The organism is Bordetella sp. 2513F2 (assembly GCF_054642735.1).
Window position 1 is genome coordinate 1555732 of the sequence record NZ_CM137755.1, and the last position, 110082, is coordinate 1665813.

The 110082-nt window shown below is 68.4% G+C and carries 108 protein-coding genes and 4 tRNA genes (1 of these 112 only partly in view); 63 read left to right on the plus strand and 49 right to left on the minus strand.

Features of this window, described 5'->3' with window-relative positions:
- Positions 1 to 23: 23 nt before the first annotated feature.
- From ACYBYQ_RS07370 to ACYBYQ_RS07385, 4 genes are all read right to left on the minus strand, one after another.
- The gene (locus tag ACYBYQ_RS07370; RefSeq protein ID WP_459618103.1) at positions 24 to 632 is read right to left on the minus strand and encodes a phosphonate degradation HD-domain oxygenase; all 609 of its coding nucleotides are present in this window, start codon (positions 630 to 632) and stop codon (positions 24 to 26) included.
- Positions 633 to 949: 317 nt separating this feature from the next.
- Positions 950 to 2095: an aromatic ring-hydroxylating oxygenase subunit alpha gene (locus tag ACYBYQ_RS07375; RefSeq protein WP_459618104.1), complete on the minus strand. Its 1146-nt coding sequence runs from the start codon at positions 2093 to 2095 to the stop codon at positions 950 to 952.
- A 208-nt stretch (positions 2096 to 2303) separates the two neighbouring features.
- Entirely contained in the window at positions 2304 to 3317 is a 1014-nt protein-coding gene (locus tag ACYBYQ_RS07380) for an acyltransferase (protein WP_459618105.1), read from the minus strand.
- 242 nt (positions 3318 to 3559) lie between these two features.
- A complete protein-coding gene (locus tag ACYBYQ_RS07385; RefSeq protein WP_459618106.1) occupies positions 3560 to 4531 on the minus strand; it encodes a Bug family tripartite tricarboxylate transporter substrate binding protein in 972 nt (323 codons plus the stop codon).
- Positions 4532 to 4689: 158 nt separating this feature from the next.
- Here ACYBYQ_RS07385 and ACYBYQ_RS07390 point away from each other — a divergent pair, with 158 nt between their 5' ends.
- The 13 genes from ACYBYQ_RS07390 (at position 4690) to ACYBYQ_RS07450 (ending at position 15507) form a co-directional block, all read left to right on the plus strand.
- The gene (locus ACYBYQ_RS07390) at positions 4690 to 5511 is read left to right on the plus strand and encodes an IclR family transcriptional regulator (RefSeq protein ID WP_459618107.1); all 822 of its coding nucleotides are present in this window, start codon (positions 4690 to 4692) and stop codon (positions 5509 to 5511) included.
- Between the two features lie 75 nt (positions 5512 to 5586).
- A complete protein-coding gene (locus ACYBYQ_RS07395; protein WP_459618108.1) occupies positions 5587 to 5865 on the plus strand; it encodes an exodeoxyribonuclease VII small subunit in 279 nt (92 codons plus the stop codon).
- Positions 5862 to 6773 carry a polyprenyl synthetase family protein gene (locus ACYBYQ_RS07400; protein WP_459618109.1) on the plus strand — a complete coding sequence of 304 codons (912 nt, stop codon included), beginning with the start codon at positions 5862 to 5864 and terminating at the stop codon, positions 6771 to 6773. Before ACYBYQ_RS07395 ends, ACYBYQ_RS07400 begins: the two co-directional genes overlap by 4 nt.
- 54 nt (positions 6774 to 6827) lie before the next feature.
- On the plus strand, positions 6828 to 8696 hold the full coding sequence (dxs, locus tag ACYBYQ_RS07405) for a 1-deoxy-D-xylulose-5-phosphate synthase (RefSeq protein ID WP_459618110.1): 1869 nt from the start codon (positions 6828 to 6830) through the stop codon (positions 8694 to 8696).
- A gap of 174 nt (positions 8697 to 8870) precedes the next feature.
- Positions 8871 to 9668 carry a GTP cyclohydrolase FolE2 gene (folE2, locus tag ACYBYQ_RS07410; RefSeq protein ID WP_459618111.1) on the plus strand — a complete coding sequence of 266 codons (798 nt, stop codon included), beginning with the start codon at positions 8871 to 8873 and terminating at the stop codon, positions 9666 to 9668.
- A 198-nt stretch (positions 9669 to 9866) separates the two neighbouring features.
- Positions 9867 to 10244: a 30S ribosomal protein S6 gene (gene rpsF / locus ACYBYQ_RS07415; RefSeq protein WP_459618112.1), complete on the plus strand. Its 378-nt coding sequence runs from the start codon at positions 9867 to 9869 to the stop codon at positions 10242 to 10244.
- A 41-nt stretch (positions 10245 to 10285) separates the two neighbouring features.
- Positions 10286 to 10609: a primosomal replication protein N gene (priB, locus tag ACYBYQ_RS07420; protein WP_459618113.1), complete on the plus strand. Its 324-nt coding sequence runs from the start codon at positions 10286 to 10288 to the stop codon at positions 10607 to 10609.
- An 80-nt stretch (positions 10610 to 10689) separates the two neighbouring features.
- Positions 10690 to 10962, plus strand: coding sequence for a 30S ribosomal protein S18 (rpsR, locus tag ACYBYQ_RS07425; protein ID WP_003813094.1), 273 nt, complete (start codon positions 10690 to 10692; stop codon positions 10960 to 10962).
- Between the two features lie 14 nt (positions 10963 to 10976).
- A complete protein-coding gene (gene rplI / locus ACYBYQ_RS07430; protein ID WP_459618114.1) occupies positions 10977 to 11432 on the plus strand; it encodes a 50S ribosomal protein L9 in 456 nt (151 codons plus the stop codon).
- A gap of 134 nt (positions 11433 to 11566) precedes the next feature.
- The gene (locus ACYBYQ_RS07435; RefSeq protein WP_459618115.1) at positions 11567 to 12400 is read left to right on the plus strand and encodes a BUD32 family EKC/KEOPS complex subunit; all 834 of its coding nucleotides are present in this window, start codon (positions 11567 to 11569) and stop codon (positions 12398 to 12400) included.
- Entirely contained in the window at positions 12397 to 13767 is a 1371-nt protein-coding gene (locus tag ACYBYQ_RS07440) for a replicative DNA helicase (RefSeq protein ID WP_459618116.1), read from the plus strand. The genes ACYBYQ_RS07435 and ACYBYQ_RS07440 overlap by 4 nt, the downstream gene beginning before the upstream one ends.
- Before the next feature lie 36 nt (positions 13768 to 13803).
- A complete protein-coding gene (locus ACYBYQ_RS07445; protein ID WP_459618117.1) occupies positions 13804 to 14271 on the plus strand; it encodes an Lrp/AsnC family transcriptional regulator in 468 nt (155 codons plus the stop codon).
- 159 nt (positions 14272 to 14430) lie between these two features.
- Positions 14431 to 15507, plus strand: coding sequence for a saccharopine dehydrogenase family protein (locus ACYBYQ_RS07450; RefSeq protein ID WP_459618118.1), 1077 nt, complete (start codon positions 14431 to 14433; stop codon positions 15505 to 15507).
- A 27-nt stretch (positions 15508 to 15534) separates the two neighbouring features.
- On the opposite strand, the gene ACYBYQ_RS07455 is transcribed toward ACYBYQ_RS07450, so the two are convergent.
- The 5 genes from ACYBYQ_RS07455 to ACYBYQ_RS07475 all read right to left on the minus strand — a co-directional run bounded on the left by ACYBYQ_RS07455 (position 15535) and on the right by ACYBYQ_RS07475 (position 20258).
- Positions 15535 to 16503 (minus strand): bile acid:sodium symporter family protein, encoded by a 969-nt coding sequence (locus tag ACYBYQ_RS07455; protein ID WP_459618119.1) that lies wholly within the window; start codon positions 16501 to 16503, stop codon positions 15535 to 15537.
- Between the two features lie 120 nt (positions 16504 to 16623).
- On the minus strand, positions 16624 to 17601 hold the full coding sequence (gene pdxA / locus ACYBYQ_RS07460) for a 4-hydroxythreonine-4-phosphate dehydrogenase PdxA (RefSeq protein WP_459618120.1): 978 nt from the start codon (positions 17599 to 17601) through the stop codon (positions 16624 to 16626).
- A 14-nt stretch (positions 17602 to 17615) separates the two neighbouring features.
- Positions 17616 to 19280 (minus strand): PhoH family protein, encoded by a 1665-nt coding sequence (locus ACYBYQ_RS07465; protein ID WP_459618121.1) that lies wholly within the window; start codon positions 19278 to 19280, stop codon positions 17616 to 17618.
- A gap of 58 nt (positions 19281 to 19338) precedes the next feature.
- A complete protein-coding gene (locus ACYBYQ_RS07470; protein ID WP_459618122.1) occupies positions 19339 to 19803 on the minus strand; it encodes a peroxiredoxin in 465 nt (154 codons plus the stop codon).
- Complete coding sequence (locus tag ACYBYQ_RS07475) at positions 19803 to 20258, minus strand: Mth938-like domain-containing protein (protein ID WP_459618123.1); 456 nt, start codon at positions 20256 to 20258, stop codon at positions 19803 to 19805. Before ACYBYQ_RS07475 ends, ACYBYQ_RS07470 begins: the two co-directional genes overlap by 1 nt.
- 224 nt (positions 20259 to 20482) lie before the next feature.
- Here ACYBYQ_RS07475 and alaC point away from each other — a divergent pair, with 224 nt between their 5' ends.
- From alaC to ACYBYQ_RS07495, 4 genes are all read left to right on the plus strand, one after another.
- Positions 20483 to 21670 (plus strand): alanine transaminase, encoded by a 1188-nt coding sequence (alaC, locus tag ACYBYQ_RS07480; RefSeq protein ID WP_459618124.1) that lies wholly within the window; start codon positions 20483 to 20485, stop codon positions 21668 to 21670.
- Between the two features lie 50 nt (positions 21671 to 21720).
- The gene (locus ACYBYQ_RS07485; RefSeq protein WP_459618724.1) at positions 21721 to 23025 is read left to right on the plus strand and encodes a homoserine dehydrogenase; all 1305 of its coding nucleotides are present in this window, start codon (positions 21721 to 21723) and stop codon (positions 23023 to 23025) included.
- Positions 23022 to 24431, plus strand: a complete 1410-nt coding sequence (thrC, locus tag ACYBYQ_RS07490) for a threonine synthase (protein ID WP_459618125.1) — start codon at positions 23022 to 23024, stop codon at positions 24429 to 24431. Before ACYBYQ_RS07485 ends, thrC begins: the two co-directional genes overlap by 4 nt.
- Before the next feature lie 177 nt (positions 24432 to 24608).
- A complete protein-coding gene (locus ACYBYQ_RS07495) occupies positions 24609 to 24833 on the plus strand; it encodes a YgdI/YgdR family lipoprotein (RefSeq protein ID WP_459618126.1) in 225 nt (74 codons plus the stop codon).
- 80 nt (positions 24834 to 24913) lie between these two features.
- Here the strand turns inward: ACYBYQ_RS07495 and ACYBYQ_RS07500 are convergent, their stop codons facing one another.
- Both ACYBYQ_RS07500 and pepN read right to left on the minus strand, forming a co-directional pair.
- A complete protein-coding gene (locus ACYBYQ_RS07500; RefSeq protein ID WP_459618127.1) occupies positions 24914 to 25933 on the minus strand; it encodes a class 1 fructose-bisphosphatase in 1020 nt (339 codons plus the stop codon).
- A gap of 9 nt (positions 25934 to 25942) precedes the next feature.
- On the minus strand, positions 25943 to 28651 hold the full coding sequence (gene pepN / locus ACYBYQ_RS07505; protein ID WP_459618128.1) for an aminopeptidase N: 2709 nt from the start codon (positions 28649 to 28651) through the stop codon (positions 25943 to 25945).
- 163 nt (positions 28652 to 28814) lie between these two features.
- Between pepN and ACYBYQ_RS07510 the strand changes: the two genes are divergently transcribed.
- A complete protein-coding gene (locus ACYBYQ_RS07510) occupies positions 28815 to 29465 on the plus strand; it encodes a DUF4136 domain-containing protein (protein ID WP_459618129.1) in 651 nt (216 codons plus the stop codon).
- A gap of 74 nt (positions 29466 to 29539) precedes the next feature.
- Here the strand turns inward: ACYBYQ_RS07510 and ACYBYQ_RS07515 are convergent, their stop codons facing one another.
- Entirely contained in the window at positions 29540 to 29908 is a 369-nt protein-coding gene (locus tag ACYBYQ_RS07515; RefSeq protein ID WP_459618130.1) for an H-NS histone family protein, read from the minus strand.
- Between the two features lie 131 nt (positions 29909 to 30039).
- On the opposite strand from ACYBYQ_RS07515, the gene ACYBYQ_RS07520 reads away from it, so the two are divergent.
- From ACYBYQ_RS07520 to ACYBYQ_RS07555, 8 genes are all read left to right on the plus strand, one after another.
- Positions 30040 to 30870 (plus strand): carbon-nitrogen hydrolase family protein, encoded by an 831-nt coding sequence (locus tag ACYBYQ_RS07520; protein ID WP_459618131.1) that lies wholly within the window; start codon positions 30040 to 30042, stop codon positions 30868 to 30870.
- A gap of 9 nt (positions 30871 to 30879) precedes the next feature.
- Complete coding sequence (gene tldD / locus ACYBYQ_RS07525) at positions 30880 to 32340, plus strand: metalloprotease TldD (RefSeq protein ID WP_459618132.1); 1461 nt, start codon at positions 30880 to 30882, stop codon at positions 32338 to 32340.
- Positions 32341 to 32564: 224 nt separating this feature from the next.
- Entirely contained in the window at positions 32565 to 33635 is a 1071-nt protein-coding gene (gene aroG, locus ACYBYQ_RS07530; RefSeq protein WP_459618133.1) for a 3-deoxy-7-phosphoheptulonate synthase AroG, read from the plus strand.
- 58 nt (positions 33636 to 33693) lie between these two features.
- Positions 33694 to 35103, plus strand: coding sequence for an FAD-binding oxidoreductase (locus ACYBYQ_RS07535; RefSeq protein WP_459618134.1), 1410 nt, complete (start codon positions 33694 to 33696; stop codon positions 35101 to 35103).
- 67 nt (positions 35104 to 35170) lie between these two features.
- Positions 35171 to 36670, plus strand: coding sequence for an FAD-linked oxidase C-terminal domain-containing protein (locus ACYBYQ_RS07540; RefSeq protein ID WP_459618135.1), 1500 nt, complete (start codon positions 35171 to 35173; stop codon positions 36668 to 36670).
- 10 nt (positions 36671 to 36680) lie between these two features.
- Positions 36681 to 37784 (plus strand): glycolate oxidase subunit GlcE, encoded by a 1104-nt coding sequence (gene glcE, locus ACYBYQ_RS07545; RefSeq protein ID WP_459618136.1) that lies wholly within the window; start codon positions 36681 to 36683, stop codon positions 37782 to 37784.
- A gap of 8 nt (positions 37785 to 37792) precedes the next feature.
- Positions 37793 to 39022 (plus strand): glycolate oxidase subunit GlcF, encoded by a 1230-nt coding sequence (gene glcF / locus ACYBYQ_RS07550; protein WP_459618137.1) that lies wholly within the window; start codon positions 37793 to 37795, stop codon positions 39020 to 39022.
- Positions 39023 to 39094: 72 nt separating this feature from the next.
- Positions 39095 to 40006 (plus strand): alpha/beta fold hydrolase, encoded by a 912-nt coding sequence (locus ACYBYQ_RS07555; RefSeq protein ID WP_459618138.1) that lies wholly within the window; start codon positions 39095 to 39097, stop codon positions 40004 to 40006.
- Here the strand turns inward: ACYBYQ_RS07555 and ACYBYQ_RS07560 are convergent.
- The gene (locus ACYBYQ_RS07560) at positions 39979 to 40881 is read right to left on the minus strand and encodes an alpha/beta hydrolase (protein WP_459618139.1); all 903 of its coding nucleotides are present in this window, start codon (positions 40879 to 40881) and stop codon (positions 39979 to 39981) included. The two genes, ACYBYQ_RS07555 and ACYBYQ_RS07560, sit on opposite strands and share 28 nt — an antisense overlap.
- Before the next feature lie 200 nt (positions 40882 to 41081).
- Here ACYBYQ_RS07560 and ACYBYQ_RS07565 point away from each other — a divergent pair, with 200 nt between their 5' ends.
- Positions 41082 to 42104 carry a helix-turn-helix transcriptional regulator gene (locus ACYBYQ_RS07565; protein ID WP_459618140.1) on the plus strand — a complete coding sequence of 341 codons (1023 nt, stop codon included), beginning with the start codon at positions 41082 to 41084 and terminating at the stop codon, positions 42102 to 42104.
- A gap of 29 nt (positions 42105 to 42133) precedes the next feature.
- Here ACYBYQ_RS07565 and ACYBYQ_RS07570 read toward each other — a convergent pair whose 3' ends face one another.
- The 5 genes from ACYBYQ_RS07570 to ACYBYQ_RS07590 form a co-directional block, all read right to left on the minus strand.
- Positions 42134 to 43570: an NAD(P)(+) transhydrogenase (Re/Si-specific) subunit beta gene (locus ACYBYQ_RS07570; RefSeq protein ID WP_459618141.1), complete on the minus strand. Its 1437-nt coding sequence runs from the start codon at positions 43568 to 43570 to the stop codon at positions 42134 to 42136.
- Positions 43567 to 43890, minus strand: coding sequence for an NAD(P) transhydrogenase subunit alpha part 2 (locus tag ACYBYQ_RS07575; RefSeq protein ID WP_459618142.1), 324 nt, complete (start codon positions 43888 to 43890; stop codon positions 43567 to 43569). The genes ACYBYQ_RS07570 and ACYBYQ_RS07575 overlap by 4 nt, the downstream gene beginning before the upstream one ends.
- A 1-nt stretch (position 43891) precedes the next feature.
- Entirely contained in the window at positions 43892 to 45010 is a 1119-nt protein-coding gene (locus ACYBYQ_RS07580) for a Re/Si-specific NAD(P)(+) transhydrogenase subunit alpha (protein ID WP_459618143.1), read from the minus strand.
- A gap of 178 nt (positions 45011 to 45188) precedes the next feature.
- Positions 45189 to 46064: an N-formylglutamate amidohydrolase gene (locus tag ACYBYQ_RS07585; RefSeq protein ID WP_459618144.1), complete on the minus strand. Its 876-nt coding sequence runs from the start codon at positions 46062 to 46064 to the stop codon at positions 45189 to 45191.
- A gap of 61 nt (positions 46065 to 46125) precedes the next feature.
- Positions 46126 to 47112 (minus strand): Bug family tripartite tricarboxylate transporter substrate binding protein, encoded by a 987-nt coding sequence (locus ACYBYQ_RS07590; protein WP_459618145.1) that lies wholly within the window; start codon positions 47110 to 47112, stop codon positions 46126 to 46128.
- A gap of 159 nt (positions 47113 to 47271) precedes the next feature.
- On the opposite strand from ACYBYQ_RS07590, the gene gcvA reads away from it, so the two are divergent.
- The 3 genes from gcvA to ACYBYQ_RS07605 all read left to right on the plus strand — a co-directional run bounded on the left by gcvA (position 47272) and on the right by ACYBYQ_RS07605 (position 50209).
- Positions 47272 to 48192, plus strand: a complete 921-nt coding sequence (gene gcvA, locus ACYBYQ_RS07595; RefSeq protein ID WP_459618725.1) for a transcriptional regulator GcvA — start codon at positions 47272 to 47274, stop codon at positions 48190 to 48192.
- A gap of 12 nt (positions 48193 to 48204) precedes the next feature.
- Positions 48205 to 49320, plus strand: coding sequence for a tRNA 2-thiouridine(34) synthase MnmA (gene mnmA / locus ACYBYQ_RS07600; protein ID WP_459618146.1), 1116 nt, complete (start codon positions 48205 to 48207; stop codon positions 49318 to 49320).
- 82 nt (positions 49321 to 49402) lie between these two features.
- A complete protein-coding gene (locus ACYBYQ_RS07605; protein ID WP_459618726.1) occupies positions 49403 to 50209 on the plus strand; it encodes a sulfite exporter TauE/SafE family protein in 807 nt (268 codons plus the stop codon).
- 115 nt (positions 50210 to 50324) lie between these two features.
- Here the strand turns inward: ACYBYQ_RS07605 and ACYBYQ_RS07610 are convergent, their stop codons facing one another.
- The gene (locus ACYBYQ_RS07610; protein ID WP_459618147.1) at positions 50325 to 50936 is read right to left on the minus strand and encodes a glutathione S-transferase; all 612 of its coding nucleotides are present in this window, start codon (positions 50934 to 50936) and stop codon (positions 50325 to 50327) included.
- 158 nt (positions 50937 to 51094) lie between these two features.
- On the opposite strand from ACYBYQ_RS07610, the gene purB reads away from it, so the two are divergent.
- Both purB and ACYBYQ_RS07620 read left to right on the plus strand, forming a co-directional pair.
- Positions 51095 to 52471 (plus strand): adenylosuccinate lyase, encoded by a 1377-nt coding sequence (gene purB / locus ACYBYQ_RS07615; RefSeq protein ID WP_459618148.1) that lies wholly within the window; start codon positions 51095 to 51097, stop codon positions 52469 to 52471.
- 59 nt (positions 52472 to 52530) lie between these two features.
- Positions 52531 to 52986, plus strand: a complete 456-nt coding sequence (locus tag ACYBYQ_RS07620; RefSeq protein ID WP_459618149.1) for a c-type cytochrome — start codon at positions 52531 to 52533, stop codon at positions 52984 to 52986.
- 14 nt (positions 52987 to 53000) lie between these two features.
- Here ACYBYQ_RS07620 and ACYBYQ_RS07625 read toward each other — a convergent pair whose 3' ends face one another.
- Both ACYBYQ_RS07625 and ACYBYQ_RS07630 read right to left on the minus strand, forming a co-directional pair.
- Entirely contained in the window at positions 53001 to 53690 is a 690-nt protein-coding gene (locus tag ACYBYQ_RS07625; RefSeq protein ID WP_459618727.1) for a cytochrome b/b6 domain-containing protein, read from the minus strand.
- Between the two features lie 76 nt (positions 53691 to 53766).
- Complete coding sequence (locus tag ACYBYQ_RS07630; protein ID WP_459618150.1) at positions 53767 to 54033, minus strand: hypothetical protein; 267 nt, start codon at positions 54031 to 54033, stop codon at positions 53767 to 53769.
- A gap of 646 nt (positions 54034 to 54679) precedes the next feature.
- Between ACYBYQ_RS07630 and ACYBYQ_RS07635 the strand changes: the two genes are divergently transcribed.
- Positions 54680 to 55390, plus strand: a complete 711-nt coding sequence (locus ACYBYQ_RS07635; RefSeq protein WP_459618151.1) for a DUF3053 family protein — start codon at positions 54680 to 54682, stop codon at positions 55388 to 55390.
- 64 nt (positions 55391 to 55454) lie between these two features.
- The gene (locus ACYBYQ_RS07640) at positions 55455 to 56525 is read left to right on the plus strand and encodes an AI-2E family transporter (RefSeq protein WP_459618152.1); all 1071 of its coding nucleotides are present in this window, start codon (positions 55455 to 55457) and stop codon (positions 56523 to 56525) included.
- Positions 56526 to 56528: 3 nt separating this feature from the next.
- Here the strand turns inward: ACYBYQ_RS07640 and ACYBYQ_RS07645 are convergent, their stop codons facing one another.
- Complete coding sequence (locus tag ACYBYQ_RS07645) at positions 56529 to 56861, minus strand: YnfA family protein (RefSeq protein WP_459618153.1); 333 nt, start codon at positions 56859 to 56861, stop codon at positions 56529 to 56531.
- Between the two features lie 105 nt (positions 56862 to 56966).
- Between ACYBYQ_RS07645 and ACYBYQ_RS07650 the strand changes: the two genes are divergently transcribed.
- Positions 56967 to 57329, plus strand: coding sequence for a hypothetical protein (locus tag ACYBYQ_RS07650; RefSeq protein WP_459618154.1), 363 nt, complete (start codon positions 56967 to 56969; stop codon positions 57327 to 57329).
- A 9-nt stretch (positions 57330 to 57338) separates the two neighbouring features.
- On the opposite strand, the gene ACYBYQ_RS07655 is transcribed toward ACYBYQ_RS07650, so the two are convergent.
- The 3 genes from ACYBYQ_RS07655 to ACYBYQ_RS07665 form a co-directional block, all read right to left on the minus strand.
- Entirely contained in the window at positions 57339 to 57602 is a 264-nt protein-coding gene (locus ACYBYQ_RS07655) for a hypothetical protein (RefSeq protein WP_459618155.1), read from the minus strand.
- Positions 57603 to 57682: 80 nt separating this feature from the next.
- Positions 57683 to 57880 carry a DUF3606 domain-containing protein gene (locus ACYBYQ_RS07660; RefSeq protein ID WP_459618156.1) on the minus strand — a complete coding sequence of 66 codons (198 nt, stop codon included), beginning with the start codon at positions 57878 to 57880 and terminating at the stop codon, positions 57683 to 57685.
- A gap of 295 nt (positions 57881 to 58175) precedes the next feature.
- Positions 58176 to 58252, minus strand: a tRNA-Met gene (locus ACYBYQ_RS07665).
- 150 nt (positions 58253 to 58402) lie between these two features.
- Here ACYBYQ_RS07665 and ACYBYQ_RS07670 point away from each other — a divergent pair.
- Positions 58403 to 59665 (plus strand): DDE-type integrase/transposase/recombinase, encoded by a 1263-nt coding sequence (locus ACYBYQ_RS07670; RefSeq protein WP_459618157.1) that lies wholly within the window; start codon positions 58403 to 58405, stop codon positions 59663 to 59665.
- Positions 59666 to 59734: 69 nt separating this feature from the next.
- On the opposite strand, the gene egtB is transcribed toward ACYBYQ_RS07670, so the two are convergent.
- Together egtB and egtD are read right to left on the minus strand one after the other, a co-directional pair.
- Complete coding sequence (gene egtB, locus ACYBYQ_RS07675) at positions 59735 to 61072, minus strand: ergothioneine biosynthesis protein EgtB (protein WP_459618158.1); 1338 nt, start codon at positions 61070 to 61072, stop codon at positions 59735 to 59737.
- Positions 61065 to 62039 (minus strand): L-histidine N(alpha)-methyltransferase, encoded by a 975-nt coding sequence (gene egtD, locus ACYBYQ_RS07680; RefSeq protein ID WP_459618159.1) that lies wholly within the window; start codon positions 62037 to 62039, stop codon positions 61065 to 61067. The genes egtB and egtD overlap by 8 nt, the downstream gene beginning before the upstream one ends.
- Before the next feature lie 253 nt (positions 62040 to 62292).
- Here egtD and ACYBYQ_RS07685 point away from each other — a divergent pair, with 253 nt between their 5' ends.
- A complete protein-coding gene (locus tag ACYBYQ_RS07685) occupies positions 62293 to 62877 on the plus strand; it encodes a hypothetical protein (RefSeq protein WP_459618160.1) in 585 nt (194 codons plus the stop codon).
- Positions 62865 to 64274, plus strand: a complete 1410-nt coding sequence (locus ACYBYQ_RS07690; protein WP_459618161.1) for a phospholipase D-like domain-containing protein — start codon at positions 62865 to 62867, stop codon at positions 64272 to 64274. Before ACYBYQ_RS07685 ends, ACYBYQ_RS07690 begins: the two co-directional genes overlap by 13 nt.
- Before the next feature lie 12 nt (positions 64275 to 64286).
- Here ACYBYQ_RS07690 and ACYBYQ_RS07695 read toward each other — a convergent pair whose 3' ends face one another.
- The 5 genes from ACYBYQ_RS07695 to ACYBYQ_RS07715 form a co-directional block, all read right to left on the minus strand.
- On the minus strand, positions 64287 to 65948 hold the full coding sequence (locus ACYBYQ_RS07695; RefSeq protein ID WP_459618162.1) for an FMN-binding glutamate synthase family protein: 1662 nt from the start codon (positions 65946 to 65948) through the stop codon (positions 64287 to 64289).
- 83 nt (positions 65949 to 66031) lie between these two features.
- Entirely contained in the window at positions 66032 to 67255 is a 1224-nt protein-coding gene (locus ACYBYQ_RS07700; protein ID WP_459618163.1) for a YeeE/YedE family protein, read from the minus strand.
- Positions 67256 to 67288: 33 nt separating this feature from the next.
- Positions 67289 to 68581: an arsenic transporter gene (locus ACYBYQ_RS07705; protein WP_459618164.1), complete on the minus strand. Its 1293-nt coding sequence runs from the start codon at positions 68579 to 68581 to the stop codon at positions 67289 to 67291.
- Between the two features lie 34 nt (positions 68582 to 68615).
- Positions 68616 to 69560 (minus strand): AEC family transporter, encoded by a 945-nt coding sequence (locus tag ACYBYQ_RS07710; protein ID WP_459618165.1) that lies wholly within the window; start codon positions 69558 to 69560, stop codon positions 68616 to 68618.
- 208 nt (positions 69561 to 69768) lie between these two features.
- Positions 69769 to 69853: transfer RNA gene (locus tag ACYBYQ_RS07715), tRNA-Leu, on the minus strand.
- Positions 69854 to 69945: 92 nt separating this feature from the next.
- On the opposite strand from ACYBYQ_RS07715, the gene ACYBYQ_RS07720 reads away from it, so the two are divergent.
- The gene (locus ACYBYQ_RS07720; protein ID WP_459618166.1) at positions 69946 to 70560 is read left to right on the plus strand and encodes a tRNA-uridine aminocarboxypropyltransferase; all 615 of its coding nucleotides are present in this window, start codon (positions 69946 to 69948) and stop codon (positions 70558 to 70560) included.
- A 131-nt stretch (positions 70561 to 70691) separates the two neighbouring features.
- On the opposite strand, the gene ACYBYQ_RS07725 is transcribed toward ACYBYQ_RS07720, so the two are convergent.
- Positions 70692 to 70776, minus strand: a tRNA-Leu gene (locus tag ACYBYQ_RS07725).
- Positions 70777 to 71061: 285 nt separating this feature from the next.
- On the opposite strand from ACYBYQ_RS07725, the gene rnr reads away from it, so the two are divergent.
- From rnr to ACYBYQ_RS07785, 12 genes are all read left to right on the plus strand, one after another.
- Entirely contained in the window at positions 71062 to 73524 is a 2463-nt protein-coding gene (rnr, locus tag ACYBYQ_RS07730) for a ribonuclease R (protein ID WP_459618167.1), read from the plus strand.
- A gap of 130 nt (positions 73525 to 73654) precedes the next feature.
- Positions 73655 to 74392 carry a 23S rRNA (guanosine(2251)-2'-O)-methyltransferase RlmB gene (gene rlmB, locus ACYBYQ_RS07735; protein WP_459618168.1) on the plus strand — a complete coding sequence of 246 codons (738 nt, stop codon included), beginning with the start codon at positions 73655 to 73657 and terminating at the stop codon, positions 74390 to 74392.
- A gap of 48 nt (positions 74393 to 74440) precedes the next feature.
- A complete protein-coding gene (locus ACYBYQ_RS07740) occupies positions 74441 to 75685 on the plus strand; it encodes a cystathionine gamma-synthase family protein (protein ID WP_459618169.1) in 1245 nt (414 codons plus the stop codon).
- A gap of 13 nt (positions 75686 to 75698) precedes the next feature.
- The gene (locus ACYBYQ_RS07745; protein WP_459618170.1) at positions 75699 to 76379 is read left to right on the plus strand and encodes a Fe2+-dependent dioxygenase; all 681 of its coding nucleotides are present in this window, start codon (positions 75699 to 75701) and stop codon (positions 76377 to 76379) included.
- A gap of 346 nt (positions 76380 to 76725) precedes the next feature.
- The gene (locus ACYBYQ_RS07750; RefSeq protein ID WP_459618171.1) at positions 76726 to 76998 is read left to right on the plus strand and encodes an HU family DNA-binding protein; all 273 of its coding nucleotides are present in this window, start codon (positions 76726 to 76728) and stop codon (positions 76996 to 76998) included.
- A 124-nt stretch (positions 76999 to 77122) separates the two neighbouring features.
- Positions 77123 to 77198 (plus strand) — tRNA-Val (locus ACYBYQ_RS07755).
- Positions 77199 to 77524: 326 nt separating this feature from the next.
- Positions 77525 to 78403 carry an energy transducer TonB gene (locus ACYBYQ_RS07760; RefSeq protein ID WP_459618172.1) on the plus strand — a complete coding sequence of 293 codons (879 nt, stop codon included), beginning with the start codon at positions 77525 to 77527 and terminating at the stop codon, positions 78401 to 78403.
- A 1-nt stretch (position 78404) separates the two neighbouring features.
- Entirely contained in the window at positions 78405 to 79304 is a 900-nt protein-coding gene (locus tag ACYBYQ_RS07765) for a MotA/TolQ/ExbB proton channel family protein (RefSeq protein WP_459618173.1), read from the plus strand.
- A complete protein-coding gene (locus ACYBYQ_RS07770) occupies positions 79304 to 79783 on the plus strand; it encodes an ExbD/TolR family protein (protein ID WP_459618728.1) in 480 nt (159 codons plus the stop codon). The genes ACYBYQ_RS07765 and ACYBYQ_RS07770 overlap by 1 nt, the downstream gene beginning before the upstream one ends.
- 51 nt (positions 79784 to 79834) lie before the next feature.
- On the plus strand, positions 79835 to 80506 hold the full coding sequence (locus ACYBYQ_RS07775) for a response regulator transcription factor (protein ID WP_459618174.1): 672 nt from the start codon (positions 79835 to 79837) through the stop codon (positions 80504 to 80506).
- Between the two features lie 33 nt (positions 80507 to 80539).
- Positions 80540 to 81661: a sensor histidine kinase gene (locus ACYBYQ_RS07780; RefSeq protein ID WP_459618175.1), complete on the plus strand. Its 1122-nt coding sequence runs from the start codon at positions 80540 to 80542 to the stop codon at positions 81659 to 81661.
- Positions 81658 to 83556, plus strand: coding sequence for a potassium transporter Kup (locus tag ACYBYQ_RS07785; RefSeq protein WP_459618176.1), 1899 nt, complete (start codon positions 81658 to 81660; stop codon positions 83554 to 83556). Before ACYBYQ_RS07780 ends, ACYBYQ_RS07785 begins: the two co-directional genes overlap by 4 nt.
- 100 nt (positions 83557 to 83656) lie before the next feature.
- Here the strand turns inward: ACYBYQ_RS07785 and argG are convergent, their stop codons facing one another.
- Positions 83657 to 85000, minus strand: a complete 1344-nt coding sequence (argG, locus tag ACYBYQ_RS07790; protein ID WP_459618177.1) for an argininosuccinate synthase — start codon at positions 84998 to 85000, stop codon at positions 83657 to 83659.
- Positions 85001 to 85127: 127 nt separating this feature from the next.
- Positions 85128 to 86072 carry an ornithine carbamoyltransferase gene (gene argF, locus ACYBYQ_RS07795; RefSeq protein ID WP_459618178.1) on the minus strand — a complete coding sequence of 315 codons (945 nt, stop codon included), beginning with the start codon at positions 86070 to 86072 and terminating at the stop codon, positions 85128 to 85130.
- Between the two features lie 160 nt (positions 86073 to 86232).
- Between argF and ACYBYQ_RS07800 the strand changes: the two genes are divergently transcribed.
- Entirely contained in the window at positions 86233 to 86523 is a 291-nt protein-coding gene (locus ACYBYQ_RS07800) for a DUF3579 domain-containing protein (RefSeq protein ID WP_459618179.1), read from the plus strand.
- A gap of 87 nt (positions 86524 to 86610) precedes the next feature.
- Here the strand turns inward: ACYBYQ_RS07800 and ACYBYQ_RS07805 are convergent, their stop codons facing one another.
- Together ACYBYQ_RS07805 and ACYBYQ_RS07810 are read right to left on the minus strand one after the other, a co-directional pair.
- Positions 86611 to 87564, minus strand: coding sequence for a 2-hydroxyacid dehydrogenase (locus tag ACYBYQ_RS07805; RefSeq protein ID WP_459618180.1), 954 nt, complete (start codon positions 87562 to 87564; stop codon positions 86611 to 86613).
- Positions 87565 to 87656: 92 nt separating this feature from the next.
- Positions 87657 to 88631 (minus strand): Bug family tripartite tricarboxylate transporter substrate binding protein, encoded by a 975-nt coding sequence (locus tag ACYBYQ_RS07810; RefSeq protein ID WP_459618181.1) that lies wholly within the window; start codon positions 88629 to 88631, stop codon positions 87657 to 87659.
- Positions 88632 to 88850: 219 nt separating this feature from the next.
- Between ACYBYQ_RS07810 and ACYBYQ_RS07815 the strand changes: the two genes are divergently transcribed.
- The 5 genes from ACYBYQ_RS07815 (at position 88851) to garL (ending at position 94472) form a co-directional block, all read left to right on the plus strand.
- A complete protein-coding gene (locus tag ACYBYQ_RS07815; RefSeq protein WP_459618182.1) occupies positions 88851 to 89783 on the plus strand; it encodes a dihydrodipicolinate synthase family protein in 933 nt (310 codons plus the stop codon).
- Between the two features lie 101 nt (positions 89784 to 89884).
- On the plus strand, positions 89885 to 90643 hold the full coding sequence (locus ACYBYQ_RS07820; protein ID WP_459618183.1) for a FadR/GntR family transcriptional regulator: 759 nt from the start codon (positions 89885 to 89887) through the stop codon (positions 90641 to 90643).
- Between the two features lie 182 nt (positions 90644 to 90825).
- Positions 90826 to 91860 carry an Ldh family oxidoreductase gene (locus ACYBYQ_RS07825; protein ID WP_459618729.1) on the plus strand — a complete coding sequence of 345 codons (1035 nt, stop codon included), beginning with the start codon at positions 90826 to 90828 and terminating at the stop codon, positions 91858 to 91860.
- A 64-nt stretch (positions 91861 to 91924) separates the two neighbouring features.
- On the plus strand, positions 91925 to 93670 hold the full coding sequence (gene araD / locus ACYBYQ_RS07830) for an L-arabinonate dehydratase (RefSeq protein WP_459618184.1): 1746 nt from the start codon (positions 91925 to 91927) through the stop codon (positions 93668 to 93670).
- Between the two features lie 34 nt (positions 93671 to 93704).
- Positions 93705 to 94472, plus strand: a complete 768-nt coding sequence (gene garL, locus ACYBYQ_RS07835) for a 2-dehydro-3-deoxyglucarate aldolase (RefSeq protein WP_459618185.1) — start codon at positions 93705 to 93707, stop codon at positions 94470 to 94472.
- A 139-nt stretch (positions 94473 to 94611) separates the two neighbouring features.
- On the opposite strand, the gene rpsT is transcribed toward garL, so the two are convergent.
- From rpsT to ACYBYQ_RS07885, 10 genes are all read right to left on the minus strand, one after another.
- Positions 94612 to 94875, minus strand: coding sequence for a 30S ribosomal protein S20 (rpsT, locus tag ACYBYQ_RS07840; RefSeq protein WP_459618186.1), 264 nt, complete (start codon positions 94873 to 94875; stop codon positions 94612 to 94614).
- 95 nt (positions 94876 to 94970) lie between these two features.
- Positions 94971 to 95978, minus strand: coding sequence for a FecR family protein (locus ACYBYQ_RS07845; RefSeq protein WP_459618187.1), 1008 nt, complete (start codon positions 95976 to 95978; stop codon positions 94971 to 94973).
- 157 nt (positions 95979 to 96135) lie between these two features.
- Positions 96136 to 97689: a murein biosynthesis integral membrane protein MurJ gene (gene murJ, locus ACYBYQ_RS07850; RefSeq protein WP_459618188.1), complete on the minus strand. Its 1554-nt coding sequence runs from the start codon at positions 97687 to 97689 to the stop codon at positions 96136 to 96138.
- A gap of 54 nt (positions 97690 to 97743) precedes the next feature.
- The gene (locus ACYBYQ_RS07855; protein WP_459618189.1) at positions 97744 to 98502 is read right to left on the minus strand and encodes a 3-hydroxyacyl-CoA dehydrogenase; all 759 of its coding nucleotides are present in this window, start codon (positions 98500 to 98502) and stop codon (positions 97744 to 97746) included.
- A gap of 70 nt (positions 98503 to 98572) precedes the next feature.
- Positions 98573 to 99229, minus strand: a complete 657-nt coding sequence (adk, locus tag ACYBYQ_RS07860; protein WP_459618190.1) for an adenylate kinase — start codon at positions 99227 to 99229, stop codon at positions 98573 to 98575.
- Between the two features lie 94 nt (positions 99230 to 99323).
- On the minus strand, positions 99324 to 100088 hold the full coding sequence (kdsB, locus tag ACYBYQ_RS07865) for a 3-deoxy-manno-octulosonate cytidylyltransferase (RefSeq protein ID WP_459618191.1): 765 nt from the start codon (positions 100086 to 100088) through the stop codon (positions 99324 to 99326).
- A gap of 9 nt (positions 100089 to 100097) precedes the next feature.
- A complete protein-coding gene (locus ACYBYQ_RS07870) occupies positions 100098 to 100286 on the minus strand; it encodes a Trm112 family protein (RefSeq protein WP_459618192.1) in 189 nt (62 codons plus the stop codon).
- A 109-nt stretch (positions 100287 to 100395) separates the two neighbouring features.
- Positions 100396 to 101466: a tetraacyldisaccharide 4'-kinase gene (lpxK, locus tag ACYBYQ_RS07875; protein WP_459618193.1), complete on the minus strand. Its 1071-nt coding sequence runs from the start codon at positions 101464 to 101466 to the stop codon at positions 100396 to 100398.
- Positions 101463 to 101885 carry an ExbD/TolR family protein gene (locus tag ACYBYQ_RS07880; RefSeq protein WP_459618194.1) on the minus strand — a complete coding sequence of 141 codons (423 nt, stop codon included), beginning with the start codon at positions 101883 to 101885 and terminating at the stop codon, positions 101463 to 101465. The genes lpxK and ACYBYQ_RS07880 overlap by 4 nt, the downstream gene beginning before the upstream one ends.
- The gene (locus tag ACYBYQ_RS07885) at positions 101882 to 102502 is read right to left on the minus strand and encodes a MotA/TolQ/ExbB proton channel family protein (RefSeq protein WP_459618195.1); all 621 of its coding nucleotides are present in this window, start codon (positions 102500 to 102502) and stop codon (positions 101882 to 101884) included. Before ACYBYQ_RS07885 ends, ACYBYQ_RS07880 begins: the two co-directional genes overlap by 4 nt.
- A gap of 343 nt (positions 102503 to 102845) precedes the next feature.
- Between ACYBYQ_RS07885 and xseA the strand changes: the two genes are divergently transcribed.
- The 4 genes from xseA (at position 102846) to pcaF (ending at position 107880) form a co-directional block, all read left to right on the plus strand.
- The gene (xseA, locus tag ACYBYQ_RS07890; protein WP_459618196.1) at positions 102846 to 104213 is read left to right on the plus strand and encodes an exodeoxyribonuclease VII large subunit; all 1368 of its coding nucleotides are present in this window, start codon (positions 102846 to 102848) and stop codon (positions 104211 to 104213) included.
- A 130-nt stretch (positions 104214 to 104343) separates the two neighbouring features.
- The gene (gene sodB, locus ACYBYQ_RS07895; RefSeq protein WP_459618197.1) at positions 104344 to 104922 is read left to right on the plus strand and encodes a superoxide dismutase [Fe]; all 579 of its coding nucleotides are present in this window, start codon (positions 104344 to 104346) and stop codon (positions 104920 to 104922) included.
- A 217-nt stretch (positions 104923 to 105139) separates the two neighbouring features.
- On the plus strand, positions 105140 to 106531 hold the full coding sequence (locus ACYBYQ_RS07900) for a chloride channel protein (protein ID WP_459618730.1): 1392 nt from the start codon (positions 105140 to 105142) through the stop codon (positions 106529 to 106531).
- A 140-nt stretch (positions 106532 to 106671) separates the two neighbouring features.
- Complete coding sequence (gene pcaF, locus ACYBYQ_RS07905; protein ID WP_459618198.1) at positions 106672 to 107880, plus strand: 3-oxoadipyl-CoA thiolase; 1209 nt, start codon at positions 106672 to 106674, stop codon at positions 107878 to 107880.
- 66 nt (positions 107881 to 107946) lie between these two features.
- Here pcaF and ACYBYQ_RS07910 read toward each other — a convergent pair whose 3' ends face one another.
- Positions 107947 to 108429 carry a DUF192 domain-containing protein gene (locus tag ACYBYQ_RS07910; RefSeq protein ID WP_459618199.1) on the minus strand — a complete coding sequence of 161 codons (483 nt, stop codon included), beginning with the start codon at positions 108427 to 108429 and terminating at the stop codon, positions 107947 to 107949.
- A gap of 139 nt (positions 108430 to 108568) precedes the next feature.
- Entirely contained in the window at positions 108569 to 108814 is a 246-nt protein-coding gene (locus ACYBYQ_RS07915; protein ID WP_066133678.1) for a cold-shock protein, read from the minus strand.
- A 367-nt stretch (positions 108815 to 109181) separates the two neighbouring features.
- Here ACYBYQ_RS07915 and clpS point away from each other — a divergent pair, with 367 nt between their 5' ends.
- Both clpS and clpA read left to right on the plus strand, forming a co-directional pair.
- Positions 109182 to 109496, plus strand: a complete 315-nt coding sequence (clpS, locus tag ACYBYQ_RS07920; RefSeq protein ID WP_459618200.1) for an ATP-dependent Clp protease adapter ClpS — start codon at positions 109182 to 109184, stop codon at positions 109494 to 109496.
- Between the two features lie 486 nt (positions 109497 to 109982).
- On the plus strand, positions 109983 to 110082 hold the 5' portion of the coding sequence (gene clpA, locus ACYBYQ_RS07925) for an ATP-dependent Clp protease ATP-binding subunit ClpA (RefSeq protein WP_459618201.1). Its footprint extends 2204 nt past the window's final position; 100 of the gene's 2304 nt are visible here — the first part of the coding sequence; its start codon is at positions 109983 to 109985; its stop codon lies beyond the right edge, outside the window.

The window sequence follows — 110082 nt, forward strand, 5'->3', positions numbered from 1 at the left end:
ACGCTGCAAGCCCCCGTCCTGACTCAGGACGCCCGGGTGGCGGCCGCCGCACCTGCGCGGGCGGGGCCGCGGCGGGCCCGCGGCGCCGGCCGCATGGCGCTGCGCGCCACTTCCAGGAAATGGTCCAGGGGCTCGGTCTGCATGCCGGGCTGCCTGGCCTGGTCGTCCCAGCGGCGCAGCCGTATCGCGTCGGGCGCTCCGGGAAGCGTGGCGAATTCCATCGCCTGGTCGGCGTCGAAGCTGCCGCCCTGCAGCGTGAGCCTCTGCCGGGCGTTGGGCGACAGCACCCGCATGTATCCGGACTCCACGAAACAGAGGTAGCGCTTGGCCTGGACGTGCAGCCGTATGGGCTCCAGCACGTCGTTGCCGAAAAGCCCGCGCAGGAACGGCAGGATGAAGTATTCGTGCTTGTCGTCCATGGCCGGGAGGGGGCGGGTTCCCGAGTGCTCGGCCAGCAGCCGGCCCAGGTCGTGCAGCAGGCAGGCGGTGACCAGCGGCGCGCCCGCGCCGGCACGTTCGGCCAGGGTGGCGGTTTGCAGGGCATGTTCCAGATGGCTCACCTCTTCGCCGTCGTAGGCGAGATGACCATGCTCCAGGAACACGCGTTCGATGTCGTTCAGGGTCAAGGCCATGGCGGATCTCCAATGGACCAGTTGAACCCGGCCGCCGTGTCGGTGAGGCGCGCGAGTCGTTGCATCGGCTGGCGTTCGTGCGGGCAGACAGGTATCAGTGTATGAGGATACGGCGCAGCGGGAGTTCCCGGGCTTGCGGCGTCGGGGCGGCGGACGGTGCGCCGCGCCGGGCGTGCCTCACGGGCAACGGTGCGGGTGGATCCGCCAATTGACCAGAATAGTTTGATGATTTGATGACGGTGGCGCGGCAGGCGCGCCCGAAAGAAAAACGCCAGGCCGCAGCCTGGCGTCGTGGGCATGCGCGCCGCGCTGCCGGTTCAGGGTTCCTGCATGACCCGGCGGTACCATTCGTGGAAGTGCTGCATGCCGTCTTCCATGGGCGACTGGTAAGGCCCGGCCTCGGACACGCCGCGCTCCATCAGGGCACGACGCCCGGCATCCATGCGCTCGGCGATCTCGTCGTCTTCGATGGCGGTTTCCATGTAGGCCGCGCGCTGCGCCTCGACGAATTCGCGCTCGAATGCGACGATTTCCTCGGGATAGTAGAACTCGACCACGTTCAGGGTTTCCTGCGGGCCCTTGGGATAGAGCGTGGACAGGACCAGCACGTGCGGATAGAGCTCGATCATGTGGGTAGGAAAATAAGTAACCCACACGGCGCCGAAATCCGGCGCCTGGCCGGCGCGGTATGCCAGCAGGCGGTCATGCCACTGGCGGTAGACGTCGGAGCCGGGATTGGCCAGCGCCTGGTGCACGCCCACGCGCTGCAGGCTGTACCAGTCGCCGAATTCCCAGGTGAGGTCGTCGCACGTCACGAAGCGGCCCAGGCCGGGATGGAAGGGCCCGACGTGGTAGTCCTCGAGATAGACCTCGATGAAGGTCTTCCAGTTGTAGTTGCACTGGTGCACTTCGACGTGGTCGAGGACGTAGTCGCTGAAATCGAACTCGGGACGCTGGAACAGGGCCGCCAGGTCGGCGGCCGGGTCGCGCGGGCCCTCGAACAGCAGCCCGTGGCAATTGCGCAGGGGAAATCGCTGCAGGTTCATGCAGGGCGTGGACTCGAACTGCGGCGCGCCCAGCAGCTCGCCGCGGGCGTTGTAGGTCCAGCGATGCAGCGGGCAGACGATGTTGCCCCCGGTACCGCCGAGGTTGCCGTGCGTATTGGCGTTGCCGCCCACGTTTCCCGCCTCGCCGCCCAGCATCAGGGCCTGGCGATGGCGGCAGACATTTGAGATGAGGTCTACGCCGTGCTGGTTGCGTACCAGCGCGCGCCCTCCGTTCTCCTGGATCAGGGTACGCCAATCGCCGTTTTCGGGCACGAGCTTTTCATGGCCGACATACAGCGAGGACTGCTTGAAAATGAGTTCTTGCTCGCGCGCAAAGCGGGCTTCGTCAAAATAGGCGCTGACGGGAAGCTGGGTGCGAGCTGGCACGACGTGTGCCATCCGACCAATGTCGGTCATGATTCCCTCCGCTCGGATCAAAAAGCCAGATCGGTGCAACGATGCTGCCGGGTGGTCTTGGGCCGGGAGCCCATACAAGATCCATACACGATCTGACTACCTGACACCCGTGCCGGTTCTGGCGCGAAGAAAAATCGGAACTGGCCGATCCCAAACAGGGAATTGTACCCCAACCCGCCCCGGACTGCCCCGGGGGAAAGATGACGCGTCATACGAGTCTGCGTGTGAGGCGATGGCGCCGCAGCAGCCAGCTCGTGAGGGCCGACAGTCCGAATATCGCGGTCGCCAGCGCGGGCAGGCGCCACGCTTCGGCCAGGCCGTCGGCCCGGTCCAGGCCGCTGTGCCGCGCCAGGTCCAGGAACACGGGATGGACCAGGTAGATGCCGAAGGTCAGCGGCGCCAGCCAGGAAAGCGCAGGCAGGCGCGGCGAATCGACGATCCACTGGAACACCGCCAGCGACATCAGAGGCACCGTCAGGCTGAAGTAGTCGTAGAAATAGAAATTCGGTGCGCCGTCGTCCGACAATGCATGCACGCCTGCGGCAGTGGCGGCCACCGCGATGCCTGCCAGCCATCCGGGTCGCGGCAGGCGCCATTCGCCGTCGAAGATCATGCGCCCGGCGACGAAGTAGCCCAGGTAGGGCAGGCACCAGGTGAGGAAGAAGCCCTGGTGGCCGCCCAGCGCCTGGCGGTACAGCACGTCGAGCACCCCGGCGCCCAGTATGCCGGCCACCCAGGCCTTGCGTCCGGTCGCGCTGCTGCGCAGATAGAGGATGCGCACCAGCGGGGCCAGCAGGTACAGGCCCACGATCATGTACAGGTACCAGAGATGATAGTAGGGCGCGCCCTCGGCGATCTTGCGCGGCCAGTACGACAGGTCCGCCCGGCCGAGGTCCCACCATTCCTGCATGGCGCGCCAGCCGAGATAGAACAAGGTCCAGAACAGCAGCGGGACGCAGATGCGTGCCACGCGCCGTGTATAGAAGCGCTGTACGTCAGGGTCCCGGTCGGGGGCCAGCAGCAGTGCGCCGCTGATCATCACGAACACCGGCACGCACCAGCGCACGGCGGAGTCGTAGAAATTTGCCGCGATCCACGCGCCGCTGCCATAGGCGGCATCGGAAACCGGTTGCGCCGCGCTGTGCAGCAGCACCACGGCCAGCGCGGCCAGCCAGCGGGCTGCATCGAGTCGGGCGTGGCGGTCGTCTTGTGGCATGGGCATCCAGTAGGGGGCTGGGACGTGCCGGTGCGGGCTGGGCGCCGTGCACGGGTCTATGCACCTTAGCAGTCCATGGCCTGGCGTCGCTGTTTCAAGCCGTTAGGGCCTGGGCGGCGGCCCGCGGGCACGCCGGGCGCTGGTCTCCCGGGCCGATGGGCTTGCAGGATTTGTTGCAAAAAAGGCGGGCCGCCTCGTCGACGGCCCGCCTTTGCGGGAGGGTGCCGGCGGCGGCCGGCGTATGCGGATTACTGCACTGCCACGTTGGCCTGCTTGATCAGCTGGCCCACCAGGGGCTGCTCGTTCTTGATCTTCTGGACCAGTTCCTCGGCGCTGCCCGACCGCGGCTCGATGCCCATGTCGAGCATCTTCTTGCGCACGGCCTCGTTCTTCAGCGTGGCGGTAAGCGCGCTGCGCAGGCGCTCGAGCACCGCGTCGGGCGTGCCCTTGGGCGCAACGAAGCTGAACCACGCGGTCATGTCGAACCTGGGATAGCCTTCTTCGGCCAGGGTGGGCAGCTTGGGCAGGGTGGACAGGCGCTCCTGGCTGGTGATGGCGAAAACGTTCACCTTGCCGGCGTCGGCCTGCGGCATGCCGGTGGCGACCATGTCGAAGAACAGGTCGACGTCGCCGCTGATCACGGCCGGCAGGGCGGTGGTGGCGCCCTTGAAGGGCACGTGCAGCAGGTCGATGCCGGCCTGCTCCTTGAACAGTTCACCGGCCAGGTGCGAAGAGGTGCCCGGCCCGAAGCTGGCGAACGTCAGTTTGCCGGGATTCTGCTTGGCGTAGGCCACGACGTCCTGCGTGCTCTTGAAGGGCTGCTTGGGGCTGGACAGCAGGACCAGCGGCCCGATGCCCACCATGCCGACCGGGGCGAAGCCGTCCGGGTCGTACGGCAACTGCTTGTACAGGAAGCGGTTGGTCACCAGCGTGGAGTTGGTGGCCATCAGGATGGTGTAGCCGTCGGGCCGCTCGCGCGATACGTAGGCCGCGCCGATGGAAGTGCCGGCGCCGGCCTTGTTCTCGACGATCATGGGCTGGCCCAGTTCCTTGGTCATCTGCTCGGTGAGCAGGCGCGTGAGCACGTCGGTGGCGCCGCCGGCGGGGAAGGGCGAGACCACGGTGATCGGGCGGGTGGGATAGGCGTCGGCGGCGACGGCGGACACCGCGCAGGCCGAGAGCAGGAGTGAGGCAGCAAGCTTGATACCGGTGCGTAGCATGGAATTTCCCTTGGAGTTTGCACGGACTGGCGGCCCGGCCGCTTTTCATGCGGCCCGGGTCGTGATTAAATTCCAGCATACGGAATTTAATTTTGCCATTCGAAACAAACTATAAAAATCCCGGGGCGTTTATGCAAGCCCCGTTTCAGATTTCACCCATGCCGCCTCTTTCCGACATTCCTGCCGGCCCGCAAACCCCTTCGGCCAGCGGCCCCGCGAGGCGCAAGCGCGCAGGCGGCCAGGTTCCCCAGGGGATGATCGGGGCCCTGGCGCGCGGGCTCGATGTGCTGCGCTGCTTCCAGCCGGGCACGCGCACGCTGGGTAACCTCGAGCTGGCCCGCATCACCGGCCTGCCCAAGGCCACCATCAGCCGGATCACCTACACGCTCACGCAGCTGGGCTATCTGCGCTACCACGAGGACACCGGCAAGTACTCGCCCGGATTCGGCGTGCTGGCGCTCGGCTACGGCCTGCTGGCAGGTCTGGAGATCCGTGAACTGGCCCGGGGCGCGATGACGGCGCTGGCGCAGGAGACAGGCGCGGCAGTCGCCCTGGGGGCCTACGACGGCGATGCCATGGTCTATGTGGAGGCCATCCACGGCTCGTCCGCGCTGTACCTGCGCCTGCCCGTGGGCTATCGGGCCGGCTTCGGCACGGCGATGGGCCGCGCCTATCTGGCCGGCCTGCCGGCCGCCGAGCGCCAGGCCCTGGTGGAGCGCCTCGGAACACGAGCACCCGGCGACGAGGCCATCGCGCGCGCCGAGGCCGAGTTGCGCGAGCAGGGGTGCTGCTACGCGCTCGGCGAGTGGAAGTCCGGCATCCACGCCGCGGCGGTTCCCTTCACCTCGCTCACAGGAGAAGGACGCTTCGTGCTGAGTTGCGGCGGTCCTGCGGCGCTCCTTCCGGAAGCCACGCTGCGCGGCCCGGTTGCCGCCGCGCTGGGCCGCGTCGCGGCGCAGCTCTCGGGCAGGCCGGCCTGAGCGCCGGTCCGGCGTACCGATCTCGTACAATCCCGGGATTGATTCCCCTCTCTTCTTTTTGTCCCGGAGACCCGCTTGGCCTCGACAAAGCAAGCCGATCCACAAACCGACGACCGCCCGCTGCCCCAAGACTTCGAGACGGCGCTGGCCGAACTCGAGGCGGTCGTGGCCACCATGGAGAACGGCTCCCTGCCGCTCGAGCAGTCGCTGGCGGCGTATCGCCGCGGCGTGGAACTGACCCGGATCTGCCAGGAGCGCCTGGCCCAGGCCGAACAGCAGGTCCGCGTGCTCGAGGGCGAACTGCTGCGCCCGCTCGATCCCGCGGCGCTGGACAACGACCCATCGCAGGGATGAAACAGAATCACCTCGCCTTCGCGGACTGGCTGCAAGACCGCGCCGCCCATGTCGAGCGGGTGCTCGACGAGTTGCTGCCTGCCGCCGACGAGGCGCCGGAGCGGCTGCACGAGGCCATGCGCTATGCCGTCCTGGGCGGCGGCAAGCGGGTGCGCGCGGCGCTGGTCTATGCGGCCGGGCAGGCGTGCCCGGCCAGCGGCAGCCTGCCGGCGCTCGAGGCCTCGCTCGACCGCGCGGCTGCTGCCGTCGAGATCGTGCACGCCTATTCCCTGGTGCACGACGACCTGCCCTGCATGGACGATGACACGCTGCGCCGCGGGCGGCCCACCACCCACGTGCGCTTCGACGAAGCCACCGCGATGCTGGCCGGCGACGCGCTGCAGCCGCTGGCCTTCGAATTGCTGGCCGAGATGCCCATCGCCCCGGCGCTGGGGCTGCAGGCCAGCCGGGTCCTGGCCCGTGCCGCAGGCAGCCGCGGCATGGCCGGCGGCCAGGCCATCGACCTCTACAGCGTGGGGCGCAGCCTGGAACGCGACGCGCTGCAGCGCATGCACAGCATGAAGACCGGCGCGATGCTGGCGTGCAGCGTCACGCTGGGCGGCATCGTGGCCGGCGCCAGCTCCACCGTCCGGCAGGCGCTGGACAACTACGCGCAGGCCGTGGGCCTGGCCTTCCAGGTGGTCGACGACATCCTCGACGTCACGGCCGACACGGCCAGCCTGGGCAAGACGGCCGGCAAGGACGCGGCCGACAACAAGCCCACCTACGTATCGCTGCTGGGGCTGGACGGCGCGCAATCGCTGGCTCGCGAGCTGGGCGAAGCGGCGCACCTGGCCCTGGAGCCGCTGGGCGAGGCCGGCGGGCGCCTGGCCCAGCTGGCCGATTTCATCGTGCTCAGAGACCGCTGAATCCCCGCGCCGCGGGCGCCGCCCGCGCCACGGCCCCACCGAGACGCATCACGCATGACGACCGAACTTCTGGACCGCATCCATTCCCCGGCAGACCTGAAGCCGCTGGACCGCCGCGAGCTCAAACGCCTGGCCGGCGAACTGCGCGAATTCGTGCTCGAATCGGTATCGCGCACCGGCGGCCACCTGTCGTCCAACCTGGGCACGGTGGAACTCACGCTGGCGCTGCACTACGTGTTCGACACGCCGCACGATCGCATCGTCTGGGACGTCGGCCATCAATCGTATCCCCACAAGATCCTCACCGGCAGGCGCGAGGGCATGGCCCGCCTGCGCCAGCACGGCGGCATTTCGGGTTTTCCCCGGCGCAGCGAGTCCGAATACGACGCCTTCGGCACCGCGCACTCGTCCACCTCGATCTCGGCGGCCCTGGGCATGGCCGTCGCCTCGCGCAATGCCGGCATCGACCGGCAGCACATCGCCGTGATCGGCGACGGCGCCATGTCGGCGGGCATGGCCTTCGAGGCCATGAACAACGCGGGCGTCACGCCCGACGTGAACCTGCTGGTGGTGCTCAACGACAACGACATGTCGATCTCCCCGCCTGTCGGCGCGCTCAACCGCTACCTGGCCCGCCTCATGTCGGGGCGTTTCTACGCCGCGGCGCGCAACGTGGGCCGGGCGGTGCTGCAGCACGTGCCGCCCATGCTGGAGCTGGCGCGCCGCTTCGAGGAGCATGCCAAGGGCATGGTCTCGCCGGCCACGCTGTTCGAGGAATTCGGCTTCAACTATGTCGGCCCGATCGACGGCCACGACCTCGACGCCCTCGTGCCCACGCTGCAGAACCTGCGTGCGCTGAAAGGCCTGCAGTTCCTGCATGTGGTCACGCGCAAGGGCCAGGGGTACAAGCTGGCGGAAGCCGACCCGGTGCTGTATCATGGGCCCGGCAAGTTCGACCCCGCCGTCGGCATCCAGAAGGCCAAGACGCCCGCGCGCAAGACGTACACCCAGGTCTTCGGGCAATGGCTATGCGACATGGCCGAGCGCGACACGCGGCTGGTCGGCATCACGCCGGCCATGCGCGAAGGCAGCGGCCTGGTGGAGTTCGAGCAGCGCTTCCCGCAGCGCTATTTCGACGTGGGCATCGCCGAGCAGCATGCCGTCACGTTCGCTGCCGGCCTGGCCTGCGAGGGGCAGAAGCCGGTTGTGGCCATTTATTCGACCTTCCTGCAGCGCGGCTACGATCAATTGATCCATGACGTGGCGCTGCAGAACCTCGATGTCACGTTCGCGTTGGACCGGGCCGGCCTGGTGGGCGCGGATGGCGCCACCCATGCGGGCAACTACGACGTGGCCTATCTGCGCTGCGTACCCAACATGGTGGTGGCGGCCCCGTCCGACGAGAACGAGGCGCGGCTGCTGTTGTCCACCTGCTACGCCCATCCGGGGCCGGCCGCGGTGCGCTACCCGCGCGGGGCAGGTTGCGGCGCCGAGGTGTCGTCCTCGCTCGACACCGTGCCCCTGGGCAAGGGGGTGCTGCGCCGCGAGGGCCGGCGCATCGCCATCCTGGGCTTCGGCACGCTGGTGCAGCCTGCGCTGCAGGCGGCCGAGGCGCTGGACGCCACCGTGGCCGACATGCGTTTCGTCAAGCCGCTGGACCGCGACATGCTGCTGGCGCTGGCGCAGCGGCACGATGCGCTGGTCACCGTGGAAGAGGCCGCGGTCATGGGGGGCGCGGGCAGCGCCGTCACGGAAGCCCTGAATGCCGCCGGCGTCTGTATCCCGGTGCTGCAGCTGGGCCTGCCCGACGAGTTCATCGACCATGGCGATCAGGCGGCCCTGCTGGCCGGTCTCGGCCTGGATGCCGCCGGCATCGAGGCCTCCATCCGCGGGCGCTTCGCAGGGCTGCTCGCGTCCGCGTGAGGTCCGCGGCGGCGCGGCTGCAGGGCTTCGTCGTTCCGCCCGCGCAACGGCGTGTTGCGGCGGGCGGCCTACTGTTAAAAGGGTTTTCCCTCGTTTTCGCGCGGTTTTGGGCGATAATCGGGGTCCGGTAAGCATTTCGGCGCGTGCCGTCGCGGCCCGCCTGAAGGTAACGACATGAATTCCCCGATTGATCCCGCCATCGTGATGCCCGACGTGCAAAGCTCGACGGACACGCGCCACATCCCTATCCAGCGCGTCGGCATCCGTGGCGTCCGCCATCCCATGCTGGTCCAGGGCGCCGACGGCGCCGCCCAGCCCACGGTGGCCACCTGGACGCTCACGGTGGCCCTGCCCGCAGAAGAGAAGGGCACGCACATGTCGCGCTTCGTGGCCCTGCTCGAGAAGTACCGGGCCGTCCCCATGACGCCCGCGCTGTTCGCCGACATGGCCCGCGAGATGCTGCCCCTGCTGCATGCCGAACGCGGCGATCTCACCGCGGCCTTCCCGTTCTTCATCAACAAGTCGGCGCCGGTGTCGGGCGTGCAGAGCCTGCTCGACTACGAGGTGCAGTGGATCGCGCGCGCGGCGGGCGACGAGGTCGAGTTCGAGCTGGTGGTGCAGGTGCCGGTCACCAGCCTGTGCCCGTGTTCCAAGGCGATTTCCGAGTACGGCGCACACAACCAGCGCTCGCACGTCACGGTGTCGGCCATCGTCGGGCCCGACGTGCCCATGGAACAGGTCATCCGTCTGGTCGAGGACGAAGGCTCCTGCGAATTGTGGGGCCTGCTCAAGCGTCCCGACGAGAAATACGTCACCGAGCGCGCCTACGACAATCCCAAGTTCGTGGAAGACCTGGTGCGCGACGTGGCCGCCCGCCTGCAGGCGCATCCCGGCGTGGCGCGCTTCCGCGTCGAGGCCGAGAATTTCGAGTCCATCCACAACCACTCGGCCTACGCCGTGGTCGAGGGCTGATTTTCCGGGTTTCCCCGCGCGCTTGCGTTTTCAGGGGCGGCGGGCGATAATCTACGGCTTTCTTGCTCGCTCTGTCCGGGGTTTGTCACGGGCAGCGGGCTGCCCCTTGCGGGGCGGGATCCCGGCCATCTGCTTCCTTGGAGGCGGCCTTGGCTTAGGGGCCTTGCCCCGCAAGACATCCACAAGGAGTTCTACCCTATGCGCCACTACGAAGTAGTGTTCATCGTCCATCCGGACCAGAGCGAGCAGGTGCCCGCCATGGTCGAGCGCTATCAGTCGCTCGTTACCGGCCAGGGCGGCATCGTGCACCGTCTCGAAGACTGGGGCCGCCGCCAGCTTGCCTACCCGATCCAGAAGCTCGTCAAGGCTCACTACGTCTGCATGAACATCGAGTGCAGCCAGCCGACCCTCGACGAACTCGAGCATTCGTTCCGCTACAACGACGCCGTGCTGCGCCACCTGGTCATCAAGACCAAGAAGGCGCCGGCCGCTCCCTCGATCATGATGAAGTCGGTCGAGCGCGAAGAGGCCCGCAAGGCTTCGGCTGAAACGGCTGCCACGCCGGCCGCAGAGTAAGAACGAAGGCCGGGCCGTCGCCCCGCCTCGAGAGCCGCAGCATGAATTCCGTGGAGCTGGACGCGCGCGTACTTGAACGCGAACCCCTGCGCCACACACCGGGCGGCGTCCCGGCGCTGGAAATGCTGCTGGAGCACGAGTCGGAGGTCGTCGAAGCCGGACATCCGCGCCGCGTCGCGCTCACCATTGCCTGCATGGCACTGGGCGACCTGGCGATGCTGCTGGCCGATACGCCGCTGGGCGCCGAACTGCGGGTTCAGGGGTTTCTCGCCCCGGTGCGCAAGGATTCGGTCAAGCTCAGGCTGCACTTGCAGCAGGCGCGCAGGACGGGCGGCAGTGCCGGCGGCGATCCGCCGGTGGGTTGAAGTTCGAGGCTCGGGATAAACACGAATCAGGGCAGCCGGCGCATACGCCGCCGCCCGCCGCAAACAAAGAGGCATCTATCATGGCTTTCTTCGGAAAACGCAAGGAAAAACGCAAGTTCACGCAGCAGAACCCGCTCTTCAAGCGTCGCAAGTTCTGCCGCTTCACCGCCGCCGGCGTCGAAGAGATCGACTACAAGGATCTCGACACCCTGCGCGACTTCGTGCAGGAAAACGGCAAGATCATTCCGGCCCGCCTGACGGGCACCCGGGCAATCTATCAGCGCCAGCTGGACACCGCCATCAAGCGTGCCCGCTTCCTGGCCCTGCTGCCCTACACCGACAACCACAAGTAATCGGGGGCACTGACATGCAAGTTATCCTGCTCGAAAAAGTCCTCAACCTGGGCAATCTCGGCGACGTCGTTCGCGTACGCGACGGCTACGCCCGCAATTTCCTGATTCCCCAGAAAATTGCCCGCCGCGCCACCGATGCGGCCCTCAAGGAATTCGAAGCCCGCCGCGCCGAGCTCGAGAAGATCCAGGCCGAGAAGCTGGCCGCCGCCCAGGCCCTGGGCGAGCGCCTGTCCGGCTATCAGCTGAAGATCGCCCAGAAGGCCGGCGTCGACGGCCGCCTGTTCGGTTCGGTCACCTCGGCGGATATCGCCGAGGCCCTGCGCGCCGCCGGTTTCGAGGGCGTGGAGAAGTCCCAGGTGCGCCTGGCCAGCGGCCACCTGAAGGCCGTGGGCGAGTACCCCATCCAGGTTGCGCTGCACGCCGACGTCGTCAGCGACGTCACGGTGGTGGTCGAAGGCGAAATGGCCTGAGTTCCGGCCGCATCGCTCGAAAAAGCCGGCCAGGTGCCGGCTTTTTTTTGCCATAGGGGCCGCGTGCGGGACGCCGTTGCGCCGCGGCACCGCCCCAGGGCGGGATTACCGGAGTTGTTTTTGCGGGAACAGACGTGAGCGCCTCGCCCCATTCCCATGCGCCTGCCGGCCTGCGCGCCTGGCTCCGCGGGGCCGAAGCGGCGGCCGTGGACACCGTGGCCGAAGTCGTGGTCGATGGCGTGCCGTGCGTGGTCAAGCGCCGCCGGCCCGGCGTGGGACGCGGGCTGAGCTATGTGCTGCGCTACCTGCGCGCCGCGGCGCTGGCTGCGGGCTGCAGGCTCTTCCTGGGCGAGTTCCCGCGCCCGGGCGTGTTGCTGCGCAATGGGCTGGACCACGAGGCCGGCCGCCTGCGGCACCTGCTGGCGGCCGGATGCCGGGTGCCGGAGGTATGGTGGCAGGAGCCGGGGCTGCTGGTGCTGGAGCATGTGGGCGAAAGCATGCCCGTGCGGATGCGCCGCGCCGACCCGCAAGGCTTGCGCGAGCTGGTGCAGGCGGTGGCGTCCGACCTCGCCGGGTTCCATCGCCGCGGCTTCTGGCACGGCGGGGCCCAGATCCGCAATCTGACGCTGCGCGACGGCCAGGTCTGGCGGATAGACTTCGAAGAGAACATCGGCAGCGCACTCAGCCTGCCGCTGGCCCAGGCCTATGACCTCTACCAGGCGTTGTCCTCGCTGCATGCCATGCGGGGCATGCCGGAGCCGATGCTGCCGGAGCTGGGTACACTGTTGATCGACACCTACTTCGCGACGCAGCCCGAGCCGGCCGTCCGGGAGCGCGCCCGGCGCATCGCGCGCCTGGTCTGCGGTGCGGCCCGCGTGCTGCGTCCCGTGGCGGGCCGCTGGTCCGGCCGCGACATCCGTGCGTTTTTCAGGGTGGCAGACACCCTGCAGGGACTATTGCAATCATGAAAGAAGCCGATTCCCAGCTCGAGTATCTGCGCGTCCCGCCGCATTCCGTCGAAGCCGAGCAGTCCGTGCTCGGCGGGCTGCTGCTGGACAACGCCGCCTGGGACCGCATCGCCGATGTCCTTACCGAAGAGGACTTCTACCGCCACGACCACCGTCTCATCTGGCACCACATCGCCCGCCTGATCGCCCTGGCGCGGCCGGCAGATGTGATCACCGTGCATGAATCATTGCAGAGCGCGGGCAAGAGCGAGGAAGTGGGCGGCCTGGCCTACATCAACGCGCTGGCGCACAATACGCCTTCGGCGGCCAACATCCGGCGCTACGCCGAGATCGTGCACGAGCGTGCCATGCTGCGCAAGCTCGTGTCGATCGCCGACGAGATCTCCGCCGCCGCGCTGAACCCGCAGGGCAAGGAAGCCCGCCAGCTGCTCGACGAGGCCGAGTCCAAGGTATTCAAGATCGCCCAGGAGGGCGCGCGCGGCACCGCCGGCTTCCAGGAAATCCAGCCGCTGCTCACCCAGGTGGTCGAGCGCATCGACGAGCTGTATCACCGCGAGAGCGATTCCGACGTGACCGGCGTGCCCACGGGCTTCACCGACCTCGACAGGATGACCTCCGGCCTGCAGCCGGGCGATCTCGTCATCGTGGCGGGCCGTCCGTCCATGGGCAAGACCTCGTTCTCCATGAACATCGGCGAGCATGTGGCCATCGAGCAGGGCCTGCCGGTGGCGGTGTTCTCCATGGAAATGGGCGCCGTGCAGCTTGCCATGCGCATGCTGGGTTCCGTGGGGATGCTGGACCAGCATCGCATGCGTACCGGCAAGCTCGTGGCCGACGACTGGCCGCGGGTCACCCATGCGGTGCAGCTCATGCAGGATGCCCAGGTCTACATCGACGAGTCGCCGGCGCTCAGCCCCATGGAAGTGCGGGCGCGGGCCCGGCGCCTGGCCCGCCAGTGCGGCCAGCTGGGGCTGATCATCATCGACTACCTGCAGCTGATGTCCGGCAGCGGCGGCGGCGAGAACCGGGCCACGGAGATCTCGGAGATCAGCCGTTCGCTCAAGGGGCTGGCCAAGGAGCTGAACTGCCCGCTGATCGCGCTCTCGCAGCTCAACCGCAGCCTGGAACAGCGCCCGAACAAGCGCCCGGTGATGAGCGACCTGCGCGAGTCGGGCGCCATCGAACAGGACGCCGACGTCATCCTGTTCATCTACCGCGACGAGGTCTACAACCCGGATTCGCCGGACAAGGGCACCGCCGAGATCATCATCGGCAAGCAGCGTAACGGCCCCATCGGCACCGTGCGGCTGACGTTCCAGGGGTCCAGCACGCGGTTCCTGAATTTCTCCGCTGCGCCGCAGTACTGAGGCCGGGCCTGCCGGCGCATTTGCAAGGAGCACGGCATGATCCGCATGGATCTGTTGGACGACGTCGACCGCCAACTCATTTCCCTGCTTCAGATGAACGCCCGCATGTCGGTCGCCGACATCGCGCGGCGCCTGCATCTGGCCAGGACCACGGTGATCTCCCGGATCGACCGCCTGGAGCAGCGGGGCGTCATCGGCGGCTACACGATCAAGCTGGGCCAGGGCGTGGCCGACTCGAGCCTGCACGCCTACGTGGGCATCACCGTGCAGCCGAAAGCGGGCCGGGACGTGGTGCGGCGATTCACCCGCATGCCCGAGGTGCACATGCTCTGCGCGGTGAGCGGCGAGTTCGACTACGTGGCCTGGCTGCGCGTGGCCACGCCGGACCAGCTCGACCGCCTGCTCGATGAGATCGGCGAAATGGACGGCGTCATCAAGACCACCACGTCGGTCGTCCTGGCCCGCAAGATCGACCGCGGCGACGTCGCCGGCGCAGGCGCCTAGCGGTCCCATGCGTCGTCCGGGAGAGTGCCGCGCTACACATTGGCGCCATGGTCGTCGTTATGTCCAGAAACTCCCGACCATTTGACGATTTGACCGTTTAAACTGACTTGGCTCGCTCCTAGAATGTCTGCACCTATTTCCCTTTGCGAGGAGTGCAGAATGCGGGTGGTTCTTCTGGGTGCTGGTCATATCGGGCAGTCCATTGCGCGGCGGCTGGCCCATGGCGGCGACTATACGGTCGTCGTGTCCGACCGGGATGAGCGGGCGCTGGCGTCGGTGGACGGACTGGGCGTGGAGCGCGCCGTGGTCGACTCCGGCGATGCCGCCGCGCTGGAACGGCTGCTGGCGCGCGCCGACCTGGCCATCAATGCGCTGCCCTATCACATGGCCACCAAGGTTGCCCGGGCAGCGCTGGCGGCCCGCACCAATTATTTCGACCTCACGGAAGACGTGGCGGCCACCCAGGCCATCATGGCGCTGGCCGAAGACGCGCCGGTGGCGTTCATGCCGCAATGCGGCCTGGCCCCCGGCTTCATCGGCATCGCGGCGCACACGCTCGCGCAGACCTTCGACGAAGTCCACGACGTGAAGATGCGCGTGGGAGCGCTGCCGCAATACCCTACCAACGAGCTGAAGTACAACCTCACCTGGAGCGTCGACGGGCTGGTGAACGAGTATTGCCATCCCTGCGAGGCGCTGCGCGAGGGCGAGCGCTGCGCCGTGGATCCGCTGGAAGGCATGGAGCACTTCTCGCTGGACGGCGTGGAGTACGAGGCCTTCAATACCTCCGGCGGGCTGGGCACGCTGTGCGAGACGCTCGCGGGCAAGGTGCGCAACCTGGACTACAAGACGGTGCGCTATCCCGGGCACCGGGAACGGATGAAATTCCTGCTCGACGACCTGGGCCTGAAGCGCGACCCGGAGCTGCTCAAGGCCATATTGCGCAAGAGCGTGCCTGCCACCATGCAGGACGTGGTGCTGGTCTTCGTGACGGTGAACGGCATGCGCGGCGGGAAATTCGTGCAGGAAGTCTTCGCGCGCAAGATCTACGCCGCCACCGCCGACGGCGTCCATGAAAGCGCCATCCAGCGCACCACGGCGGCCGGGGTCTGCGCAGCGGTCGACCTGTTCCGGGAGGGGAGGCTGCCGCGCCAGGGCTTCATCCGCCAGGAGGCCATCGGCCTAGCCGATTTCCTGGCGAACCGCTACGGCAGCGTCTACGCCGCGTCTGCCTGAGCGCAGCGGGCCGGGGAGGCGTGACCGCTATTCCGGCCGCCTGGCGTAGCGGGAGGCGAGCACGGCGCAGACCATCAGCTGCAACTGATGGAACAGCATCAGCGGCAGCACGATGGCGCCCACGGCCTGGCCGGCGAAGATCACCTGGGCCATCGGTATGCCGCTCGCCAGGCTTTTCTTCGAGCCGCAGAACAGCAGGGTGATGCGGTCGGGCAGCGAGAAGCCGAACAGCCGTCCCAGCAACGAGGTGACCAGCAGGACCAGGGCCAGGATTGCCGCGCAGCAGGCCAGCAGGCCCAGCAGGGCCGGCAGCGGCGTGTTGCGCCACAGGCCTTCGTTCACGGCCTCCGAGAAGGCGGTGTAGACCACCAGCAGGATGGAGCCCTGGTCCACCCATTTGAGCAGGGCCTTGTGCCGGTGCACCCAGGCGCCGATCCACGGTCGCAGCAACTGGCCCAGCACGAAGGGCAGCAGCAGCTGCAGCATGATCTTGCCGACGGCGTCGAATGAGATCGGCGCGCTGGCGCTGCTGGCCACGACGGTGCCGACCAGCAGCGGCGTGACGAAGATGCCGAGCAGGCTGGAAGCCGAGGCGCTGCACACGGCGGCGGGCACGTTGCCGCGAGCCATGGACGTGAAGGCGATGGCCGACTGTACCGTTGCCGGCAGGCAGCACAGGAACAGCACGCCCAGGTAGAGTTCCGGCGTGACCAGCGGCTCCAGCACCGGCTTGAGCGCCACGCCCAGCAGCGGGAACAACAGGAAAGTGGCCGAGAAAATGGTGGCGTGCAGCCGCCAGTGCGTGATGCCGGCGACGATGGCATCGCGCGAGAGCCGGGCCCCGTGCAGGAAGAACAGCAGGGCCACAGCCAGGTTGGTGATCCATCCGAATATCTCGATGCCCTGCCCATGGGCGGGCACGAGGCTGGCGATGACGACGGTGGCGACGAGGAGCAGGGTGAAGCGGTCCGGTAGGAAGCGGGCGAGGCGTGACATGGGAAACAGGAAGTCGATTCAGCGCCGGTATTGTAGTGCGCTGCCGGATGCTGCAATCTCAGGCATCTCGGCCAGCCATTGCGCGCCATTGCCGCCCGGCGGAGCCGGGGCCGGCACGGTTCAGGCCATCCTGAGCGCGAGATCGAAGGCGGCGCGCAGGGAGTCCGGATCGGCGATGCCCTTGCCGGCAATGTCGAAGGCCGTGCCGTGGTCGACGCTGGTGCGGACGAAGGGCAGGCCCACCGTGACATTGACGCCCTGGTCCAGGCCCAGGTATTTCACCGGGATGAGCCCCTGGTCGTGATACTGCGCCACCACGATGTCGAATTCGCCGCGGCGCGCCCGCATGAAGACGGTATCGCCGGGCCACGGGCCGGAGGCGTCCAGCCCCGCGGCACGGGCCCGCTGCACGGCAGGCGCAATGATGTCGAGGTCTTCGCGGCCGAACTTGCCGTCCTCGCCGGCATGCGGGTTCAGGCCCGCCACGGCCACGCGCGGCCGGGCGATGCCCATCTGCCGGCAGGCCCGCGCCGCCAGCGAAATGGCGTTGTCTTCGGCCTGTGCGGTAATGCGCGCCGGCACCTCCGACAGCGCCACATGGATGGTTACCAGCAGCACCCTCAGTTCGTCGTTGGCCAGCATCATGGCGTAGTCGGCCGTGCCGGTGCGCTCGGCCAGGATCTCCGTGTGGCCGGGATGGTCCACGCCGGCCCGCTGCAGCGACACCTTGTGCAGCGGCGCCGTGACGATGCCGCGGATGACGCCGGCCCGCGCATCGTCGATGGCTGCGCACAGGGCTTCGTAGGCGGTGCGCCCCGCGGCGGCGCTGACCTGGCCGAGCGGCAGGTCCGGGGGCAGGGCCGGCCCGCAGGCGACCACCTCGATGCAGTCGGCTGCGCCGGTGGCATCGGCGGCGCGGCCAAGCGGAACCACCCGCAGGCGCGCGCCGAGCATCTGCGCCGCCCGCTGCATCGCGCCGGGGTCGCCGTACACCACGGCGGGCGCCGGCAAGCCCTGCGCCCACATCTTGACGATGATCTCCGGACCGATGCCGGCGGCATCGCCCATGGTGACGCCGAGCGGGACGGTGTCGGCCATTGCCGCGGCCAGCCCTAGAGCACGTCGCCCGCGTAGTCGGCCAGCCGCGAGCGCTCGCCGCGCTGCAGCGTGACGTGGCCCGAGTGCGGCCAGCCCTTGAAGCGGTCGACCACGTAGGTCAGGCCCGAACTGCCCTCGGTGAGGTAGGGTGTGTCGATCTGCGCGATGTTGCCCAGGCAGATCACCTTGGTGCCGGGGCCGGCGCGGGTGACGAGGGTCTTCATCTGCTTGGGCGTGAGGTTCTGCGCCTCGTCGATGATGAGGTACTTGTTGAGGAAGGTGCGGCCGCGCATGAAGTTGAGGGACTTCACCTTGATGCGCGAGCGGATCAGGTCCATGGTGGCCGCCCGGCCCCAGTCGCCGCCGCCTTCGCCCTCGCCCATGTTGAGCACGTCGAGGTTGTCCTCGAGCGCGCCCATCCAGGGCAGCATCTTCTCTTCCTCGGTGCCGGGCAGGAAGCCGATGTCCTCGCCGACGGGCACGGTGACGCGCGTCATGATGATCTCGGTGTAGCGCTTGGTCTCGAGCACCTGGGTGATGCCCGCCGCCAGCGCCAGCAGGGTCTTGCCGGTGCCGGCCTGGCCGAGCAGGGACACGAAGTCGCACTCGGGATTCATCAGCAGGTTGAGCGCGAAGTTCTGCTCGCGGTTGCGCGCCGTGATGCCCCAGACGTTGTTCTTGCCGTGGGTGTAGTCGCGCAGCGTGGCCAGCACCGCCGTCTTGCCGCTGACCTCGCGCACCTGCGCGTAGAGCGGCATCTGGCCCTCGAAGTAGACGAACTGGTTCACCACGAACTGGGAACACAGCGGACCGCGGATGCGGTAGAACGTGGTGCCGCCCTGCTGCCAGGACTCGACGTCCTTGCCGTGCCGGTTCCAGAAGTCCTCGGGCAGCTGCATCACGCCGGTGTACAGCAGGTCGCTGTCTTCCAGGACGTGGTCGTTGTAGTAGTCTTCGGCCGCGATGCCCAGCGCGCGGGCCTTGAGCCGCATGTTGATGTCCTTGGACACCAGCACGACCTCGCGTTCGGCGTATTTTTCCTGGAGCGCGCGGACCACGCCGAGGATCTGGTTGTCGGCCTTGCCCATGGGCAGGTCGGACGGCAGGGTGCTGTGGATGGCCGTGGTCTGGAACATCAGCCGGCCGGTGGCGTCCTTGTTGCCCAGCGCGTCCAGGGGCAGGCCGTCGTCGAGCTGGGCGGCGTCCTGCACCAGGGCGTCGAGCGAGCGGCTGACCTGCCGCGCGTTGCGCGCCACTTCCGACATGCCCTTCTTCTGGTGGTCCAGTTCTTCCAGCGTCATCATCGGCAGGAAGACGTCGTGCTCCTCGAAGCGGAACAGCGAGGTGGGATCGTGCAGCAGCACGTTGGTGTCGAGCACGAACAGCTTGCGCACCGCCGGCTCGGCACGCGGCCTGGCCTTGCGGGTGGACGACTTGGCCCCCCGCGCGGGCCTCGGCGCCTCCGGAGCGGGCGCCGTGTCCGCGGGCGCGGACACCGGTGCCGGACGGACCGCGGGGGCGGCCTGGGCCACCGGCGCCAGGCCCTCGAGCTGCGGTTGCACCAGCAGTGCTTCGTCCTCGTCGTCATCGGCCTGCCCGCGGGCTGCGGGGCGGGCGCTCTGTCCTTTGGGGAAGGCCAGAATGGCGGCGGGGCGGGTGGGCATCTTCGGAAGCGGCATACGCGTCACTCTCCTGTTTGGGGCCGGCCGGCTGCCGGGGTAAACGCTGGGATACGATTCAGCCGATGCTCTTGGCGGCTTGCAGGACTTCCCTGGCATGGCCGGGCACCTTCACCCCGCGCCATTCCTGCACGAGCACGCCGTACGCATCGATCAGGAAGGTGCTGCGCTGGATGCCGCGCACCTGCTTGCCATACATGTTCTTCTGCTTGATGACGTCATAGAGGTTGCAGACGACCTCGTCGGGATCGGAAATCAGCGGAAAGGGCAGCTGCTGCTTGTCGCGGAAATTCTCGTGCGACTTGAGCGAGTCGCGCGAGATGCCGATGACCACGGTGCTGGCCTGCAGGAACTCCTCGTGGAGGTCGCGGAAATCCTGGCTTTCCGTGGTGCAGCCCGGGGTGCTGTCCTTGGGGTAGAAGTACAGGACGACGGCCCGGCCGCGGCACTGCTCGAGGCTGATCGGCCCGATGGTGCTCTCGGCCGTGAAGAGCGGGGCGGGCTTGCCGATGATCGCGGTCATCAGGTGGATACTCCGTGGGTGGGAATGAGGGCGACGACCACGCGCCGGCCCTCTGCCATCAGTATGTTGTAGGTGCGGGCCGCGGCCTCGGTGTCCATGACCTCGATGCCGATGCCGGCCGCCAGCAGCGGGCGCAGGGTCTGGTGGGGCAGCAGCTGCTGGCGGCTGCCCGTGCCGACCAGCAGCACTTCGGGGGCGTTATCGGGCCGCGCCGGCGCGGCCTCGGGCTCGTCCAGGAACGCGAGCGGATCGCGCGGGGCGAGCGAGATGCCGGCGGCTTGCTCGAGCAGGGCGGAGGTGATGTCGGCAGGTGCCTGCACCGGCCATTCGGCGACGGCGCCCTCGGGACCGAAGGCGATCGCGTGGGAAAAGCGTACCTGGTTGACCTCGATGTAGCCGTGACCGTAGGCGGTGACGGTATTGAGCGCGGTCGCAGGATCGTTATGCAGCTTCAATAAAAACTCCGGCTTGACGCGTCGATGATAGCGCATCGGCATGGCCGCATGTTGCAGCACAACGCCGGGCCTGGGGGACGGATTGTCCTCATTTGCCGGCGTGCCGGGCTTGCGCTAGATTACAGGGTTTTCCTGCGCAGCAACCGTCATGCCCGGCGGCATTGCGGCCCCGCTTTCCGCCTGCGTCCTGCCATCGCCACAACCGCCATTCAAGGATCGTTCCCATGAGGAAGTTCTCACGCATCGAGCGCCTGCCGCCGTACGTCTTCAACATCACCGGCGAGCTCAAGATGGCGGCCCGGCGCCGCGGCGAGGACATCATCGACATGTCCATGGGCAACCCCGACGGGGCCACCCCGCGGCACATCGTCGACAAGCTGGTCGAGGCCTCTTCCCGGCCCAATACGCACGGCTACTCGGTCTCCAAGGGCATCCCGCGCCTGCGCAAGGCGGTCTGCGACTGGTATCAGCGGCGCTACGCGGTCGAGTTCGACCCCGACTCCGAAGCCATCGTCACCATCGGTTCCAAGGAAGGCCTGGCCCACCTGATGCTGGCCACGCTCGACCGCGGCGACACCGTGCTGGTGCCCAATCCCAGCTATCCGATCCACATCTACGGCGCGGTGATCGCAGGCGCCAACATCCGTTCGGTGCGCATGACGCCGGGGATCGATTTCTTCGAGGAGCTCGAACGCGCCGTGCGCGAGTCCATCCCCAAGCCCAAGATGATGATCCTGGGCTTCCCGAGCAACCCCACGGCGCAATGCGTGGACCTGTCGTTCTTCGAGCGCGTGGTTGCGCTGGCCAAGGAACACGACATCCTGGTCGTGCACGACCTGGCCTATGCCGACATCTGCTTCGACGGCTATGTCGCGCCGTCCATCATGCAGGTGCCCGGGGCGCGCGACGTGGCGGTGGAGTTCTTCACCATGAGCAAGAGCTACAACATGGCGGGGTGGCGCATCGGCTACATGGTGGGCAACCGCGATCTGGTCAATGCGCTGGCGCGCATCAAGAGCTACCACGATTACGGCACCTTCACGCCCATCCAGGTCGCCTCCATCGCCGCGCTCGACGGTCCGCAGGACTGCGTGAAGGAAATCGTCGAGCAATACCGCAGCCGCCGCGACGTGCTGGCGCGCGGCCTGAAGGAGGCCGGCTGGGACGTCGACGTGCCCAAGGCCTCCATGTACATCTGGGCGCAGATCCCCGAACCCTATCGCGCCATGGGCTCGCTGGAATTCTCCAAGCGCGTGCTGTCCGACGCCAAGGTGGCCGTGTCGCCCGGCATCGGCTTCGGCGAATACGGCGACGAATACGTGCGCTTCGCCCTCATCGAAAACGAACAGCGCACGCGCCAAGCCGTGCGCGGCATCAAGGACATGTTCCGCAAGGACGGTTTGCTCAAATGACACAGCTGCATGAACCGCTCGTCGCGCAGGCCTCGCAGCGCGCCGTCGACATCCGCCCCATGCGAGTGGGCCTGCTGGGCCTGGGCGTGGTCGGGGGAGGCACCTGGAGCGTGCTGTCGCGCAATGCCGAGGAGATCGCCCGGCGTGCCGGACGCCGCATCGAGGTGACCCGCATCGCCGTGCGCGACGTCGTCAAGGCGCGCAGCAAGGTCGGCGAGGCCGTGCCGGTGTCGGCCGATCCGCACGAACTGGTGCGCGACCCGGACATCGACATCGTGGTCGAGCTGATCGGCGGCGATGCGCTGGCGCGCGAACTGGTGCTCGAGGCCATTGCCCAGGGCAAGCACGTGGTCACGGCCAACAAGGCGCTGCTGGCCAAGCACGGCAACGAAATCTTCGCCGCCGCCTCGGAACGCGGCGTGATGGTGGCGTTCGAGGCCGCCGTGGCGGGCGGCATCCCCATCATCAAGGCCATGCGCGAGGGCCTCACGGCCAACCGCATCGAGTGGGTGGCCGGCATCATCAACGGCACGACCAATTTCATCCTCTCCGAGATGCGCAGCCGGGGGCTGCCGTTCGCCGACGTGCTCGCCGAGGCGCAGCGCCTGGGCTATGCCGAGGCCGACCCCACCTTCGACGTGGAAGGCGTGGACGCGGCGCACAAGCTCACGCTGCTGGCTTCCCTGGCCTTCGGCGTGCCGGTGCAGTTCGACAAGGCCTACATCGAGGGCATCTCGCACCTGGCCCAGGAAGACATCGCGCATGCCGAGCGCATGGGCTATCGCATCAAGCTGCTCGGCATCACCAAGCGCCGCACGGATGGCATCGAACTGCGCGTGCATCCGGCCCTGGTGCCGGCCGAGCGCCTGCTGGCCAATGTCGAGGGCGCCATGAACGCCGTGCTGGTGCGCGGCGACGCAGTGGGCCCTACGCTGTACTACGGGCAGGGCGCGGGCGAGGAGCCCACGGCCTCGGCCGTGGTGGCAGACCTGGTCGACGTCACCCGCCTGCACACCGCCGATCCGGGCAACCGCGTGCCGCACCTGGCGTTCCAGCCCGAAGCGCTGTCCGACCTCGAGATCCTGCCGATCGCCCGCGTCTGCACCTCGTACTACCTGCGGCTGCGCGTGGACGACCAGCCCGGCGTGCTGGCCGACATCGCGCGCGTCCTGGCCGACGACGGCATTTCCATCGGATCGATGATCCAGCAGCCCTCGCACATCGGCGGCGCGGACATCATTTTCCTCACGCACGAAGCCCAGGAGGGCAACGTGGACCAGGCCATCGGCAAGATCGAGGCCATGCCGTTCGTCCGTTCCCAGGTCACGCGGCTGCGTATCGAGAACCTCACATGAAGTACGTATCGACCCGCGGCGGCATGGCGCCGCAAGCGTTCTCCGACATACTCCTCGAAGGCCTGGCGCCCGACGGCGGCCTGGCCGTGCCCCAGTCGCTGCCGCGCGTGGACGCCGACACCCTGGAATCGTGGCGCGGCCTGCCGTATGCCGACCTGGCCTACGAGGTGCTGTCGCGCTTTGCCACCGACATCCCGGCCGATGACCTGCGCCGGCTCACGCACGCGGCCTACCGGCCTGGCGTGTTCAGCAGCGACGAGATCGTGCCGCTGCGCCCGCTCGACGGCGGCCTGCAGCTGCTGGGCCTGTCAGAAGGCCCGACCCTGGCTTTCAAGGACATGGCCATGCAGTTCCTGGGCCAGGTCTTCGAGTACGTGCTGGCCCGGCGCGGCACCACGCTCAACATCCTGGGCGCCACCTCCGGCGATACCGGTTCGGCCGCCGAATATGCGCTGCGCGGCAAGCGGGGCATCGCGGTCTTCATGCTGTCGCCGCACGGCCGCATGAGCGCCTTCCAGCGGGCCCAGATGTATTCGCTGCAGGACGACAACATCCACAACCTGGCCGTGCGCGGCGTATTCGACGAAGCCCAGGACATAGTCAAGGCCCTCGCCGGCGACCTGGACTTCAAGACCCGCTATCGCATCGGGGCGGTCAACTCCATCAACTGGGCCCGCATCGCGGCGCAGGTGGTGTACTACTTCCATGGCTGGCTGCGCGCCACCACGGCGGCCGGCCAGGAGGTCTCCTTCGCGGTGCCGTCCGGCAACTTCGGCAACATCCTCTCGGGCCACATCGCCCGCCGCATGGGGCTGCCCGTGCGCCGGCTGGTGCTGGCCACCAACGAGAACAACGTGCTCGAGGAGTTCTTCCGCACCGGCGTGTACCGGCCGCGCGGCCCGGAGCACACCTACGCCACGTCCAGCCCGTCGATGGACATCTCGCGCGCGTCCAACTTCGAGCGCTTCGTCTACGACCTGGTCGATGCCGATACGCAGCGCCTGCACGCGCTGTGGCGCAGCCTGGCGAGCGATGGCTATTTCGATCTCTCGTCCATGAAGCCGCTGTTCGAATCGCGGTATGGCTTCGTCGCGGGGGTGAGCACGCACGCCGACCGCCTGGCCACCATCAAGGCCACCTACGACATCACCGGCATGCTGATCGACCCGCATACCGCCGATGGGGTGAGGGTGGCCCGCCAGTATGTGGAGCCGGGCGTGCCCATGCTGGTGCTCGAGACCGCGCTGCCTGCGAAGTTCTCCGACACCATCCAGGAGGCGCTGGGGCGTCCGGCGCCGCCGCCGGCGGCATTGGCCGACCTCGAAGCCATGCCGCAGCGCGTGACCGTGATGGATTGCGACCGCCTGGCGGTGCAGCGTTACATCGAGGCACACGCCAAAGTGTAAAGCCCCGTTAGGGGCTGTTTGCAATGGCGACCCCTGGGGCGGCGTGCCGGCGGGCCCTCCGGGGGATAAATGGGGGCGCATCATTACAGTCCTACGCATTTTGCCCACAACCCGTCACCTCGGTCGGGCCGGCGAGGCTCTAAAGTTGTCCCACGTTTCACAAGACGGAGGATATCCATGAGCCTGAAAACCGTGACTCTCGCGGCCGTAATCGCAGCGACCGGCGCACTCGCCGGCTGCTCCTCGCCCTCGGTGGTGAGCGGGCGCGACGGCAGCCAGACGCTCACCTCGGACCGGCCGGAATACAACGAGGACACCGGCTTCTATGAGTATGAGAAGGACGGGCGTACGGTACGCGTGAACAAGGACGACGTCCGGAGCATCGAGGATATCGAAGACTGACGCGGTGGCCGGACTTCCGGCCGCATCAAGGAAAAAAGGCGTGCCTGCGGCACGCCTTTTTTCCTTGGAGCAGGAAGGCTTCAGTTGCCGGCCGCCTCGGCGTGGTAGCGGGCCACGCGCTCGACCTCGTTCTTCGAGCCCAGGATCACGCTGACGCGCTGGTGCAGGGCCTCGGGCTGCACGTCGAGAATGCGCTGCGTGCCCGTGGTGGCCGCGCCGCCGGCCTGCTCGATGAGCAGGCTCATGGGGTTGGCTTCGTACATCAGGCGCAGCTTGCCGGCCTTGCTGGGTTCGCGCGCGTCCCAGGGATACATGAAGATGCCGCCGCGGGTCATGATGCGGTGCACGTCGGCCACCATGGAGGCCACCCAGCGCATGTTGTAGTCCTTGCCGAGCGGCCCCGTCTTGCCCGCCAGGCACTCGTCGATGTAGCGCTTCACCGGGGGCGCCCAGTGGCGCATGTTCGACATGTTGATGGCGAACTCCTTGGTGTCGCCGGGAATCCGCAGGGCCTCGTGGGTGAGCACCCACGAGCCCATCTCGCGGTCGAGCGTGAAGCCCACCACGCCGTTGCCCACGGTGAGCACCAGCATGGTCTGCGGGCCGTACACCGCGTAGCCCGCCGCCACCTGCTGGCTGCCGGGCTGCAGGAAATCCGCTTCGCAGACTTCCCGGCCGGCGGCATCGTGCGGCGCCTGCAGCACCGAGAATATGGTGCCGATCGAGACGTTGACGTCGATGTTCGAGGAGCCGTCGAGCGGATCGAACAGCAGCAGGTATTCGCCCTTGGGATAACGATTGGGGATGAGGTGGATGGTTTCCATCTCCTCCGATGCCATGGCGGCGAGGTGGCCGCCCCATTCGTTGGCCTCGAGCAGGATCTCGTTGGAGAGCACGTCGAGCTTCTTCTGGACCTCGCCCTGGACATTTTCGGATTCCAGGCTGCCGAGCACGCCGCCCAGCGCGCCCTTGCCCACGGCATGGCTGATGGCCTTGCAGGCGCGCGCCACGACCTCGATCAACAGCCGCACTTCCGGCTTGAGCAGTTGGGCCGAGCGCTGCTGTTCGACGAGATACTGCGTCAGGGTTTTGCGTTTCAATGAAGTCTCCTACGCCTGATCGGCGAATTCCAATGCTTTCGAAGTGATTTCCATGACGTTGCGCGACAGCCCGGGGTGCGCCTGCACCCGCTGCAGTGCCTGGTGCATGGGCTCGCGCAGCGCCGGCACGAAGCGCGACCAGTTGTCGAGCGCGCGGGCCAGGCGGGCGGCCACCTCGGGATTGAGCGCGTCCAGCGCGACGACCTGCTCGGCCCAGAAGCCGTAGCCTGCACCATCAGGCCGATGCATCCCGCGCGCGTTGTTCAGGCAGAACTGGAATACCAGGGCGCGCGCCCGGTTGGGATTGCGCAGCGTGAAGGCGGGGTGGGCCATCAGGGCGCGCACCGCCGCGACGTCGGTGCTGCGGGCCGTGGCCTGCAGCGTGAACCATTTGTCCACCACCAGGGGATCGCCCTGCCAGCGGGCGTAGAAGCTGGCCAGGGCATCCGCCGGGGCATCGCCCGTGCCGTAGTTCAGCAGCGCGGACAGCGCCGCCATGCTGTCGGTCATGTTGCCGGCCTGCTCGTACTGCTGCCGGGCCAGCGCCTGGGCGCCGTCGACGCCGGCGGCCATCAGGTGGGCCAGCGCCTGGTTCTTCAGCGCGCGCCGGCCTGCCGGCCCGGGGGCGGGGCTGTACGGGCCCGGGGTTTGGTTGGCGTCGAAGGCCGCGCGCCATTCGGCGGCCAGCCGGCGGCCCAGCTCTGCGCGCAGGAAGTCGCGCGCAGCGGCCAGCGCCGGCGGATCGATGCGGTCCATCCGCTCGGCCAGGGTCTTTTCCGACGGCAGGGCCAGAACGCGCGCGCGGTAGGCGGCGTCGAGCGCCGGATCGACGAGCTGGGCGCGCCAGGCCTGCACGAAGGCCGGGTCCGCCTGCAACGGGGCGCCGGCCTGGTGCTGCCGGGCCAGCGCCAGGATCTGGCGCGTGGCCAGTTCCTGGCCGGCCTCCCAGCGGGCAAAGGGATCGGTGTCGTGCGCCGACAGCAGGGCCAGTTCATCGTCGCGCCACGCATAGTCGACGATCACCGGCGCGGAGAAGCCGCGCAGCAGCGAGGGCACGGGCTCGGAAGGAATGCCCTCGAACACCCATTGCTGGCGTTCGGTGGTGAGTTCGAGCAGCGCGGTGTCGTGCTGCGCACCGTTCAGGCGCAGGGGCAGGGGCTGGCCGGCGCGGTCGAGCAGGCCTACCGCGAACGGAATGTGGAAGGGCTGCTTGGCACTGTTGCCGGCGCGCCGCTCCACGCCGACGGGGTCGCAGCGCTGGGCCAGCGTGATGGTGCACCGTTGCGCGGCGGCGTCGTAGGCCAGCTCCACGCTGACGCGGGGCGTGCCCGCCTGGCTGTACCAGTTGCGGAATACGCGTAGATCGCGGCCGGGATGCTGGCGCATGTAGACCGACTCCATGGCCGCGACGAAATCGTCGCAGGTCACGGCCTGGCCGTCGTGGCGGCGGAAGTACTCGTCCATGCCGGCACGAAAGCCCTCCTCGCCCAGCAGCGTATGCTGCATGCGGATCACCTCGGCGCCTTTCTCGTACACCGTGGCCGTATAGAAGTTGCCGATCTCCTGGTAGCTGTCGGGCCGGATCGGGTGCGCCATCGGCCCGGCATCCTCGGGGAACTGCGCGGCGCGCAGCGTGGCCACGTCGTCGATCCGCTTGACGGCGCGGGCGCTGGCGGCGGCGGCCGCGTCGAGGTCGCGCGCCATCATGTCGGCGCTGAATTCCTGGTCGCGGAAGACGGTGAGCCCTTCCTTGAGGCTGAGCTGGAACCAGTCGCGGCAGGTCACGCGGTTGCCGGTCCAGTTGTGGAAATACTCATGCCCGATGACGGATTCGATGCCCTCGTAGTTGGCGTCGGTGGCGGTGTCGGGATCGGCCAGCACATAGGCGGCGTTGAAGATGTTGAGGCCCTTGTTTTCCATGGCCCCCATGTTGAAATCGCGCACGGCCACGACCATGAAGCGGTCGAGGTCGAGCTCCAGCCCGAAACGCTGCTCATCCCAGCGCAGCGCGCGCACCAGCGATTCCAGCGCCCATTCGGTGCGCGATTCGGAGCCCGGATCGCTGTAGACCTGCAGCAGCACCTCGCGGCCCGATTGCGTGCGCACGCGCGTCTCGCGATGCGTGAGACGGCCGGCCACCAGCGCGAACAGATAGCAGGGCTTGGGGAAGGGGTCTTCCCAGCGGGCCTCGTGGCGCCCGTCGGGCAGCTCGGCGGTGCCCAGCAGGTTGCCGTTGGAGAGCAGGACGGGGTAGTCGGTGGAGGCGCGCAGCGTGACCCGGTAGCGCGACATGACGTCGGGCCTGTCGGCGAACCAGGTGATGCGGCGGAAGCCTTCGGCCTCGCACTGGGTGAAGAAATTGCCGCCCGACACGTACAGCCCCATCAGCGTGGAATTGGCTTCGGGATGGCAGCGGCTGAGGATGCGCACCTCGGCCTGCGCCGGCAGGCCTGAGACGACCAGGTTGCCGTCTTCGATCGCGTAGCGCGAGGCAGGCCAGGCCTTGCCGTCGACATGCAGCGCAAGCAGCTCGAGATCCTCGCCGTCCAGGACCAGCGGCGTATCCGCGGCCTCGCCCAGGCGACGCTCGATGCGCATGGTGCACTGCACTTGCGTGGCTTCGGGATCGAGTTCGAATACCAGGTCCACCTGGGGAATCGCGTACGGGTAGGGCCGATAATCCTTGCGATGGATGGTTACGGGCGTTTCGGTACGCATGGCGCTCCACGGTGCAGAATGGTGATGCCGTATTGTAGGCCCTGTTGGACCGGCTTCCGGCAGTATGCGGGGCGGGGCGCCAGGCTCTCCGGACGCAAAACTTCCCGCACGCGCCGTGGTCAAATTGTCCATCCCGCTACGCTGCGGACCGGAGGTTCTGCTTATGTTCGACACCCTCAATCTGCCGCCCCCCGTGCGCCGCGCCGCCATGGCGCTGGCCCTGGGCGCTGCGCTGCTCGGCGGCTGCGCCGCGCCCACCGTGGCCACCCGGGTCACCACGTTCCAGCAATGGCCGGCAGGGGTGGAAGGGCAGCGCTACCGCTTCGACCCGCAGCCCGCCCAGCGCAACAACCTCGAATACCAGGCTTACCAGGACATGGTGCGCGCCGGCATCGGCGCCACCGGCCTGGTCGAAGCCCAGGCCGGCGAGTCCGCCCGCTTTGCCGTGAGTTTCCATTACGAGTCCACGCCCACGCAGGTGATGCAGCGCCGGCCATACGATCCCTACTTCCCCGGCTTCTATGGCCCGCCGTGGTGGGGAGGCCCCGGCTATTGGGGGCCAGGCTGGATCGGCCCGGGCTGGTACGGACCCGGCTGGGTGGACGTGCCGGTGGCCGCGTTCCGCAATACGCTGCGCCTGGAAATCCGCGATACGGCGCGCCAGGGCACCGAGGTTTACCGCGCCACCGCCTACCTGGTATCAGATCGCGATGACCTGGTGCGGGCCATGCCTTACCTGGTGCGCGCCATTTTCGACGGTTTTCCCGGAAATAATGGCGCCGAGCGGCGCGTGGAATATCCGTTGAATCGTTGATCAATAATACGGGGTGTTACTGCATGAAAAAAGCGCGCCATTGGCGCGCTTTTTTCATGATTGACGGCGTGTTTTTACTTTATAAGAAAGCTGGAGCGGTCGACTCCGGCGGCTTCCTCGGCCACCAGCCAGCGCGGCGCCTTGCCGCGGCCGCTCCAGGTTTCGCCCGTCTTGGGATGGCGGTATTTGGGGGCCACCGGGCGCTTGGCCGCCGCAGGAGCGGCGGCCGCCTTGCGGCGGGCTGCGGTGCGGCCAGCCGGCTTGGTGGAGGAAAAGGCCGCGGCGATTTCCTCCGGCGTAATATCGTATTCACGCATCGATTTGACGATGGATGCGATCACCGGTTTGCGGCGCTTGGTCTGGAGAGCTTCGGCGCGTTTCTGGAGCTTGGAGATCTCTTTTTCTATCTTGGCTTGCAGCGTGGCATAGGATTCACGGGGCATGATACTTCCTGATTTTAGTGACAGAGCCATGTTGAAATTGATTCGGTAGGCTCGAATTAATGGTTTTGCGGACTCAATAATACTGAAGTTGTACTGTCGGGTCAGTATCCGGATAGGGACGAATTTGTATCATGATAGAAAGCAATTTGAAAGCAGACCCAGGCCCGGTGCGGGTTGCAGCCATACAGATGGTGAGTGCGCCCGACGTCGATGAAAACCTGGAACAGGCGCGCGAGTTAATAGAGAAAGCCGCGGCCGGCGGCGCGATGCTGGTCGGGCTGCCCGAATATTTCTGTTTCATGGGCAGGCGCGACGCGGACAAACTGGCAATCAAGGAGCAGGAGGGCGCGGGCAGGGTGCAGCAGTTTCTGTCGGAAACCGCCGCGCGCCTCGGCATCTGGCTTGCGGGCGGAACGCTGCCGCTGGCCTGCCCGGACCCGCAGCGGGTATTCAACACCAGTCTCGTCCATGGCCCCGACGGCGCCGTGCGGGCGCGCTACGACAAAATCCATTTATTCAATTTCCAGCGCGGCGCGGAATCCTACGATGAATCCGTGGCGATACGTCCCGGAGAACACGTGCGGGTATTCGACGGCCCTTGCGGACCTGTCGGGCTTTCGGTGTGCTACGACCTGCGCTTTCCGGAGCTCTACCGGGCCATGGGACCCGTGAACCTCATCCTGGTGCCGGCGGCATTCACCTACACCACCGGCCGGGCCCACTGGGAATTGCTGCTGCGGGCCCGTGCCATCGAGAACCAGTGCTACGTGCTGGCGCCGGCGCAGGGGGGGCACCACCCCAATGGCCGCCGCACCTGGGGGCACACCATGCTGGTCGACCCCTGGGGCGAGGTGGTGGCGGTGCGCGAGGAGGGGCCGGGCGTGATCGGCGGTACCATAGAGCCTGAGCGCCTTTCCGAAGTGCGCGCCGCCCTGCCGGCGCTGCGCCATCGCGTTTTGTAAACGGAAGCCATGAAACCCATCGACCCCGCCATCCAGTCCCTGGCCACCGCCAAGTCCCTGCTGCTCGACCCCTGGGGTCTGACGGAAGCGCACCTGGCCCGTGCCCTGGGCGAGATCTTCACTCACAAGGTCGACTATGCCGACCTGTATTTCCAATACACCCGCAGCGAAGGCTGGAGCCTGGAAGAAGGCATCGTCAAGACCGGCAGCTTCTCCATCGGCCAGGGCGTGGGCGTGCGCGCCGTCAGCGGCGAGAAGACCGCCTTCGCCTACTCCGACAGCCTGTCGGCCGATGCGCTGCTGTCGGCCGCCCATACCGTGCGCGGCATCGCCCGGCGCGGCGCGGGCCGGGTCAAGGTGGCGGCGCAGGTGCCGGTCGACGATGCGCGCAGCCTGTATGCCGGCATCGATCCGCTCGCCACGCTGAGCGCGGCCGACAAGGTCGCGCTGCTCGAGAAGGCCGAGCGCATGGCCCGCGCTGCCGATCCGCGCGTGATCCAGGTCATGGCTGGCCTGGGTGCCGAGTATGACGTCGTTCTGGTGGCCGGCAGCGACGGCCGGCTCGCGGCCGACGTGCGTCCGCTGGTGCGCCTGTCGCTTACCGTGATTGCGGAGCAGAATGGCCGCCGTGAAATGGGCCACGGCGGCGGTGGCGGCCGCGTCGGGCTGGACATGTTCTCCGACGAGGTGCTGCGCGGCTATGTCGACCGCGCCGTGCACGAGGCGCTGGTCAATCTCGAGGCCCGGCCTGCGCCGGCCGGCGAAATGACGGTGGTGCTGGGTTCCGGCTGGCCCGGCATCCTGCTGCACGAGGCAGTGGGGCACGGGCTTGAAGGCGACTTCAACCGCAAGGGTTCCAGCGTGTTCTCCGGGCGCATCGGCGAGCGCGTGGCCTCGCCCGGCGTCACCGTGGTCGACGACGGCACGCTGCCGGGCCGGCGCGGCTCGCTCAACATCGACGACGAGGGCAATGCCACGCAGCGCAACGTGCTCATCGAAGACGGCATCCTGCGCGGCTACATGCAGGACACGCTCAATGCGCGGCTGATGCGCACCGGCGCCACCGGCAACGGCCGGCGCGAGTCCTTCGCCCACCTGCCCATGCCCCGCATGACCAATACCTACATGCTTGCGGGCGCCACGCCGCCCGAGGAAATCATCGCCTCGGTGGGGCGCGGGCTGTATGCCGCGAATTTCGGCGGCGGACAGGTCGACATCACCAACGGCAAGTTCGTGTTCTCGGCTTCCGAGGCCTACATGATCGAGGATGGCAAGATCACCTATCCGGTGAAGGGCGCCACGCTGATCGGCAACGGCCCGGATGCCATGAACCGGGTCAGCCTCATCGGCAACGACATGCGCCTGGATTCGGGCGTGGGCACCTGCGGCAAGGACGGCCAGAGCGTGCCGGTGGGCGTGGGCATGCCCACGGTGCGCATGGACGGCCTCACCGTGGGCGGCACGGCCTGAACATGCCATACGATGACGCCCGGTATTTTTTGTGCTAGAGTCCGTGCTATGAAATTCGCGTCCCCCGCCTTTTATTTTTACTTTTATGGTTTTCTGAAGCCGTTGGCGGAGGAAGGGGCGCGCATCAACTGAAAGCACGCTAGTATCCCCAAGAAGCCGCCAGCGCCCCTGGCGGCTTTTTTGTGGCCGTCACGCTGGCGGGTATACACCCCAGGAGCCGTTCCGTGTCCCACAATACCGACGATCTGCGCATCCGCGAGATCAAAGAGCTGAACCCGCCCGCCCACGTCATGCGCGAATTCCCGTGCACGCGCGAGGCCTCGGAAACCGTGTATGGCGCGCGCCAGAGCCTGCACCGCATCCTGCATGGCATGGACGACCGCCTGGCGGTGGTGATCGGGCCCTGCTCGATCCACGATACGCGCGCCGCCATGGAATATGCCGCACGACTGCGCGAGGCCCGCCGGCGCCACGCCGCCGACCTCGAGATCGTGATGCGGGTCTACTTCGAGAAGCCCCGCACCACGGTGGGCTGGAAGGGCCTGATCAACGACCCGGATCTGGACGGCAGTTTCCATATCAACAAGGGAATCCGGGTGGCGCGCCAGCTGCTGCTCGACATCAACAGCCTGGGGCTGCCGGCGGGCTGCGAGTTCCTCGACATGATCACCCCGCAGTACATCGCCGACCTGGTTTCCTGGGGAGCCATCGGCGCGCGCACCACGGAAAGCCAGGTGCACCGCGAGCTGGCTTCCGGGCTGTCATGCCCGGTGGGCTTCAAGAACGGCACCGACGGCAACGTCAGGATCGCCGTGGACGCCATCAAGGCGGCGTCGCAGCCGCATCACTTCCTGTCGGTGACCAAGGGCGGACATTCGGCCATCGTTTCGACGGCAGGCAACGAGGATTGTCACGTGATCCTGCGCGGCGGCAAGAGCCCCAACTACGACGCGGCCAGCATCGAGGCGGCGTGCCAGGACATGGCCAGGTCCGGCCTGGCCCAGCGCGTCATGATCGACGCCAGCCATGCCAACAGCAGCAAGAAGCCCGAGAACCAGCCCCTGGTGGCGGAAGACGTGGCGCAGCAGCTCGAACGCGGCGAGTCGCGCATCGTGGGGATGATGATCGAGAGCCACCTGCTGGCGGGCCGGCAGGATCTCGTGGCCGGCCAGGAGCTGGTCTATGGCCAGAGCATCACCGACGGCTGCATCGACTGGGAAACTTCCGAGCGGGTGCTGGCGCGCCTGGCCCAGGCCGTGGCGCAGCGCCGGCGCATCCTGGCCAGCGGCAAGTAGGGCAGGGCGGCGGGGCAGGCGTAAAATCTCCGGACCACAATCCACACCCGAGACAGCCATGAACGCTCCCCTCCACCCCGAGACCCTGCGCCGACCGGTTCCGGCCGCATGCCTGGAAGCGCTGCGCGCGCGTTTCGGCGATCGCCTCTCCGTGTCGGCTGCAGTGTGCGAGCACCATGGGCGGGATGAGTCGCCGTATCCGCCGATGCTGCCCGACGCCGTGGTCTTCGCCACGTCCACGGAAGAAGTCGCCGACGTGGCGCGGCTGTGCAACGAGCACCGCGTGCCCCTCATCCCCTACGGCGCGGGCTCGTCTCTCGAAGGGCACCTGCTGGCCATCCAGGGCGGCATCAGCCTGGATCTCTCGCAGATGAACCAGGTGCTGGCCGTGAATGCCGAGGATCTCACCGCCACCGTGCAGGCGGGCGTCACGCGCAAGCAGCTCAACGAGGAGATCCGCGACACCGGGCTGTTCTTTCCCATCGATCCCGGCGCCGACGCCAGCCTGGGCGGCATGGCCGCCACGCGGGCATCGGGCACCAACGCCGTGCGCTACGGCACCATGCGCGAGAATGTGGTGTCGCTCACGGTCGTCACCGCGGACGGCCGCGTGGTGCGCACGGCCGGCCGGGCGCGCAAGTCTTCGGCGGGCTACGACCTCACCCGCATATTCGTGGGCAGCGAGGGCACGCTGGGCATCATCACCGAAGTCACCGTGCGGCTCTATCCCCAGCCCGAGGCCGTCTCGGCGGCGGTGTGCAACTTTCCCACGCTCGACGCCGCAGTGCAGAGCGTGATCGAGATCATCCAGATGGGCGTACCCGTCGCGCGCGTCGAGTTCATGGACGCCGCGGCGGTGCGGGCGGTCAACCTGCACAGCAAGCTCACCCTGCGCGAGACGCCGCTGCTGGTGTTCGAGTTCCACGGCAGCCCCGCCGGGGTGCAGGAACAGGCCCAGACCGTGCAGGCCATCACGGCCGATCACGGCGGCATGGATTTCGAGTGGGCAGAGCGTCCCGAAGACCGCAGCCGGCTCTGGACCGCGCGCCACAACGCCTATTTTGCGGGCCTGCAGCTGCGCCCCGGCTGCCGCGCCAGCACCACCGACGTGTGCGTGCCCATCTCGCGCCTGGCCGATTGCGTGCGCGAGACCGTCGACGAACTCGATCGCGCCAGTTTCCCGTACACCATCGTGGGCCATGTGGGCGACGGCAACTTCCACGTGCTGATGTTGCTGGATGCCGACAGCGAGGCGGAATGGCGCGAGTCTGAAATCATTAATCACAATTTGGTGCGCCGCGCCATCGCGGCCGACGGCACCTGCACCGGCGAGCACGGCGTGGGCCTGCACAAGATGCAGTTCATGGCCGAGGAGCACGGCGAAGACGCGCTGGCGCTGATGCGCAGCCTCAAGCACGCCTTCGATCCGAACAACATCCTCAACCCCGGCAAGATCATCGCCTGGTAGGCCGCCGCGGCCGGGGGCGGGTAAATCCCGGCATGTGCATTCCGTAGCGGCGCGCTATCTTTTGGGCATGAATCCGCTGGTCGAAAGCGGGCTGGTCCAGGACCAGCCCGCATTTTCCGTGACATCCCTGGCCGAGGCGCTGTGCACCATCCTCCCGGCGCACTGCGTGCTGTCCCGCGAGGAAGACACCCGTCCCTACGAGTGCGACGGCCTGCCCCTGTATCGGTGCCTGCCGCCCGTCGTGGTGCTGCCCGAGAGCGAGGCGCAGGTGCAGGCCGTGATGCGCCTGTGCAAGCGCATGAACGTGCCCGTGGTGGCACGGGGCGCCGGCACGGGCCTGTCCGGCGGGGCCCTGCCTCACCCGCAGGGCGTGCTGCTCGGTCTTTCCAAGCTCAACCGCATCAAGCGCGTCGATGCCCGCGCGTGCGTGGCCGTCGTCGAGCCCGGCGTGCGCAACCTGGCCATCTCCGAGGCGGCGGCGGCCCACGGGCTGTACTACGCGCCCGACCCTTCCAGCCAGATCGCCTGCTCGATCGGCGGCAACGTCGCGGAGAACTCCGGCGGCGTGCATTGCCTCAAGTACGGCCTCACGGTGCACAACGTGCTGAGCGTGCGCATGGTCACCATAGACGGCGACGTCGTGCAGCTCGGTTCGGAAGCGCCCGATTCCCCGGGGCCCGACCTCCTGGCCCTGTTCGTCGGGTCGGAGGGCATGCTGGGCATCGTCACCGAAGTCACCGTCAAGCTGATCCCGCGACCGGTGTGCGCCCAGGTCGTGATGGCCAGCTTCGCCAGCGTCGAGGCGGCAGGCAACGCGGTCACGCAGGTCATCGCTGCGGGCATCGTGCCGGCGGGCCTGGAAATGATGGACCGGCGCGCCATCCATATGGTGGAGCCCTTCGTGCAGGCCGGCTACGACATGGACGCCCAGGCCATCCTGCTGTGCGAGTCCGACGGCACTCCGGAGGAAGTGGCGCACGAGGTCGAACGCATGGAGGCGGTCTTTCGCGCAGCGGGCGCCACGCGGATGCAGGTCTCGGCCAACGAGGCCGAGCGGCTGAAGTTCTGGGCCGGGCGCAAGAATGCATTCCCGGCCGCCGGGCGCGTCTCGCCCGACTACTATTGCATGGACGGCACGATTCCGCGCCGCCACCTGGCGCGGGTGCTGGGCGCCATCGAGCAGATGGAGGACGAATACGGCCTGCGCTGCGCCAACGTATTCCACGCGGGCGACGGAAACCTGCATCCGTTGATCCTGTTCGATTCCAACAAGCCGGACGAGGTGGAGCGCGCCGACAAATTCGGCGCGGCGATACTCGAGCTGTGCGTGCAGGTGGGAGGCACCGTGACGGGAGAGCACGGTGTGGGTATGGAGAAGATAAATCAAATGTGCGTGCAATTTTCGCGTGATGAGCTCGACGCCTTTCTTGCCGTGAAGCGGGCCTTCGACCCGCCCGTGCTGCTCAATCCCGAGAAGGTCATTCCCACCCTGGCGCGCTGTGCCGAATACGGCAAGATGCACGTGCACGCCGCAGACATGCGATTCCCCGACCTGTCACGCTTCTGAGATCGCCCGCATGGATTTCGTCCTGTCGGAACTCTGCGACCAGGTGCTGACTGCGCGCGCCGGCCACAAGCCGCTGTTCATCGCCGGCGGAGGGACCAAGTCGTTCTACGGCAACCATCGTCCCCTCACCCCGCAGGATGGCCATTGCCTGCTCGACATGACCGCGTATCGCGGCATCGTGGGCTACCACCCGTCCGAACTGGTCGTCACGGTGCGGGCCGGCACGCCGCTGGCCGAGCTCGAGGCGGAGCTGGCCGGCCATGGCCAGATGCTGGCGTTCGAGCCGCCGCATTTCGGCGCGGGCGCCACCGTGGGCGGCTGCGTCGCGGCGGGCCTGTCCGGACCGCGCCGCATGTCCGCCGGCGCCGTGCGCGATTTCGTGCTGGGCGTGCGCATGCTGGACTCGCACGGGCGTATCCTCGCCTTCGGCGGGGAAGTGATGAAGAACGTGGCCGGATACGACGTATCGCGCCTGCTGGCGGGATCGCTGGGCATCTTCGGCGCCTTGCTCGAAGTCTCGCTCAAGGTATTGCCGCGGCCGGCGTGCGAACGCACGCTGGTGCGCGAAGCCACCCAGGCCGCCGCGCTGGACCTGTTTTCGCAGTGGCGGGCCAGGCCCATGCCGGTCTCGGCCGCGTGCTGGATCCCGGGCGACCCCGGCGACGGCAGCGGGCGCCTCGCGGTGCGGCTGTCCGGCGCCCCGCCTGCCGTGGATGCCGCGGCGGCACGCATCGGCGGCGAGCCGATGGCGGATGCCGAAACCTGGTGGCGCTCGCTGCGCGAGCAGACGCATCCGTTCTTCGATCCGGCCCGGCCCTTGTGGCGCCTGGCCCTGCCGCCTGCCACGCAGCCCCTGCCCATGGGCCCGATGCTGCTGGAGTGGGGGGGCGGGCAGCGCTGGCTGAACGCGGCGGCCGATGCCCACGCGCTGCGCCAGGCGGCCGAGCAGGCAGGCGGCCATGCCACGCTGTTCCGCCCGGGGCAGGGGCCCGTCCCGCCCGACGGCGTGTTCCATCCGCTGTCACCCGCGGTGGCGACGCTGACGCGTCGCCTGAAGCAGGAGCTGGACCCCGCCGGCCTGTTCAATCCGGGCCGGCTGCACCTGGACCTGTAGGAATCACCATGCAGACGAATCTCGCGCCCTGGGCGCAGGAAACAGCGCTGGGACAAGAGGCCGATGCCATCCTGCGGCGCTGCGTGCATTGCGGGTTCTGCACCGCCACGTGTCCCACCTACCAGTTGCTGGGAGACGAGCTCGACGGGCCGCGCGGGCGCATCTATCTCATCAAGCAGGTGCTCGAAGGGGCGGAGCCCACGGCCGCCACGCAGATGCACCTGGACCGCTGCCTGACCTGCCGCAATTGCGAGACCACCTGTCCGTCGGGAGTGGAGTACGGGCACCTGCTCGACATCGGCCGCCAGGTCGTGGACGCGCGCGTGCAGCGCCCCTGGCCCGACCGCCTGCGCCGGACGCTGCTGCGCAAGGGCCTGAATTCGCCGCTGTTCCGGCCGGCCATGCGCCTGGGGCAGTCCCTGCGCCGCTTCATGCCCCAGGCGCTGCAGCGCAAGATACCGGCGCGCCGCGCCGCGGGCCCGCTGCCCGACGGCGCGCGCCATGCCCGCCAGGTGCTGCTGCTGGCCGGCTGCGTGCAGCCGGCCATGATGCCCTCGGTGGACGCCGCCACCATGCGCGTGCTCGACGCCATCGGCATCGGGGCCAGGGTGGCGCCCGGCGGCGGGTGCTGCGGCGCCGTGAATTTCCACCTCGATGCCCAGGCGGAGGCGCTCGCCCAGATGCGCGCCAACGTGGATGCCTGGTGGCCGTTGGTGGAGCGGGACGAAGTCGAGGCCATCGTGATGAATGCCTCGGGCTGCGGCGCCATGGTGCGCGAATATGCCCACCACCTGCGGCACGAGCCCGCCTATGCCGAGCGCGCCGCGCGCATCGTGGCGCGGGTGCGCGACGTGGCCGAGATCGTGGCCCCGCATGCCGCCGAACTGGCCGCGCGGCTCCGGCCGGCGCCCCGTACCGCGTTCCATCCCCCCTGCACGCTGCAGCACTGGCAGGGACTGCGCCCGCTCAGCGAGGCGATGCTGGCCGCGCTGGGCTTCGAGCTGCAGCCCTTTGCCGAGACGCATCTGTGCTGTGGTTCCGCCGGGACCTACTCGGTGCTGAATCCCGGCCTGGCATTGCCGCTGCGCGACCGCAAGCTGGCGCACATCGGCCAGGCGCAGCCGTCGCTCATCGTGTCTTCCAACGTCGGCTGCATCCAGCACCTGCAGAGCGGCACCGAAGTGCCCGTGCGGCACTGGATCGAGGCCGTGGACGAACGGCTCGCGGCTGCGAAGTAGCGTCGCAGCCCCTGTCGATTCCCGCGTTGCGGCGCTATGCTGCGGCCATGGCATTGCGCGCGAGGAGACATCATGCCCACCGTACGTACCGACGTGCTGGAAATCGCCTACGAGGCGCATGGGCCTGCTGACGGCAGGCCCCTGGTGCTGCTGCATGGCTGGCCCGACGACGCGCGCACCTGGGACCGCGTCGCCCCCCGGCTGGCGCAGGCCGGATACCGGGTGTACTGCCCGTACCTGCGGGGCTACGGGCCCACGCGCTTCCTGGACCCGCGGCGTCCGCGCAGCGGCCAGCTGTGCGCCCTGGCCGACGACCTGCTCGGCTTTGCCGGCGCGCTGGGCCTGCAGTCCTGGTCGGTCGTGGGCCATGACTGGGGCGCCCGCGCCGCCTACATCGCCGCCGTTCTCGCCCCGCAGTCGATAAGGCATTGCGTGGCGCTGTCGGTGGGCTGGGGCACCAACGCGCCCGACCAGCGCCTGTCCCTGGCCCAGACCCGCAACTACTGGTATCACTGGCTCTTCGCCACGCCGCGCGGCGAGATGCTGCTGCGCAGCCAGGGACGCGAACTGGCGCATTTCATGTGGACCACCTGGTCGCCGGGATGGTCGTTCCCGCAGGTCGAGTTCGAGATCACGGCGCAGTCCTTCCAGAACCCCGACTGGGCGTCGGTGTGCCTGCATTCATACCGGCATCGGTGGGGCTGGGCCGACGGAGACCCGGCCTACCAGGCGTTGGAGGAGCGGCTGGCGGCAACGCCCCGCATCGCCGTGCCCACGCTGGTGCTGCACGGCGGCCGCGACGCCGCCAATGCCCCGGAGACCTCGGAAGGGCGCGAGTCCCTGTTCGACGGTCCGTACGAGCGGCAGCTGGTGCCCGAGAGCGGGCACTTCCCGCAGCGCGAGCAGCCTGACTCAGTGACCGCGGCCATCCTCGGATGGCTGGCCGGCCAGGGCGATCAGCGTTCCGGCGCGCCGAGCGCGTAGCGGGCCGCCGGCTCTACGGTGGCCGGCAGCATGGCGCCATGCCCCAGTGCGGGAAACTCGCGGAACGCCACCGCCAGATTCGGCGCCTGCCGCAGCACACCAGCCAGCGCGCGCGCATCGCCTGCCGTGGGACGGCCCTCGTCGCGGCGCGGCGCGCCGGGCCCGCCGTCGTGGCGCAGGCGCTCCCCGGCGCCCACCATGATGGCCAGCCGCGCGGGCGGCAGCGCGCCGGTGCGCGCCTGCGCCACATAGGCCTGCGCACGGTCCTGCATGAGCGGGGCATGCCACCATACCGACGGGCTGGCCGCAATGTAGGCCTGGAACGCGCCCGGGCGTGCGAACAGCGCGTGCAGCACGAACAAGCCGCCATAGGAGTGCCCGTAGAGCGCCTGGCGGCGCGCGTCGATGGGCGCGCGCGATGCCACCAGCGGCTTGATCCGCGTTTCGATGGCATCCAGCAAGGCATCGGCTCCGCCATTCAGGCGGCCCGGCGCACGCGGATCCGGCGCGCCCGAAGCCGGGGCGCCGGGCGGCAGCGGGGTGTAGTCCCAGGCTCGCGTGTCCAGGTCGAAGCGCGCCTCCACGTCATAGCCTACGCCCACCACGACCATGCTGCGCGCGATGCCGGGGCTGGCCCGCAGCAGCGCGCCGGCGCTGGCATTGCCGTCGAGCAGGTACAGCACGGGCCATCCGCCGGCGGGCGGCACGCCCGGCGGATGGGCGATCGCCAGGCGCCAGGCGCGCCGGCCGTCATCGCGGGGGAGCACCAGCCGTTCCACCAGCGGGGTGGCCCCGTGGCGGGCCGCGGCCGCGCCCGGGGCCGCGGACTCGGGCGCGGCCGGCAGGGCTGCGCGCCCGTGCGCTGCGAGGGCCATGGCCAGAACCAGGGAAACGAGCAAGGCAGCGCGCATCAGCGGGCCCCCGAGGCAGGGAGATAGGCGTGGGAGGCTTGCATCATGGCGGCTGGCGTCGGGGAATGTGGTTTAATTGAGAAGAGTTCTTATTAATGGGCAGGCTGTCATTCTGCCCGGGTCCGGACCGGAACGGTATTGTGCCGTCACCGGAAACCTTTGCAATGTCGCCATCTCCCGTGAGCCGTCCTGTCCACAGCAGCGAAGCCGTCGCCTCCCACGCCCTGGTGCGCGGTCAGCGGCTGCTGGACCTCTCCGGCTGCTCGACCTCGCAGTACCGGCTGTCGGTGCCGCAGGCCGAGCAGCCCGTGCTGCAGGGCGTGTTCGATACGGTCCGGCTGCGCTCGGGGCTGGTGGTCCACAGCGTGGATGCGCGTGACCTGCAGACGCTCACGGTGCAGTCCACGCTGAAGGCCGGCATACGCCTGGCCCTGGTGGTCGGCGGGCGCGCCGACGTGTCGTTCGGTCCGCGCCGCATGCTGCTCGGCCCGGAGTGCCGGCCCGGGGGCGAAGCGCGCGGCATGATGATCTCGCTGCGGCATGCCGAAACGTTCTGCCGTCGTTCGCGGCAGGGCGGCAGCGAACGCACGGTATCCATCCTGATGCCCCCGCAATGGCTGGAGCAGGCCATACCGGATGCCGCCGAGACGGCGGCGGTGCGGCGTTTCGCCGACACCCACCTGGCCGTCCATACGTGGCTGCTGGCGGCGCCGGCATTGCGGCTGGCCGAGCAGATCCTGCATCCTCCGGCGCTGGTGCCGGCACTGCGCGAGCTGTACCTGGAGGCGCGGGCGCTGGACCTGATCGTGCAGGCGCTGGCCAGCCTGTCCGATGCGCCGCTGGAGTCCGACGGCCGGCCGCGCCCGCGCGAATACCAGCGCATGCGCGAAGTGCGCGAACTGCTCGATAGCGGGCAGGCCGACGAGCTGACCCTCGAGCAGATCGCCTGCCGCGCCGGCATGAGCGTGAACACGCTGCAGCGGCATTTCCGCGCGGCGTGGGGCACGACGGTTTTCGAATACCTGCGGGAAGCGCGCCTGGCGCGGGCCAGGGTGGCGCTGGAGCGCGATGGCGTGAGCGTGGCGCAGGCGGCGTGGATAGGCGGCTATACCAGTCCGGCCAACTTCGCCACCGCGTTCCGTCGCCGCTACGGGCTGGCGCCCGGCCGGGTGAGGGCGCGCGCCTGACAAGCGCGGCCATGCCGGGTTTCTACGGCTCAGACTGCCTTCACCATGTCCTCCAGCACCTTCTTGGCATCCCCGAACACCATCATGGTCCGGTCGAGGTAGAAAAGTTCGTTGTCCAGCCCGGCATAGCCTGCCGCCATGGAGCGCTTGTTCACGATGATGGTGCGCGCCTTGTAGGCCTCGAGGATGGGCATGCCGGCGATGGGCGAGGCGGGATCGTTCTTTGCCGCGGGATTCACCACGTCGTTGGCGCCCAGCACCAGCACCACGTCGGTCTGGCCGAACTCGCCATTGATGTCTTCCATTTCGTGGACCTGGTCGTACGGGACTTCGGCCTCGGCCAGCAGCACGTTCATGTGTCCCGGCATGCGGCCGGCCACGGGATGGATGGCGTACTTGACCGTGACGCCCCGCTCGCCGAGCTTGTCGGCCAGCTCCTTGAGCGCGTGCTGCGCGCGCGCCACCGCCAGGCCATAGCCCGGCACGATGACCACGCTGTCGGCGTTGGCGAGCAGGAAGGCGGCATCTTCCGGACTGCCTGATTTCACGCCGCGCGGCGCGGCCGCGCTGCCGTCCGCCGCGGCGCCCGCCTGGCCGCCGAAGCCGCCCAGGATCACGTTGAAGAACGAACGGTTCATCGCCTTGCACATGATGTAGGACAGGATGGCTCCGGACGACCCGACCAGCGAGCCCGCGATGATCAGCATCGGATTGTTGAGCGAGAAGCCTATGCCCGCTGCGGCCCACCCCGAGTAGCTGTTGAGCATTGAGACCACCACCGGCATGTCGGCCCCGCCGATGGGAATGATGATGAGCACGCCCAGCACGAAGGCCAGCGCCGTCATGAGGGTGAAAGGCAGCCAGGCCTGCGTGGCCATGAACCCCAGGCCGCAGCCCAGCATGGCCAGCGCCAGCGCCAGATTCAGGAGATGCTGCCCGCGAAAGGTGACCGGCGCGCCCTGGAACAGCCGGAACCTGTATTTGCCCGACAGCTTGCCGAACGCGATGACCGAGCCCGAGAAGGTGATCGCGCCCACGAAGGTGCCGATGAAGAGCTCCAGGCGGTTGCCCGCGGGAATGGGGGCGCCTGCCGCGGCGATGCCGAACGCGTGCGGCTCGGCCACCACCGCCACGGCGATGGCCACGGCGGCCAGGCCTATCATGCTGTGCATGAAGGCGACCAGTTCGGGCATGCGCGTCATCTCGACCCGCCGGGCCATCAGCGTGCCCACGCCGCCGCCCGCCAGCAGGCCCAGCACCACCCAGCCCAGGCCGGCGCCGGCCGCCCCGGGGCGCGCCAGGCTGGCGATGAGCGCCGCGGTGGTGAGGATGGCGATCGCCATCCCCGCGATGCCGAAGGCATTGCCCAGCCGCGAGGTGGTGGGATGGGACAGGCCCTTGAGCGCCTGGATGAAGCACACCGATGCCAGCAGGTAGAGCAGGGTGGCGAGATTGGACGTGATCATGGGCGCGGCTCCCCTTCGGGAGCGGCCCTGCGTTCCTTCTTCCTGAACATCTCCAGCATGCGGCGCGTGACCAGGAAGCCGCCGAACACGTTGACAGCGGCCAGCGCCACGGCCAGCACGCCCATGGCGCGCGCCAGTCCGCCTTCGGTGAGGCCGGCCGCCAGCATGGCGCCCACGATCACGATGGCGGAAATGGCGTTGGTCACGGCCATCAGCGGGGTATGCAGCGCGGGGGTCACGTTCCAGACCACGTGGTAGCCCACATAGACGGCCAGCACGAAGATGATCAGGTTGACGAGGGTGGGGCTGATGGCGTCCATGTCAGGGCCTCCGGATGAGGTTGCCGGCCTCGCACATCAGGCAGGCGGCGACGATCTCGTCGTCGCGGCGGATCTCCAGGCCGCCGTCCGCGGCGGTGATCAGCTTGACGAAGTCGTGCAGGTTGCGCGCATAGAGCGCCGAGGCGTCGGTGGCCAGCAGGCCGGGCAGGTTGGTCAGGCCCACCAGCGTGACGCCGTGCCGTTCGACCACCTGGCCGCGCTCGACCAGCGGGCAGTTGCCGCCGCGTTCCACGGCCAGGTCCACGATCACGGAGCCGGGCCGCATGGCCTGCACGGTTTCCGGCGGCACCAGCACGGGCGCGGGCCGGCCGGGGATCAGCGCGGTGGTGATCACGATGTCGGCCTGCGCGCAGCGCAGCGCCACGCGTTCGGCCTGGCGCGCCATCCAGGCCGGCGGCATGGGTCGCGCATAGCCGCCCCGGCCTTCGGCGATCTCGCGCTCTTCGTCGGTTTCGTAGGGAACGTCGATGAACTTGGCGCCCAGCGATGCGACCTGCTCGCGCGCGGCGGGGCGCACGTCGGAGGCTTCCACCACGGCACCCAGCCGGCGCGCCGTGGCGATGGCCTGCAGCCCCGCCACACCGGCGCCCAGCACCACGACCCGGGCCGCCTTGAGCGTGCCCGCGGCGGTCATCATCATGGGGAAGAGCCGGCCGTAATACTGAGCAGCCAGCAGCACTGCCTTGTAGCCGGCCAGGTTGGCCTGGGACGACAGCACGTCCAGGCTCTGCGCCCGCGTGATGCGCGGCGCGGCTTCGAGCGCGAAGGCGGTGAGCCCTGCACGCGCGAGCGCTTCCAGGCCTTCGGTGTCGTAGGGGTCGAGCATGCCGGCCAGCACCGTGCCCGGGGCCATCAGCGCCAGTTCCGCGGCATCCGGCGGGCGCACCTTGAGCACCAGTGCGGCACCGTAGACCGTGGCCGCATCGGCCAGCGCGGCGCCTGCCTCGGCATAGGCCTCGTCGGGATAGCGGGCGGCAACGCCCGCACCCTGCTGCACGTGGACCCGATGGCCGGCGGCCAGGTAGCGCTTGATTGTCTCCGGCGTTGCTGCAACGCGGGTTTCCCCGTCTCGGGTTTCTTTTGGTATCCCGATCTGCATCACGCTTCTCCTCGGAAGGCTAGGGCCTCAGGCCCTGGGCGTAGTTATACACGAGGCCTGTTCCCGGGTAGCAGGACGCGCCGTTCCGGCGGCAAAAAAATGCCCTCCGGCGGGGTGAAGCCGGAGGGCATGGCCGCGGCGTGGAAGCCGCGGCTGCGTGCGCGCAGGGGCAGTGGCGTCAGACCGTCTGCGCGCGCGTCCAGGACACCAGCGCGGCAGTCAGCTCGCGCAGGTGCTGCTTGAGGCGGCCGTAGCCTTCGTGCGGGCGCAGCGTGACCTCGTCCATGTACAGCTTGCGGTTGATTTCCACCTGCAGGCTATGCCGGTTGTCGGCTGGACGGCCGAAGGCGCGCACGATCTCCACGCCCTTGTACGGGTCGTTCACCGCCACGTCGTAGCCGCGCTGGCGCAGCCAATCGGCAACGAAGGCGCAGAAGGCCGGATCGCTGGTGGTGCCGTCCCGGTCGCCGAGGACGAAGTCGGGATGCACCAGGCCGGGCTTGTCGGTGGCATAGGCGCCTGCCACGCTGGGCATGGAATGGCAGTTGATGTGCCAGACCTTGCCGAAGCGCGCGTGCGCATGGTCCATCAGCTCGCCGAGGGCGGCATGGTATGGCTTCCAGCAGGCCTCGATGCGATGGCGCACTTCCTCCACGCTGAGCTTGCGGTCGTATAGCGGGGTGCCGTCGTCGAGCATGCGCCAGACCAGGCCCTTGCCCAGCTTGACCTTGGGCGATGCCGAGGCTGGGCCGGGCCACGGCGCGTCGAGCAGCAGCGGATCGATCTCCTCGGCGCCGCGGTTGGCGTCGATATAGCTGCGCGGAAAGGTGGCGGCCAGCAGGGGCACGCCGAGCGCCACCGCGCCGCTCCACAGATCGTCGACCCAGGTGTCTTCGGCGGTGCGCAGCGCGCCGAAATCGGCGCTGGGGGCGAAGTCGGGCGGATAGGTAGTGCCGCTGTGCGGCGAATCGAGCACGAGCGGGGCGGAGCCGTCCGCGTCCGGATACTGGGACGGCAGGTCGAGCCGGTAGGACAAGGGCTGGGTGATCGGCATGGGGATACTGCGAATAAGGCAGGAACGGCCCCGGCAGGGCGCCGGGGCCGGGTGACGACGCTTAGTCGATCTTGACGTTGGCTTCCTTGGCGATGCGCTTGTTCTTGGCCACTTCGGCCTCGATCTGCGCCGCGTATTCAGCGGGGCTGTTGGCGACCGGCGCCGCGCCCAGGGCCTCGAGGCGGCTCTTGACGTCGGCTTCGGCGCTCACCTTCACGACGGCGGCGTGCAGCTTCTCCAGGATGGGCTGGGGCAGCTTGGCCGGGCCCACCAGGCCGAACCACGAGGAATCGTTCACCGCGGGAAGACCGGCTTCGGCGAAGGTCGGCACGTCGGGCAGGGCGGCTACGCGCTGGGGCGCGGCCACGGCCATGGCCACCAGCTTGCCGGCCTGCACGTGCGGCAGCGAGGAGGGCAGGTTGTCATAGAGCACGTCGACCTGGCCGGCCAGCGTGTCGTTCAGGGCAGGACCCACGCCGCGGTAGGGCACGTGCATCAGGTCGGTGCCCGAGGCCAGCTTGAACATCTCGCCCATCATGTGCGAGACCGAGCCATTGCCGGCCGAGGCATACGTGAGCTTGCCGGGCTCGCTCTTGGCGAGCTTGATGAAATCGGCAATGTTCTTGGCCGGAACCTTGGGGTTGACCGTCATGATGTTGGGGACGGCAGCCAGGTTCGAGATCGGCGTGAAGTCCTTGGTGACGTCGAACTGCAGGTTCGGATAGATGGCCGGGTTGATGCCGTGGGTGCTCACCGTGGCGATGCCCAGGGTGTAGCCGTCGGGGGCGCTGCTGGCCACGAAGGCGCTGCCGATCGAGCCGCCGGCGCCGCCGCGGTTTTCCACCACCACGGTCTGGCCCAGGGCCTGGGTCAGCTTGTCGGCGAACAGGCGGCCGACGATGTCGGTGGTGCCGCCGGGCGGGAAGGGCACGATCAGGCGGATCGGCTTGCTGGGGTAGCTTTCCTGGGCGACGGCGGCGCCGGTGGCGAGCGAGCCGGCCAGGGTGGCGGCCAGCGACAGGCCGATGATGACTTTACGACGGAACATGTATTCCCCTATAGGAAAATGTAACTAGCGGATGCAGAAGCATGCTGCTCGATTCTGTGCCACCGCCGTCGTTTGCACAAACGAAAGATTCTCCCTAACCTATTCCTTTTTGTCATGCCTGAGTGGCCCGCCGGCCAGGGCGGGCATGACCCGATTCCCATGCGGCGTTTCTGTCCTTCGCTTACCGATCTGCAGGCTTTCGAGGTTGCGGCCCGCCACAGCAGCTTCACCAAGGCCGCCCAGGAATTGTGCGTGACCCAGGGCGCGGTCAGCAAGCAGGTGAAGCACCTCGAGGACTTCGTGGGCGTCAAGCTATTCCTGAGGATACGGCAAGGCCTGGTGCTCACGGAGGCCGGGCGCAGCTACCTGCAGAAGATCCAGGCCGGCCTGGGCCAGATCGAGGCCGCCACCATCGAGGTGATCGCCCACCAGGGGCGCGGCGGCACGCTGCACCTCACCTGCATGCCCACCTTCGGCGCCCGCTGGCTGATCCCGCGCCTCACCGCCTTCCAGCGCCTGCGCCCCGACATCCACATCGAGTTCCTGCCGCACCGGCAGGGCTACGATTTTTCCACGCCGGAGCTCGATGCCGCGGTGCGCTTCGGCGAGGGCATCTGGCCCGGCAGCGGCGCGGACTACATCGTCGGGCGCGACGTCGTGCCGGTATGCAGTCCGCGCGTGCTGTCGCAGGACAGCATCGAAGCCGCGGACCTGCTGCAGTATCCGCTGCTGCACCACACCTCGGCGCCCGAAGGCTGGCACGACTGGTTCGAGCAGGCTGGCTGCGACACGCGCCGCAGTCGCGAGGGCGCGCGCTTCGACCAGTATTCGCTGCTGTCGCAGGCGGCCGCTGCGGGATTCGGCGTGGCGCTCATCCCGCGCTGCCTCATCGAGGACGAACTGCGGGACGGCAAGCTGGCCGTGCCGGTGCGCCAGCCGATCCGCGCGCGCCAGGGCTATTACCTGTGCTATCCGGAGCAGAAGGCAGACCTGCCTGCGCTGGGCGCATTCCGCGCCTGGCTGATGGAGGTGTCGCGGGCCGCCGAGCCCCGGCCGGCCGAAGAGGGCGAGCCGATCTAAAATACCGCCATCATGTCAGCAACCTCTCCCCGCAAAGGCCGCGTCGTCGTCGGCATGTCGGGCGGCGTCGATTCGTCGGTCACCGCCTGGCTGCTCAAGCAACAAGGCTACGAAGTCATCGGCCTCTTCATGAAGAACTGGGAGGACGACGACGATTCCGAATACTGCTCCACCCGCCAGGACCTCCTCGACGCCGCCAGCGTGGCCGATCGCGTCGGCGTCGAATTCGAGTTCGTGAACTTCGCGGCCGAATACAAGGATCGCGTGTTCGCCGAGTTCCTGCGTGAATACTCGGCGGGGCGCACGCCCAACCCGGACGTGCTGTGCAATGCCGAGATCAAGTTCAAGGCCTTCCTCGACCACGCCATGGCGCTGGGGGCCGAGCACATCGCCACCGGGCATTACGCGCGGGTGCGCGCCGTCGAGGGGCCGCACGGGCCACAATACCAGTTGCTCAAGGCCCTCGACGCCTCCAAGGACCAGAGCTATTTCCTGCATCGCCTGAACCAGGCGCAGCTGGCGCGCACGCTGTTCCCCCTGGGCGAGCTGCACAAGACCGAGGTGCGCCGCATCGCCCACGAGATCGGGCTGCACAACGCCGCCAAGAAAGACTCCACGGGCATCTGCTTCATCGGCGAGCGGCCGTTTCGGGAATTCCTGAACCGCTACCTGCCCACGGCGCCGGGCCCGATCCTCACGCCGGAAGGGCAGCAGGTCGGGCAGCACCATGGCCTGGCCTTCTACACGCTGGGCCAGCGCAAGGGGCTGCGGGTGGGCGGCGTGAAAGGCCGGCAGCGCGAGGACGGCACGGCCGAGGCCTGGTACGCCGCCCGCAAGGACCTGGCCAACAACGTGCTCTATGTCGTGCAGGGCCACGACCATCCCTGGCTGCTCGCCGGTTCGCTGCGGGCCCAGGACGCCAGCTGGGTGGCGGGCGAGCCGCCCGCGCCCGGCAGCTACGGGGCCAAGACGCGCTACCGCCAGGCCGACGCCGCGTGCACGCTCCAGCCCGACGGGCCGGCCGGTTTCGAGCTGGCCTTTGCCCAGGACCAGTGGGCCGTGACGCCGGGCCAGTCGGCGGTGCTCTACGACGGCGACGTCTGCCTGGGTGGCGGTATCATCGCCTGATTTTTGCGGCCGCTCCGCCTGCGGGCGCCGCCATTCCCCCTTTTCACATCCGAAGCAAGGAGAAGTACGCGTGGACTTGATGATGGTGTTGTGCCTGCTGGCACTGGGCGCGGTCGTGGGATTCGCCGCCGGCCTGCTCGGTATCGGCGGCGGCATGCTGCTCGTGCCTTTCCTGACCATGTTGTTCAGCTGGAACGGCATGCCTGGCGACCTGGTGGTGCATGCCGCCATCGCCACGTCCATGACGTCCATCCTGTTCACCTCGGTGTCCAGCATCCGCGCGCACCAGCAGCGCGGCACCATCCAGTGGAAGATCGTCGCGGCCATGGCGCCCGGCATCATCGTGGGCGGCCTGCTGTCGGGCGGGGCGGCCTTCGCTGCGCTGAGCACGGCCTGGCTCTCGCTGTTCTTTGCGCTCTTCGTGGGCTATTCCGGCTGGAACATGCTGCGCAACAAGAAGCCCAAGCCCGGCCGCGAGATGCCGGGCGTGCTGGGCACCAGCGCCGCCGGGGCCGGCATCGGCTTTCTGTCGGGCCTGGTGGGCGCAGGGGGCGGTTTCCTGTCGGTGCCTTTCATGGTCTGGTGCAACGTGGCCCTGCATGTCGCGGTGTCCACTTCGGCGGCGCTGGGCTTTCCGATCGCGCTGGCCAACAGCGTCGGGTACGTGGTTTCGGGTCTCATGGAAGGCGCCTCGCGTCCGGGCATGCTGGGCTACATCTACTGGCCCGCGCTGCTGGTGCTGGTGTGCACCAGCGTGCTGACTGCGCCGCTGGGCGCGCGCATGGCGCACCGCCTGCCGGTGGCCACGCTCAAGCGCGTGTTTGCGGGGCTGCTGTTCGCGCTGGCTGCCTACATGCTGGTCAAGGCGGTGCAGGCCTTTTCGGCCTGAACGGGCGCGCCGGGGTGGGGGCAACGCCCCTGTGCCCCGGCCAGGCCCGCCCAAATGCAAGAGAGCGCCCCGCGGGGCGCTCTCTTGCATGGCGGATCGGGCAGGGAGGGCAGCGTCAGGCGGCCGGGGGGGCGGTGTCGGTGAACGAGGCGCGCTGCGACAGCTTGTCGTAGAGGCGCGCCAGGTTGGCATGGTCGGCACGCCAGTCGAGGCTGGGGAAGCGCAGGTCCAGGTAGCCCAGGGCGCAGCCCACGGCAATGTCGGCCAGGCTGTAGTTCACGCCCATGCAGTGGGGATGGTCGCCCAGGCTCTTGTCCATGGCGTCGAGGCTGGCCTGGATCTTGCCGTGCTGGCGCTCGATCCATTCGGGGCTGCGTTGCGGCTCCGGGCGCTGGTTTTCCTTGACGATGATCACGCAGGCATCGAGCACGCCGTCGGCGATGGCTTCCCAGCACTTCACTGCCGCGCGCTCGCGGCCCGACTGGGGAATCAGGCGCGCAACCGGGGAAAGGGTGTCGAGATATTCGACGATGACGCGCGAATCGAACAGCGCGCCGCCGTCTTCCATGACCAGGCAGGGCACCTTGCCCAGGGGGTTGTATTTCTGGATCTGCGAATCGGCTGCCCAGACATTCTCGATGTCCAGCTGGTAGTCCAGCTTTTTCTCTGCCATGACGACGCGCACTTTGCGAACGTAGGGACTGGTAAGCGAGCCGATTAGTTTCATGGGAGCACAGGCGTAGTGTGAAGCGGGCGAAGTATAGCAGGCAACCCCCGGATATCGCGGCCCTGCGTACAATGGGCGATGCGCTGCAGCCACAGTGTTACAAGGGTGCGGATGATAAAATCGGCCCCCGTTTTTCACGCCTTTTCTTCCCCGATATCATGCAAATCGCCGACCAGCTCACTTCCCTCAACGCGCTTTCGCCGCTGGACGGCCGCTACGCCTCCAAAGGGGACGCGTTGCGCGGGCTGCTGTCGGAAGCCGGCTTCATGGCGCACCGGGTGGAAGTGGAGGTGGCCTGGCTCGTGGCCCTGTCCGACGCCGGCCTGCCCGAGCTGCCCAGCTTCAGCCAGGCCGCCCGCGAACGCCTGGCCGCGCTGGTGCGCGGCTTTTCCGAGGCGGATGCGCGCCGCATCAAGGAAATCGAGCGCGTCACCAATCACGACGTGAAGGCGGTCGAATATTGGCTGAAGGAACGCGTGGCCGACGACGCGGAGCTGTCCCGCGCCGCGGAGTTCATCCATTTCGCGTGCACCTCCGAGGACATCAACAACACCTCGCATGCCCTGATGCTGGGCCGCGCGCGCGACCAGGTCGTGGTGCCGCGCCTGCGCCAGATCGCCGCCAAGCTCACCGAGATGGCCAACGCGTACGCAGACCAGCCGCTGCTGTCGCGCACGCACGGCCAGCCCGCCAGCCCCACCACCCTGGGCAAGGAGTTCGCCAACGTGGCCGCGCGCCTGCTGCGGGCCATCGCCGCCATCGAGGCCGTCCAGCCCCTGGCCAAGCTCAACGGCGCCACGGGCAACTACAACGCCCACCTGGCCGCCTACCCGGAGATCGACTGGCCCGAGTTCAGCCGCAAGGTCCTGGCGGGCCTGGGCCTCGCGCAGAACCGCCACACCATCCAGATCGAGCCCCACGACTGGATGGCCGCGCTGTTCGACGCGGTGGCGCGCGCCAACGTGATCGTGCTGGACCTCGATCGCGACATCTGGGGCTACGTCTCGCTGGGCTACTTCAAGCAGCGTCTCAAGGAGGGCGAGGTCGGCTCCTCCACCATGCCGCACAAGGTCAACCCCATCGATTTCGAGAACTCCGAAGGCAACCTGGGCCTGGCCAACGCGGTGCTGCGCCATCTGTCGGAGAAGCTGCCGGTGTCGCGCTGGCAGCGCGACCTCACCGACTCCACGGTGCTGCGCAACCTGGGCGTGGGCCTGGGCTATTGCCTGGTGGCCTGGGACGCCTGCCTGCGCGGCCTCGAGAAGCTGGAGGTCAATGCCGCGGCCATCGACGCCGACATCGACGCCTGCTGGGAGGTCCTGGCCGAGCCCGTGCAGACGGTCATGCGCCGCTATGGCCTGCCGCAGCCCTACGAGCAGCTCAAGGCCCTCACCCGCGGCAAGGGCATCACCGAGACGGCCCTGCGCGAGTTCATCGCCGGCCTGGCATTGCCCGAGGATGCCAAGCAGCGGCTGTTGCAAATGACGCCGCGCAGCTACCTGGGGCTGGCCGCGAACCTCGCGCGGGCGGTATAGTCGCCAGGTCCGGCGGGCCGCAGGGGCTCGCCGCCAGTCATCGCTACCGGGAGAGATCCATGAAGACGTGGTCCGCCATCGCTGCCGCGGCCTGTATCGGTGCGGCCCTCTGGTCCGTGCCGGCCGCCGCCCAGTTCGCCGAGCCCGAGGACGCCATCGACTACCGGCAGTCCGCGCTCAGCCTGATCGCCTCGCACTTCACCCGCATGCAGCCCGTGGTGCGCGGCCAGGCGCCCTACGATGCCGCGCAGATCCAGGCCAACGTGAAGCTGCTGCAGACCCTCTCCACGCTGCCGTGGGCCGCATTCGGGCCCGGTACCGAGGGCGGCGGCGCGCGCGAGGAGATCTGGAGCGATGCCGAAGGCTTCAGGCAGAAGCAGGAGGCATTCACGGCCAACGTGGCGAAACTGTCGGAAGCCGCCGATTCGGGCGACCTCGCCCGGGTGCGCGCCGCGTTCGGCGAAGTGGGGGCAAGCTGCAAGGCCTGCCACGACGCCTACCGCAAGAAGCGCTAGGCCCGCCGCAGCGTTCAGTACGACATGTAGGCCGTCGCCTCCTGGGCCTGGATCCACCAGACCAGCGCGGCGGCGGCCGCCGCCACCAGCAGCGCGCGCAGCCATATCGCAGGGCCGTCTTCAGAGGGGCCGGCCCGCTCGGGCAACTGGTGGGCGGGCATGTCGCCGGTGATCATGGCCCGGACCAGGCGCCTGCGCCGCACCAGGGCATACCAGCCTATGGCGAGCAGGTGCAGCGCAACCAGGGCCACCAGCACCCATTCGTTGGCGTGGTGCAGCCAGGTGAGCGTGCCCGAGACGGATTCGTCGACCAGGCCGTAGAGCGGCCCTTGCACCATGATGTCGTCCGAGGCGAACAGGCCGCTGGCGGCCTGGAAGCCGAACAGCAGCAGCATGGCCACCACAGACAGGGCGCCCAGCGGGTTGTGGCCGGCATAGGCGGCAGCGCCGCGCAGGTATCCCAGCATGGCGGAGGGGCCGCGCACGAAGTTCGCGAAGCGTGCGTGCTGCGGTCCCACGAACCCCCAGATCACGCGGAAGACGATGAGGCCCAGCGCCGCCAATCCGAAGCGCACGTGCCAGTCCATGTAGAGCCCTCCCAGCTTCACGCTGGCGTAGGCGCCCACGACACAGGCGGCGAAGGCCCAATGGAAGAGGCGGGTGGGGAGATCCCAGATGCGTACGGGACGGCGCGAGTACGACATGGCGGCGGTGAAGGCAGCTGCAGACCGCCTCAATGTATCACCATCGCGCTGCCGGACGCAGCATGACGGGCGGTGCTCAGGCCGCTGCGCGGGCCTGCACGGATTCGATGTGGTGTACGTGCTCGTGGCGGAAGCGCACGCGCGTGGCGGCGGAGCCGCAGCGCACCAGATCGGTGGTGTAGGTGACGATGCCATTGATCGGCGCGTTGTAGATCACGCGCGCACGGATGGACGGCCCGTCGATGGGTTGCAGGTACACGACGTCGCCCACATGGATGGGCGTGTCGTCGAGCTTCGTATGCGCCGGTCGGCGCAGCAGGTGGGTAGGGAACAGTTTGTTCATGTTTCCTCTGTGGTTGTAGTTATGGAAGGAGCGTTAACCTAAGGGTCAAGAACCCCAAGGGCCAAGGTCCGCGAGCGGTGCCTGCGTGCCGCTGGACACGCCAATGGCAGGATATTGGCACCCTCGGATTGCAGCACCGTGACGCCCATGGGGCGTTTCAGCCCCGGCGCCCATGCCGGTCCAGGGTTCGGAGGCGGCTACCGCTGCGGTTGCCAGGATGTCGCCATGGCGACGCCCATGCCGGTGGTTTCCCGGCTGGTTTCCGTTCCCGGCTGGTTTCCGCGGTTGGTTCCGCGCAGTGGATCCGATCTGGCGGCTCGCTGCGTTGCTGCCGGGAAGGGGCCTATGCGGGAAGGGGCCTATAGCTGCCCGTTTCTTGATCCGGGCCTGGCTGGCCCTCTTTGATCTGCCCCGTGTTCGATCTGCCCTTTTGATGTTCGAGATGGTCGGTTTTCAGGGCAGCGCAAATACGCAGCAACCTCAAATAGTATACGTAAATATTTGTTTTGTCAAAGGAAATTCGCTGGCGGCTGTCACAGGGCGCTTCGATGGCAACAAAGTCTGTGGATGTCCGCGCCAGCCAGCCGTCTGGGCTAAGCTCGCGGGCGCCGCAATTTCCAGCACTCCCCGCATGTCCGCGTCTTCGATGCCACTCTGCCTTCTGCGCCGGTTCGCCGGCTGCCTCGCTGCCACGCTCGCGCTCGCCGGCTGCGTGGACCGCGAGCCCGAATCCCGCGCCGCGTTCATCCGGTATCTGCAGGCCCATGCGGGGGATGCGGCGGGAATCCTGCCTGCTCCCGCCACCCCGGAGGCGCGCGAAGGCCTGGGCGAGTACCGGGCGCATCTCGAGGTGATCGAGGATTTCCAGGGGGTGCTGCGCGACAACCTGGCCCTGGTCGAACGTGCCGGCGCCGCCCTGCGGCTGCAGCGCGTCGAGGACCTCCTGGCCCGCCGCGACACATGGTCCTTGCTGCGCGCCGACCTGCAGCGCTGCGGGCCGGCAATCGCGAAGGCGAATTCCATTGCGGTCGCGGCGCGGGCCGAACTGGCCCAGCCGGCCGACCTGCAGCCGCTCTACGAAACGGTTTTCGGCAAGGCCGTGACACAGCCCGCCGAAGCCGTGCCGGCCTGGTGCGCAGCATTGGGAGAGGCCGTCGACGATGCCGCCCGGCTGACGCAATACATCCAGGCGCGCACCGATCAATTCCAGCTGGGCGGCGACCAGGTGCAGGTGCGCGATCCGTCGGTGATGGAGGGCTTCAACCGGCTGGCGGAACGGCTCAACGGCCGATCCGCCGCGGTCGAGTCCATCATGGCGCAGGCCCGCGCGTGGGCCACGGCGGATCCGGCCTCGTGACCAGCCGGGTTTGTACAATGGCGCGTCCTGCGGCCCGTGCCGCTGTCGTCCGGAGGAAGGGCGCATGTCCGAGTCCAGCTTGATGCACAGCAAGACCTTCCACTATCTGCTCGTAGCCGTTTCTCTCGCATTCCTGTGCGTGCTGTGGCCGTTCTGGGGAGCGGTGTTCTGGGGCACCATCCTGGCGATCATCTTCGGCCCGGTGCATCGCCGCATCGCCAACCGCCTGGGCAGGCGCCGCAATCTGGCGGCGCTGGCTTCCCTGCTGCTGGTGCTGCTGGTGGTGATCCTGCCGCTGATCTTCATCACCGGATCGCTGGTGCAGGAAGGCACCAACCTGTACCAGCGGCTGCGTTCGGGCAACCTCGACTTTGGCCTGTACTTCCAGCGCGTCATGGCGGCGCTGCCTCCCAGCGTGCACGACCTGCTGGCCCGCTTCGACCTGGCCGACATCGGCAGCCTGCAGGAAAAGCTCACGCAGGGCGCCATGCAGGCCAGCCAGTTCCTCGCCACCCAGGCCTTCAACATCGGGCAGGACACCGCGCGCTTCCTGGCCAGCTTCGGCATCATGCTGTATCTGCTGTTCTTCCTGCTGCGCGACGGGCCGCAGCTGGCGCGCCGGGTGCGGCGCGCCGTGCCGCTCAGCGAGCAGCACAAGCAGCACCTGTTCCGCAAGTTCACCACCGTGATCCGCGCCACCGTCAAGGGCAATGTGGCAGTGGCGGTAGTGCAGGGCACCCTGGGCGGATTGATCTTCTGGGTGCTGGGCATCCAGGGCGCGCTGCTGTGGGGCGTTGTGATGGCGTTCCTGTCGTTGCTGCCGGCCATCGGCGCGGGCCTGATCTGGGCGCCCGTGGCCATCTACTTCCTGGTCACCGGCGAGATCTGGGAAGGCATCGTCCTGATCCTGTTCGGGATACTGGTGATCGGCATGGTCGACAACGTGCTGCGCCCCGTGCTGGTGGGCAAGGACACCAAGCTGCCCGATTACGTTGTGCTGATTTCCACGCTGGGCGGGATGTCTTTGTTCGGGCTGAACGGCTTCGTGATCGGGCCGCTGGTGGCGGCGCTGTTCGTCGCCAGCTGGGACCTGTTCTCGCCGCCCGACGACCCGGGCTCCACGCCTGCGCCCTGAGCCTCATCGGGCTGCCGGCTGCAGCCCGATGAGCGCCATGCCGGCCAGTGCCAGGCCGGCGCCGGCCAGGTCCCAGCGCGTCAGCGCCACGCCTTCCACCACCCTCAGCCACCCGAGGGCGATCACGATGTACATGCCGCCATAGGCCGCATAGGTGCGTCCGGCTGCGGCCGGGTGCAGCGTTAGCAGCCAGGCGAAAAGCGCGAGCAAGCCCAACGCGGGCAGCCACAGCCAGGCGGCATGCTGCTGCCTGACCACCAGCCAGACGAGATAGCAGCCGCCGATCTCGGCCAGCGCGGTGAGGGCATACAGGCCCGACAGGGAGAGCAGGGACATGGCGATACGGAAACGGGCGCAGCGGCCATTAAACCGCGACGCGCTCCGCGGCGTCCATCAGGCATGCGGGTTGCTTTGTCTTCCCGCACCTGTACGGAGAGCGCCATGCCACATCGCGTCCTGTTTCCATTCATCCTATGGGCTGCGGCCATGCTGCCTGCGGCCTACGCGGCCGAGCCGGCCTCCGCGCCCCGGCCGGACGACCCTGCGAATCCCCGCCGTGCCGACCCTGCCCAGAAGCCGTCCACGTCGTCCAGACCCACGGTCCCCACGGGCGTGAGCGGCGAACCGGGCAGCGACGTGCCGCCGGCCGGCTCCCGCCCCTCTCCCGAGGGGCAGCCGCCCGGGCCGCCGCAGCCCACGCCCGGCCAGGGAACCGTGAAAGGATCCAGCGCCAGCCCTGTCCAGGGCGGCGTGCCACCCGGCGGCAGCGGCGGTCCGCCCGACCCCGGCGCAGGCAGCCGTTGAGAAGGCGGCTCAATCCCCCCGGCCTATGCCCGCCACGCCGGCAGCCGGCGGCTCCAGGGCCGGGGCCTCGCCGTTGAGGTCCGCCACGTGGATCCCGGCCAGCCGCGTGCCATCCTGCACCGCAGCCTCGGCGCAGGGGTAGGTCTTGGTGATGGGAATCCGGTTGGCGTCAGCCTCCAGCGTGCCGGGCGGCATGAGGAGATAGGCGATATGCCAGCCGCCGTCCTGTTCCACCGGATCCTCCAGGCGGAATCGCCATCGTTGCTCGTCCATGGTGCTCCTCCATCGGGCGGGCGCAGATCTGCGCGTCCGCGGTAAGAATGGGCCTCGAATAGGCCACGGGCCGGGCGGATTCAGCTCGTCCGGCCCGTGGCCGGAGTCTGGAGATACGACGTCACGGCATCCAGTTCGGTTCCGACCTGGCGCACCGCCTCGTCCAATTGTTCGGCCGTCACGCCGAAACGCTGGCACCAATACTGCCGCTCGGTCGGATCCTCCAGCGAGACGCGCGATCGATCCCGGGGGGTATGTGCGGGGGTGTCCTGTGTCATGGCTGCGCTCCTGTGGCATGAAAGTCGCGATAGTGGAGCAAGCTGCGTGCCGGTGGGGCGCGCAGCAGCGAGCCGCTAAGCTGTCATGCGAGTGGGATAAGCTCCACTTGGCCGTGCTCCTGCAACACACTTGGCAGTGCCCCTGCAACATGGAAGGAGACGTTGTGTGCGTAAACACACGTTTGCCGCCTGGCTTGTGGCGGCTTCCCCCGTTTACGGGGTAGAGCCCGTCGGCATTGTGATGCCGCAGAGCCAAAGAAAACGGCCCGCATTGCTGCGGGCCGCTTGTAATACCTGGTGGCGCATCCCTGATTCGAACAGGGGACCTGCGGATTATGATTCCGTCGCTCTAACCGGCTGAGCTAATGCGCCATGCTTGCGAAGACAAAAATTCTAGCACGACAGTTTTTGTTCATGCAAGTCTGAGCCTTGTCCAATATGACATGAGTCTGGAGCGGGGGGTCTGATTCCACCATGAGATGAGTCTGGAGCGGGGTTGAGCAGGACGTCGATCATCAGGAGATGATGTTGACCCTGCAAGATGATCGGCTCACCAGCCTAGAGAGCCTGGAGGCGTTTGTCGCCGGTACTGCCGGCCTGGCGCCGCAGGTTTCGGGCAGCGAGGCCGAACGCCACGCCCACGTCCAGGACGTGCTCCAGCGCTTCAGATACGCCAAGTTGTCTCGACGCCACAAGGGCGTGGTGTTGCGTTATCTATTGCACACCAGCGGCTACTCGCGCCAGCACCTCACCCGGCTGGTGGGCCGGTTTGTGTCGCACGCCCCGCTGGGTCAGCGCAAGTCGCCCGCGCAGGGGTTTCGGCGCCGCTACACCGAGGACGATGCCCGGCTGCTGGCGTACACCGATGCCGTGCACGACACGCTCAGCGGGGCGGCAACCTGCCACCTGTTGCGCCGCGCCTGGTTGGTCTATGGAGATGCCCACTACCGGCGCCTGGCCACGCTCTCGGTGTCACACCTGTACAACCTGCGCAAGAGCCGCGCCTACCGCAACGCCCGTGGCCACTGGGACGGCACTCGCCCCAGCAAGGCGGTCTCCATTGGACTGCGACAGCCACCGCGCCCCGAAGGCCGGGCGGGCTTCATCCGCATCGACAGCGTGCACCAAGGCGAGGTCGACGGCGCCAAGGGGGTCTACTACATCAACGCCGTGGACTGCGTCACCCAGTGGCAGGTCCTGGCCTGCTGCCAGCGCATCTCCGAGGCCTTTTTACTGCCCGTGCTCGAAGAACTGCTCGCCGGCTTCCCCTTCCAGATCCTCGGGGTGCACGCCGACAACGGCAGCGAATACATCAATCACCGCGTCGCCGAGCTACTGCACAAGCTCAATGTCGAGTTCACCAAGTCCCGGCCCCGACACAGCAATGACAACGCCCTGGTCGAGTCCAAGAATGGCAGCGTCGTACGCAAAACCTTCGGCTACGCCCACATCCCGCAAAAGCACGCCCAGGCCGTCAACGCCTTCTGCCAGCAACACCTCAACCCGTACCTGAACTTCCACAGGCCCTGCCTGTTCGGCAGGCAACGAAGCGATAACCGAGGAAAGATCAAGATCGACTACCCCGCCAAACTGGTCAAGACGCCCTTGGAAAAACTCCTCAGCCTGGCCCCCGAACTGCGTAACCTCAAAGACGGCATCTCCGAGCAAGACCTCCTCTGGCAGGCCCGCGTCATGAGCGATAATCAGGCCGCCGAGCAGCTACAAAAACACCGTTCGGCGTTGTTCGATTCCATTATTCGACGTCGGGCTGAACTGGCCGCTTAAAACCCTCTCGGCGGCCTCCTTTCAGACTCATCTCCGAATTGGAAACGACTGTCTGGCGGCATGGGCGCTTCAGGCATCGCGTGCCAGCCGGATCCCGGAGAACTGCCAGCGGGCTTCGGGTGGAAAGAAGTTGCGGTACGTGGGGCGCAAGTGGCCGCGCGGGGTGACGCAGGAGCCGCCCCGCAGCACGTATTGGTTGCACATGAACTTGCCGTTGTATTCGCCCACGGCGCCCGCCGGGGGAGTGAATCCAGGGTAGGCGTCGTAGGCGCTGCTGGTCCATTCCCAGGCGTCGCCATACAGCTGCGCGGGCGCGCCGTCGTGGCGGGCGCCGGCGGGCCGCGGGGCCAGGTGGCCGCTTTCCAGCAGGTTGGCGCGCGCCTCCTGCGCGGAAGGGTCGCCGGCCTGGCGGGCGGCATGTTCCCATTCGGCTTCGCGGGGCAGGCGCACGCGGGCCCAGCGGGCATAGGCGTCGGCCTCGTAGTAGCTCACGTGCACGACCGGCGCGAGCGGATCCAGGGGCTGCATGCCGTGCAGCGTGTAGACCTGCCATTCCTGCTTCTCGCCCTGCCAGTACAGGGGCGCCTTCCAACCATGCCGGTTGATCTCGTCCCAGCCCAGCGACAGCCACAGCTCGGGCCGGCGGTAGCCCCCGTCGAGGATGAATTCCAGGAACTCGCCCTGCGTGACGAGGCGATTGGCCAGGAAGTAGGGCGCCAGCAGCGTGTCGTGCGCCGGTCGCTCGTTGTCGAAGGCGAAGCCCTGGCCCTCGTGGCCCTGGCGCACGATGCCCCCGGCGTAGCGGGTCCAGCCCATGGGCGTGCCGGCGGGAAGGCTGCCGGCGGGCGGCTCGTCTCGATAGGGCGGGCGCAGGGGATTGCACGACAGCATGTGCTTGACGTCCGTGAGGATCAGTTCCTGGTGCTGCTGTTCGTGATTGAGCCCCAGGTCGAGCAGCGCGTCGAATTCGGGATCTTGGCCCATGTGCGCTATCAGCGCCTGCATGGCCGCATCGACGTGCTCGCGGTAGCGCAGTACGTCGGCCAGGGGCGGGCGCGACAGCAGCCCGCGCTGGGGGCGGGGGTATTTCTCGCCTATCGCGTTGTAGTAGGAATTGAAGAGCATGCGATAGCGCGGATGGAACGGTGCGCGGCCGGGATCATGGCGGCCGATCAGGAAGGTCTCGAAGAACCAGGTGGTATGCGCCAGGTGCCATTTGACCGGGCTGCAATCCGGCATCGACTGCACCTGGCAGTCTTCGGGCGACAGGGGCTGCGCCAGCTCCAGCGTCTTGCGGCGCACGGCTTCGTAGCGCTGCGCCGGGGTGCGCGTGTCGCCTGCGGCGGCGCCGGGCCGGGTCAGGAGGCAGGCCGGCTCGGCGGCGAGGAGAGAGTGGGAATCAGGCATGGGCGCAGAACACGGTGAACCAGTCGCGGCGGTCGGACCAATGACGGATCTCGCCGAAGCCCGCGCGGCGCAGCATGGCATTGAATCCGGAAACGGAATATTTGTAGGAACTCTCGGTATGGATGCTGTCGCCGGCCCCGAAGCGGCGTTGTCCGCCGGGCCACCTGACGACGAGTTCGCGGCGCGCGCGCAGGTGCATCTCGATGCGCGACAGCGCCTCGTTGAAGCATGCGCGGTGCTCCCAGTCCTGGACGCGGAAATCGCTGCCCAGCAGCGCGTTGACGTGGCGCAGCAGATTGAGGTTGAAGGCGGCGGTGAGCTGGAGCGCGTCGTCGTAGGCGGGTTCGAGGACCTCGCGCGGCTTGATGCGGTCTACGCCCACCAGCAATGCGCCGCCGGCGCACTGGGCGCGTATGCGCTCGAGCATGGCCACCGCCTCGTCCGGCGGGAGGTTGCCGATGCTGGAGCCGGGATAGAAGGCCAGCCGTCCCGTGGGCGGTATGTCGTCGGGCAGGTCCAGTTGCCGGGAGAAATCCTGTCCGAGCGGGCTGATCCCGATGTCGGGATGGGCATGGCGCAGCCGGGTGACGGCTTCGTTGAGGTAGTCGGCCGAGATGTCGATCGGCACGTAGCGCCTGGGCTGCAGGACCGGGAACAGCTTCTCGGCCTTGGCGCAGTCGCCGGCGCCCAGGTCGATGAGGGTCTCCACCGGGCCGACGTGGGCGGCGATGTCGGGCGCGTAGGCGCGCAGGATCTCGGCTTCGCAGCGCGTAGGGTAGTACTCGGGCAGCTGGGTGATGGCGGTGAACAGGCTGGAGCCCAGTGTGTCGTACAGGTACTTGGGGCTGATGTACGGCGCTTCGGCGAGCAGGCCTGCACGCAGCTCCGCCGCGTCGTCGGGGCCTGGTCCGCCATGCGGCGGAAGGGCTGGCGCAGGAGAGGCGTGCAGCGGGGTGGAGCGTGCCATGCGTGCGTTCCTCGAAAAGGGGAGCGGGCGCCCTCGCGCATGCGGGCCGTTCTATTGTGCCCGGGGGGAGGTCTGCGGTGTCAAGGCGTGCCGCTCGAATGCAATGGACTTTTACGAAATGCGGGAAGCCGGCGTCGGCAGCCGCTGTGGCGGAAATACTGCATTACGGGTCGTTGCCAATCCTCAGGCAAGCCCGGGGCCCGCCTGGTAACAATAGCGTCGTACGTAGCCTGTAATGGCCTGGAGAAGAGTTATGTCCACCCTCGTGGTCGCGCGATTCGACAGCGTGCCGTCGGCACGCAGCGCAGCCCACGCCCTCATCGCCGACGGATTCCGCGAAGACGCCGTCAGCATGTTCTATGGCGATCCGCCGAACGCGGGACGCGACGGGCCGCTGCGCGTGGGCCCCGACCTGCGCACGCGCACGGGGCGCTATGGCGCGGTGGCCAGCGTGGCCGCGCTTGCGATGCTGGGTGCGCTGCTGGGCGTGGTCGCCACGCTGCTGCTGGGCCATGAGGGTACGCTCGCCCTGGTGGTCGGCGCATCGTCCGGGGCCTACGTGGGAGCGCTGGCCGGCGCGCTATGGGTGGTGGCCGGCTTGCGGCGCGCGCAGGAAGCCTATGGCGCCGGCGGCGTGCTGGGCAGGGTGATCCTGGTTGCGGTGCAGGCCCACCCCGACGATGCCGAAGCCGCAGCGACCCTGCTGCGTGACGCCGGCGGGGTACGGGTGGATGCGGCGCGCGGACGCTGGCGCGCCGGGCGCTGGACGGAGCTGGACCCGGTGCGGCGCACTGTGCCGCCGCCCCAGGCGGCGCACCGTACCCAATGGCAACCCTGAATGCAATCCGACTGCACCTCGCTGCGTCCTCCGCCGCATGGCGGCTGGGCGGCCTGATTGTCGTCCTCCTGGTGTCGGCCTGTGCCAGCCTGCCGGACACCCGCCAATTGCGCGCGCAGCATGCGCAGGTGGCGCGTGCGGCCGACAGCAGCCGCAGCAGCTACGAACGGGGCCGCGAGATCGCCGGCCGTGTGGGCGCGAGCGGCCGCGCCGAAGATTTCCTGGCTTATCACCTGGCCGTGGAAGAAGCGGTCAGCGGCGCGCCGCTGGTGCCGGGCAACCGGGTCGCGCTGCTCACCGACGGCGAAGCGGTGTATCGCGAAATGCTGGAGGCGATCTCCCGTGCACGGCGCTACGTGCACATGGAAACCTACATCTTCGAGGACGACGAGCAGGGGCGCAGGTTCGCCGATGCGCTGATCGCGGCCCGGGCGCGCAATGTGCAGGTGGCGCTGATGGTCGATGCGGTGGGCACCATGTCGACGCCGGACGCGTTGTTCGATCGATTGCGCCAGGCCGGCGTGCTGGTGGCGGTGTTCAATCCGCTCAATCCGGCCGAGGCGCGGGCGGGCTGGTCGCCCAACCAGCGCAACCACCGCAAGGTGCTGGTGGTGGACGGCGAGGTGGGTTTCCTGGGCGGCATGAACATCAGCAGCGTCTATGCGTCGGGATCCCTGTCCGACGCCGGCGAGCAGACGCGGGGTACGCCGTGGCGCGACACGCACATGGCGATACGCGGTCCCGGCGTGGCCGAGCTGGAGCGCATATTGCGCGATGGCTGGGAGTCCCAGGGCGGGCCGCCGCTGCCTCAGTGGATCACGCTGCGGCCGCCGCCGCGGCAAGGCGACCTGGTGGTGCGCGTGCTGGTCAACGATCCGCAGCACCAGGATGGCTACACGGTATATCTGACGCTGATGTCCGCCTTCGCCAGCGCGCAGAAGTCCATACACATCACCATGGCCTACTTCGTGCCGGATCCGGCCTTCCTCGAGGTGCTGGAGCAGGCGGCGCGGCGTGGGGTCGACGTGGTGCTGATACTGCCCGGTTTCAGCGATTTCTCGCTGGTGTTCCATGCCGGCCGGTCGCATTACGAGCGCTTGCTGCGTGCCGGCGTCAAGATCTACGAGCGGCGCGATGCGCTGCTGCACGCCAAGACCGCCGTGGTCGACGGCGTGTGGTCCACGGTGGGCTCGAGCAACCTGGACTGGCGCAGTTTCGCGCTCAACTACGAGATCAATGCGGTGATCCTGGGCGCCGACTTCGGGCGCCAGATGGAGGCGCAGTTTGCCCGCGACCTCGGCAACGCCGTGCCGGTGCGCCTGCAGGACTGGCGCCGGCGCGGCCTGGACGACCGCTTCATGGAAGTCTTCTCGCGTTTGTTCGAGCGCTGGCTGTAGGGTGTTGCGTACTCAGGCGGTGGCCGCTTCGGCGCGGCGATTGAGCTCGGCCACGGCCGACGTGATGTCGGTGATGGGCTGGAACGACTCCGCGCGCGCCATGTGCCAGCCTATCCGGAAAACGTCGTGCCGGAACTGGCCGGCCAGCAGCTCGCCTGGCGCCAGTTCCGGGAACAGCGCCGACAGCAGCCGCACTTCATGCGAGGAAATGCGTCGGGCGATGTGATGCGGCCGCAACTGGGACGGATGGGTCAGGCCGCAGGCCTCCAGCAGTTCCGACAGGGCATGCAGCGTGTTGCGGTGGAAGTTCGCCACGCGCTGCGCCTTGTCGGGCACGACCAGGGCGCGCTGGCGCAGCGGATCCTGGGCGGTCACGCCAGTGGGGCATTTGCCGGTATGGCAGGCCTGCGCCTGGATGCAGCCGATCGCGAACATGAAGCCCCGCGCCGAATTGCACCAGTCCGCTCCCAGGGCCATGACGCGGGCCATGTCGAAGGCCGTGATGATCTTGCCCGAGGCCCCGAGCCGGATGCGCTCGCGCAGGTTGACGCCGATGAGCGTGTTGTGCACCAGCCGCAGCGCTTCGCGCAGCGGCGTGCCGACATGGTCGACGAACTCCACGGGCGCGGCCCCCGTGCCGCCTTCCGCGCCGTCGACCACGATGAAGTCGGGCGTGATTCCGGTCTGCAGCATGGCTTTCACGATGGCGAACCATTCCCATGGGTGGCCCATGCAGAACTTGAAGCCCACGGGCCTGCCCTCGGAGAGCTCGCGCAGCCGGGCGATGAAGTGCATCAGGCCGATGGGCGAATCGAACGCGCTGTGCATGGGCGGGGAGTTGCAGTCCCGGCCGGCCGGGACGCCGCGCGCCTCGGCGATCTCGGCGGTGACCTTGTTGCCGGGCAGGATGCCGCCATGGCCCGGCTTTGCGCCTTGCGACAGCTTGATCTCGATCATCTTCACGGCCGGGGTGCAGGCGTTGCGCACGAAAGCTTCTTCGGAGAAGGCGCCATGTTCGTCGCGGCAGCCGAAATAGCCCGATCCGATGTTCCAGATCAGGTCGCCGCCGGGCTGCCGATGGTAGCGGCTGATGCCGCCTTCACCGGTGTCGTGTGCGAACCTGTCGAGGCGGGCGCCTTCGTTCAGCGCGAGGACGGCGTTGGCCGACAGGGCCCCGAAGCTCATGGCGGAAATGTTCAGCACCGACATTGCATAGGGCTGGCGGCAGTCGGGGCCGCCCACGGTGACGCGGAAATCGGCATCCGCCACGTGCGAGGGCGTCATCGAATGATTGATCCACTCGTAGCGGTCGCCGTAGACGTCCTGCTGGGTACCGAACGGGCGCTTGTCGATCTCCTGCTTGGCGCGCTGGTAGACGATGGAGCGCTGCGCGCGCGAGAAAGGCGCGGCCTGGGTGTCGTCTTCCAGGAAGTACTGACGGATCTCGGGGCGGATGAACTCGAACAGGAAGCGCAGGTTGCCCAGCACCGGGTAGTTGCGGCGGATCGCGTGGCGCGTCTGGATCAGGTCGTATGCGCCCAGCGCGGCCAACATGAGCAGCGGCACGGCGGCCCAGGCCCACCCTGCGGAACCTGACGCGGCCAGCAGGGTGGTGACGACGGCGCCGGTCAGGACCAGCACGAAGGCCGTGTAGCGGCCGGCAATCCAGCTCATTTCCGTCTCCTGGCGGGTAGAGGATGGCGCCCACCATACCAGAAGGCGGTTGCGGGCGACGGCGCCGCCGCCTGCGATGCCGGCTAGCAGCTGCCGGCCGGCGTCTTCTCCACGGCCAGTCCGAACCAGGGCCGCAGGCGCACGCCCAGGGCGCTGCCCAGGAACGCGGCGGGCAGCCACAGCCAGGCGTGCAGGCTGCCCGAGAGTATCCCGCTGAAATAGGCGCCGATGTTGCAGCCATAGGCCAGGCGCGAACCGTAGCCCAGCAGCAGTCCGCCGATCACTGCGCCCACCAGCATGCGCCCGGGCACCTTCCATACGGGAGCGAACTTGCCCGAGGCGGCTGCCGCCGCGAGCGCGCCCAGCATCAGCCCGATGTCCATCACGCTGGTGATGTCGGCGCGCACCGGGGCCGCCAGCGCGGCCTGCTGCTTGGCCCAGTAGGTCCACGACGCCACGTCCACGCCAACGGCATCGAGCGCCTTCGCGCCCCACAGTGCGAAGGCCGACGTGATGCCCCAGGGCCGGCCCGCCAGCGCCAGCGTGGCGAAGTTGAGGACGACCAGCGCCACGGCGCCCCAGATCATGGGCCAGGGGCCGCGCAGCAGCGAGGCGGGCGACGAGGTGGTGAGGGCCGAAGAGACCAGCCGGCCGTGGCGCCGCCGCTCCAGCCAGAGCGTCAGGGCGGCAATGGCCGCGAACACGGCCAGGTTGGCCGCCAGCGCCGCGCCCACGCCCCAGGTCTGCACCAGAGAGGTGGGGGGCAGGGCCGGCAGCTGCGACCACCAGCCGAAGTTGGCGGTGGCCAGCACCGAGCCCACGATGAAGAAGAGCAGGGTCACGACCATGCGGGTGTTGCCGCCGCCCACTGCGAACAGCGTGCCGGAGGCGCAGCCGCCGCCCAGCTGCATGCCCATGCCGAAGAGGAACGCGCCGAGCAGCACGGATACGCCGGGCGGCGAGACGAAGCCGCTGACCGGCTGGCCGAAGAGCATGCCCTGGGCGAGGAACGGGAAGAACAGCAGCACGCCTATGGCCAGCAGGGCCATCTGCGCGCGCAGCCCGGCGCCGCGGCGGTCGGACACGAACACGCGCCAGGCCTGGGTGAAGCCGAACGAGGCGTGATAGAGCGCCACCCCCAGCAGGGCGCCCACGATCCACAGGGCGCTCTGGCGCCAGCCCACGGTCTGCAGCAGGTACAGCGTGCCGGCCAGCAGCGCCAGCAGCGCGAACCCGAGCGGCCGGGGATTGATGCGCACGGGGGGCAGGGAAGCAGGGGTGGGCAGGATGCCGGTGTTCTGGGTCATGGTGTGAGGCCTGGTGTGACGAAGCAGTTGTGGTCAGCCGTGCAGCCATTGCAGCCAGGCCGCCAGGGCTGCCAGCGTTACCAGCAGTACGGGCACCGTCAGAACGATGCCGATCCGGAAATAGTAACTCCAGGTGATGACCAGGCCCTTGCGCGCCAGCACATGCAGCCACAGCAGGGTGGCCAGGCTGCCTATGGGGGTGATCTTCGGGCCGAGGTCGCTGCCGATCACGTTGGCGTAGATCATCGCTTCGCGCACCACGCCGCTGGTCTGCGTATCGGCGATGGACAGGGCGCCCACCAGCACGGTGGGGAGGTTGTTCATGAGGGACGAGAGCAGCGCCGTGGCCAGCCCCGTGCCCAGCGCGGCGGCCCACACGCCGTGGTCGGCGCAGCGCTGCAGGAAGTCGGTGAGGTAAGTGGTGAGCCCGGCATTGCGCAGCCCGTAGACCACCAGGTACATGCCCAGGGAGAACACCACGATGTGCCAGGGCGCCTCGCGCATGATGCGGCGCGTGCCGACGATGTGCTGGCGGCCGGCGACCAGCGCCAGGCCCAGTGCTCCGGCGGCGGCCACCGCGCTGATCGGGATGCCCAGCGGTTCCAGCACCAGGAAGCCTGCCAGCAGCAGCGCCAGCGCCACCCAGCCGGCGCGGAAGGTAACCGGGTCCCGCACGGCGCTGGCCGGCTCGGGCAGCAGCGCAGCCGGGTAACGGGGCTCCACGTCGCGGCCGAAGCGCAGCCACAGCACCGCCAGCGTGGCGGCCACAGCCGCCAGGTTCACCGGCGCCATCACGGCGGCGTAGGCGCCGAAGCCGATGCCGAAGAAGTCGGCCGACACGATGTTCACCAGATTGGAGATGATGAGCGGCAGGCTGCCGGTGTCCGCGATGAATCCCGCCGCCATCACGAAGGCCAGCGTGGCCGCGGGCCCGAAGCCCAGCGCCAGCAGCATTTCCATGACGATGGGCGTGAGGATCAGCGCTGCCCCGTCGTTGGCGAACAGCGCGGTCACGACCGCTCCCAGCAGTATCACGAGCACGAACAGCCGCGGTCCGCGTCCTGCGCCCCAGCGCGCCACATGCAGCGCGCACCAGCGGAAGAATCCGGCGTGGTCCAGGATCACGCTGGTGATGATGATGGCGATGAAGGTGGCGGTGGCATTCCATACGATGCCCCATACGACGACGATGTCCGCAGGGCTGACCACGCCGGTGAGCAGCGCCAGGGCGGCGCCCAGCGAGGCGCTCCAGCCTATGCCCAGGCCTCTGGGCTGGGCGATGACGAGGAACAGGGTCAGCGCGAAGATGGCGACGGCGGGCAGCATGATGTCGGGACAGCGGATCTCAGAACAGCGGGTGTCAGGGCACGGGATGCCGGCCGATCCATGCGACGAGCAGGCTCACCGTGACGACGGACCCCACGGTGGACCAGAGGATGGCCCGGGCCGCCAGGCCGGCATCGCGGCCATAGAGCTGAGCCAGCATGAAAGGCCCCGTGCCTATCGGCAGGGCGCTCATCAGCACGGCGCTCCATGCCCATACCGGCGGCATCGAGAACACCTGGAAGGCCAGCAGCGCCGTGGCGGCAGGCTGCAGCAGCAGCTTGGCGGCCACCAGCCGGACCACTGCCGCCGTCTGCCCGCCGGTGCGCGTCTGGGCGAGGAACAGGCCGATGGTGACGAGCGCGCAGGGGCTGGCCGAGGCGCCCAGCAGTTCGGTGTAGCGGTCGATTCCCGAAGGCAGCGGCACGCCGGTGCATGCCCAGGCCAGGCCCAGCACCGGGGACGCCAGAAGCGGATTGCGCGCGAGCGCCCAGGCCACCTTGCCCAGCGTGCGCAGGGGATGCCGGCTCTTGTGCGTCTCGAATTCCATCATGGCGATGGTGATGCCGAACAGGGCGCAGGCGGTGAGCAGCATGGCGACGATGGCGGGCGGGAGGCTGCCCGGCCCGAGCAGCGCCAGGCACAGGGGCAGGCCCATGTAGCCGGCGTTGGCATAGGATGCTGTCAGCCCGTCCAGGATGCGAATGCCGCGATCTGCCCCATGCCGGGTGCCGGCCCACCATGCCGCGGCGAATGCCGCCGCGGCGCCGCCCGAGAATGCGCCGACGAAGCCCGCGTCGACGAGCTGGTCCGGGCGGGTGGTGGCCATGGCGCGGAACAACAGCACCGGCAGCGACAGGTACACCACGTAGCGGTTGAGCGCTTCCGTGGCCGAAGCGCCGAGCACGCGGCTGCGCGCAGCGATCCAGCCGGTCAGGATGAGCGCGAAGACCGGCAGGGCGGCATTGAATACGGCATTCATGGCGGCGGGGGCGGCGGGCGCGAAGGCGCCATTCTAGGTCCGGTACGAACGAAAGAGGAGCATAGGCTCGACCTGGCCTCCTGGCTTGGCCCGCTGCCGGGACGAAAAAAAACCCGACGCTCAAGCGATCGGGCTTTCTTGCTGCTTGCCTGTTTCACCGCGGGCCTGCCGGACCTTTTACGGCCGGACCGCCTGTGATCGATACGGGTGGTGCCCAGGAGAGGACTCGAACCTCCACACCTTGCGGCACATGGACCTGAACCATGCGCGTCTACCAATTCCGCCACCTGGGCACTGTGTTTTCGGGCGTTGCCGCCGTCGAACATCAGAGCCGCGCATTATGCACAGTTTTTCGGCGGCGCGCAAGTCGAACGATAATGTGCGCATGTCCCGGATCCGCTGTCCGCGCTGCGCGCGCCCCGCCACGCATTGCCTGTGCGCCACCATCCCGCGTCTGCCCAGTCGCACCCGGGTGGTGATCCTGCAGCATCCCGACGAGGCGCGGCATCCGCTGAACACGGCCCGGCTCGCCGCGCTGGCGCTGCAGGCTGCCTCGCTGCGGCAGGGCACGGCATTCGGGCCTTCCGATTGGGAGGTGCCCGGCCTGCCATCCTGGCTGCTCTTTCCCGGCCCGCAGGCGCGGGTGCTGGAGCCCGGCGCCCCCGGCATGGAGGGGGGCGTGCTGGTCGTGCCCGACGCGTCCTGGCGCAAGGCGCGCGGCCTGCTGCATCGCAGTCCGGCCCTGGCCGCGCTGCCGCGGGTGATGCTGCCGCCGGGACTGCCCGCCCGCTACCGCATACGCCATGCGGACGAGGCCGGCGCGCTGTCGACGTTGGAAGCCATCGCGCATGCGCTGGATCTGATCGAGGCGCCGGCATCGTTCGGGGCCATGCTGCAGCCGCTCGACGCCATGGTGCAGGCGCAGATCGATGCCATGGGGCCGGAGCGTTATCGCCGGCACCACGTGCTGCGGCAGGGCACACGCACCAAGCCGGGCTGAGACGCGGCTGCCCGCCGTGCACGGCAGGCCTGGAAAGCAAAACCCCCGCAAGCCTTGCGGCTGCGGGGGTTGCCCGAGGATACCGGCGTTGCACAAGGCTGCATTGCAATCCGTATCCTTCGCGTATTCCGTGGTGCCCAGGAGAGGACTCGAACCTCCACACCTTGCGGCACATGGACCTGAACCATGCGCGTCTACCAATTCCGCCACCTGGGCACTGTATTAGCGGAGCCCTCTGGCTTGTGCTACGCTAGCTGCTTATTTTTCGCCGCTACGCGCATGCTTTGCCAGGGGGTTGCCGGCTGACTTCCGTTCTATTGAAGTGTTATTGAAGCGTTCTTGAAGTGCTCTTCTTGAAGCGTTCTTGAAAAGTCTTCTCGAAGGATTCTTCAAAAACCATGAATTCTCGAAGAATTCATGAAAAACATTCAATATTTCGGATACAGTGTCTAGCTTTGGGCAGTCCACAGAAGCTGCGCATTATAGACAGGATTTCTAGCTTTGGCAAAACGATCGAATAACGACACCTCCAATAACAACAACAGATCGACTTCGGTCTTGCCCGATGCGCCTCCCGACTTCGACCCGGACGTGCCGTCGCGGGAAGCCATCCTGAATGCCCTGCGCTCGGCTGCCGCGCCGCTGTCGCCCGACGAGCTGGCCCAGCGCATGGGCGTCGAGCGCGAGAGCACCCGCGTGGGCTTCGACCGCCGCCTCGCGGCCATGGAGCGCGACGGGCAGCTCATGCCCAACCGCAAGGGCGTGCTGCTGCTCGCCACCAAACTCGACTTCGTCGCCGGCAAGGTGCAGGGCCACCGTGACGGCTTCGGCTTCCTGTTGCGCGACGACGGCGGTCCCGACCTGTTCCTGGCGCCCCGCGAGATGCTCAAGGTGCTGCACGGCGACCGCGTGCTGGCCAAGCCTTCGGGCGAGTACCGCGGCAAGCCCGAAGGCATCATCGTCGAGGTGATCGAGCGGCGCACCAACAAGCTGGTGGGCCGGTTCCTGCACGAGCATGGCCTGTCCATCGTGGTGCCCGAAGACCAGCGCATCAAGCACGACATCCTGATCCCGCCGGGCGACACCAATGGCGCCCAGCACGGACAGGTAGTGTCGGTGGAGATCATCGAGCAGCCCACGCGCCATACGCAGCCGCTGGGCCGCGTCTATGAGGTGCTGGGCGAGATCGACGACCCGGGCATGGAAATCGAGATCGCGGTGCGCAAGTTCGACGTGCCGGTCGATTTCTCGGAGCCGGCGCGCAAGCAGGCCGCCCGGATCCCCGACGCCGTGCGCCGCAGCGACCTCAAGGGCCGCATCGACCTGCGCGACGTGCCGCTGATCACCATCGACGGCGAGGATGCGCGCGACTTCGACGACGCCGTGTACTGCGAGCCGGTGGACCTGGGCAGCGGCCAGCGCAAGCGGCCGGCCTGGCGCCTGCTGGTGGCCATTGCCGACGTGAGCCACTACGTGCGCCCCGGCGATCCGCTCGACGAGGACGCCTTCGAACGCGGCACCAGCGTGTATTTCCCGCGCCGCGTCATCCCCATGCTGCCGGAGTCGCTGTCCAACGGCCTGTGCTCGCTCAACCCAAATGTCGACCGGCTGGTGCTGGTATGCGACATGGTGATCCCGGCCTCGGGCGCCAAGGCCGGTACGGTGACGGCCTACCAGTTCTACGAAGCGGTGATGCACTCGCATGCGCGCACCACCTACACCGCCATCTGGGAGGCCCTGCAGCAGCCGACCGGACCGGCCGCACAGGCCCTGGGCAGCGTCATGCCGCACGTGCAGCACCTCCATGAGCTCTACCAGCTGCTGTCCCAGACGCGGCGCAAGCGCGGCGCCATCGATTTCGAGACCATCGAGACCAAGATCGTCTGCAACCAGCTGGGGCGCATCGAGCAGATCGTGCCGGCAGTGCGCAACGATGCGCACAAGCTCATCGAAGAGTGCATGCTGGCGGCCAACACCTGCGCTGCCGACTTCATGGCGCGCAGCAAGCATCCCGGCCTCTACCGCATCCACGAAGGGCCCACGCCCGACCGCCTGCAGTCGCTGCGCGAATTCCTGCGCACCATGGGGCTGTCCCTGGGCGGCGGCGACAGCCCCACGGCCTCCGACTACGGCGAATTCCTCGACTCGGTCCGCGGCCGGCCCGACTTTCCGCTGCTGCAGACCATGTGCCTGCGTTCGATGCAGCAGGCCGTATACAGCCCCGACAACATGGGCCACTTCGGTCTGGCCTATCCCGGCTACACCCACTTCACTTCGCCGATCCGCCGCTATCCCGACCTGCTCACGCATCGCGTGATCAAGGCGCTGCTGTCGGGTCAGCGCTACGTGCCCCGGCTCGAGGACATGCCCGTGGTGGCGGGCGGCACGGCGCGCGAACACGAGCATGCCATCTGGGAGAAGCTGGGCCTGCTGCTCTCGGCCAGCGAGCGCCGTGCCGACGAGGCCTCGCGCGACGTCGAGGCCTGGCTCAAGTGCTGGTTCGTCAAGGAGCGCGTGGGCGAAGACTTCAGCGGCACCGTCACCGGGGTGGCCAGCTTCGGCATCTTCGTCACGCTCGATACGCTGCATGTCGAGGGGCTGGTCCATGTGTCCGAGCTCGGAGGCGAGTACTTCCAGTTCAACGACGCCCTGCACGAGCTGCGCGGCGAGCGCACCGGCATGCGCTACCGCCTCACCGACAAGGTGCAGGTGCAGGTGGCGCGCGTGGACCTCGAGGCGCGCCGCATCGAATTCCGCCTGGTGCGCGGCACCAGCTTCGATGCGCTGCGCAAGGCCGCTGCGCGCAATCCCGACGAGCCGCGCCGCGTCAAGCGCGCGGCGGCGCCCAAGCCGGCCGAGCTGAAGGGCACTGCCCGCCAGCGCCGCGCCGAGGCGAAGAAGGCGTCCAAGCCGCCCAGGGCCGCCAAGTCGGCCAAGCGCGCGTCCAAGAATCCGGCCCGCTAGCCATTCGCCTGCGGCGGCGCGTCGCCACGCTGGCGCGCGCCGCAGTAACATTGCGGGGATCCGCGGCCGCGAGGCGGCCGCGCCGGGCCCGGCGCGGCCCGGCCAGTCTCACCTAGAGGGTTTTCCTATTATGGCTTCGGCCCAAGTCCTGGCGGGCTTTCACGCGGTGGTCGCACGCCTGCGCCACGCGCCCGATTCGATCCGGGAGATCTACGTCGAGGCCTCGCGCCGCGACAAGCGCATGCAGAGTTTCATCGAGCAGGCCGGGCGCGCCGGCTGCCGGGTCCATCCGGTGCCCACGGACAGGCTGGACGGCCTGGCGCGCGGTACGCGCCATCAGGGTGTGGTGGCGCTGGCCGAGGAACGCAAGCTGGCGCAGGACCTCGACGAGGTCCTGGATACCGTCCCGGGGCCGGTGCTGCTGCTGGTGCTCGACGGCGTCACGGATCCGCACAACCTGGGCGCCTGCCTGCGCACGGCGGACGCCGCCGGGGTGCATGCGGTGGTCGCCCCGCGCGACCGGGCGGTGGGCCTGAACAGCACGGTGCAGCGCGTTGCCTGCGGCGCGGCCGATACCGTGCCGTACATCATGGTGACCAACCTGGCGCGCGCACTGCGCGGCATGAAGGATCGCGGCGTGTGGCTGGTGGGCACGGACGACCAGGCTGCCGAGCCCGTGCATGCCATCGACGCGCGCCAGCCCATGGCATGGGTCATGGGAGCCGAGGGCGAGGGCATGCGGCGCCTGACCCGCGAAACCTGCGACCAGCTGGTGCACATCCCCATGCTGGGATCGGTGGAAAGCCTCAACGTCAGCGTGGCGAGCGCCGTCTGCCTCTACGAAACCGTACGCCAGCGCCAGGCGTAAACTGCGGCGCATCCTCTCTTCCGTAGCGTTCCCGTACAGCGATCCATCATGCACACGACCGGCTTCACCACCGCCATCATCCATTCCGACCGCCAGCAGTCCGTCGAGCACGGGGCCGTGCACAAGCCCATGCATCCGTCCTCCGAATTCGTCTACGAGGATGCCAGGGAACTGGCGGCGGTGTTCCAGGGCAAGCCGGGCTTCACCTATGCGCGCCAGGGTACGCCGACCACCACGGCGCTGGAGGCGCGCATCAGCACGATGGAAGGCGGCAAGGGCACGGTCAGTTTCGCTACCGGCATGGCGGCGCTGACGGCGGTGTTCGGCACGCTGCTGCGCCGCGGCGACCACCTGGTTTCCAGCCAGTACATCTTCGGCAATACCAACAGCCTGCTCGGCACGCTGGCGGACCTGGGCGTGGAGATCAGTACGGTCGATGCCACGGACGCGGCCAACGTGCGTGCCGCTCTGCGGCCCAACACGCGCATGGTGTTCACCGAGACCATCGCCAATCCCGGCACGCAGGTGGCGGACCTGGCCGGAATGGGCGACGTGTGCCGCGAACGTGGGCTGGTGTACATGATCGACAACACGTTGACCTCGCCCTGGCTGTTCCAGGGGCGCACGGTGGGCGCGTCGCTGGTGATGAATTCGCTGTCCAAGTACATCGCCGGCCACGGTCATGCGCTGGGCGGCGCGATCACCGATACCGGGCTGTACGACTGGAGCGCCTATCCGAACATCCACGACGCGTACCGCAAGGGGCCGCCCACGGGCTGGGGCCTGACGCAGATCAAGAAGAAGGGCCTGCGCGACATGGGCGGCACGCTCGCCGCCGAACCGGCGCACCGCATCGCGGTCGGCGCCGAAACGCTGGCACTGCGCATGGAGCGCCACTGCAGCAATGCGCTGGCGCTGGCCCGTTTCCTGGAGTCCCATCCCGGCGTAGCGCGTGTGAGCTACCCAGGCCTGGCAAGCCATCCCCAGCATGAGCGCGCCGCCGCGCTTTTCGGCGGGCGCTTCGGCGGCTTGCTTGCGGTGGAGCTCGCCAGCGGCATCGACTGCTTCGATTTCCTGAATCGCCTGCGCGTGGTGCTCATGGCCACGCATCTGGGCGACACGCGCAGTCTCGCCTTGCCGGCCGCCCATACGATCTACTACGAAATGGGCCCGCAACGCCGGGCGGAGATGGGTATCGCCGACAGCCTGATCCGGGTGTCCGTGGGCATCGAAGACGAAGCCGACCTGATCCGCGATTTCGATCAGGCGCTGCAGGGCTGCATGGCGCAATGAACCGGAGGCGGACATGCTGATCGAGGTTGCCGAGGTTTTCACGCCGCCGGAGGCCCGCGAGATCCGTGAGCGCCTGGACGCGGCCGAGTGGGTGGATGGGCGGGCCACTGCGGGCCACCAGTCCGCGCAAGTGAAACACAATCGCCAGCTGCCCGAGCAGCACCCGCTGGCCCAGGAGCTGGGCGCATTGATCCTGCAGCGCCTGGCGGGCAACAATCTGTTCATGGCGGCCGCATTGCCGCGCAAGATATTCCCGCCGCTGTTCAACCGCTACGAGGGCGGCGAGTCCTTCGGCTATCACGTCGACAACGCAGTGCGGGCCGTGCCGGGCTCGAACGAACGTGTGCGCACCGACCTGTCGGCCACGCTGTTCTTTTCCGACCCCGACAGCTACGACGGCGGCGAACTGATCATCGACGATACCTACGGCCCGCGCCCGGTCAAGCTGCCGGCAGGCCACATGGTGCTGTACCCCGGCACCAGCCTGCATCGTGTGGCGCCCGTGACGCGGGGCGCGCGCGTCAGCGCCTTCTTCTGGCTGCAGAGCCTGGTGCGCGAAGACAGCCAGCGCAGCCTGCTGCTGGAGCTCGACGTCGCCATCCAGCGCCTGCACCAGGACGCTGCCGGGCATCCGTCCCTGGTGCAGCTCACCGGCGTCTATCACAACCTGTTGCGTCGCTGGGCCGACGTATAGCGTCGCGCTCCGGCCCGGTTTCGGGTGGCGGAGCGTGCCTGGGCGATGAGGCCGCCCGCCGCCCGGGCGCAGCGGGGCCGCACGCGTGAAACCCAGCAACCATGCGGGTTGTAAAGCGGTTTATGCTTGACAGCCGTGCGGCCGGCGATGCCTAATACGGCTCTACGTCGCAGCAGCCTCTCTAGGTCTTACGCCGAGGCTGCTGCGACGTAGCAGTTAATACGCTGTGCTTTCCTGCAGCACAAGAATCTGCTTGCACTCGTCAGTTCACTGTTTCGCGACGCCGTGCCACGTGGCACCGACTCGTGGGCGTCGGCACAACCCAATTTGTGAGGGGTAAACCTGAATGAATAAAACCGAACTCATCGATCACATCGCCAGCAAGGCCGACATCTCGAAGGCCGCCGCCGGCCGTTCGCTGGATGCGCTGATCGGTGCCGTCAAGACCACTCTCAAGAAGGGCGGTACGGTTACGCTGGTCGGCTTCGGAACCTTTGCCGTTTCTGCCCGTGCCGCGCGCACCGGCCGCAATCCGCGCACGGGCGAAAGCATCAAGATCAAGAAGGCCAAGGTGCCCAAGTTCCGTCCTGGCAAGGCGCTGAAAGACGCCGTCAACTGAGCCCCGCAGTCTGGCCCGCCGCACGGGCGTGGCTGCATTTGCTCGACGGCATTTGCTCGGCGATACGCGGTCCGCTATACTGCGGTCCGCGTATTGCTTTGAGTTGCCCCACTGGCACCACAGGGGGTGCTTAGCTCAGCTGGTAGAGCGGCGCCCTTACAAGGCGTAGGTCGGGGGTTCGAACCCCTCAGCACCCACCAAAGCCCACGCATGCCGTGCCGATTGCGGCGATTCTCGCCGCGCTGCTTCGCCAGTACGGCACGCGGGCTTCGCTCCTCCTCCTGGCCGTCTCGCGCCACATTCCGTTTTCCTCTCCTCGCTGCCGTGTGCTGCCGTTTCCCGGCTGTCATGCTGCATGGGTAACCTGCGCGCATGCGGGTGCTGCCCGGTTCCGGGGCAGCTCTCCAGGTGCGAGGGAACTTGCGAATCATTCGCATTTAATATAATGTGTCGGGTTTGAAGCCGCTGGCGGCACGGGTTGCAAGCCCTGGCTCGCCGGCCCGATTTCCAGAGCCCACGGCGATTCATGCCTAGCCCCGAATACGGTAGGTCAGTTCCTTCTACGTCGCAGCCGTCGTTCGCACTGCGAACTGGTGCCGGTATTTTCGTGCTTGCAGCGCATGCTGCAGTGCTTGGCGCGATTTTCCTCAATCAAAGCCCCCGTCCCGAACTGATGGAGCCCGAGGCGGTGATGGTGAGCGTGATCGAGGCGCCCGTGCCCGAGGTTGCGCAAGCCGAGCCTACGCCGGAGCCCGTCCCGGAACCCGCACCCGAACCAACGCCGGAGCCGCCGGTGGAAGAGCCGCCGCCCGAGCCCGTGGTGGAGCCCGAACCGCCGCCTGAACCGGAGCCGGTGGTGGAGCCCGAGCCGGAGCCCGAGCCCGTGGTCGAGGCGCCGCCGGAGCCGGTCAAGCCCAAACCGGAACCCAAGCCCGAACCTAAACCGGAACCCAAGCCCAAGCCCAAGCCTGAACCCAAGCCGAAGCCAAAACCGGAACCCAAGCCCAGGCCGCGCCCGACGCCGGAGCCCGCGCCGCCCCCGGCCGCCAAGCCGCCTGCCGGTACGCCGGAAGGCAGCCAGGTGAACCAGGCACCGCGGCAGGCGCCGCCGCCCGACCAGCCGGTGATGGTGTCCAACGTCGAGTATGCCGGCGCCCGGCCCGTGCCGACGTATCCCATGATGTCGCGCCGTCTGCGCGAGGAGGGTCGCGTGGTGGTGATGGTCCTGATCGGTACCGGGGGCGAGGTGCAAAGCGCCACCATCGACCAGTCCTCAGGACATTCCCGCCTAGACGAGGCGGCGCTGGCCGCTGCCCGCAAGGCCCGGTTCAAGCCGCTCATGCGTAACGGCGTTGCCTATCCGGCCCGCGCCAAACTGCCTTTCGATTTCAAGATGAGGAACTGAGATGTCCGACGCCCTTCACAACGCCGTACTCGTGGCGCAGGCGGCCACGCCCGCCGCGCCGCCGGCAACCGCGGCCGCACCCGCGGCGCCGTCCGCAGCGCCTGCCGCCCAGCAGGCCGCTGACGCACTGGGCGCAGCCGCGGCGCAGCTGCCCGCGCCCGACATGGGCTTCATGCACTTCATCGCCCAGAGCGACTTCGTGGGCAAGTCGCTGTTCGTCATCCTGATCCTGATGTCCCTGGTCACGTGGTACCTCATCGTGGTCAAGGCTTTCAGCAGCATGCGCATGCGCCGTCGCTCGGAAGACTTCCTCAACAAGTTCTGGAACGCCAGTTCGCTGGAACAGGTCGAGAACGAGATCGCCACGCATGGCGCCCGCGATCCATTCTCCCACCTGGCCAGCCATGCCATCCACGCGCAAAGCCACCACGCCAAGTTCGGCGCCACCAAGCTCGAGGAAGTCGGCACCAACGGCGAATTCGTCACGCGCACCATGCGCAAGGTCATAGACGAGGAAACCGCCAAGCTCGAGAACGGCCTCACGGTGCTGGCTTCCGTGGGATCGACCGCGCCGTTCGTCGGCCTGTTCGGCACGGTGTGGGGCGTCTATCATGCGCTGGTGGGCATCGGCATGGCCGACGGCGTCACGATCAACCGTATCGCCGGCCCGGTGGGCGAGGCGCTCATCATGACCGGCCTGGGCCTGGCCGTGGCCATTCCGGCGGTGCTGGCCTACAACACGTTCGTGCGCAACAATCGCGTGTTCCTGTCGCGCCTGGACGCCTTTGCGCACGACCTGTTCGCGTTCCTCATCACGGGGCAGCAGGTGGCCGTGTCCGACGGCAAGGTGCGGGCCCTGCGCCGCCACGGCAGCGGCGCCCCCACGCGCGGGAGTGAATGATGGCTTTCGGCAGCTTCGACAACAAGGGGGCGGGCGGTCATACCGTCTCCGAGATCAACATGGTGCCGCTGATCGACGTCATGCTGGTGCTGCTCGTGATCTTCATCATCACCGCGCCGCTGCTGGCGCACTCGATCCGCATCAACATCCCGCAGGTGAGCGCGGAGCAGATCCAGGAAGATCCCAAGACCATCGACCTGGCCATCGACGCCAACGGCGCGCTGTTCTGGAACGAGCAGCCGGTGCGCATCGACGATCTCCCCGCACGCTTCCAGGGGGTCGCGGGCGAGAAACCCCAGCCCGAGATCCGCATCCGGGCCGACCAGAACACCCGCTACGAGACGCTGGCACAGGTGATGGCCTCGGCCCGGCGCTCCGGCATGACGCGCATCGGCTTCGTCACCACGCCCGGGGCGGCCGCGGCCCAGTCGCCGGCCGCCCCGACGCCGGCACCGTCCGCCGCGCCGGCTGCGCCCTGACCGGCACAAAAGGCTGCGCCACACGACCCGGGTTCGCGCTAGAATCTCGCGATGCGAGTTCTAGTCATCGAAGACGACACCACCCTGGGCCACGCGCTCCAGGAGTTCCTTTCCGACCAGGGATACGCGGTCGACTGGCTCACCGAAGGTGACAAGGTAAGGGGGGCCGTGGCCGGCCAGGCCTACGACCTCGTCCTGCTCGACCTCAACCTGCCCGGACGTGGCGGCCTCGACGTGCTGCGCGATCTGCGCCAGGACGGCAACCAGGTTCCCGTGCTGATCCTCACGGCGCGTGATGGCCTGGACGACCGCGTCGCCGGCCTGGATGCCGGCGCCGACGACTACGTCACCAAGCCCTTCGATCTTCCCGAACTCGCCGCCCGCGTGCGCGCCCTGGGCCGCCGGCGCACCGGCCAGGTCCAGCCCACCATCGAGGCCGGGCCGCTGGTGTTCGACACGGTGGGCCGCGAGGTGCGCGTCCACGGCCAGCGCCTGGCGCTCTCCGTGCGCGAGCTCTCCGTGCTGGAGATGCTGATGGCGCGGGCAGGCCGCGTCGTCACCAAGCGCCAGATCGTCAACTCGCTGTCGGCCTGGGATGCCGACTTCAGCGAGAACGCCGTCGAGGTATACGTGTATCGCCTGCGCAAGCGGCTGGAAGGCACCGGCGCCAGCATCCAGACCGTGCGCGGCTTCGGCTATCTCCTCGACGTCGAAGGCGCCTGACACGCGCAGCGGCCCGTACCGCGCCTCCTCCCCATGCCGGACACCCCCAGACAGATACCGCCAGCCGCGCCTTCCGGTTCCAGCTGGCTGCCCCGGGGGTCCCTGGCGCGCCACCTGGTGGTGCGCCTCATGCCGCCCATCCTGGTGCTGGTCCTGCTGGATCTCGCCGCCACCTGGGTCATCACCCACAAGATCGAGATGTCCCTGTGGATGCTCGAGGACTTCTTCTGGCTCGTGGTGGTGGGGCAGGTGTTGCTGATCGCGCTGTTTGCCGGCGTGATCGTCCAGGGTGTGCGCTCGGGCCTGCGTTCGGTGAATCATCTGGCGGACGAGATCGGCCAGCGTTCCATCGACGACATGCAGCCCATGGCGGTGGCCAACCTGCCGGCCGAGATCGCGCCGCTGGTCACCCACATCAACGACCTGCTGGCGCGCCTCGATGCCTCGCTGGCGGCCCAGCGCCGTTTCATCGGCCATGCCGCGCATCAGCTGCGCACGCCGCTCAGCGGGCTGCGGCTGGAGTCCGAACTGATGCTGGCGCGTCCGCTGCCCGACGACGTGCGCGTGCGGGCCGAGCGCATCAAGGCGGTCAGCGACCGCATGATCCGGCTGGGCCAGCAGCTGCTCGTGCTGGCGCGTGCCGATCCCGACGCCCGCCCGCAAGACCGCTTCCAGCGTCTGGACCTGTGCGAATGGGTGCGCGCCAGCGGCGCCGAATGGATTCCGCGGGCACGGGCAGCCCAGGTCGACATCGACCTGGCGGCACCCGAGCATCCGGTATGGATAGACGGCGATCCGCTGCTGCTCGACGAACTGCTGGGCAATCTCATCGACAATGCACTGCGCTACGGCCGTCCGAAGGGCCACATTGCCCTCACGGTGGGCGCCAACCCGCCGGCCCTCATCGTTGAGGACGACGGGCCGGGCATTCCGCCCGAAGAGCAGGGCAGGGTGTTCGAGGCCTTCTACCGCGCGCCCGATGCTGCCGTGGGCGGCTCGGGCCTGGGCTTGGCCATCGTGCGCGAGATCGCCAACGCGCATGGCGCCTGGTGGAAGCTCGTCAGCCTGCCTGCGTTGCAGGGCACCCGTCTTTCGGTCGTCTTCCCGGGCCCGCGCAAGGGGGCCCAGCTCACCCGCCACGAACGTCACGCATGAATGCCCCGGCTATGTCCGCGCACAGCCCCGCAGGCGCCGCCTCGTCCCGCGCTGCCCTGGTGCTGGGCGCGCTGGGCGTGGTGTACGGCGACATCGGCACCAGCCCGCTCTATACGCTGAGGGCCTGCCTGAGCTCCTTCGCCGACCTGCATCCCGAACACGTGCTCGGGGTGCTGTCCATTCTCTTCTGGCTGCTCATGGTGGTGGTTTCGTACAAATACGTGACCCTGATCCTGCGCGCCGACAACCGGGGCGAGGGCGGCACGCTGGCGCTGCTGGAGCTTGCCGTGCGCAGCCGCACCGGGCGGTTGCGCACGCTGCTGGTGGTCCTCGGCATCTTCGGCGCGGCGCTGTTCTATGGCGACAGCATGATCACCCCGGCAATCTCGGTGCTGTCCGCCATCGAGGGCGTGGGCGTGGTCTCGCATCGGCTGGACCACTGGATCGTGCCGCTTGCGCTGGTGGTGCTGATCCTGCTGTTTTCCATCCAGTCGCGCGGCACCGGTACGGTGGGCAAGCTGTTCGGGCCGGTCATGGCCCTGTGGTTCCTGACCCTGGCGCTGCTCGGGCTGTGGCAGATCTGGCAGATGCCGGCCGTGCTGGCCGCGCTCAATCCCATGATGGCCGCGCGCTTCGTGTACGCATACCCCACGATGAGCTTTCTGTTGCTGGGCGCAGTCGTGCTGGCGCTCACCGGCGCCGAGGCGCTGTATGCCGACATGGGACACTTCGGCCGGCCCGCCATCCGGCGCGCCTGGTTCTTCATGGTGCTGCCCGCGCTCACGCTGTGCTATTTCGGCCAGGGGGCGCTGCTGCTGCGCGATCCCTCGGCCTTGCGCAATCCGTTCTTTCTCATGGCGCCCGAATGGGGCGTGGCGCCGCTGGTGGCGCTGGCCACCGTGGCCACGGTGGTGGCGTCGCAGGCCGTGATCTCCGGCGCGTATTCGGTCACGCGGCAAGCCGTGCAGCTGGGCTTCTGGCCGCGCATGCAGATCCTGCATACGTCCGAACTCGAGAAAGGCCAGATCTACCTGCCGCAGGTCAATGCGCTGCTGCTTTGTGCCGTGATCGTGCTGGTGCTGCTGTTCCGCAATTCCGAGAACCTGGCCGCCGCCTATGGCTTCGCCGTCACCGGCACCATGCTCACCACTTCGGTGCTGGCTTTCGCCGTGCTGCCGCGCGGCACGCGCGGCGCGCGCCGCCTGGCCTGGATGGCGTGCCTGGGCCTGCTGCTGGTGGTCGACATACTGCTGTTCGGCGCCAACGTCTTCAAGATCCACGAGGGCGGCTGGATGCCGCTGCTGGTGGGCATCGTGGTCTTCGTGCTCATGATGACCTGGCGCCGAGGCCGTACGCTGCTGGCTGACTTGCAGGCGCGCGACCGGCAGCCGGTGCAGCCCTTCATGACGCAGCTGGAGGAATATCCGCCTGCGCGGGTATACGGCACCGCCATCTTCATGACGATGAATTCAGGCTACGTGCCGCCCGCCCTGCTGCACAACCTCAAGCACAACAAGGTGCTGCATGAGCAGGTCATCTTCCTCACCGTGCACGTGGCCGACGTGCCCCACCTGGACCCCGAGGATCGTTACACGCTCACGCCGGTCAGTGCATCGAGCTGGCAGGTGACGGTGCAGTACGGCTTCAAGGAGGATCCGGACATCCCCGCGGCCCTGCGCCTGGTGGCGCACGACCATCCCGAGCTGGACCTCGATCCGATGCGCACCTCGTTCTATCTTTCGCGCCAGACGGTGGTGGCGGGGAAGCATCCGGCCATGTCGGCATGGCGGCGTGCCTTGTTCAGCTTCATGGCGCGCAACGGCACGCGCAGCACCCGGTTCTTCAAGATCCCGCCCAACCGCGTGGTTGAGATGGGGATGCAGGTAGAAGTGTAGCGGTCCGCCCGGAGCGCGGGGCACGGCCGGCCGGCGCGCAAAGCAGAACGCCCCGTCGGTGACGGGGCGCTCCGGGCCTGTGCGGGGCAGGGTGGCAGCCTTACTTCTTGCTGCCGTCGTCCTTGATCTGGGGCAGCGCCTCGCCCGACGACGCGGCCAGCAGGCCCGCCTTGACGTACGTGAACAGCTTCTCGCGCGTGTCGACGATGTCGAGATTGCGCATGGTGAGCTGGCCGATGCGGTCTGCCGGCGTGAAGGGCGCGTTCTCGACCTTCTCCATGGACAGGCGCTCGGGCGCGTAGGTGAGGTTGGGCGATTCGGTATTCAGCAGCGAGTAGTCGTTGCCGCGGCGCAGCTCGACGGTGACTTCGCCGGTGATGGCGCGCGCCACCCAGCGCTGGGCGGTTTCGCGCAGCATGATGGCTTGCGGATCGAACCAGCGGCCCTGGTACAGCAGGCGGCCGAGCTTCAGGCCGTTGATGCGGTACTGCTCGATGGTGTCCTCGTTGTGGATGCCCGTGACCAGGCGCTCATAGGCGATGTGCAGCAGGGCCATGCCCGGGGCTTCGTAGATGCCGCGACTCTTGGCCTCGATGATGCGGTTCTCGATCTGGTCGCTCATGCCCAGGCCGTGGCGCCCGCCGATGGCGTTGGCTTCGGCCATGAGGGCCACGGGATCGGAGAACTCCACGCCGTTCAGCGCCACCGGCCGGCCTTCCTCGAAGCGCACGGTGACCTCTTCGGCCTTGACGTCCACGTCGTCGCGCCAGAAGGCCACGCCCATGATGGGCTTGACGATGCGGATGCCGGAAGCCAGCTGCTCCAGATCCTTGGCCTCGTGCGTGGCGCCCAGCATGTTGGAGTCGGTGGAGTAGGCCTTCTCGGCCGACATCTTGTAGTCGAAGCCTGCCTTCTTCATGTACTCCGACATCTCGGCGCGGCCGCCCAGCTCGTCGATGAAGCGCTGGTCGAGCCAGGGCTTGTAGATCTTCAGCTCGGGATTGGTGAGCAGCCCGTAGCGATAGAAGCGCTCGATGTCGTTGCCCTTGAAGGTGCTGCCGTCGCCCCAGATGTTGACGCCGTCTTCCTTCATGGCGGCCACCAGCATGGTGCCGGTGACGGCGCGGCCGATGGGCGTGGTGTTGAAGTAGGTGATGCCTGCCGTGGAAATGTGGAAGGCGCCGGCCTGCAGCGCGGCGATGCCTTCGGCCACCAGCTGGGCGCGGCAGTCGATCAGCCGGGCGTTCTCGGCGCCGTATTCCATGGCGCGGCGCGGGATGGCGTCGTAGTCCGGCTCGTCGGGCTGGCCCAGGTTGGCAGTGTAGGCGTAGGGGATGGCCCCCTTCTCGCGCATCCAGAGCAGCGCGGCGCTGGTGTCCAGGCCGCCGGAGAAGGCGATGCCGACCTTCTGGCCGGTGGGAAGGCTGGGGAGGATCGTGGTCATGGGTAGGAAGTGGGCGCCAACGGGACGAGGGCGGCGCGAGGGCCGCCGGGAGGAATCGAGCGGGCTATTTTAGCGCTTTTGCCATGCCGCGCCGCCCGGCGGCCCGGCACGGCAGGCGGGCGGCAGCCTACGCGGGCAGCTGGCCCAGCAGCAGGAACTCCATCAGGGCCTTCTGCACATGCATGCGGTTCTCGGCCTCGTCCCAGACCACGCTCTGCGGCCCGTCGATGACCTCGCCCGTGACTTCCTCGCCGCGGTGGGCGGGCAGGCAATGCATGAAGATGGCCTGGGGGTCGGCCACCGCCATCATCTCGGCGTCGACGCACCAGTCGGCGAAGGCGGCGCGCCGCTCTTCGTTCTCGGCCTCGTAGCCCATGCTGGTCCAGACGTCGGTGGTGACGAGATGCGCCCCGCGGCAGGCGTCCATGGGATCCCGGAATTGACGCAGCACCGAGGCGGCCGGCTCGCCGATGCGGGCCGGTTCCAGCTCGTAGCCCGAAGGGGTGGACACGTGCAGGGTGAAGCCCAGCATCTCGGCGGCCTGCAGCCAGGTATACGACATGTTGTTGGCGTCGCCCACCCAGGCCACGATCTTGCCGGCGATGGGCCCGCGATGTTCGATGTAGGTGAAGATGTCGGCCAGGATCTGGCAGGGGTGGTACTCGTTGGTGAGGCCGTTGATCACCGGCACCCGGGAGTGGGAAGCGAACCGCTCGATGCGGGTCTGCTCGAAGGTGCGGATCATGACGATGTCGACCATGCGCGAGATCACGCGCGCCGTATCCTCGATGGGTTCCGAGCGGCCGAGCTGGGAGTCGTTGGACGTCAGGTTGATGACGGAGCCGCCCATCTGGTACATGCCGGCCTCGAACGACACCCGGGTGCGCGTGCTGGCCTTCTCGAACACCATGGCCAGCGTGCGGTCGTGCAGCGGCATGTGCGGTTCGTAGCGCTTGAACTTGTCCTTGATCAGGCGGGCGCGGTCGAGCACGTAGGCGATCTCGGCCGGGGAAAGGTCTTTGAACTGCAGGAAATGGCGCAGGGGGCCGGTCTGGGTCGTGGTCTGAGTCATGATGTTTCGGTGTTCTGGGCGCGGGCCCGCAAAGCGGGGGCCCGGCATGCTCGGTGTACCGCCGGGGGCCGGGGCCAAAGGATCAATCATATACAATTCGCGGCGCAGGCCGCATTTGATGCGCGGCTCCGGCGCTCAGGCTGCCCGCAGTGAAGAACCCATGTCAACTCGCGTCAGACAATTCGTAATCCACGGCGTCACCGAGACCGGTGCCCGCTTCCGCCCCAGCGACTGGGCCGAGCGGCTTGCCGGCGTGATGGCGCAGTTCCGTCCCCCGGGCAGCGTGGGCAATCACCTCACCTATTCGCCGTACGTGCTGCCGGTGGTAATAGATGGCGTGCGCTGCGTGGTGGTGGACGAGCGCCTGCGCGAACTCGAGCCGCTGGCCTACAAGTTCGTGGTGGATTTCGCCCGCGACAACAATCTCAAGACCGAGGAGCGCGAGGCGTAGGCCGGCGCGGGGCTGCGGCTCCCCCGACACCCGCTTCGGGGCGTCCGCAGCCAGGCGCGCCAGGGCGCCCGGGTCGGGCGGGGCCGGTCAGGCTACCGGCGTGATCACCTTGCCGGTATCGAAATAGGCGCGCAGGTTGTCCAGCATCAGGTCTTCCATGGCAAGCCGCGTCTCGTAGCTGGCGCTGCCGATGTGCGGCAGCACCACGGCCTGGTCGGACGTCTTGAGGAAATCGGGCACCTTCGGCTCGTGCTCGAAGACGTCCAGGGCGGCGAAGCCCAGCTTGCCGGATTCCAGCAGCTCGACCATGGCGGCCTCGTCGATGACGGGGCCGCGCGCGATGTTGACCACGATGCCCTTGGGGCCCAGCGCTTCCAGGACCTCGCGGCCGACCAGGTGGCGGGTGCCCGCGCCGCCCACGGTGGCCACGATCAGGAAGTCGGCCCATCCGGCCAGTTCCACCAGCGTGTCGGCGTAGTCGTAGGGGACGTCGTCGCGCCGGCGGCGGTTGTGGTAGCGCACCTGCATGTCGAAGCCGGCGCCGCGCCGGGCGATGGCCTCGCCGATGCGGCCCAGGCCCACGATGCCCAGCTTCTTGCCGCTGACGCGCAGGCCCAGCGGGATGTTGCCCGGCGCCTGGCCCCACAGGCCGGCTCGCACGAAGCGCTCGCCCTGTCCGATGCGGCGCGCCGCGGCCAGCAGCAGGCCCCAGGCCAGGTCGGCCACGCAGTCGGTGAGTACGTCGGGCGTGTTGCTGACCTGGATGCCGCGGGCGCGTGCCGCGTCCACGTCTATGGTTTCGTAGCCCACGCCCCAGCTGCATATGGCCTTGAGATCGGGCAGGGCGGCAATGAGGTCGGCCCGGGCGCCCATGCTGGCGGAGGTGACCAGGGCCGTGATGCCCTTGCCGTGCTCGGCCAGCGCCTGCGCGCGGTCGGCGTGTTTCCAGAGTTCGAAGACGTCGTAGGCGTCTGCCAGGCGGGCGTTGGCCGAGGGCGAACCGCCCAGCGAACCGACCTGCAGGATGCGGTGCTTGCTCATGGGATCTGCGATTGCGGGTGGGAAAGCCAGAATCCTACTTGAATACCGCGGCCGGCGGCACCCGGAGGGCCGCCGCCGGCCGCGCCGGGCGCTTATTGCAGCTCGATGCCGCTCTTCTGGATGACGTCCTTCCAGCGCCTGACTTCGTCCTGCTGGAACGCCGCGAATTCCTGCGGCGTGTTGGCCACGACCTCGAAGCCCAGGCCCTGCAGCGTCTGGGTGACCTTGGGATCGCGCAGCGTCTTGCGCAGGGCATCGGACAGCTTCTGCACGGCGGGCTCCGGCGTGCCCTTGGGCACGGCGAAGCCTTGCCAGGAATAGACCACCATGTCGGGAATGCCGGCTTCGGCCAGGGTGGGCACGTCGGGCAGGTCGGTGGCGCGCTTCTCGCCCGTGACGGCCAGGGCCTTGAGCTTGCCGGCCTTCACGTGGGTCTGCACCGCGCCCAGGTTCTGGAACGACACGTTGACCTGTCCGCCGATCAGGTCGGCGATCGCGGCGCCCCCGCCGCGGTAGGGCACGTCGACGCCCGTCGTGCCGGTGCGCTGGCGGAACAGCACGGCCGAGAGATGGTCGGACGATCCGGTGCCGGACGACGCATACGAGACCTTGCCGGGGTTCTTCTTGGCGTACTCCACCAGCTCGGCGACGCTGTTGGCCGGGAAGGAGGGCGGCGCCACCAGCACGTTGGGGTTGCGCACCGCCTGGGTGAGGTAGGTGAAGTCTTTGCTGGGGTTGTATGACAGGTTCTTGTACAGCCCTTCATTGATGGCGAAGGTGCCGATCGAGCCCACCATCATCGTGTAGCCGTCGGGCTCCGACCGCGCCAGCGCCTGCGCGCCGATGGCGCTGTTGGCCCCGGGCTTGTTCTCCACCACGAAGGTCTGGCCCAGGATCTGGGACAACCCCGGCGTGACCGAACGCGCGGTGATGTCGGACGAGCCGCCGGGCACGAAAGGCACGATGACGGTGACGGGTTTGCTGGGATAGTCGTCGGCGGCGAGGACGGACTGGCTGCCGACGAGGGAGGCCCCGGCAAGGGCGAGTACGCAGAGCAATCGGTTCACGGTGTCTCCTGGATGCGCGTGCTTGTAGTTGGGACGGGCGCCGCCGGCCGCGCGTCGCGACGGAACCCTCTGGCCTTGCTTGTAAGACAATATAGGTATAGGCTTCTAACTTGTCAATCAAGTATACGTTTCGCCCGTATACGTTTCGCCCGATATGCCCGGTCCGTGCGGCCGGCATGCACGACACCACCTATACCGACGCATCCCGAGGAGACGCCGATGAAAACCACCCCGGTCACCGCTGCCGACCTGCAACGGTCCGTGATTGCCGTGCCGCCCCTGGCGCGCAATGCCGATCTCAGCCTCAACGCCGCCGCCAACCAGGCGCTGCTGCGCCATCTCGAGGCGGGCGGCGTGCGCAGCGTGATGTATGGCGGCAATGCCAACTTCTACAACGTGGGCGTGAGCGAGTACGCGCGGCTCGTCGACTTCCTGGCCGAGGCGGCCGGCAGCGATACCTGGGTACTGCCGTCGGCCGGGCCGGACTACGGCAAGCTGATGGACCAGGCTGCCATCCTGCGCTCGCGCGCCTTTCCCACGGCGATGCTGCTGCCCATGTCGTTCCCCTACACCGACGCGGGCCTGGCCGACGGCATCCGCCGCTTCAGCGATGCGCTGGACCGGCCGGCGGTGGTGTATATCAAAAGCGCGGACTACCTGGCGCCCGCCACCGTGGCTCGCCTCATCGAGGAAGGCCGCATCGCCGCGCTGAAGTACGCCGTGGTCCGAGAGGATCCCGCCCGGGATCCCTACCTGGCGGCGCTGCGGGAGGCGGTCGAATCGCGCTGGATCGTCAGCGGCATCGGCGAGCGGCCGGCCATCGTGCACTTCCGCCAGTTCGGCCTGCAGAGTTTCACCTCGGGTTCGGTGTGCGTGGCGCCGCGCGGGTCCATGCGCCTGCTGCGCCTGCTGCACGAAGGCCGTTTCGACGAAGCCGAGCAGGTGCGCCAGGCCTACCTGCCGCTGGAAGATTGCCGGGACGACATCAGCCCGATCCGGGTGCTGCACGATGCCGTCACGCTTGCAGGCGTGGCCGACATGGGGCCCATGCTGCCGCTGCTCACCGGGCTCGACGAAGCCCAGCGCCAGCGCGTCGCGCCGGTGGCCCGCGCGCTGTATGCGGCCGACGCGGCCATGACGGCGGCGGCATGAAGAGCCCGGTGAGGGGCGCTGCGGCGGGCCTCGCCCGCCGACGGCTGCGCCGCGGCGCGAACGCCATTACCATGTAGGGCTCATTGCACACGGGAGTCCGAGTGGTCCGCAAGCAAGCACCCGCATCCGCGCCCGCCGCCGCAGGCGGCGTTTCGCTGCAGCTGGAGCGTGGGCAGCGGGTGCGGCTGGCCGACCAGCTGTATGGGCAGATCTTCGAGCAGATCGCCTCCGGGGCGCTCAACGTGGGCGACAAGCTGCCTTCCGAGCACGAGATCTGCGACCGTTTCGGCGTGTCGCGGCCGGTGGTGCGCGAGGCGCTGCTGCGGCTGCGCGCCGATGGCCTGGTCACCGCTCACCAGGGGCTGGGCACCTTCGTGAGCCATCAGCCGGCACCCCGGCTCAAGGCTTTCGGCGACGTACACAACGTCGGCGCCTATCTGCGTGCGCAGGAGGTCCGCCTGGCGCTCGAGGCCGAGGCCGCGCGCCTGGCGGCGCTGCGGCGCACCGACGACGACCTGCAGCGCATCGCCGACGCCCATGCCGCGTTCGTGCGCGAGCTCGAGGACGGCAGGGTATCGCCCGAGGCCGACCTTGCGTTCCATGCCAGCATCGCCGATGCCAGCGGCAATGATTTCTTTCCGGGCGTGCTGGAAAGCATCCACGAGTCCATCAGCGGCTTCATGCGCCTGACCCTCAGCCTCACGCGCACGGGCTCGCGCCAGCGCGCCCAGCGCGTGGCCGACGAGCATGGCGCCATTCTGGCGGCGATACGCGAGCAGGACGCCGAGCGGGCCCGTGTGGCGATGCAGTTCCACCTGGGCCAGGCCAGGCACAGGCTGGTCGACAGGGAGCGGGATTAGCGCGCCCGGCCGGGTGCGCGCCGCGGCGGCCGTGCCGGCCGCGGCGCGGGGTACGACAACAATGACGCGGGGCGGCACGGCCCCGGGGAGACAGTGAAGTGGAAGCGGCAGGAGCCGGCACGGCCGGCGTACGCATAGAACGGGTGCGCGAACAGATCGAGCGCGTGCTGCGCGCGTGGGGCATGGACGCCGATCCGGCGGGCGTGGCGGCCGGCCTGATGGCCGAAACCGATCTGCTGGGCGTGGATTCCCATGGCATTTCCATGCTGCCCAGCTACGAAGACAAGCTGCGCGCGGGCACGCTGCGCATCGATGCGCAGCCCCGGGTGGTGCGCGACGCGGGAGCCAGCGCGCTGCTCGACGGCATGGGTGGCCTGGGGCATCCGGTGTCGGCCCAGGCCATGCGCATGGCCATCGACAAGGCGCTGGCGCATGGCGTCGGCGCCGTCGCGGTGCGCAACTCCCATCATTTCGGGGCGGCAGGCGTGTACGCGCGGCTGGCCGTGGAGCGCGGCCTGGTGGCCCTGGTCACCAGCAGCGCCACCACGCTCATCATGGTGCCCACGCACGGCGCCATGCCGGTGCTGGGCACCAATCCCATCGCCTTCGGCGCGCCCGCGTCGCGGCATCCGCCGCTGGTCCTCGACATGGCCACCACCACGGTGGCCGCCAACAAGGTGAAGGTCTACGACTTCCATGGCCGTACGCTGCCCGCGGGCTGGGCCGTGGACGGCGCCGGCGCGCCCCTGACCGACCCCGCCCAGGCCATGAAGTACATCTTCCATCATGCCGAAGGCGGCCTCACGCCTTTGGGCGGCACGCCCGCCATGAGCAGCCACAAGGGCTATGGCCTGGCGCTGATGGCTCAGATACTGGGCGGCACGCTGGGCGGCAGCGCGCTGGCGGCGCGCCATGCGGCACGCCGCGGGCCTGGGGATCCCGACGACATCGGCCACTTCTTCCTGGCGCTGGACCCTGCGGCCTTCCGGGAGGGCGGCGGTTTCGGCGCGGACATGGACGAGCTCATCGATACCATGCATGCCACGCCCCCGGCCGATCCCGCGCAGCCTGTGCTGGTGCCGGGGGATCCCGAGATGGCCGAGCGCGCGCGCCGCCTGGAGGCGGGCGTGCCCATCCCTGCGGCACTGGCCGGGCGCCTGCGCGCCTTGTGCGAGCGCTGCGGCGTTCCCTATCTGCTGGACGCCGGCGGGCGCTGAGGCCTGGCTGCGAGCCGGCCGTCTGCAGGCGTGCCAATACCGACGAGAACAAGGAGACCGAGACATGAGCGATTCCCCCCGACGCAAGCGCCCCGAGGAGCTGCGCAGCCACCGCTGGTATGGCGTGAAAGACCTGCGGTCCTTCGGGCACCGGTCGCGCACGGCGCAGATGGGCTACCACCGCTCCGACTATGCGGGCAAGCCGGTGATCGCCATCATCAACACCTGGAGCGACATCAATCCCTGCCACAGCCACTTCAAGCAGCGCGTGGAAGAGGTGAAGCGCGGCATCTGGCAGGCAGGCGGCTTCCCGGTGGAAATGCCGGCCATGAGCCTGTCCGAGCCGTTCCAGAAGCCCACCACCATGCTCTACCGCAACCTGCTGGCCATGGAAACCGAGGAGCTTCTGCGCTCGTACCCGGCCGACGGCTGCGTGCTCATGGGTGGCTGCGACAAGACCACGCCGGCGCTGATCATGGGGGCGCTGTCGATGGACCTTCCCACGCTGTTCGTGCCGGCCGGGCCCATGCTGCGCGGCAACTGGAATGGCAACACGCTGGGCTCGGGCTCCGACACCTGGAAATACTGGGCCGAACTGCGCGCCGGCAACATCACCGAGGAAGACTGGCAGGGGGTGGAAGACGGCATCGCGCGCTCCCCGGGCCACTGCATGACCATGGGCACGGCCTCGACCATGACGGCGGCCGTGGAAGCGCTGGGCCTGTGCCTGTCGGGCTATTCGTCGATTCCCGCGCCCGACTCGCGCCATGCGCAGATGGCAAGCCTATCGGGCAAGCGCATCGTCGACATGGTCTGGGAGGACCTCAAACCCTCGGACCTGCTGACCTCCGCCTCGTTCGACAATGCCGTGCGCACGGTGCTGGCGCTGTCGGGCTCGACCAACGCGGTGGTGCACCTGGTGGCCATGGCCCGGCGCGCCGGCTTCGGCCTGGACCTGGATCGCTTCGACCACCTGGCGCGCAGCACGCCGGTGCTGGCCAACCTGCGGCCCGCGGGCAAGTACCTGATGGAAGACTTCTACTACGCCGGCGGCCTGCGCGCGCTGCTGGCGCAGCTGGGCGATCTGCTCGACACCTCGCAGCGCACGGTGGATGGCCGCACGCTGGGCGAGAACATCGCCGGGGCGAGGGTGTTCAATGACGACGTGATCCGCTCGCGCAGCACGGCGCTGGTGGAGCGCGATGGCCTGGCGGTGCTGCGCGGCAATCTGGCCCCCGACGGCGCCGTGATCAAGCCGCCCGCGATGGAGTCCCGGCTGCAGGTGCATACGGGCCGGGCCGTGGTGTTCACCGATTACAACGACATGGCCGAGCGCATCGACGATCCCGGCCTGGACGTCGACGCCGACAGCGTGATCGTGCTGCAGAATGCCGGCCCGCAGGGCGCGCCCGGCATGCCGGAGTGGGGCCAGTTGCCCATCCCGCAGAAGCTGCTCAGGCAGGGCGTGCGCGACATGGTCCGCATTTCCGATGCCCGCATGAGCGGCACCAGCTATGGCGCCTGTGTGCTGCATGTGGCGCCCGAGGCCTACGTGGGCGGGCCGCTGGCCCTGGTGCGCACGGGCGACCTGATCGCCCTGGACGTCCCGGCGCGCCGCCTCGATGTGCTGATCTCCGACGAGGAAATGGCGGCCCGCAAAGCCGCCTGGCAGCCGCCCGCGCCCAAGTTCGAGCGCGGCTTCGGCGTGCTCTACCTGAAGCACATCGGGCAGGCCGACACGGGATGCGATTTCGATTTCCTGCAGACGCGCAGCAGGCAGGCCGACGCAGGCGAGCCGGAAATCCACTGACGCACCGACATCACCCCCACACGACGGAGCACGCATGAATTCACCCCTACCCAACAGATTCCGCCAGCGCATCCTGGCCCGCCAAAGGCAGATCGGCTTCTGGATGTGCATGACCAGCCACATCACGGCCGAGATGGCGGGGCTGGCAGGCTTCGACTGGCTGTTGCTCGATGGCGAGCACTCGCCCAACGAGGTGCCGCTCCTCCTGCAGCAATTGCAGGCCCTGCAGGGCAGCGCCAGCGCGGCCGTGGGCCGCCCGAGCTGGAATGATCCGGTGGAGATCAAGCGGATGCTGGATATCGGTTTCTACAACCTGCTGATTCCCTTCATCGAGTCGGAAGACGACGCGAGGCGGGCGGTGGCGGCCACCCGCTACCCGCCCCAGGGCATCCGGGGCGTGGCAGGCATGCAGCGCAGCAACCGCTACGGGACCGTGCCCGACTACCTCGCCACCATCAACGACAACCTCTGCGTGCTGCTGCAGATCGAGAGCCGTCCGGGTATCGAGGCGGTGGACGCGATCGCGGCGGTGGACGGGGTGGACGGCGTGTTCATCGGCCCTTCCGACCTCGCGGCCGGGCTGGGCCACCTGGGCAATCCCGGCCACCCCGAAGTGCAGGAGGCCATCCGGCACCTGCATGCCCGCATCAGCGCCCAGGGCAAGGCCGTGGGCATCCTCGCGCCCGTCGCGGCCGATGCGCAGCGCTATCTCGACATGGGCATGCACTTCGTGGCCGTAGGCACCGACCTGGGCGTGTACAAGCAGGCCGTCTTCGCGCTGCGCGAGGCGTTTCCTTCCTGACGTGTCCTTCCTGACGTTTCCTTCCCGACGTTTCCTTTCTGACCGCAGCGCAGCCGCAGCCCAAAACGAAAAGGATGCCCAAGGGCATCCTTCTGTTTGCCGTAATTCAGTGCCGCCCGGGAAGGGCGGCGGCCACGAGTCAGGCCAGTGCCTTGACGGCAGCGGCCAGGCGGCTCTTGTGGCGAGCAGCCTTGTTCTTGTGGATGATGTTCTTGTCGGCCACGCGATCGATGACGCTGGTGGCTTTGCGCAGCGTTTCACCAGCCGCGGCCTTGTCGCCGGCAGCGATGGATTGGCGCACGCGCTTGATGGCGGTACGCAGCATCGAGCGCAGGCTGGAATTGTGCTTGTTGCGCTCCACGGATTGACGGGCGCGCTTGCGGGCTTGAGCGGTGTTGGCCATATTGCTTTAAATGGAGTGTGAATTCGGCAAAGTCGGATATTGTAGCAGCTTTGCCGGGGATTGCAAGGCAAACGGCCGATATGCGCCATAGGCCCTCAGGCCTGGGCGACTCCGATGGAAACGAACCAGGGGGTGAAGCGGTGCACCTGGATGGGCATGGCGCGCTCGAGTGTATCCAGGACCTCGGCCGGGTCGTCGAGCGGGTAGCGCCCGTAGACGGGCAGGCCGCCGGCGGCCATGCTGACGCGCAACGTGCCGGGATGATAAGGGCGCAGCGAGGCCACCACCTCGGCCAGGGGCCGGCCGTGTGCCTCGATCCATCCGTGTTCCCAGGCGGCGTCGGCGATGAGATCGCTGCGGGCCGGGCCGACCCGCGCGGAGTCGAAGCGCAGGCCGGTGCTGCCGGCCGCGCTGGCGCGCGCGCCGGTGTGCGTCTCGATGCCGACTTCTCCGGAGTGCACCACGACCAGCGTGCGGTGCATCTGCTGGCGCACCATGTAGCGGGCGTCGTTGTTGCTGCGGACCACGCCCTCGGCCGTGCGGACCAGGAAGGGGCGGGCGGCGTCGCCGGCCACTTCCACCGAGACGGCGCCGGCCAGCAGGTGTATCAGGCGGTAGGTGGAGGTGAATTCGAAATTGACCCGGCTGCGTGCGTTTAGCAGCAGCCGGCTGCCATCGGCGAGCGTGTAGCGACGGCGTTCGCCGGTCTGCGTGGCGGCGTCGGCGGAAGGGGCGCCCAGCGGCAGGGCGGTCGTGGCGAGATAGCCGCCACCGGCCAGCACACCCGTGGCGAGCGCCGCGACGCCGCCCATGAACCGCCGGCGGGCCGGGGCGCTGGCCGCGCGGCGCGCCGCAGCGGCGGAGCCTTCTATCCGGGGTACGGGAGCGAGGGGATAGGCGTCGCTCAGGCGGCCCGCGCTGGGCGAGCCCAGGCTGCCGGTGAGCTGCTGCCAGGCGTTCTCGTGGCGCGGATCGGCGCCGCGCCAGGCTATGAAGTCTGCGTAGTCATGCGGGGTCGCGCGGCCCGAGCGCAGGAGCAGGAGCCAGTTGACGACCTGGTCCGACAGCGGCGACGCGAGGGCTGGATCGAAGTCTTTTTCCACGCTGGGCCCGCAGGCATGAGGACGAAAGCTGCCACGACGGTAGTAGCAGGTTGCAGGATGTTAATTAATTATTCTTACGAAAATTTACCCCAATTCGGAACAGGTGTCGACGCATTTTGTGCGCCGCCTACAAGGGATTACCCTAGGTCGTGGCGACTCAGGAACGCGGACGGCGCGTGAAGTCGGCAGGGCGGAAACCGGCCAGTGCCAGGGCGGCGAAGTAGGCGAGCCCGCACGCGGCAAGCACGCCGGCCAGCCAGAGCGCCCGGTGGCCGGGATGGGACTGCAGCGCGAGCCAGTCGATGTGCCGGCTGGTCCAGTACAGCACGCCGGCCAGCGCCGCCAGCGCGGGCGCCAGCCTGAGCATGAACTGAGTCCAGCCGGGGGCCGGCCGGTAGACGCCACGGCGCCGCAGGCCCGCCAGCAGCAGCAGTGCGTTGACGCAGGCCCCCAGCCCGATGGCCAGCGCCAGGCCGGCATGCGCCAGTACCGGGACCAATGCGGCATTGAGCAGCTGGGTGAGCACCAGCACCATCACGGCGATGCGTACGGGAGTGCGGATGTCCTGCCGGGCGTAGTAGCCGGGCGCGAGGATCTTCACGGCCAGCAGGCCGATCAGTCCGACCGAGTAGGCGACGACCGCCATGCGGGTCTGCTGCACGTCCTGGGCATCGAATGCGCCGTAGTGGAACAGCGTGGCGACGAGGCCGTCGGACAGCAGCGCCATGCCTACCGCCGCAGGCAGCCCCAGCAGCAGCGTGAGCCGCAGGCCCCAGTCGAGCAGGCTGCTGTAGCCGTCCGTGTCCTGGCGGGCGTGGGCCGCGGACAGGCTGGGCAGCAGGACGGTGCCCAGGGCCACGCCCAGCAGCGCGGTGGGAAATTCCATGAGGCGGTCGGCGAACGACAGCCAGGTCACGCTGCCGGGCTGCAGCCAGGTGGCGATGTTGGTATTGATGAGCAGGGAAACCTGGGCCACGGATACGCCCAGGGTGGCGGGCCCCATCTGCCTGATGATGCGCTTCACGGTGGGGTCGCGCCAGGCCGCGCGGGGCCCCGACGACAGGCGCGGTGCCAGGCCCAGCCGCATCAGGGCCGCCCATTGCACCGCGAGCTGCGCGAGGCCGCCCAGCATTACGCCCAGCGCCAGGGCGTAGACGGGAACTTCCATCCGGGGCGCCAGCCAGAGACAGGCGCCGATCATGCTGAGGTTGAGCAGAACGGGCGTGAACGCCGGTACGGCGAAGCGCCGCCAGGTATTGAGCACCCCGGAGGCGAATGCGATCAGCGACATGCACAGGATGTAGGGGAACATCACCCGGGTCATCCAGACTGCGGCCTCGAAGGTCTCGCCGTCGGCGCGCAGGCCGCTGGCCATGGCGGACACGACCCAGGGCGCGGCCAGGATGCCGACGACGGTCAGCAGCATCAGCGCCATCGTGAGCAGCAGCGCGACGCGGTCGAGCAGCCCGCGCACTGCGGCGTCGCCGTGCTCGGTGCGCGCCGCGCCGAGGATGGGCACGAAGGCCTGGGAAAAGGCGCCCTCCGCGAACAGGCGGCGCAACAGGTTGGGGATGCGGAAGGCCACCCAGAACGCGTCGGTCAGGGGGCCGGCGCCGAAGGCGCGCGCGATCAGGATGTCGCGCACCAGGCCGCTGATGCGCGATAACAGCGTGAAGCCGCTGACAGTGGCGGCCGAGCGTAGCAGTGGCATGGGGCGTGGGGAACTGGGCGCCGCCAGGGGGACGGCGCCCGCAGCGGTGGCGCCTTACTTCGGCGGCATGCGGATCGCGCCGTCGAGGCGGATCGTTTCGCCGTTGAGCATGTCGTTGGTGATGATGCTGTGGACCAGCTTGGCGTAGTCTTCGGGGCGGCCCAGCCGCGCCGGGAACGGAATGCTGGCGGCCAGGGAGTCCTGCACTTCCTGGGGCATGCCGAAGATCATGGGCGTGCCGAAGATGCCGGGGGCGATGGTCATGCAACGGATGCCCGTACGCGCGAGGTCGCGGGCGATGGGCAGGGTCATGCCGACCACGCCCGCCTTGGACGCGGAATAGGCCGCCTGGCCGATCTGGCCATCGAATGCTGCCACCGAAGCCGTATTGATCAGCACGCCGCGTTCGCCGGTGGGCTCGGGCGTGTTGGCGCTCATGGCCTCGGCCGCGAGGCGCATCATGTTGAAGCTGCCGATCAGGTTGATCGAGACGACCTTCTGGAACAGTTCGAGCGGGTGCGGGCCGTTCTTGCCGACGATCTTGGCGGCCGGGGCGACGCCGGCGCAGTTCACCAGGCCGAACAGCGCGCCGAGCTGGCCGGCTTCGGCCACGACGCGCTGGCCGTCGGCCTCCTGGGTGACGTCGCAGTGCACGTAGCGCTGGCCGAGCTCCGTGGCCAGGGCCTGACCGGGCTCGTCCTGCAGGTCGGCGATGACGACCTTGGCGCCGTGCTCGACCAGCATGCGCACCGTGCCGGCGCCCAGGCCGGAGGCGCCGCCGGTGACGATGAATACCTTATTGGCGATTTCCATTTCGACTCTCTTGTCTGGCGATCTGAAGGAAAGACAGGGAAGGCGGGCCGGCCCGCAGGCCGGCCGGCGTTCAGCTCTGCAGCGCCTGTTCCAGGCGAACCTTGATTTCGTCGACCGTGCCGACGCCGGAGATCTTGCGATATTTCGGCGCGTTGGCGGCGTCGTCGCGTGCCCAGTTGGCGTAGTAGTCGACCAGGGGGCGGGTCTGCTGCTGATAGACCGCCAGGCGATTGCGCACGGTTTCCTCGCGGTCGTCGTCGCGTTGCACCAGGGGTTCGCCGGTGACGTCGTCCTTGCCCTCGACCTTGGGGGGATTGAATCGCACGTGATAGCTGCGTCCGCTGGCGGGATGCACGCGGCGGCCGCTCATGCGTTCGATGATGTCGGAGTCGGGGACTTCGATCTCGACGACATAATCGAGCTTCACGTTCGCGTGCTTGAGCGCGTCGGCCTGCGGGATGGTGCGGGGGAAGCCGTCGAACAGATAGCCATTGGCGCAATCGGGCTGGGCGAGGCGGTCGCGCACCAGGCCTATGATGATCTCGTCGGACACGAGTCCGCCGGCGTCCATGACCTTCTTGGCTTCGATGCCCAGCGGGGTGCCTGCCTTCACGGCGGCGCGCAGCATGTCGCCGGTGGAGATCTGCGGGATGCCATAGTGCTGGGTCAGAAAGGCTGCCTGGGTGCCTTTGCCGGCGCCCGGCGGTCCGAGCAGGATGAGACGCATGAGTGCTCCTGATGAGGTTTCGTTTTTGTGTGGTCGGGGCCGATTATGCCGCAACGCAGCACCCGATACCGGACCGCGAGATGCGAAATAACCCTTATAACCGATTTGCGTACCAGGCCCGCACGCGGGCGAGGTCTTCCGGCGTGTCCACGCCGGCGGCCGGCGGCAGCTCGGCGCGATGCACCACGATGGCGTGGCCGTGCTCGAGCGCACGCAGCTGTTCCAGCGACTCGTAGCGCTCGAGCAGGCCCTGGGGCAGGGTGGGATAGCGCCGCAGGAAAGCGGCGCGGTAGGCATACAGGCCGATGTGATGCAGGGCCGGCAGCCCGGGCGCCACCACGCGCCCCCCGCCTGCCAGCGCGTCGCGCGCCCAGGGAATCGGTGCACGCGAGAAATACAGCGCACGTCCGTCGGCGGCGCACACCACCTTGACCACGTTGGGATTGAACAGCGCCTGCGCGTCGGAGAGCGGGCAGGCGCAGGTCGCGATGTCTGCCGCAGGCGTATCGCGCAGGCGGGCGGCCACGGCATCGATCAGCTCGGGCTCGATGAGCGGTTCGTCGCCCTGCACGTTGACCACGATGGCGTCGTCGGGCAGGCCCAGCAGGTCCACGGCCTCGGCCAGGCGGTCGGTGCCGGTGGGATGGTCGGCACGGGTGAGCAGGGCGGCGTGGCCATGCGCCTGCGCGGCCTCCACGACGCGGGCGTCGTCGGTTGCGATATGGCAGCTTGCCGCCGCAGACTGCGCGACCCGTTCCGCCACGCGCACCACCATGGGCTTGCCGGCGATGTCGGCCAGCGGCTTGCCGGGCAGGCGCGTGGAAGCGGCGCGCGCCGGGATCAGGACGATGAAGCCCACGCCCGGCCCTTACGCCGTGGTGCCGGCGGGCGCGGCGTCGAGTGGGCGGGCCTCCGACTCCAGCATCACGGGGATGCCGTCCCGGACGGGAAAGGCCAGCCGGTCGGCGCGGCAGATGAGTTCGGCGTGCGGCCGGTCGTGTTCGAGCCGCCCCTTGCACAGGGGGCACACGAGAATGTCGAGCAAGCGGGATTCCATGGCGCGATTCTAAAGCACAAACCGCGGGCGCCGGCCGTTGTGCGGCAACTGATGCGTGACGATTTGCATGGGCCGGCATCGCGCTGCGCCGGGCCGGTTGGAGCGCAGTTCAGTGTGCCGCGAGCCTGTCGGCTGCCTCGCGCAGCCGCTGCGACACCCAATCGCCGTAGCCGGGGTCGGAGAAGCACGCCGACACCTCCACGGACCATAGGCGGGCGTCGCCCAGGCGGGCGCATTTGACCGCGTCCTTGGCGGTGATCAGGATGTGATCCGCGTCGAGTCCGGCAAACGGCGATCCGGCATAGGCGTGGTGGTCGGGCAGCGCCAGGGTCTGGCGCAACTCGATGCCGGCCTGTCGCAGCGTTTCGAAGAAGCGCGCCGGCTGGCCGATGCCGGCCGCCGCCGCCACGCGACCCGCCAGCGGGCCGGAGAAATCCGCCAGCCGGCGCTCCTCGCCGTCCACCAGGCGGCGCACCGCGGCCGGTTGCAGCCACATCTGTATGTGGCGCGTAGCGGTCGGCGCGGCGTCGGGCACGGCGGCCGCGCTGCGCGGGGGCGAGGCGAGCCGGGTGATGACCAGGTCCGCTTCCGCGAGCCGCTCCGGCGGCTCGCGCAGCGGACCCGCGGGCAGCAGGCGGCCGTTGCCTACGCCGCGCTCGTCCTGCACCACGATTTCCAGGTCACGCGCCAGCGCCAGGTGCTGCAGGCCGTCGTCCGATACCAGCACGTCGACGTCGGGATGCGCCTGCAGCAGCGCCCGGGCGGCCTGCGCGCGGTGCGGGTGCACGCCGATGGGCGCGCCGCTCGCGCGGGCGATGAGCGCTGGCTCGTCGCCGTACTCGGCCGGATCCAGCGCGCCGCGGCCGACCCGGGGGCCGGCATCCAGGCGCACGCCATAGCCCCGGCTGACCACACCGGGATTCCAGCCGCGCTGGCGCAGGGCCTGCACCGTGGCGATGACGACGGGTGTCTTGCCGGTGCCGCCCACGTAGATGTTGCCGATGACCACGACGGGCACTGCCGGGCGATAGGCCCGGCGCCGGCCGCTGGCGTAGCGGGCGCGCTTGCGCCGCACGGCGAGCGCCGTGACGGCGGACAGGGGAGCGAGCAGGCTGGCAAGCCAGCCCCCGCGGCGCCACTGGCGTTCGACCAGGCGCAAGAGGGCGGGAGGCAGGTTCACGGGGCGGAGCGGGCCGCGAAGTTGACCCGCGCGATGCCGGCCAGGCGCGCCGCCTCCATGACGTTCACCACGGCCTGGTGCGTGGCCTGGGCGTCGGCATGGATGACCAGCACCGGCTGCGTCAGCCCGGCCGCGGCCTGGCCCAGCGCCTGGGCCAGCGCCTGGGCCCCGGCCGGCCCGGCGGTTTCGACCAGCACCCCGTTGAGGGCATAGCGGCCGTCCTGGCTGACCGCGATTTCCAGCGCGGCCGGCATCTCCTGGTCGGCGGCCGCCTGCGGCAGCGCGATTTCGAGCTGCGTGTAGCGTGCGAAAGTGGTCGAGGCAGCCAGGAAGATCAGCATCACCAGCAGCACGTCGATGAGCGGCACCAGGTTGATGTCCAGCTCGTCGCCGCCGGCATGCCTGCCCCGGAAGTTCATGGGCGGTCTCCGTGGCGGCCCGGCGGGGAGACCAGCCGCGCCAGCCGCGCTGCGGCCTGTTCCATGACGTGCAGGTAGCCGTCCACCCGCGAGCGCAGCCAGCGGTGCGCGATCATGGCCGGGATGGCGATCAGGATGCCGAAGCCGGTGTTGTAGAGCGCCACCGAGATGCCGTGCGCCAGCTGCGCGGGATCGGTGTTGCCCGGGGTATAGGCGCCGAAGATCTCGATCATGCCCACCACCGTGCCGAACAGACCCATCAGCGGCGCCACCATCGCGATCGTGCCGATCGCGGGGACATAGCGGTTGAGATCGTGCGCGACGGCACGGCCGGCGTCTTCCACGGCGGCGCGCAGCTCGGCCGGGGGCAGGTGCCGCTGGCGCAGGACTTCGGCGAGGACGCGGCCCAGCGGCGAATTGCGTTCCAGGCGGGCCAGGGCTTCGGGCGTATCCTGGCGATTGCGCAACATCTCGCCCACCTGCTCGGTGAGGCCGCGCGGCAGCACAAGGCCACGGCGCAGCGACAGCAGGCGTTCGGCGATGAGCGCCAGGCCCACCAGCGAGAGTGCCAGCAGGAACCAGATGGGCCAGCCTGCGGCTTGGATGATGGCTAACAAAACAGGACTCCGGAAGCGCGGGCCGGGGCGGAGATGTCCGCGTTCGGCACAGGCCGGAACTGTAACGGCCGCGAGGGGAGGGTGGCAAGCCGGGCTGCCAAAGCTATCCACAGTTTCTGTGGATAATTCTGTGTAGAAGTCGGCGGGAACGCCTTTCTACATTGGCTTTCGGCTGGATCGGGCCGGGGTGGGCACCTGTTGAGCTGGGTTTTTTTCTTTAATAATCATCGGGTTGCTACGATTTTACTGGCCCTGCGGGGTGCTGCCGGAAAACGGGCAGGCTGCGGTATCATGCAGCCCCGCCTCGCCAGCCCTGTGGACATATATCGCGTCGGAAAGCCTCATGACACTTGGACTCTCAGTCACAAACGACGCATTTACGCGGGAAATCCTCACAGTTGCCCAGCTGAATCAAGCCGTGGGCCAATTGCTGGAGTGCAACATTCCGATGTTGTGGGTGCGGGGCGAAGTGTCCAATTTCACCCAGGCTGCGTCCGGCCACTGGTACTTCACCCTCAAGGACAGCCGGGCCTCCGTGCGCGCCGTGATGTTCCGCAGCCGGGCGGCGCAAGTGGGCTTCGTGCCCCGGCCGGGTGACCAGGTCGAAGTCCGCGCCCGGGTCTCGCTGTACGAGGCCCGGGGCGACTACCAGCTGCAGGCCGACGGCATGCGCAGGGCCGGCCTGGGCAGCCTCTACGAAGCCTTCCTGCGCCTGAAGACGCGCCTCGCGGAAGAGGGGCTGTTCGATGCCGGGCGCAAGCGCCAGCCCGCGCGCCTGCCGCGCGCCATCGGGGTGGTCACGTCGCTGCAGGCGGCGGCGCTGCGCGATGTGCTGTCGGCGCTGGCGCGCCGGGCCCCCCAGGTGCCGGTGATCGTCTATCCCGCGCCGGTACAGGGCGCCGACGCCGCGCCGCGGCTGGCTGCCCAGGTGGAGGCGGCGAACCGGCGTTCCGAGGTCGACACGCTGCTGCTGGTGCGTGGCGGCGGCAGCATCGAGGACCTCTGGAGCTTCAACGACGAAGCGCTGGCGCGCCAGGTTGCCGCCAGCCGCATCCCGGTGATCAGCGGCGTGGGCCATGAAACCGACTTCACCATCGTCGACTTCGTGGCCGACGTGCGGGCGCCCACGCCCACGGCGGCAGCCGAACTCGCCTGCGTGCCGCGCGCCGAGCTGTGGCATGCGCTGCGGCAGGCCGCGCACACCCTGGTGCGCGCCCAGCAGCGTGCGCTGGACCAGGCCGCGCAGCGGCTGGATCGCGCCTCCGGCCTGCTGGTTTCCCCTGCCCAGCGCCTGGCGCACCAGCGCGACCGCCTGACTGCGCTGGCCCATCGACTGGGCAATGCGTGGCGGGCGCCCGAGGCGCGCCGGGCCGGACGCGTTGCCCTGCTGGCCCAGCGGCTGGCGCATCGGGCGCCGGACACCGCGCGGGCCCGCGAGCGTCTGCAGGCGCAGGCCCGGCAGCTGTCGCGAGCCCAGTCTGCCTCCCTGGACGAGCGACGCGCGCACGTGGCCGCGCTGGCGGCGCAGCTGCGCGCCTTCGATCCCCAGCATACGCTCGAACGCGGCTATGCCATCGTGCGCGACGCCGGGGGCGGCATCGTGCGCGATGCAGACCGCCTTGTCGCGGGCGATCGGCTGCAGCTGCGCTTCGCGCAGGGCGAGGCGCAGGCCGAGGTGCTGCCAGCCCCGCCTGCGCGGGGCAAGGCGTGACGGCTCGCGCAGTCGCGGGAGATTTAACCTTGCGTGGCACACGGGTTAGGTCGAACGCCTCCCGAACTGCCGATACAATTGGTCCCGCTTGATCGTGTACTCATTGCACTCAACGAAGAAGGAAGCGCACATGGCTCATACTCTCCCCCCCCTGCCTTATGAAATGGACGCCCTGGCTCCGCACATCTCCAAGGAGACGCTGGAGTACCACTACGGCAAGCACCACCAGACGTACGTCACCAACCTCAACAACATGATCCCGGGCACCGAGTTCGAGAACGCGTCGCTCGAGGACATCATCAAGAAATCTTCCGGTGGCGTGTTCAACAACGCCGCCCAGGTCTGGAACCACACGTTCTACTGGAACAGCCTGTCGCCCAATGGCGGCGGCGAGCCCACCGGCGCGCTGGCCGATGCCATCAAGGCGAAGTGGGGCGGTTTCGACGCCTTCAAGGAAGCCTTCAACAAGTCCGCCGCCGGCAACTTCGGCTCCGGCTGGACCTGGCTGGTGAAGAAGGCCGACGGCTCGCTCGACATCGTCAACACCAGCAATGCCGCCACGCCGCTCACCACGGCCGACAAGCCGCTGCTCACCTGTGATGTCTGGGAGCACGCCTACTACATCGATTACCGCAATGCCCGTCCCAAGTACCTGGAGAACTTCTGGGCGCTGGTGAACTGGGAATTCGCCGCCAAGAATTTTGCCTGATCGATTTCGCCTGATCGATTTTGCCTGATCGCCCGCGGCGCATCAGACGCGACACGGCCCGGTTCCTGCCGGGCCGTATTTTTTTGCGGGCCGCTTCCCCCGCCACGGCGCGCCGGACGGCATCTGCGGCCTTTCCTTGCTTTGGCGCCTGCCGGGGCGGTGGTAAGGTAGCGCGTTCGTTTCGCCATCCGTCCTCGTCTTGCTCGCCATGCCAGACATCCCGACCCCAGAGCGGCCCGGCCGCCCCGCGTACGCCGTTCGCCGTCTCCTGCGCCGCAAGCTGCGCCAGATGGGCCGGTTGTCGCGCAAGAGCCTGCAATTCGGGCTCCTGCTGGGCGGGTCTGCGCTGGTGGCCCTGGTTTCGCTCGGCTTTGCCTGGATGGCGGACGCGGCGCTCGAGTGGAACCGCGAATGGACGTCCTCCCACGGCTGGCTCGCATTCATCGTATTGCCCTTCGGCCTGGCGGGCCTGCGCTGGGCTACGCTGCGCTTCGCTCCCAATGCCGTGGGCAGCGGCATTCCGCAGGTGATCGGGGCCCTTTCCCTGCCCCCGGGGCAGGCGCAGGCCTCGCTGGTGTCGCTGGTTCAGGCGTTGTGGAAGATCCCCCTTACGTTCCTCGGCATGCTGGCGGGAGCGTCGGTGGGCCGGGAAGGTCCGTCGGTGCAGGTCGGGGCCGCCGTGATGCTGGCGTGGGGGCAGCTGTGCCGGCGGCTGGGCGTGCCGCTGCGCGGCTTCCATGCCCCGGAGTTCATCGCGGCCGGCGCAGCCGGCGGCCTGGCTGCGGCATTCAACGCGCCGCTGGCCGGCGTGATCTTCGCGATCGAGGAACTGGGCCGTGGCACGGTGCTGCGCTGGCAGCGCCTGGTGCTGATCGGAGTGCTGGCCGCCGGCTTCCTGGTGGTGGCGGTGGCAGGCAACAACCCATACTTCGGTGAATTCGCGGGAAAGGCCCTCGCCAGGCACATGCTGCCCTGGGTGCTGCTGTGCGGGGTGGTCAACGGCATCCTGGGCGGGGTCTTCGCGCGCCTGCTCGGCAAGGGCCTGGCCGGCGTTGCGCCGCTCGCCTGGCGCGACGCCGTCCGGCGCCACCCCCTGGCGTCGGCCTTCGGGCTGGGCGTGGCGCTGGCGCTGCTGGGCACGCTGACGGCCGGCGCGGTCTACGGCACGGGCTACGAGGCGGCTGCCGGCATGCTGGCCGGCCAGCCGGCGCCCGTGGGCGAGTTCGGCCTGGCCAAACTGGGCGCCACCGTGATGTCGTACTGGGCTGGCATCCCCGGCGGCATCTTCACGCCGGCCCTGACCACGGGCGCAGGCATCGGCCAGCAGATCTGGGCCTGGACGGGAGGCGGGGTGGACCAGCGGGTGCTGGTGCTGGTCTCCATGGCGGCGTTCCTGGCGGCGGCTACCCAGGCACCGCTCACGGCCAGTGTGGTCGTCATGGAAATGACGGGCAGCCAGCCCATGCTGTTCTGGCTGCTGGCGGGCGCGCTGTGCGCCTCGGTGGTGTCGCGCCAGTTCTGCCCCCGGCCCTTCTATCATGCGGCGGCCGGCCGTTTCCGACGCCAGGCGCTGGTGGACGCGGGCCGGGTGGAGCGGCGCCCCGGCTGAGACGCCGCGAGACCACGGGGCGTACGATGCGCCAGCAGGGTGTCCGCTACCTGGACATCCGGGAGATGCACCATTTTGGCGCCCGCAGCCCGGCGCTAAGATGGTCCACCGATTCCGCTTTGCTAACCGACGAGCCATCCATGACGACTGTGCAAGCCTTCATTTGCGACGCAATCCGTACTCCCTTCGGCCGCTATGGCGGTGCGCTGGCCTCCGTGCGCACCGACGACCTGGCCGCCATCCCCATCAAGGCGCTGATGGCCCGCAACGCCGGCGTGCACTGGGACGAGCTCGACGATGCACTGTTCGGGTGCGCCAACCAGGCCGGCGAAGACAACCGCAACGTGGCCCGCATGGCCACGCTGCTGGCCGGCCTGCCGGTGGACGTGCCCGGTGCCACGCTCAACCGGCTGTGCGGATCCGGCCTGGACGCGATCGGCACCGCGGCGCGCGCCATCCGCGCCGGCGAAGCTTCCCTGATGCTGGCCGGCGGCGTCGAGAGCATGAGCCGGGCGCCGTTCGTCATGGGCAAGGCGGACAGCGCCTATTCGCGCAATGCCGCCATCTACGACACCACCATCGGCTGGCGTTTCGTCAACAAGCTGATGAAGGCCCAGTACGGCGTGGATTCCATGCCCGAAACTGCCGAGAACGTGGCCGACGATTTCCAGATCAATCGCGAAGACCAGGACAGGTTCGCGCTGGCCAGCCAGGAAAAGACGGCGCGGGCGCAGGAAGCGGGTTTCTTCGACGCCGAGATCACGCCGGTGTCGATCGCCCAGAAGAAGGGGGATCCGGTCATCGTCGACAAGGACGAGCATCCGCGCCAGACCAGCCTGGAATCGCTGGCCAGGCTCAAGGGCGTGGTGCGCGAGGGCGGCACCGTCACGGCGGGCAATGCCTCGGGCGTGAACGATGGCGCGGCCGCGCTGCTGCTGGCCGACGAAAAGGGCGCGGCGCGCCATGGCCTCACGCCGCGCGCGCGCGTGGTCGGCATGGCCGTGGCCGGCGTGCCGCCCCGCATCATGGGCATCGGCCCGGCGCCTGCCACCCGCAAGGTCCTGGCGCTGACCGGCCTCACGCTGGAGCAGATGGACGTCATCGAGCTCAACGAGGCATTCGCGGCGCAGGGCCTGGCGGTGCTGCGCCAGCTGGGCGTCGCCGACGACGACCCGCGCGTCAATCCGAACGGCGGCGCGATCGCGCTGGGCCACCCGCTGGGGGCCAGCGGCGCCCGCCTCGCCACGACGGCGATCAATCAGTTGCACCGTACCGGTGGCCGCTACGCCCTGTGCACCATGTGCATCGGCGTGGGCCAGGGCATCGCCGTGGTGCTCGAGCGCGTCTGACGCCTGCTGCAGGAAAAACGGAGCCCTCGGGCTCCGTTTGCGCCTGGCGGCCCGGATTGGGCCGCGTCAGGGCAGCCCGTCGATGCGGCTGTCCACCCGCACGCCATGTTCCGCGAACCAGCCCTGCGACATCTCCAGTGCATAGCGCACCGGCTTGCGGGCGCAGTGCGCGTCGTCGGTCTGGGGGGCCATGTCTTCGATATTGACGATGGTGCCGTCATCGGCGATGAAGGCGATGGACAGCGGCAGCAGGGTATTGCGCATCCAGAAGCACTGCACGTCGGGCGCTTCGAAGACGAACAGCATGCCGGCGTTGCCCGGCAGCTCGGTACGGTACATGAGGCCCATGCGGCGCGTGTCCTCGGTTGCCGCGACTTCGGCGTTGATCACGTGTATGCCGGCCGCCAGGCGGGTCTGGGGCAGGGGCGGCTGGGCCTGCCGGACCGGGACCTGCGCCACGGCGGCGGGCAGGCTGCAGGCCGTGGCCAGGAGGGCGGCGGCAACGGCCCGGAGCAGGGCGCGGGCGCGGTAGAGGAAGGGTGTCGACATGGGGCGGGAGTACGGCGGACAATGAAAAGGCGGGGGCATGGCCCCCGCCTGGGATGATACCGTTGCAGCGCAGGCCTGGGGCCGCGCCGCGCCATCGGAATGGTGATTGCTACTGCCGTGGCCGGCAAGCGTGCCTGGCTCAGGCCGAGGTGATGTTCAGCGCCTGCTTGCCCTTGGGGCCCTGGATGATCTCGAACGAGACCTTCTGGCCTTCCTTGAGCGTCTTGAAGCCGTTCATCTGGATGGACGAGAAATGGGCGAACAGATCCTCGCCGCCGTCATCCGGCGTGATGAACCCGAAACCCTTCGCATCGTTGAACCACTTGACGGTGCCAGTCGACTTGGGATTGTCCCCTTGGACAGCGGTTGCGGTCATATCAGACATGCGGACTGCCTCATTGATATCGTATGTTGACAGAAGGGCGCAGCGCATGGCCCAGCCCTTGCCGGCGTCCGGAGTGGCCAGCAGCGAGTTGCAGCCTCCCGAATGCCGGGATAATGCTCTGGATTTCTTTGAGGCGTCAAGTATGGAAACTCCGCATGTCTGCGTGTAAGTGTGCGTAATCCGTGCCGGCCGGAAACCACGCCGGCGGGGGGGCGGCGCACCTCTGCGGCTGGCCCGGAATCGGGTAGCATGCGTCGTTGTGCAAGCCCGCCGCAATCGCGCCATGCGGCGCGCAGCGGCCCGCGCGCTTCCGGCAGCGGCGGCGCCGGGCGTTTTTCGTGTGAACAGGTTCTAGAGTCCCCGCCCTATGAGTTCAACCTTGGACACCCAGCGCGACCAGGTGGTCGAGAAGGCGCCCGCCCGGACGGCGCCTCCTCCCATGTACCAGGTCGTGCTGCTGAATGACGACTACACCCCGATGGAGTTCGTGGTGAAGGTCCTGCAGAAGTTCTTCGGCAAGAGCCACGAAGAGGCCACCCGCATCATGCTGCAGGTGCACCACGAAGGGCGCGGCATCTGCGGCGTCTATCCCCGCGACATCGCCGCGACCCGCATTGCGCAGGTGTCGCAGTATGCCCGCGCGCGCCAGCATCCGCTGCAATGCGTGATGGAGCCCGTCTAGGCGCTGCCGCAGCGGCATCGCACGGCGCCTTGCATCGTCCTGAATGCCGTTCCGGCTGGCCCGCGGAAGGTCGGCCGGCCCCTGCCGGCAGGGCCGTTTCGCATCGGTTATGCTGGAGGAAAGCGGTACGTGCCGAAAGAATCCGGGGCTGCGCCGCCCGGGCTTGATTTGCACGGAAACGGCACTATCTGGGTAACTACATCTTGTTGTCCGGCCGGCGTGGCGCTGCCTCATGTGCAGGCTGCCGGACGCGCAGCACGCCCCGCCGGAAACCGGCACCTGTTTCCCGCTTTCCTTGCCTGGCCGCAGGGTCCGAATGGTCCCTGCGCAAGCCGTCGCCATGGGGCGACGGACGTTGTACCCTGACCATGATGGACGGCCAGGGACGGTATGCCGATGTTGCGTTTGAAATCGCTGGCGTTACGCCATGATCGGCATAGAATATGAATCGTGTACTTGACCGCTTCGATGCGTTACGGAGGAAGCGTGATTTCCCAAGAGCTTGAAGTCAGCCTGCATATGGCGTTTGTCGAGGCCCGCTCGGCCCGGCATGAATTCATTACCGTAGAGCACCTCCTGCTGTCGC

Excerpts from the sequence above, each read along its gene's own strand:
- garL (WP_459618185.1), top strand. The coding sequence starts at position 93,705 with ATGAATTCACCCCTACCCAACAGATTCCGCCAGCGCATCCTGGCCCGC.
- priB (WP_459618113.1), top strand. The coding sequence starts at position 10,286 with ATGAATTCCGTGGAGCTGGACGCGCGCGTACTTGAACGCGAACCCCTG.
- rpsR (WP_003813094.1), top strand. The coding sequence starts at position 10,690 with ATGGCTTTCTTCGGAAAACGCAAGGAAAAACGCAAGTTCACGCAGCAG.
- thrC (WP_459618125.1), top strand. The coding sequence starts at position 23,022 with ATGAAGTACGTATCGACCCGCGGCGGCATGGCGCCGCAAGCGTTCTCC.
- ACYBYQ_RS07655 (WP_459618155.1), bottom strand. The coding sequence starts at position 57,602 with ATGGACGAGCAACGATGGCGATTCCGCCTGGAGGATCCGGTGGAACAG.
- ACYBYQ_RS07635 (WP_459618151.1), top strand. The coding sequence starts at position 54,680 with ATGCCACTCTGCCTTCTGCGCCGGTTCGCCGGCTGCCTCGCTGCCACG.
- ACYBYQ_RS07540 (WP_459618135.1), top strand. The coding sequence starts at position 35,171 with ATGAATCCGCTGGTCGAAAGCGGGCTGGTCCAGGACCAGCCCGCATTT.
- clpS (WP_459618200.1), top strand. The coding sequence starts at position 109,182 with ATGAGTTCAACCTTGGACACCCAGCGCGACCAGGTGGTCGAGAAGGCG.
- ACYBYQ_RS07385 (WP_459618106.1), bottom strand. The coding sequence starts at position 4,531 with ATGCTACGCACCGGTATCAAGCTTGCTGCCTCACTCCTGCTCTCGGCC.
- sodB (WP_459618197.1), top strand. The coding sequence starts at position 104,344 with ATGGCTCATACTCTCCCCCCCCTGCCTTATGAAATGGACGCCCTGGCT.
- pepN (WP_459618128.1), bottom strand. The coding sequence starts at position 28,651 with ATGCGTACCGAAACGCCCGTAACCATCCATCGCAAGGATTATCGGCCC.
- ACYBYQ_RS07670 (WP_459618157.1), top strand. The coding sequence starts at position 58,403 with ATGATGTTGACCCTGCAAGATGATCGGCTCACCAGCCTAGAGAGCCTG.
- ACYBYQ_RS07740 (WP_459618169.1), top strand. The coding sequence starts at position 74,441 with ATGCACACGACCGGCTTCACCACCGCCATCATCCATTCCGACCGCCAG.
- ACYBYQ_RS07770 (WP_459618728.1), top strand. The coding sequence starts at position 79,304 with ATGGCTTTCGGCAGCTTCGACAACAAGGGGGCGGGCGGTCATACCGTC.
- alaC (WP_459618124.1), top strand. The coding sequence starts at position 20,483 with ATGAGGAAGTTCTCACGCATCGAGCGCCTGCCGCCGTACGTCTTCAAC.
- adk (WP_459618190.1), bottom strand. The coding sequence starts at position 99,229 with ATGCGTCTCATCCTGCTCGGACCGCCGGGCGCCGGCAAAGGCACCCAG.
- pcaF (WP_459618198.1), top strand. The coding sequence starts at position 106,672 with ATGACGACTGTGCAAGCCTTCATTTGCGACGCAATCCGTACTCCCTTC.
- ACYBYQ_RS07380 (WP_459618105.1), bottom strand. The coding sequence starts at position 3,317 with ATGCCCATGCCACAAGACGACCGCCACGCCCGACTCGATGCAGCCCGC.
- ACYBYQ_RS07590 (WP_459618145.1), bottom strand. The coding sequence starts at position 47,112 with ATGTTCCGTCGTAAAGTCATCATCGGCCTGTCGCTGGCCGCCACCCTG.
- ACYBYQ_RS07580 (WP_459618143.1), bottom strand. The coding sequence starts at position 45,010 with ATGCAGATCGGGATACCAAAAGAAACCCGAGACGGGGAAACCCGCGTT.
- argF (WP_459618178.1), bottom strand. The coding sequence starts at position 86,072 with ATGACTCAGACCACGACCCAGACCGGCCCCCTGCGCCATTTCCTGCAG.
- ACYBYQ_RS07685 (WP_459618160.1), top strand. The coding sequence starts at position 62,293 with ATGTCCACCCTCGTGGTCGCGCGATTCGACAGCGTGCCGTCGGCACGC.
- ACYBYQ_RS07780 (WP_459618175.1), top strand. The coding sequence starts at position 80,540 with ATGCCGGACACCCCCAGACAGATACCGCCAGCCGCGCCTTCCGGTTCC.
- argG (WP_459618177.1), bottom strand. The coding sequence starts at position 85,000 with ATGACCACGATCCTCCCCAGCCTTCCCACCGGCCAGAAGGTCGGCATC.
- ACYBYQ_RS07880 (WP_459618194.1), bottom strand. The coding sequence starts at position 101,885 with ATGAACTTCCGGGGCAGGCATGCCGGCGGCGACGAGCTGGACATCAAC.
- folE2 (WP_459618111.1), top strand. The coding sequence starts at position 8,871 with ATGAATTCCCCGATTGATCCCGCCATCGTGATGCCCGACGTGCAAAGC.
- glcF (WP_459618137.1), top strand. The coding sequence starts at position 37,793 with ATGCAGACGAATCTCGCGCCCTGGGCGCAGGAAACAGCGCTGGGACAA.
- mnmA (WP_459618146.1), top strand. The coding sequence starts at position 48,205 with ATGTCAGCAACCTCTCCCCGCAAAGGCCGCGTCGTCGTCGGCATGTCG.
- ACYBYQ_RS07720 (WP_459618166.1), top strand. The coding sequence starts at position 69,946 with ATGTCCCGGATCCGCTGTCCGCGCTGCGCGCGCCCCGCCACGCATTGC.
- ACYBYQ_RS07570 (WP_459618141.1), bottom strand. The coding sequence starts at position 43,570 with ATGATCACGTCCAATCTCGCCACCCTGCTCTACCTGCTGGCATCGGTG.
- ACYBYQ_RS07660 (WP_459618156.1), bottom strand. The coding sequence starts at position 57,880 with ATGACACAGGACACCCCCGCACATACCCCCCGGGATCGATCGCGCGTC.
- ACYBYQ_RS07855 (WP_459618189.1), bottom strand. The coding sequence starts at position 98,502 with ATGGAAATCGCCAATAAGGTATTCATCGTCACCGGCGGCGCCTCCGGC.
- ACYBYQ_RS07915 (WP_066133678.1), bottom strand. The coding sequence starts at position 108,814 with ATGTCTGATATGACCGCAACCGCTGTCCAAGGGGACAATCCCAAGTCG.
- ACYBYQ_RS07800 (WP_459618179.1), top strand. The coding sequence starts at position 86,233 with ATGTCAACTCGCGTCAGACAATTCGTAATCCACGGCGTCACCGAGACC.
- ACYBYQ_RS07565 (WP_459618140.1), top strand. The coding sequence starts at position 41,082 with ATGTCGCCATCTCCCGTGAGCCGTCCTGTCCACAGCAGCGAAGCCGTC.
- ACYBYQ_RS07630 (WP_459618150.1), bottom strand. The coding sequence starts at position 54,033 with ATGAACAAACTGTTCCCTACCCACCTGCTGCGCCGACCGGCGCATACG.
- rpsT (WP_459618186.1), bottom strand. The coding sequence starts at position 94,875 with ATGGCCAACACCGCTCAAGCCCGCAAGCGCGCCCGTCAATCCGTGGAG.
- rlmB (WP_459618168.1), top strand. The coding sequence starts at position 73,655 with ATGGCTTCGGCCCAAGTCCTGGCGGGCTTTCACGCGGTGGTCGCACGC.
- rpsF (WP_459618112.1), top strand. The coding sequence starts at position 9,867 with ATGCGCCACTACGAAGTAGTGTTCATCGTCCATCCGGACCAGAGCGAG.
- xseA (WP_459618196.1), top strand. The coding sequence starts at position 102,846 with ATGACACTTGGACTCTCAGTCACAAACGACGCATTTACGCGGGAAATC.
- ACYBYQ_RS07695 (WP_459618162.1), bottom strand. The coding sequence starts at position 65,948 with ATGAGCTGGATTGCCGGCCGCTACACGGCCTTCGTGCTGGTCCTGACC.
- pdxA (WP_459618120.1), bottom strand. The coding sequence starts at position 17,601 with ATGGCCGACACCGTCCCGCTCGGCGTCACCATGGGCGATGCCGCCGGC.
- egtD (WP_459618159.1), bottom strand. The coding sequence starts at position 62,039 with ATGGCACGCTCCACCCCGCTGCACGCCTCTCCTGCGCCAGCCCTTCCG.
- rplI (WP_459618114.1), top strand. The coding sequence starts at position 10,977 with ATGCAAGTTATCCTGCTCGAAAAAGTCCTCAACCTGGGCAATCTCGGC.
- ACYBYQ_RS07520 (WP_459618131.1), top strand. The coding sequence starts at position 30,040 with ATGATAGAAAGCAATTTGAAAGCAGACCCAGGCCCGGTGCGGGTTGCA.
- ACYBYQ_RS07750 (WP_459618171.1), top strand. The coding sequence starts at position 76,726 with ATGAATAAAACCGAACTCATCGATCACATCGCCAGCAAGGCCGACATC.
- ACYBYQ_RS07625 (WP_459618727.1), bottom strand. The coding sequence starts at position 53,690 with ATGTCGTACTCGCGCCGTCCCGTACGCATCTGGGATCTCCCCACCCGC.
- ACYBYQ_RS07775 (WP_459618174.1), top strand. The coding sequence starts at position 79,835 with ATGCGAGTTCTAGTCATCGAAGACGACACCACCCTGGGCCACGCGCTC.
- ACYBYQ_RS07450 (WP_459618118.1), top strand. The coding sequence starts at position 14,431 with ATGCGGGTGGTTCTTCTGGGTGCTGGTCATATCGGGCAGTCCATTGCG.
- ACYBYQ_RS07555 (WP_459618138.1), top strand. The coding sequence starts at position 39,095 with ATGCCCACCGTACGTACCGACGTGCTGGAAATCGCCTACGAGGCGCAT.
- ACYBYQ_RS07445 (WP_459618117.1), top strand. The coding sequence starts at position 13,804 with ATGATCCGCATGGATCTGTTGGACGACGTCGACCGCCAACTCATTTCC.
- ACYBYQ_RS07620 (WP_459618149.1), top strand. The coding sequence starts at position 52,531 with ATGAAGACGTGGTCCGCCATCGCTGCCGCGGCCTGTATCGGTGCGGCC.
- araD (WP_459618184.1), top strand. The coding sequence starts at position 91,925 with ATGAGCGATTCCCCCCGACGCAAGCGCCCCGAGGAGCTGCGCAGCCAC.
- glcE (WP_459618136.1), top strand. The coding sequence starts at position 36,681 with ATGGATTTCGTCCTGTCGGAACTCTGCGACCAGGTGCTGACTGCGCGC.
- ACYBYQ_RS07495 (WP_459618126.1), top strand. The coding sequence starts at position 24,609 with ATGAGCCTGAAAACCGTGACTCTCGCGGCCGTAATCGCAGCGACCGGC.
- ACYBYQ_RS07705 (WP_459618164.1), bottom strand. The coding sequence starts at position 68,581 with ATGCTGCCCGCCGTCGCCATCTTCGCGCTGACCCTGTTCCTCGTCATC.
- ACYBYQ_RS07745 (WP_459618170.1), top strand. The coding sequence starts at position 75,699 with ATGCTGATCGAGGTTGCCGAGGTTTTCACGCCGCCGGAGGCCCGCGAG.
- ACYBYQ_RS07870 (WP_459618192.1), bottom strand. The coding sequence starts at position 100,286 with ATGGAATCCCGCTTGCTCGACATTCTCGTGTGCCCCCTGTGCAAGGGG.
- ACYBYQ_RS07640 (WP_459618152.1), top strand. The coding sequence starts at position 55,455 with ATGTCCGAGTCCAGCTTGATGCACAGCAAGACCTTCCACTATCTGCTC.
- ACYBYQ_RS07575 (WP_459618142.1), bottom strand. The coding sequence starts at position 43,890 with ATGGACGCCATCAGCCCCACCCTCGTCAACCTGATCATCTTCGTGCTG.
- ACYBYQ_RS07650 (WP_459618154.1), top strand. The coding sequence starts at position 56,967 with ATGCCACATCGCGTCCTGTTTCCATTCATCCTATGGGCTGCGGCCATG.
- murJ (WP_459618188.1), bottom strand. The coding sequence starts at position 97,689 with ATGCCACTGCTACGCTCGGCCGCCACTGTCAGCGGCTTCACGCTGTTA.
- ACYBYQ_RS07605 (WP_459618726.1), top strand. The coding sequence starts at position 49,403 with ATGGTGTTGTGCCTGCTGGCACTGGGCGCGGTCGTGGGATTCGCCGCC.
- gcvA (WP_459618725.1), top strand. The coding sequence starts at position 47,272 with ATGCGGCGTTTCTGTCCTTCGCTTACCGATCTGCAGGCTTTCGAGGTT.
- ACYBYQ_RS07765 (WP_459618173.1), top strand. The coding sequence starts at position 78,405 with ATGTCCGACGCCCTTCACAACGCCGTACTCGTGGCGCAGGCGGCCACG.
- ACYBYQ_RS07510 (WP_459618129.1), top strand. The coding sequence starts at position 28,815 with ATGTTCGACACCCTCAATCTGCCGCCCCCCGTGCGCCGCGCCGCCATG.
- ACYBYQ_RS07560 (WP_459618139.1), bottom strand. The coding sequence starts at position 40,881 with ATGGCCCTCGCAGCGCACGGGCGCGCAGCCCTGCCGGCCGCGCCCGAG.
- ACYBYQ_RS07710 (WP_459618165.1), bottom strand. The coding sequence starts at position 69,560 with ATGAATGCCGTATTCAATGCCGCCCTGCCGGTCTTCGCGCTCATCCTG.
- ACYBYQ_RS07645 (WP_459618153.1), bottom strand. The coding sequence starts at position 56,861 with ATGTCCCTGCTCTCCCTGTCGGGCCTGTATGCCCTCACCGCGCTGGCC.
- ACYBYQ_RS07455 (WP_459618119.1), bottom strand. The coding sequence starts at position 16,503 with ATGTCACGCCTCGCCCGCTTCCTACCGGACCGCTTCACCCTGCTCCTC.
- ACYBYQ_RS07760 (WP_459618172.1), top strand. The coding sequence starts at position 77,525 with ATGCCTAGCCCCGAATACGGTAGGTCAGTTCCTTCTACGTCGCAGCCG.
- purB (WP_459618148.1), top strand. The coding sequence starts at position 51,095 with ATGCAAATCGCCGACCAGCTCACTTCCCTCAACGCGCTTTCGCCGCTG.
- ACYBYQ_RS07375 (WP_459618104.1), bottom strand. The coding sequence starts at position 2,095 with ATGACCGACATTGGTCGGATGGCACACGTCGTGCCAGCTCGCACCCAG.
- ACYBYQ_RS07465 (WP_459618121.1), bottom strand. The coding sequence starts at position 19,280 with ATGCCGCTTCCGAAGATGCCCACCCGCCCCGCCGCCATTCTGGCCTTC.
- ACYBYQ_RS07470 (WP_459618122.1), bottom strand. The coding sequence starts at position 19,803 with ATGACCGCGATCATCGGCAAGCCCGCCCCGCTCTTCACGGCCGAGAGC.
- ACYBYQ_RS07700 (WP_459618163.1), bottom strand. The coding sequence starts at position 67,255 with ATGACCCAGAACACCGGCATCCTGCCCACCCCTGCTTCCCTGCCCCCC.
- ACYBYQ_RS07515 (WP_459618130.1), bottom strand. The coding sequence starts at position 29,908 with ATGCCCCGTGAATCCTATGCCACGCTGCAAGCCAAGATAGAAAAAGAG.
- ACYBYQ_RS07585 (WP_459618144.1), bottom strand. The coding sequence starts at position 46,064 with ATGCCGATCACCCAGCCCTTGTCCTACCGGCTCGACCTGCCGTCCCAG.
- ACYBYQ_RS07690 (WP_459618161.1), top strand. The coding sequence starts at position 62,865 with ATGGCAACCCTGAATGCAATCCGACTGCACCTCGCTGCGTCCTCCGCC.
- ACYBYQ_RS07910 (WP_459618199.1), bottom strand. The coding sequence starts at position 108,429 with ATGTCGACACCCTTCCTCTACCGCGCCCGCGCCCTGCTCCGGGCCGTT.
- ACYBYQ_RS07400 (WP_459618109.1), top strand. The coding sequence starts at position 5,862 with ATGAAACAGAATCACCTCGCCTTCGCGGACTGGCTGCAAGACCGCGCC.
- ACYBYQ_RS07805 (WP_459618180.1), bottom strand. The coding sequence starts at position 87,564 with ATGAGCAAGCACCGCATCCTGCAGGTCGGTTCGCTGGGCGGTTCGCCC.
- ACYBYQ_RS07390 (WP_459618107.1), top strand. The coding sequence starts at position 4,690 with ATGCCGCCTCTTTCCGACATTCCTGCCGGCCCGCAAACCCCTTCGGCC.
- ACYBYQ_RS07440 (WP_459618116.1), top strand. The coding sequence starts at position 12,397 with ATGAAAGAAGCCGATTCCCAGCTCGAGTATCTGCGCGTCCCGCCGCAT.
- tldD (WP_459618132.1), top strand. The coding sequence starts at position 30,880 with ATGAAACCCATCGACCCCGCCATCCAGTCCCTGGCCACCGCCAAGTCC.
- ACYBYQ_RS07785 (WP_459618176.1), top strand. The coding sequence starts at position 81,658 with ATGAATGCCCCGGCTATGTCCGCGCACAGCCCCGCAGGCGCCGCCTCG.
- ACYBYQ_RS07815 (WP_459618182.1), top strand. The coding sequence starts at position 88,851 with ATGAAAACCACCCCGGTCACCGCTGCCGACCTGCAACGGTCCGTGATT.
- dxs (WP_459618110.1), top strand. The coding sequence starts at position 6,828 with ATGACGACCGAACTTCTGGACCGCATCCATTCCCCGGCAGACCTGAAG.
- ACYBYQ_RS07370 (WP_459618103.1), bottom strand. The coding sequence starts at position 632 with ATGGCCTTGACCCTGAACGACATCGAACGCGTGTTCCTGGAGCATGGT.
- ACYBYQ_RS07610 (WP_459618147.1), bottom strand. The coding sequence starts at position 50,936 with ATGAAACTAATCGGCTCGCTTACCAGTCCCTACGTTCGCAAAGTGCGC.
- ACYBYQ_RS07825 (WP_459618729.1), top strand. The coding sequence starts at position 90,826 with ATGGACGCCGATCCGGCGGGCGTGGCGGCCGGCCTGATGGCCGAAACC.
- egtB (WP_459618158.1), bottom strand. The coding sequence starts at position 61,072 with ATGCCTGATTCCCACTCTCTCCTCGCCGCCGAGCCGGCCTGCCTCCTG.
- ACYBYQ_RS07535 (WP_459618134.1), top strand. The coding sequence starts at position 33,694 with ATGAACGCTCCCCTCCACCCCGAGACCCTGCGCCGACCGGTTCCGGCC.